The sequence below is a fragment of the Paenibacillus aurantius genome (assembly GCF_032268605.1).
In the GTDB taxonomy this organism is placed as follows: domain Bacteria; phylum Bacillota; class Bacilli; order Paenibacillales; family NBRC-103111; genus Paenibacillus_AO; species Paenibacillus_AO aurantius.
This window is the reverse complement of sequence record NZ_CP130318.1, coordinates 1,539,411-1,654,753: the sequence shown is the minus strand read 5'-3', so window position 1 is coordinate 1,654,753 and position 115,343 is coordinate 1,539,411. Positions and strand designations below refer to the sequence as shown.

The 115,343-nt window shown below is 55.6% G+C and carries 98 protein-coding genes and 2 tRNA genes (2 of these 100 cut by a window edge); 19 read left to right on the top strand and 81 right to left on the bottom strand.

The genetic code is table 11. The annotated features are described in order from the left end of the window. A protein-coding gene (locus MJA45_RS07965) for a type 2 periplasmic-binding domain-containing protein (RefSeq protein ID WP_315606733.1) crosses the window boundary here: on the bottom strand, positions 1 to 172 show its start. 1,505 nt of this gene lie to the left of the window's left edge; only the first 172 of its 1,677 coding nucleotides appear in the window; it begins with the start codon at positions 170 to 172; the stop codon falls past the left edge of the window. 317 nt (positions 173 to 489) lie between these two features. Between MJA45_RS07965 and MJA45_RS07960 the strand changes: the two genes are divergently transcribed. Next, the gene (locus tag MJA45_RS07960) at positions 490 to 1,350 is read left to right on the top strand and encodes an ABC transporter permease (protein ID WP_315607962.1); all 861 of its coding nucleotides are present in this window, start codon (positions 490 to 492) and stop codon (positions 1,348 to 1,350) included. A gap of 15 nt (positions 1,351 to 1,365) precedes the next feature. Beyond that, positions 1,366 to 2,244, top strand: coding sequence for a carbohydrate ABC transporter permease (locus MJA45_RS07955; protein WP_315606732.1), 879 nt, complete (start codon positions 1,366 to 1,368; stop codon positions 2,242 to 2,244). A 163-nt stretch (positions 2,245 to 2,407) separates the two neighbouring features. Here MJA45_RS07955 and MJA45_RS07950 read toward each other — a convergent pair whose 3' ends face one another. The 8 genes from MJA45_RS07950 to MJA45_RS07915 all read right to left on the bottom strand — a co-directional run bounded on the left by MJA45_RS07950 (position 2,408) and on the right by MJA45_RS07915 (position 10,071). Beyond that, positions 2,408 to 2,617, bottom strand: a complete 210-nt coding sequence (locus MJA45_RS07950) for a cold-shock protein (protein WP_315606731.1) — start codon at positions 2,615 to 2,617, stop codon at positions 2,408 to 2,410. 82 nt (positions 2,618 to 2,699) lie between these two features. After that, entirely contained in the window at positions 2,700 to 2,903 is a 204-nt protein-coding gene (locus MJA45_RS07945) for a cold-shock protein (RefSeq protein ID WP_315606730.1), read from the bottom strand. A gap of 269 nt (positions 2,904 to 3,172) precedes the next feature. Further along, positions 3,173 to 4,471 (bottom strand): glutamate-1-semialdehyde 2,1-aminomutase, encoded by a 1,299-nt coding sequence (hemL, locus tag MJA45_RS07940; protein WP_315606729.1) that lies wholly within the window; start codon positions 4,469 to 4,471, stop codon positions 3,173 to 3,175. Positions 4,472 to 4,511: 40 nt separating this feature from the next. Beyond that, the gene (hemG, locus tag MJA45_RS07935; protein WP_315606728.1) at positions 4,512 to 5,969 is read right to left on the bottom strand and encodes a protoporphyrinogen oxidase; all 1,458 of its coding nucleotides are present in this window, start codon (positions 5,967 to 5,969) and stop codon (positions 4,512 to 4,514) included. A gap of 2 nt (positions 5,970 to 5,971) precedes the next feature. Then, positions 5,972 to 6,910 carry a ferrochelatase gene (hemH, locus tag MJA45_RS07930; protein ID WP_315606727.1) on the bottom strand — a complete coding sequence of 313 codons (939 nt, stop codon included), beginning with the start codon at positions 6,908 to 6,910 and terminating at the stop codon, positions 5,972 to 5,974. After that, the gene (hemE, locus tag MJA45_RS07925; RefSeq protein WP_315606726.1) at positions 6,911 to 7,972 is read right to left on the bottom strand and encodes a uroporphyrinogen decarboxylase; all 1,062 of its coding nucleotides are present in this window, start codon (positions 7,970 to 7,972) and stop codon (positions 6,911 to 6,913) included. It lies immediately after the preceding gene. Positions 7,973 to 8,206: 234 nt separating this feature from the next. After that, complete coding sequence (locus MJA45_RS07920) at positions 8,207 to 9,190, bottom strand: Gfo/Idh/MocA family protein (protein WP_315606725.1); 984 nt, start codon at positions 9,188 to 9,190, stop codon at positions 8,207 to 8,209. 86 nt (positions 9,191 to 9,276) lie between these two features. Continuing rightward, positions 9,277 to 10,071 carry a sugar phosphate isomerase/epimerase family protein gene (locus MJA45_RS07915; protein WP_315606724.1) on the bottom strand — a complete coding sequence of 265 codons (795 nt, stop codon included), beginning with the start codon at positions 10,069 to 10,071 and terminating at the stop codon, positions 9,277 to 9,279. A gap of 156 nt (positions 10,072 to 10,227) precedes the next feature. On the opposite strand from MJA45_RS07915, the gene MJA45_RS07910 reads away from it, so the two are divergent. Then, positions 10,228 to 11,067 (top strand): helix-turn-helix transcriptional regulator, encoded by an 840-nt coding sequence (locus MJA45_RS07910; protein ID WP_315606723.1) that lies wholly within the window; start codon positions 10,228 to 10,230, stop codon positions 11,065 to 11,067. Between the two features lie 157 nt (positions 11,068 to 11,224). Here MJA45_RS07910 and hemB read toward each other — a convergent pair whose 3' ends face one another. The 12 genes from hemB to lonB all read right to left on the bottom strand — a co-directional run bounded on the left by hemB (position 11,225) and on the right by lonB (position 25,189). Beyond that, on the bottom strand, positions 11,225 to 12,220 hold the full coding sequence (gene hemB / locus MJA45_RS07905; RefSeq protein ID WP_315606722.1) for a porphobilinogen synthase: 996 nt from the start codon (positions 12,218 to 12,220) through the stop codon (positions 11,225 to 11,227). A 102-nt stretch (positions 12,221 to 12,322) separates the two neighbouring features. After that, positions 12,323 to 13,858, bottom strand: coding sequence for a uroporphyrinogen-III C-methyltransferase (cobA, locus tag MJA45_RS07900; RefSeq protein WP_315606721.1), 1,536 nt, complete (start codon positions 13,856 to 13,858; stop codon positions 12,323 to 12,325). 135 nt (positions 13,859 to 13,993) lie between these two features. Further along, positions 13,994 to 14,950, bottom strand: a complete 957-nt coding sequence (hemC, locus tag MJA45_RS07895) for a hydroxymethylbilane synthase (RefSeq protein WP_315606720.1) — start codon at positions 14,948 to 14,950, stop codon at positions 13,994 to 13,996. Further along, entirely contained in the window at positions 14,947 to 15,639 is a 693-nt protein-coding gene (locus tag MJA45_RS07890) for a precorrin-2 dehydrogenase/sirohydrochlorin ferrochelatase family protein (protein WP_315606719.1), read from the bottom strand. Before MJA45_RS07890 ends, hemC begins: the two co-directional genes overlap by 4 nt. Before the next feature lie 5 nt (positions 15,640 to 15,644). Next, the gene (locus tag MJA45_RS07885; RefSeq protein ID WP_315606718.1) at positions 15,645 to 16,454 is read right to left on the bottom strand and encodes a cytochrome C assembly family protein; all 810 of its coding nucleotides are present in this window, start codon (positions 16,452 to 16,454) and stop codon (positions 15,645 to 15,647) included. 133 nt (positions 16,455 to 16,587) lie between these two features. Continuing rightward, positions 16,588 to 17,973, bottom strand: a complete 1,386-nt coding sequence (gene hemA / locus MJA45_RS07880) for a glutamyl-tRNA reductase (protein ID WP_315607961.1) — start codon at positions 17,971 to 17,973, stop codon at positions 16,588 to 16,590. 106 nt (positions 17,974 to 18,079) lie between these two features. After that, positions 18,080 to 18,616 carry a hypothetical protein gene (locus MJA45_RS07875; protein WP_315606717.1) on the bottom strand — a complete coding sequence of 179 codons (537 nt, stop codon included), beginning with the start codon at positions 18,614 to 18,616 and terminating at the stop codon, positions 18,080 to 18,082. A gap of 128 nt (positions 18,617 to 18,744) precedes the next feature. Further along, positions 18,745 to 19,146, bottom strand: coding sequence for an adenosylmethionine decarboxylase (gene speD, locus MJA45_RS07870; protein WP_315606716.1), 402 nt, complete (start codon positions 19,144 to 19,146; stop codon positions 18,745 to 18,747). A gap of 343 nt (positions 19,147 to 19,489) precedes the next feature. Next, complete coding sequence (locus tag MJA45_RS07865) at positions 19,490 to 20,077, bottom strand: non-ribosomal peptide synthetase module (protein ID WP_315606715.1); 588 nt, start codon at positions 20,075 to 20,077, stop codon at positions 19,490 to 19,492. Positions 20,078 to 20,400: 323 nt separating this feature from the next. Further along, entirely contained in the window at positions 20,401 to 21,030 is a 630-nt protein-coding gene (yihA, locus tag MJA45_RS07860; RefSeq protein ID WP_315606714.1) for a ribosome biogenesis GTP-binding protein YihA/YsxC, read from the bottom strand. 18 nt (positions 21,031 to 21,048) lie between these two features. Further along, entirely contained in the window at positions 21,049 to 23,385 is a 2,337-nt protein-coding gene (lon, locus tag MJA45_RS07855; protein WP_315606713.1) for an endopeptidase La, read from the bottom strand. Between the two features lie 85 nt (positions 23,386 to 23,470). After that, entirely contained in the window at positions 23,471 to 25,189 is a 1,719-nt protein-coding gene (gene lonB, locus MJA45_RS07850) for an ATP-dependent protease LonB (protein ID WP_315606712.1), read from the bottom strand. Positions 25,190 to 25,356: 167 nt separating this feature from the next. Here lonB and MJA45_RS07845 point away from each other — a divergent pair, with 167 nt between their 5' ends. Beyond that, positions 25,357 to 26,088: an N-acetylmuramoyl-L-alanine amidase gene (locus tag MJA45_RS07845; RefSeq protein ID WP_315606711.1), complete on the top strand. Its 732-nt coding sequence runs from the start codon at positions 25,357 to 25,359 to the stop codon at positions 26,086 to 26,088. Here MJA45_RS07845 and MJA45_RS07840 read toward each other — a convergent pair. From MJA45_RS07840 to MJA45_RS07815, 6 genes are all read right to left on the bottom strand, one after another. Continuing rightward, positions 26,043 to 26,873 carry a divergent polysaccharide deacetylase family protein gene (locus tag MJA45_RS07840; RefSeq protein WP_315606710.1) on the bottom strand — a complete coding sequence of 277 codons (831 nt, stop codon included), beginning with the start codon at positions 26,871 to 26,873 and terminating at the stop codon, positions 26,043 to 26,045. The genes MJA45_RS07845 and MJA45_RS07840 overlap by 46 nt on opposite strands. 146 nt (positions 26,874 to 27,019) lie before the next feature. Continuing rightward, a complete protein-coding gene (gene ispG / locus MJA45_RS07835; protein ID WP_315606709.1) occupies positions 27,020 to 28,117 on the bottom strand; it encodes a flavodoxin-dependent (E)-4-hydroxy-3-methylbut-2-enyl-diphosphate synthase in 1,098 nt (365 codons plus the stop codon). A gap of 104 nt (positions 28,118 to 28,221) precedes the next feature. Then, positions 28,222 to 29,484 carry an ATP-dependent protease ATP-binding subunit ClpX gene (gene clpX / locus MJA45_RS07830; RefSeq protein ID WP_315606708.1) on the bottom strand — a complete coding sequence of 421 codons (1,263 nt, stop codon included), beginning with the start codon at positions 29,482 to 29,484 and terminating at the stop codon, positions 28,222 to 28,224. Positions 29,485 to 29,488: 4 nt separating this feature from the next. Next, complete coding sequence (gene clpP, locus MJA45_RS07825; RefSeq protein WP_315606707.1) at positions 29,489 to 30,088, bottom strand: ATP-dependent Clp endopeptidase proteolytic subunit ClpP; 600 nt, start codon at positions 30,086 to 30,088, stop codon at positions 29,489 to 29,491. Between the two features lie 239 nt (positions 30,089 to 30,327). Then, entirely contained in the window at positions 30,328 to 31,629 is a 1,302-nt protein-coding gene (gene tig, locus MJA45_RS07820) for a trigger factor (protein ID WP_315606706.1), read from the bottom strand. 112 nt (positions 31,630 to 31,741) lie between these two features. Continuing rightward, positions 31,742 to 32,716 (bottom strand): hypothetical protein, encoded by a 975-nt coding sequence (locus tag MJA45_RS07815; RefSeq protein WP_315606705.1) that lies wholly within the window; start codon positions 32,714 to 32,716, stop codon positions 31,742 to 31,744. 68 nt (positions 32,717 to 32,784) lie between these two features. Between MJA45_RS07815 and MJA45_RS07810 the strand changes: the two genes are divergently transcribed. The 3 genes from MJA45_RS07810 (at position 32,785) to asnB (ending at position 34,998) form a co-directional block, all read left to right on the top strand. Then, positions 32,785 to 32,858 (top strand) — tRNA-Gly (locus MJA45_RS07810). A 23-nt stretch (positions 32,859 to 32,881) separates the two neighbouring features. Continuing rightward, a tRNA-Arg gene (locus MJA45_RS07805) sits at positions 32,882 to 32,958 on the top strand. Positions 32,959 to 33,153: 195 nt separating this feature from the next. Beyond that, on the top strand, positions 33,154 to 34,998 hold the full coding sequence (asnB, locus tag MJA45_RS07800) for an asparagine synthase (glutamine-hydrolyzing) (protein WP_315606704.1): 1,845 nt from the start codon (positions 33,154 to 33,156) through the stop codon (positions 34,996 to 34,998). A gap of 111 nt (positions 34,999 to 35,109) precedes the next feature. Here the strand turns inward: asnB and MJA45_RS07795 are convergent, their stop codons facing one another. The 3 genes from MJA45_RS07795 to MJA45_RS07785 form a co-directional block, all read right to left on the bottom strand. After that, positions 35,110 to 35,802, bottom strand: coding sequence for a non-canonical purine NTP pyrophosphatase (locus MJA45_RS07795; protein ID WP_315606703.1), 693 nt, complete (start codon positions 35,800 to 35,802; stop codon positions 35,110 to 35,112). Positions 35,803 to 35,808: 6 nt separating this feature from the next. Further along, complete coding sequence (rph, locus tag MJA45_RS07790) at positions 35,809 to 36,546, bottom strand: ribonuclease PH (protein ID WP_315606702.1); 738 nt, start codon at positions 36,544 to 36,546, stop codon at positions 35,809 to 35,811. A 256-nt stretch (positions 36,547 to 36,802) separates the two neighbouring features. Continuing rightward, positions 36,803 to 37,864: a GerMN domain-containing protein gene (locus tag MJA45_RS07785; RefSeq protein ID WP_315606701.1), complete on the bottom strand. Its 1,062-nt coding sequence runs from the start codon at positions 37,862 to 37,864 to the stop codon at positions 36,803 to 36,805. Between the two features lie 127 nt (positions 37,865 to 37,991). On the opposite strand from MJA45_RS07785, the gene MJA45_RS07780 reads away from it, so the two are divergent. After that, the gene (locus tag MJA45_RS07780; protein WP_315607960.1) at positions 37,992 to 38,513 is read left to right on the top strand and encodes a phosphatidylglycerophosphatase A family protein; all 522 of its coding nucleotides are present in this window, start codon (positions 37,992 to 37,994) and stop codon (positions 38,511 to 38,513) included. Between the two features lie 24 nt (positions 38,514 to 38,537). On the opposite strand, the gene MJA45_RS07775 is transcribed toward MJA45_RS07780, so the two are convergent. After that, positions 38,538 to 39,509, bottom strand: a complete 972-nt coding sequence (locus tag MJA45_RS07775) for an MBL fold metallo-hydrolase (protein WP_315606700.1) — start codon at positions 39,507 to 39,509, stop codon at positions 38,538 to 38,540. Then, the gene (locus MJA45_RS07770; RefSeq protein WP_315606699.1) at positions 39,506 to 40,252 is read right to left on the bottom strand and encodes a class I SAM-dependent methyltransferase; all 747 of its coding nucleotides are present in this window, start codon (positions 40,250 to 40,252) and stop codon (positions 39,506 to 39,508) included. The genes MJA45_RS07775 and MJA45_RS07770 overlap by 4 nt, the downstream gene beginning before the upstream one ends. A gap of 183 nt (positions 40,253 to 40,435) precedes the next feature. Here MJA45_RS07770 and MJA45_RS07765 point away from each other — a divergent pair, with 183 nt between their 5' ends. After that, a complete protein-coding gene (locus MJA45_RS07765; protein WP_315606698.1) occupies positions 40,436 to 42,226 on the top strand; it encodes an alpha-glycosidase in 1,791 nt (596 codons plus the stop codon). A 118-nt stretch (positions 42,227 to 42,344) separates the two neighbouring features. Here MJA45_RS07765 and MJA45_RS07760 read toward each other — a convergent pair whose 3' ends face one another. From MJA45_RS07760 to MJA45_RS07750, 3 genes are read right to left on the bottom strand one after another with little or no spacing between them, the layout of a single operon-like run. Continuing rightward, positions 42,345 to 43,247 (bottom strand): fumarylacetoacetate hydrolase family protein, encoded by a 903-nt coding sequence (locus MJA45_RS07760; RefSeq protein WP_315606697.1) that lies wholly within the window; start codon positions 43,245 to 43,247, stop codon positions 42,345 to 42,347. 27 nt (positions 43,248 to 43,274) lie between these two features. Beyond that, positions 43,275 to 44,048, bottom strand: a complete 774-nt coding sequence (locus MJA45_RS07755) for an SDR family NAD(P)-dependent oxidoreductase (RefSeq protein WP_315606696.1) — start codon at positions 44,046 to 44,048, stop codon at positions 43,275 to 43,277. Further along, positions 44,021 to 44,818: an IclR family transcriptional regulator gene (locus MJA45_RS07750; protein ID WP_315606695.1), complete on the bottom strand. Its 798-nt coding sequence runs from the start codon at positions 44,816 to 44,818 to the stop codon at positions 44,021 to 44,023. Before MJA45_RS07750 ends, MJA45_RS07755 begins: the two co-directional genes overlap by 28 nt. 252 nt (positions 44,819 to 45,070) lie before the next feature. Here MJA45_RS07750 and MJA45_RS07745 point away from each other — a divergent pair, with 252 nt between their 5' ends. Next, positions 45,071 to 45,295: a helix-turn-helix domain-containing protein gene (locus MJA45_RS07745; RefSeq protein ID WP_315607959.1), complete on the top strand. Its 225-nt coding sequence runs from the start codon at positions 45,071 to 45,073 to the stop codon at positions 45,293 to 45,295. A gap of 163 nt (positions 45,296 to 45,458) precedes the next feature. Here the strand turns inward: MJA45_RS07745 and MJA45_RS07740 are convergent, their stop codons facing one another. The 18 genes from MJA45_RS07740 to MJA45_RS07655 form a co-directional block, all read right to left on the bottom strand. Further along, the gene (locus MJA45_RS07740; RefSeq protein WP_315606694.1) at positions 45,459 to 46,142 is read right to left on the bottom strand and encodes a YhcN/YlaJ family sporulation lipoprotein; all 684 of its coding nucleotides are present in this window, start codon (positions 46,140 to 46,142) and stop codon (positions 45,459 to 45,461) included. Between the two features lie 102 nt (positions 46,143 to 46,244). Next, positions 46,245 to 46,739 (bottom strand): DUF3995 domain-containing protein, encoded by a 495-nt coding sequence (locus MJA45_RS07735; protein WP_407083149.1) that lies wholly within the window; start codon positions 46,737 to 46,739, stop codon positions 46,245 to 46,247. A gap of 127 nt (positions 46,740 to 46,866) precedes the next feature. Then, positions 46,867 to 47,532 carry a response regulator gene (locus tag MJA45_RS07730; RefSeq protein ID WP_315606693.1) on the bottom strand — a complete coding sequence of 222 codons (666 nt, stop codon included), beginning with the start codon at positions 47,530 to 47,532 and terminating at the stop codon, positions 46,867 to 46,869. Between the two features lie 51 nt (positions 47,533 to 47,583). After that, entirely contained in the window at positions 47,584 to 49,044 is a 1,461-nt protein-coding gene (locus MJA45_RS07725; RefSeq protein ID WP_315606692.1) for a HAMP domain-containing sensor histidine kinase, read from the bottom strand. A 462-nt stretch (positions 49,045 to 49,506) separates the two neighbouring features. Continuing rightward, positions 49,507 to 49,860 (bottom strand): VOC family protein, encoded by a 354-nt coding sequence (locus MJA45_RS07720; RefSeq protein ID WP_315606691.1) that lies wholly within the window; start codon positions 49,858 to 49,860, stop codon positions 49,507 to 49,509. Between the two features lie 259 nt (positions 49,861 to 50,119). Beyond that, positions 50,120 to 50,539: a DUF6220 domain-containing protein gene (locus tag MJA45_RS07715; RefSeq protein WP_315606690.1), complete on the bottom strand. Its 420-nt coding sequence runs from the start codon at positions 50,537 to 50,539 to the stop codon at positions 50,120 to 50,122. Positions 50,540 to 50,569: 30 nt separating this feature from the next. Beyond that, positions 50,570 to 51,292: a VOC family protein gene (locus tag MJA45_RS07710; RefSeq protein ID WP_315606689.1), complete on the bottom strand. Its 723-nt coding sequence runs from the start codon at positions 51,290 to 51,292 to the stop codon at positions 50,570 to 50,572. Further along, positions 51,249 to 52,175, bottom strand: coding sequence for an RNA polymerase sigma-70 factor (locus MJA45_RS07705; RefSeq protein WP_315606688.1), 927 nt, complete (start codon positions 52,173 to 52,175; stop codon positions 51,249 to 51,251). Before MJA45_RS07705 ends, MJA45_RS07710 begins: the two co-directional genes overlap by 44 nt. A gap of 27 nt (positions 52,176 to 52,202) precedes the next feature. Beyond that, positions 52,203 to 53,477: a phytoene desaturase family protein gene (locus tag MJA45_RS07700; protein WP_315606687.1), complete on the bottom strand. Its 1,275-nt coding sequence runs from the start codon at positions 53,475 to 53,477 to the stop codon at positions 52,203 to 52,205. A 140-nt stretch (positions 53,478 to 53,617) separates the two neighbouring features. Next, complete coding sequence (locus MJA45_RS07695; protein ID WP_315606686.1) at positions 53,618 to 56,014, bottom strand: discoidin domain-containing protein; 2,397 nt, start codon at positions 56,012 to 56,014, stop codon at positions 53,618 to 53,620. A 293-nt stretch (positions 56,015 to 56,307) separates the two neighbouring features. Then, complete coding sequence (locus MJA45_RS07690) at positions 56,308 to 59,229, bottom strand: discoidin domain-containing protein (RefSeq protein WP_315606685.1); 2,922 nt, start codon at positions 59,227 to 59,229, stop codon at positions 56,308 to 56,310. A gap of 369 nt (positions 59,230 to 59,598) precedes the next feature. Beyond that, complete coding sequence (locus MJA45_RS07685) at positions 59,599 to 60,609, bottom strand: hypothetical protein (protein ID WP_315606684.1); 1,011 nt, start codon at positions 60,607 to 60,609, stop codon at positions 59,599 to 59,601. A 21-nt stretch (positions 60,610 to 60,630) separates the two neighbouring features. Next, on the bottom strand, positions 60,631 to 62,406 hold the full coding sequence (locus MJA45_RS07680; protein WP_315606683.1) for a glycoside hydrolase family 2 protein: 1,776 nt from the start codon (positions 62,404 to 62,406) through the stop codon (positions 60,631 to 60,633). A 92-nt stretch (positions 62,407 to 62,498) separates the two neighbouring features. After that, the gene (locus MJA45_RS07675; RefSeq protein ID WP_315606682.1) at positions 62,499 to 64,055 is read right to left on the bottom strand and encodes an ABC transporter substrate-binding protein; all 1,557 of its coding nucleotides are present in this window, start codon (positions 64,053 to 64,055) and stop codon (positions 62,499 to 62,501) included. 54 nt (positions 64,056 to 64,109) lie between these two features. Continuing rightward, complete coding sequence (locus MJA45_RS07670; protein WP_315606681.1) at positions 64,110 to 64,907, bottom strand: carbohydrate ABC transporter permease; 798 nt, start codon at positions 64,905 to 64,907, stop codon at positions 64,110 to 64,112. Positions 64,908 to 65,033: 126 nt separating this feature from the next. Beyond that, complete coding sequence (locus MJA45_RS07665; RefSeq protein ID WP_315606680.1) at positions 65,034 to 65,966, bottom strand: ABC transporter permease; 933 nt, start codon at positions 65,964 to 65,966, stop codon at positions 65,034 to 65,036. A 109-nt stretch (positions 65,967 to 66,075) separates the two neighbouring features. Next, entirely contained in the window at positions 66,076 to 67,875 is a 1,800-nt protein-coding gene (locus MJA45_RS07660) for a sensor histidine kinase (RefSeq protein ID WP_315606679.1), read from the bottom strand. Next, complete coding sequence (locus tag MJA45_RS07655; RefSeq protein ID WP_315606678.1) at positions 67,856 to 69,430, bottom strand: response regulator; 1,575 nt, start codon at positions 69,428 to 69,430, stop codon at positions 67,856 to 67,858. The genes MJA45_RS07660 and MJA45_RS07655 overlap by 20 nt, the downstream gene beginning before the upstream one ends. Before the next feature lie 298 nt (positions 69,431 to 69,728). On the opposite strand from MJA45_RS07655, the gene MJA45_RS07650 reads away from it, so the two are divergent. Further along, complete coding sequence (locus MJA45_RS07650) at positions 69,729 to 70,706, top strand: ketoacyl-ACP synthase III (RefSeq protein ID WP_315606677.1); 978 nt, start codon at positions 69,729 to 69,731, stop codon at positions 70,704 to 70,706. A gap of 136 nt (positions 70,707 to 70,842) precedes the next feature. On the opposite strand, the gene MJA45_RS07645 is transcribed toward MJA45_RS07650, so the two are convergent. From MJA45_RS07645 to MJA45_RS07525, 25 genes are all read right to left on the bottom strand, one after another. Further along, entirely contained in the window at positions 70,843 to 72,693 is a 1,851-nt protein-coding gene (locus MJA45_RS07645) for a bifunctional diguanylate cyclase/phosphohydrolase (RefSeq protein ID WP_315606676.1), read from the bottom strand. Positions 72,694 to 72,897: 204 nt separating this feature from the next. Beyond that, positions 72,898 to 73,488 (bottom strand): DUF5317 domain-containing protein, encoded by a 591-nt coding sequence (locus MJA45_RS07640; RefSeq protein ID WP_315606675.1) that lies wholly within the window; start codon positions 73,486 to 73,488, stop codon positions 72,898 to 72,900. A 157-nt stretch (positions 73,489 to 73,645) separates the two neighbouring features. Further along, positions 73,646 to 74,503, bottom strand: coding sequence for a dTDP-4-dehydrorhamnose reductase (gene rfbD, locus MJA45_RS07635; RefSeq protein WP_315606674.1), 858 nt, complete (start codon positions 74,501 to 74,503; stop codon positions 73,646 to 73,648). Further along, positions 74,500 to 75,519 (bottom strand): dTDP-glucose 4,6-dehydratase, encoded by a 1,020-nt coding sequence (gene rfbB / locus MJA45_RS07630; protein WP_315606673.1) that lies wholly within the window; start codon positions 75,517 to 75,519, stop codon positions 74,500 to 74,502. Before rfbB ends, rfbD begins: the two co-directional genes overlap by 4 nt. Positions 75,520 to 75,536: 17 nt before the next feature. Next, the gene (gene rfbC / locus MJA45_RS07625) at positions 75,537 to 76,082 is read right to left on the bottom strand and encodes a dTDP-4-dehydrorhamnose 3,5-epimerase (RefSeq protein WP_315606672.1); all 546 of its coding nucleotides are present in this window, start codon (positions 76,080 to 76,082) and stop codon (positions 75,537 to 75,539) included. Between the two features lie 18 nt (positions 76,083 to 76,100). Further along, positions 76,101 to 76,784, bottom strand: coding sequence for a class I SAM-dependent methyltransferase (locus tag MJA45_RS07620; RefSeq protein WP_315606671.1), 684 nt, complete (start codon positions 76,782 to 76,784; stop codon positions 76,101 to 76,103). Positions 76,785 to 76,838: 54 nt separating this feature from the next. Continuing rightward, positions 76,839 to 77,153 carry a hypothetical protein gene (locus MJA45_RS07615; protein WP_315606670.1) on the bottom strand — a complete coding sequence of 105 codons (315 nt, stop codon included), beginning with the start codon at positions 77,151 to 77,153 and terminating at the stop codon, positions 76,839 to 76,841. Then, positions 77,150 to 77,491 carry an alpha-helical endospore appendage domain-containing protein gene (locus tag MJA45_RS07610; protein ID WP_315606669.1) on the bottom strand — a complete coding sequence of 114 codons (342 nt, stop codon included), beginning with the start codon at positions 77,489 to 77,491 and terminating at the stop codon, positions 77,150 to 77,152. The genes MJA45_RS07615 and MJA45_RS07610 overlap by 4 nt, the downstream gene beginning before the upstream one ends. Before the next feature lie 60 nt (positions 77,492 to 77,551). Continuing rightward, the gene (locus MJA45_RS07605) at positions 77,552 to 77,842 is read right to left on the bottom strand and encodes a nucleoside-diphosphate sugar epimerase (RefSeq protein WP_315606668.1); all 291 of its coding nucleotides are present in this window, start codon (positions 77,840 to 77,842) and stop codon (positions 77,552 to 77,554) included. A 151-nt stretch (positions 77,843 to 77,993) separates the two neighbouring features. Further along, the gene (locus MJA45_RS07600) at positions 77,994 to 78,308 is read right to left on the bottom strand and encodes a hypothetical protein (RefSeq protein WP_315606667.1); all 315 of its coding nucleotides are present in this window, start codon (positions 78,306 to 78,308) and stop codon (positions 77,994 to 77,996) included. A 13-nt stretch (positions 78,309 to 78,321) separates the two neighbouring features. Then, positions 78,322 to 79,455 carry a CgeB family protein gene (locus MJA45_RS07595; RefSeq protein ID WP_315606666.1) on the bottom strand — a complete coding sequence of 378 codons (1,134 nt, stop codon included), beginning with the start codon at positions 79,453 to 79,455 and terminating at the stop codon, positions 78,322 to 78,324. Then, positions 79,439 to 80,587, bottom strand: coding sequence for a CgeB family protein (locus MJA45_RS07590; protein ID WP_315606665.1), 1,149 nt, complete (start codon positions 80,585 to 80,587; stop codon positions 79,439 to 79,441). Before MJA45_RS07590 ends, MJA45_RS07595 begins: the two co-directional genes overlap by 17 nt. A 3-nt stretch (positions 80,588 to 80,590) precedes the next feature. Continuing rightward, on the bottom strand, positions 80,591 to 81,691 hold the full coding sequence (locus tag MJA45_RS07585) for a CgeB family protein (protein ID WP_315606664.1): 1,101 nt from the start codon (positions 81,689 to 81,691) through the stop codon (positions 80,591 to 80,593). Positions 81,692 to 81,709: 18 nt separating this feature from the next. Continuing rightward, positions 81,710 to 83,059, bottom strand: coding sequence for a glycosyltransferase family 4 protein (locus tag MJA45_RS07580; protein WP_315606663.1), 1,350 nt, complete (start codon positions 83,057 to 83,059; stop codon positions 81,710 to 81,712). 11 nt (positions 83,060 to 83,070) lie between these two features. Next, positions 83,071 to 83,790 carry a sugar phosphate nucleotidyltransferase gene (locus tag MJA45_RS07575; protein ID WP_315606662.1) on the bottom strand — a complete coding sequence of 240 codons (720 nt, stop codon included), beginning with the start codon at positions 83,788 to 83,790 and terminating at the stop codon, positions 83,071 to 83,073. Between the two features lie 4 nt (positions 83,791 to 83,794). Next, on the bottom strand, positions 83,795 to 84,550 hold the full coding sequence (locus MJA45_RS07570; protein ID WP_315606661.1) for a glycosyltransferase family 2 protein: 756 nt from the start codon (positions 84,548 to 84,550) through the stop codon (positions 83,795 to 83,797). Beyond that, positions 84,547 to 85,524, bottom strand: a complete 978-nt coding sequence (locus MJA45_RS07565; protein WP_315606660.1) for a glycosyltransferase family 2 protein — start codon at positions 85,522 to 85,524, stop codon at positions 84,547 to 84,549. Before MJA45_RS07565 ends, MJA45_RS07570 begins: the two co-directional genes overlap by 4 nt. Positions 85,525 to 85,586: 62 nt before the next feature. After that, positions 85,587 to 86,372, bottom strand: a complete 786-nt coding sequence (locus MJA45_RS07560) for a glycosyltransferase family 2 protein (RefSeq protein ID WP_315606659.1) — start codon at positions 86,370 to 86,372, stop codon at positions 85,587 to 85,589. Between the two features lie 220 nt (positions 86,373 to 86,592). Further along, positions 86,593 to 91,719, bottom strand: a complete 5,127-nt coding sequence (locus MJA45_RS07555) for a WIAG-tail domain (protein WP_315606658.1) — start codon at positions 91,717 to 91,719, stop codon at positions 86,593 to 86,595. A gap of 208 nt (positions 91,720 to 91,927) precedes the next feature. After that, a complete protein-coding gene (locus tag MJA45_RS07550; RefSeq protein WP_315606657.1) occupies positions 91,928 to 92,830 on the bottom strand; it encodes a phosphotransferase in 903 nt (300 codons plus the stop codon). Positions 92,831 to 92,842: 12 nt separating this feature from the next. Beyond that, positions 92,843 to 93,823: a phosphotransferase gene (locus MJA45_RS07545; RefSeq protein ID WP_315606656.1), complete on the bottom strand. Its 981-nt coding sequence runs from the start codon at positions 93,821 to 93,823 to the stop codon at positions 92,843 to 92,845. Between the two features lie 264 nt (positions 93,824 to 94,087). After that, positions 94,088 to 94,960 carry a carbohydrate ABC transporter permease gene (locus MJA45_RS07540; RefSeq protein WP_315606655.1) on the bottom strand — a complete coding sequence of 291 codons (873 nt, stop codon included), beginning with the start codon at positions 94,958 to 94,960 and terminating at the stop codon, positions 94,088 to 94,090. Between the two features lies 1 nt (position 94,961). Next, positions 94,962 to 95,915 carry an ABC transporter permease gene (locus MJA45_RS07535; protein ID WP_315606654.1) on the bottom strand — a complete coding sequence of 318 codons (954 nt, stop codon included), beginning with the start codon at positions 95,913 to 95,915 and terminating at the stop codon, positions 94,962 to 94,964. Positions 95,916 to 95,984: 69 nt separating this feature from the next. Further along, positions 95,985 to 97,511: an extracellular solute-binding protein gene (locus tag MJA45_RS07530; RefSeq protein ID WP_315606653.1), complete on the bottom strand. Its 1,527-nt coding sequence runs from the start codon at positions 97,509 to 97,511 to the stop codon at positions 95,985 to 95,987. A gap of 196 nt (positions 97,512 to 97,707) precedes the next feature. After that, complete coding sequence (locus tag MJA45_RS07525) at positions 97,708 to 99,276, bottom strand: extracellular solute-binding protein (RefSeq protein ID WP_315606652.1); 1,569 nt, start codon at positions 99,274 to 99,276, stop codon at positions 97,708 to 97,710. Between the two features lie 80 nt (positions 99,277 to 99,356). On the opposite strand from MJA45_RS07525, the gene MJA45_RS07520 reads away from it, so the two are divergent. From MJA45_RS07520 to MJA45_RS07495, 6 genes are all read left to right on the top strand, one after another. Next, a complete protein-coding gene (locus tag MJA45_RS07520; RefSeq protein ID WP_315606651.1) occupies positions 99,357 to 101,672 on the top strand; it encodes an AraC family transcriptional regulator in 2,316 nt (771 codons plus the stop codon). Between the two features lie 172 nt (positions 101,673 to 101,844). Beyond that, entirely contained in the window at positions 101,845 to 104,253 is a 2,409-nt protein-coding gene (locus MJA45_RS07515; protein ID WP_315606650.1) for a putative bifunctional diguanylate cyclase/phosphodiesterase, read from the top strand. A 104-nt stretch (positions 104,254 to 104,357) separates the two neighbouring features. After that, complete coding sequence (locus MJA45_RS07510; protein ID WP_315606649.1) at positions 104,358 to 107,972, top strand: response regulator; 3,615 nt, start codon at positions 104,358 to 104,360, stop codon at positions 107,970 to 107,972. A gap of 23 nt (positions 107,973 to 107,995) precedes the next feature. Next, entirely contained in the window at positions 107,996 to 109,210 is a 1,215-nt protein-coding gene (locus tag MJA45_RS07505) for an ATP-binding response regulator (RefSeq protein WP_315606648.1), read from the top strand. Between the two features lie 229 nt (positions 109,211 to 109,439). Then, positions 109,440 to 110,432, top strand: coding sequence for a Gfo/Idh/MocA family protein (locus MJA45_RS07500; protein ID WP_315606647.1), 993 nt, complete (start codon positions 109,440 to 109,442; stop codon positions 110,430 to 110,432). A gap of 59 nt (positions 110,433 to 110,491) precedes the next feature. After that, positions 110,492 to 111,427: an aldo/keto reductase gene (locus MJA45_RS07495; RefSeq protein ID WP_315606646.1), complete on the top strand. Its 936-nt coding sequence runs from the start codon at positions 110,492 to 110,494 to the stop codon at positions 111,425 to 111,427. 186 nt (positions 111,428 to 111,613) lie between these two features. Here MJA45_RS07495 and MJA45_RS07490 read toward each other — a convergent pair whose 3' ends face one another. Genes MJA45_RS07490 through MJA45_RS07480 form a run of 3 tightly spaced genes read right to left on the bottom strand, consistent with a single transcriptional unit; the run spans position 111,614 to position 114,220 of the window. Further along, positions 111,614 to 112,594 carry an aldo/keto reductase gene (locus MJA45_RS07490; protein WP_315606645.1) on the bottom strand — a complete coding sequence of 327 codons (981 nt, stop codon included), beginning with the start codon at positions 112,592 to 112,594 and terminating at the stop codon, positions 111,614 to 111,616. Between the two features lie 14 nt (positions 112,595 to 112,608). Further along, the gene (locus MJA45_RS07485) at positions 112,609 to 113,439 is read right to left on the bottom strand and encodes an SDR family oxidoreductase (RefSeq protein ID WP_315606644.1); all 831 of its coding nucleotides are present in this window, start codon (positions 113,437 to 113,439) and stop codon (positions 112,609 to 112,611) included. A 40-nt stretch (positions 113,440 to 113,479) separates the two neighbouring features. Then, positions 113,480 to 114,220 (bottom strand): SDR family oxidoreductase, encoded by a 741-nt coding sequence (locus MJA45_RS07480; protein WP_315606643.1) that lies wholly within the window; start codon positions 114,218 to 114,220, stop codon positions 113,480 to 113,482. Positions 114,221 to 114,494: 274 nt separating this feature from the next. Here MJA45_RS07480 and MJA45_RS07475 point away from each other — a divergent pair, with 274 nt between their 5' ends. Beyond that, positions 114,495 to 115,040 (top strand): TetR/AcrR family transcriptional regulator, encoded by a 546-nt coding sequence (locus MJA45_RS07475; protein ID WP_315606642.1) that lies wholly within the window; start codon positions 114,495 to 114,497, stop codon positions 115,038 to 115,040. 86 nt (positions 115,041 to 115,126) lie between these two features. After that, positions 115,127 to 115,343: the 5' portion of a transposase gene (locus MJA45_RS07470; RefSeq protein ID WP_315606641.1), read on the top strand. 119 nt of this gene lie beyond the right edge of the window; only the first 217 of its 336 coding nucleotides appear in the window; the start codon lies at positions 115,127 to 115,129; the stop codon falls past the right edge of the window.

Genomic DNA, 115,343 nt, shown 5'->3' with positions numbered 1-115,343 from the left:
CCCGAACCGTCGTAATCGTAACGGGCGGGTCGTATTTGCCGTTCGTCATCTTCTGCGACGCCGTTTCTTTCGGCTGGGCGGTGTCTCCGCCCGTTTTGGAGCAGCCGAAGGATGTACCGGCTAATGCGAGCGTAAGCACCGTGACCATCACTTGTCTTTTTGGCAAGCGCAACTTGTTCTCCCCCTTAACCACTAGTTTGGGTCTTCCCCTCAAATCATAAGGGAACTTCCGGGACCGCGAAATAACACTTTCTAAACACGCCATGTTTTTTTATTAACATCGCCGCCCGGCCTTTACAAAACATTATAAGGAGTTAAAAAAACGGTATATAGGCCTCAAAAAGCCTGTGCTAGAATGGGGGCGAGTGCCAATCTGTCCGTAAATGAGGTGTGACCATGAGCACAACTGCGCATCGGGAATCCGCACTTAGCCCGGCTGCCAAAAAACCGCTGTTTGCGAAACTCCGCAAATCGTGGGCGTTTCATTTTATGCTGCTGCCCGGTGTCATCCTGGCCCTTCTGTTCCATTACCTGCCGATGTTCGGCGTGGTCATCGCCTTCCAGGAATACAAGCCCTACCTGGGCGTAACCGGGTCCGACTGGGTCGGCCTGAAGCACTTCCGCGCCATTTTCGAACGGATCGACAGTCTGCAGGTCATCTGGAATACGCTCCTGATCGCGGCGCTTAAGATCGCTTTCATGATTCTCGTCCCGGTCGTGTTCGCACTGCTTCTGAACGAGGTCCGCAAAATGGCGTTCAAGCGGCTCGTCCAGACGCTGGTCTATCTTCCGCATTTCCTGTCCTGGGTTATCCTCGGGGCCATTCTGACCGACCTTCTCTCACCGGAAGGGGGACTGGTCAACCGGGTACTGCAGGAATGGTTCGGGATCCCACCGGTGTTCTTCCTCGGCAACGGAGACTGGTTCCGGTTTACCGTCGTGACAAGTGAAGTGTGGAAGGAGTTCGGGTTCAGCACCATCATTTACCTTGCGTCGCTCGCGGGCATCAATCCCGAGCTCTATGAGGCGGCCGAAGCCGACGGAGCTTCCCGCTGGAAGCAGACGCTTCACATCACCATCCCGAGCTTGGTGCCGATCATGACCGTTTGCGCGACCCTTTCGCTGAGCAGCATTCTGAGCGCAGGCTTCGACCAGATCTTTAACCTGTACAACCCGCTCGTCTACGACAAAGGGGACATTATCGATACGTACGTTTACCGGGTCGGCATCCTGAGCCAGAAGCTCAGCTTCGCCACCGCCATCGGACTATTCAAATCTGTCGTTAGCTGCATCCTGATCCTGTCGGTCTACCGCATCGCACTCAAGACGGCCAACTACCGCATCTTCTAGAAAGGAGGGGGACCCTTGTACCACAAAACGCTGCCCTACCGCATGTTCAGCCTCTTCAATTACGTATTCCTGGCCGTCATCGCCTTCCTGTGCATGCTTCCGCTCGTTCACACCCTAGCCGTCTCGCTGAGCGGCCGCGCTCCGGCCAATGCGAACCTCGTGGGTCTGCTTCCGATCGATTTCACCTGGGACGCCTACCACAAGACGCTGTCCAACGCCAATTTCCTACACTCCCTCTGGATCTCCGTGATCCGGACGGTTATCGGGACCGCGATCGCCATGGCGGTTACCTTCCTCACGGCGTATCCGCTTTCCAAGGAGTCGACTGTCTTCCGCAGCCGGACATGGTATTCCTGGTTCTTCGTTGTTACCCTCCTGTTCGGCGGGGGGCTTGTGCCCACCTACATCATCATCCAGAAACTGGGGCTGATGAACTCGCTCTGGGCGCTGATCCTTCCGGGCGCCATCGATGTGTGGCTGCTTGTGCTGCTGCTTAACTTCTTCCGGGGCATCCCCCATGCGCTGGAGGAGGCGGCGCTGATCGACGGGGCGGGACAATTCCGCATTCTTCTGCTCATCTACCTGCCTCTCTCCCTGCCGGCTATCGCGACCCTTTCCCTGTTCAAAATGGTCGGCCACTGGAACGCCTGGTTCGACGGCCTGATCTACCTGAAAAACATTCAGGATTATCCGCTCGCCACCTTCCTGCAGACGATACTGATCCAGATCGATTCCACCCAGCTCTCTTCTCTCGGGCGCGAGATGGAGAATATCTCCAACAACACGGTAAAAGCAGCCCAGATTTTCATCGGGGCGCTGCCCATTCTGATGGTCTATCCGTTCCTGCAGAAGTACTTTGTGAAGGGAATGGTCGTCGGGTCGGTTAAGGAATAAGCGCAAGCCAAAAAAGGAGATGCCCGGTCTAGCTGGCATCTCCCTTTTTGATCAACGACATAACGGCCGCCGGCTTATCCGCCGCGGCGTCAGGAAAGGCTCCGCCCCTGCTTCCTGTCATTTTGTAAATCCACAAGAAGAAGGAGTTTCGAGTTTTCCGCCCTTACCTGGTTTTCTGGCCCTTGCTGCTGTTAGCCACCGAAGGCAGCCGTTTCACACTGCTCACCATAGCGGAATGGCACAAGGGGCATGACGGGACATGCTCGAAAGCAAAATTATCCCGGATCCATCCTTTGCAGTTTTCATCCCGGCAAGTCCATACCTTGGTTTCTTCATGCGGAAGATCCTCCAGCGGAATTCGTTTGTTATACATAACAAGCCCTCCTTATGATCCCCTGAATAAGAAAAAAGCTGCTCCACCAAGAGGATAGAGCAGCCTTGCGATTAAGCTTGTTTTAGTATACTTTAACTACATTTTCGGCTTGCGGTCCACGGTTTCCTTGAACCACTTGGAATTCCACGCGCTGGCCTTCGTCCAGGGACTTGAAGCCTTCGCCTTGGATAGCCGAGAAATGAACGAAAACGTCGTCTCCGCCTTCTCTTTCGATAAAGCCGAAGCCTTTCTCTGCGTTAAACCATTTCACTGTTCCTGTTTCCATTGTTTGTTGCCTCCTATTCATTGTCAAACCCATTACCTTAAAAAACAAAAATCACATCAGGACAAAAGGCTATCCCCTAACAAATGAGAACCTTTATCCTATGTGACTTCAAGGTTTAAATTTGCTTGTAAATCCATATTACCATAGCTGAGCCTCAATAGCAAACCGGAGGACGGGGTGCCTTCTGGAGGCTGTCGGCCCCTTATGGGAAAGAGCATAGAAAAAAGCCTGAGGAGCCCCAGGCTTTTCCTGTTTCCGGAGGATGGGCCTTACAGTCCTTGGAGAGCCTCGCGGTTCGCGGCTATCGTCACTTCGATATCCTCATCACTGTGCGCCGCGGATACAAACATGCCTTCAAACTGGGAAGGCGCGATCACGATGCCGAGGTCGAGCAAGCGGGAGAAATAACGGGTAAACCGACCCAGATCGGAGGTTTTGGCCGTCTCGTAGTTCACAACCTTCTCCGCCGTGAAGAACGGGCACACCATGGAGCCCACGCGGTTGATCGTTCTGGCCACCCCGGCCTCCTCTGCGTTGCGGCGGAAACCTTCCTCGAGCCGGGCCGCCTTGCGCTCCAGCTCCTCGTACACCGCCGGGGTCAGCAGGCTCAGCGTCGTAAAGCCCGCAGCCATGGCAAGCGGGTTGCCGGACAGCGTGCCCGCCTGGTAGATCGGTCCGCTCGGGGCGATCTGCTCCATGATCTCGCGGCGTCCGCCGTAAGCCCCGACCGGCAGCCCCCCGCCGATGACCTTGCCTAGGCAGGTCAAGTCCGGCGTAATGCCGTAAAGCCCTTGGGCGCAGTGGTAGTCCACGCGGAAACCGGTCATCACCTCGTCGAAGATGAGCAGGCTGCCATAGCGGGACGTTACGTCGCGGAGCCCTTGCAGGAACCCTTCCGCCGGTGGAACGACGCCCATGTTGCCCGCTACCGGCTCCACGATAATCGCGGCGATCTCTTCGCCGAACTTCTCAAAAGCCAGCTTGACCGAATCCAGATCATTATACGGGACGGTAATTGTGTTGACGGCCACCCCCTCCGGTACCCCCGGGCTGTCCGGAAGACCGAGAGTCGCCACTCCCGAGCCCGCTTTGATCAGCAGGGAGTCCGCATGGCCGTGGTAGCTTCCCTCAAACTTTACGATCTTGCTGCGGCCCGTATAGCCGCGGGCGAGCCGCAGGGCGCTCATGGTCGCTTCCGTTCCGCTGTTCACCATCCGGACGATATCGAGCGACGGCACACGCTCGCAGACGAGCCGGGCCATCACCGTTTCGAGCTCGGTCGGCATCCCGAAGCTCGTTCCCCGCTCGGCCGTCTTCTTCAGCGCCTCGACGACCTCCGGATGGGCATGCCCCATAATGAGCGGCCCCCAAGAGCCGATATAGTCGATAAACTCGTTGCCGTCGATGTCGTATACTTTGCTGCCCTGCCCGCGTTCCGCAAATACCGGCGTCAGTCCTACGGATTTAAATGCCCGGACCGGGCTGTTCACCCCGCCGGGGATGACCTTCTTGGCCTCCTCGAAAGCTTCGCGGGACCGGCTGTCCCTCCGGCTGCCTGATTGCGTCATGTGAGCCACCTGCCTTACTCTATGAAATTTGGTTTATGCGTTAACAGCGTCGACCCGGCGTGCCGGTTCCCGCCAAATGAAGCAGACATTCCTCAGCCGCCTCTCGTCCCTGCCGGATGCAATCGGGCAGCCCCACTCCATGAAAGCCAGAGCCGGTGACGAAAACGCCGGGATGCTTCTCCTGAAGCTCCTTCCGGGCCTCCCGGATCTGATCCAGATGACCGACGGGATACTGGGGCATGGAGCGGTACAGGCGGTTGATCTCATGGAAGAGCGGCTCCGCCTCGATCCCCATCAGCTCCCGGACCTCCTGCTTCACCTTCCGGACGATCTCCTCGTCGGTCATGCCGGTCCAGCCTTCCTCGCCGGATCTTCCGACATAGCAGCGCAGAACGACTTTATCCGGCGGAGCGATATGGGACCACTTCGTAGAGGTCCACGTGCAAGCCGTGATGAAGCGGCCCTCCTTGCGCGGAATGACGAAGCCGGAGCCGTCGAAGGACGTCTCGATCTCCTCCGCGTTGTAAGCCAGGATAACGTTGGCCACCGAGATATAGTCCACCTGGCCCAGCCGCTGGACGGCGGGGAGCTCCGGAAGCAGCTCCGCCATCGTGTAATTCGGCAGCGCCAGAATCAGGCTGTCCGTCTCGTACACCTCTCCGTTCTCCATCGTAACCCGGGAGCCGCTTTCCGTCCGATCCACCTTCACCGCCGCGGCGGCCAGGCGTTTCACTCCCTGGAGGGCTTCAAGAAGAGCATCCACCAGCGATTGAAGTCCATTCCGGTACGAGAGGAACATGCTTCCCCTCGCCGCCTCCGGAATCGCCTCCTGGCTCCCGGCCGAGGCGGCGGAAGCTTTGCGGCTTTCCTGCATGCCCTGGATGAGGCTTCCATACTTCTGCTCCGCGTCCTTGAACTGCGGGAAGGTCGCCTGCAGACTCAAGGCATACGTATCGCCTGCGTAGATGCCGGCAAGAAGCGGCTCGGCAATGTTCTCGAGCACTTCCGGCCCAAGCCGCCGCGAGAGAAAATGTCCGAGCGATTCGTCGCCCGGATCCTCGCTTTTGGGAAGGGTCAAATCCTCCAGCGCCCTTGCTTTGCCTTCCGGGGAAACGAGGCCGGTCTCCATAAAAGCGGTCAGATCGGTAGGAATGGCCAGCACCATGCCGGCGGGCATCGGATGAAGCTTGCCGTGATGAAGAATATACGAACGCTTGCCCTTGGCGCCTTGGCCCACCAGCTCGTTCTCGATCCCGAGATCCCGAGACAATTCAATGATCGGGAGCTTGCGGGCCAGAAAGGAATCCGGCCCTTTCTCGAGCACGAAGCCGTCCCGGCGAAGCGTCTCGATGCGTCCTCCCCATTTGCCGCTCTTCTCCACCAGGGTGATCTCCACGGGAACGCCCTTCTCCTTAAACAGCTTCTGCACATAGAAAGCGGCGCTTAATCCCGTGATGCCTCCCCCGATGATCATAACCTTACGGGCAGCTTCCTGCATGACTATCCCTTCCTCTCCACTTCCGCCGCCACCACATCGCTAAGGGTATGCATGTACAGCGGGTCGGTATTAAGCGACTCCGTCCGCTCGAGATGAATGCCAAGCTCAGCGGCTTTCCGCTTTGCCTCGATATCCAGGTCGTACAGAACCTCCAGATGATCGGAAACAAACCCGACCGGGCACACCAGCACGTTCTCCACGGCTTCCTCCCGCTTCAGCGTCTCCAGCACGTCGAGAATGTCCGGTCCTAGCCATGGGGTTGCCGTCCGCCCCGCGCTCTGCCAGGCGAACTGCCATGCCTCCACACCCGCCCGCTCCGCAACGGCTTTTGCCGTTTCCAAAAGCTGCTCGGGGTAAGGATCGTTCATCTCGAGAATCTTCTCCGGCAGGCTGTGAGCGCTAAAAAGAACCCGGATCCCCTTCGCCGGCACCCCCTCGAACAAGCCTAGTGCCTTCTCCACCCTCTCCGTAAGGGCTTGGATAAGCGAAGGATGGGTTTGGTAGCTTCGAACAAAACGGATCGAAAGCCCGGTCTCTTCCGCTTTCTCCTTCGCCCGCTTGATATAGCCGCCTACGCTCATCACGGAATAATGAGGGGCCAGCACCACGCCTACCGCTTCCGTAATGCCGTCCTTCGCCATGGCCTCCACCCCGTCCTCGATGAACGGACTGGCATGCTTAAGTCCTTGGTAGCAGCGGAACTCATACTCCGGGTGCTCCCGGTTCAGCGTTTCTTCCAAGGCGCTTACCTGCTGGTTCGTATTCTCCCTCAGAGGGAAAAAGCCTCCCACGATTGCCTCATAGCGGTCTGTCAGTTCCTTCAGCTGCTCGGCGGAGGGAGGGCTGCCCCGGCGGATATGGGTGTAGTAAGCCTCCACCTGATCTAGGCTTTCGGGGGTGCCGTACGACATCACGAGAACGCCGATCGTCTTCTTCGTCATTTACTTGCCTCCCTTAACGGCCGCCTGAAGAGCCGTCCGCGAATAGTCGTGCACGAAATCGGTCAGCTCCTTCAGCTTGTCGAGCGACGCTTCCGGGAACAAGCCGTGTCCAAGATTGAAAATATACCCGGGGCTCTGGATCCCCTGGTCGATGATCGCTTTGGCCTGCTCCTTGATAAGCGCCATAGGGGCCGTCAGCACGTAAGGATCCAGGTTGCCCTGAACGGCAAACCGGTTGTCCGTCCGGCGCCGCCCTTCCGGAATAGCGACCCTCCAGTCGAGGCCGATGACGTCCGCTTGAAGACGGGTTAAAGTCGGCAGCAGCTCTCCCGAGCTTACCCCCGGGAAGTAGATTTTAGGCTGCTCCAAATGGGAAATCTCCCGGAATATCCGTTCGATGGTCGGAAGCACATACATCTGAAAATCGGAAGGGGACAAAGCTCCAACCCACGAATCGAACAGCTGGACGGCCTTCGCCCCGGCCTGGATCTGAGCCTTCAGATAGGCGATGACCATATCGCCCAGCTTGTCCATGAGCTGGAACCAGACCTTCGGCTCGCCGTACATCATTTCCTTGGTACGGATATAGCTTTTGGAAGGACGGCCCTCGATCAGGTAGCTCGCAATGGTAAAGGGAGCCCCGGCGAATGTAATGAGTGGAACGGTGAGCTCCCGGTCCAGGATCCGGATGGTCTCGAGAATATGGGAAAGGTCCCCTTCCACATCGATCGGGCGCAGGCGGGCGACGTCCTCTGCGGTCCGGATCGGATTGTCGATAACCGGCCCGATGTTCTTTACAATATCAAAATCAATCCCGATGGAAGCAACCGGATTCATAATATCGGAATAAAGAATAGCCGCGTCCACTCCGAGCTTCTTGACGGGCATCAAGGTAACCTCGGCCGCGAGCTCCGGCTGCCGGCAAATTTCGAGCAGGCTGTAGTTCTCTTTAATCTTGCGGTAGTCCGGATCATATCTTCCCGCCTGGCGCATGTACCAGACCGGGAGCACGTCCACCTCCTGCTTGCGGCAGGCGCGGATAAACGTATCGTTGTAAGCCATCAGCGTTCCTCTTTTCTAAGGGACGGCGCCGGAAATCCCTTCCGTACGCTCCCGTTTGCTACTTACAATTATGCCCTATTTGCCTACGGGTAACAACTCGGGAGGACGTCAGAATCCGACAAATCTTTGACAAAGGGGGTGAGGTTTGGCGGGAAATGGCAGACAAAAAGCCGGGCAGCAGAAAAAGCCGGACCTGCTGCCAGGTCCGGCTCCTTGATGAATTCTTCGCCTCTTCTACTCTTCCTCCACGTACGCAACCTGCCCGTTTTCCAGTGCCTGGACGGCCGAAAGGGCGACGGCCAGTGAGCGGACGCTGTCCGCGTAGGTGGAACGGATCCAGGCGGGATTTCCCTCGCGAATGGCCCGGCCGAAAGCCTCCAGCTCCAGCCGGTAAAGGGCGTCCTGGCTTTCGTAGGCCACCGGCTCACCTCCCGCCGTTCCCGTCAGCGTCCCCTTGCCGAGATCGAGCATAAGGTCAAGCTCGTCGGACACGAGCTCCAGCTGCATCCGGAAACCGTTGTAGGCCCAAGAATGGGTGTGGCTCTGCATGATCCCGTTCCGGTATCGAAGGGTAAGGGAGGCGCTGTCCTCCACGGTGAAGTCCTCCCCTTTGGGGACCGTCCGATTTCCCTGAAACCCGGCGGCGGCCTCGATATCCCCAAATAAATAACGGGACAGATCCAGCATGTGGATCGCCTGATCGAAAACCGGACCGCCCGACCGTTCTTTATCAAAGAACCATCGAGGCGAATCCGGCCGGATGGCAAGGCCGTCCAGCATGCAGCTGCGGACCAGTGCGACCCGTCGGCCGGCGATCAGCTCCTTGGCCTTCTGCAGTGCCGTGCTGTAGCGGTACATGAAGCCTACACTGTTCATCACGCCGTATTCCTCCAGAACGTCGCTGATCCGTCGCGCTCCTTCCAGGTCGCGGGCCGGAGGCTTCTCGATGAAGCACGGAATGCCCCGCATGGCGGCTTCTTTAACCAGCTCGTACCGGTGCTGGGGATGGGTGCAGATCAATACCCCATCCGGCTTGGTTTCGTCCAGCATGCGTCCATAATCGGCATAACCGGGAACGGAGAACTTGGTGACGACTTTGGCCAGCATATCGGCATTCAGGTCGCAGGCTCCCACAAGCTCCATCCCCTCGATTGCCTTCAGGCTGCTCATCAGGCCTTGTCCCTGCCAACCCGTTCCTACTATTGCGATACGTACCATGATTGCTAACCCCTTTTCCGTTAGTATCCGTCGTTCCTGCGTGCCGGTTTGATTCCGAACCGGGTTCCATCCCGGTCAGGGCTTCCTTAGGGCTCAAGTTCCAGCTCCTGCTTCAGCCAGCGAAGCCCTTCTGCGCAATCCTCCGTAGGATCATGGTCACCGGATTCCTGCTCAATAGAGACTGTCCCCTCGTAGCCGATTTCCCTCAACGCGTCCACGCAGCCGGCTATGTCCGCCACCCCTTGGCGGAGCGGCACAGAATGATGCGTCCCCTGCTCCCGCACGTCCTTCAGGTGCACGTGCATAAGCTGACCCTTCAGCTGCCGGATGGCTTCCGGTGCCGGAAAGCCTTGGGTAGCGAACCAACCGGTATCCACACAAGCCCCCAGCCAATCCCCGTAATCCCCGATGACCCGCTGGATCTCTTCGGGATGCTTCTCGGGATGGTTCTCCACGACAACCCGGATGCCGTATTCTTGGCATAGTCCGTAAACGGCGGATGCCCCCTCCGGGGACAACCCGCTCGCGATCTGCTTGATTCCGAGCATGTGACAGGCTTCAAAGCACAGCCGCGTCCAGCGCGGCCATTTAACAGGGTCCCCTAGCGAGCACGAATACCCGATGACCTCCAGCTCGTGCCTCTCCCATACCGCCTTCATTTCCTCGGCAAGAAAGGGAGTCATGAATTTAGGAAAAGCATGGGCCATCCAAAGCTCCATATGCCGGAATCCCGCTCCGGCGATATCCCCGCAGATCCGGTCGAACTCCTCGAGGCTCGCCCGTTCGATGACCCTTCGCTCCGCCGCTCCCCACTCGTCCATGCTGGTCCGGTACCCCGTAGCTCTCCCGAAATAATTGGCGCTGATCATCGCGATCTTCACCGCTGCACCGTCCTCTCATCAAAAAATCAATATGGTGACCTCACCTTATTTTATAAAAGGCCTTTCTCCCTTATAATCATATAGAAAACCAGGAGACATTTCGTTCGGTTCCTTGACCAAAACCTTCACTATGTTGATCTTTCAGGAGGCAGACCTATGCTTCTTTTGACCGAAAGCCAGATGCTTGATCCGCGTACAGGAGTCCATTTCGCTTGGCACGATACCCTTCTGTATTTATCCGGAACCCCTCATACCCATGAATACTTCGAGCTGTTCCTCATGGCGGAGGGCAGGCTCCTCCATCGCATCCAAGACAAGATCCTGCCGCTTGCCGAGGGGGAGCTGGTGTTCATCCGCCCTTCGGATGTGCATACCTATGAAAGCGCCGGAGATGCCCCCTCCCGGCTCGTTAACCTGGCGTTCTCCCGCAAAATGGTGGCCGACCTGTTCGTCTACCTGGGACTGGATCTGGCGGCTCATCCCTTGCTCACCTCCCCGCTGCCTCCTTCCCGGCGGCTCGATGATGTCAGCCGGAAGAAGCTTATCCGCCGGCTGGAGCTCTTGACGGAAATCCCCTCCTCCCGCAAGGAAGAGATTCGCCTGCTGGCCCGTTCCCTCATTGCCGAGCTTCTCCATCAGCATTTCCTCCGTCCGGAGGAGCCCGAGGACTGGTTTGAGCGGCTGGTCGGAACGATGAGCGAGCGGGAGCATTTTGTCGCGGGCATCCCCCGGCTGCGGGAGCTCTCCCCCTGCTCCTATGAACACGTCTGCCGGCGCTTCAAGAAGACGTTCGGGTGTTCCCCTTCGGAGTGGATTAACGAAAGGCGGCTCGCCTATGCCGCCAATCTGCTACGCCACACGGACCGGAGCGTGCTGGAGACAGCCGGGGAAGCGGGCTTTGACAACCCCGCTTACTTTCATACCCTTTTCAAGGCCCGCTACGGGGTGACCCCTCTCCATTACCGCAAGCGAGAAAAACGTCTCCTGATCCCCTAAGCCGGACGAACTGCTCTCCTTGAATCGGCTCCCCAATCAAAAAAACCGCCCGATCCCCTAAAGGAACGAACGGTTTTGAGGTTCTTGGAACGAAAATCGTTTGAAACGGAAGGAACGATTTGCCAAAAAGCCTGGCCAGCCCTTAGCGGGCGCGCGCTTACTCGCCCTTCTGCCAGCGGGCGGCATCCTTCGCGTGGTAGGTGATGATCATATCCGCCCCTGCCCGTTTGAAGCCGGTCAGCGTTTCGGTGACGATCGCTTTCTCGTCGATCCAGCCGTTTGCGGCGGCGGCTTTTACCATCGAATACTCGGCACTCACGTTGTAGGCGACAACCGGAAGGTCGAAGTTGTCTTTGACGGAGCGAATGATGTCCATATAAGCCAAAGCCGGCTTCACGATGAGCATATCCGCTCCTTCCACCACATCGGAATCCGCCTCACGGAGCGCTTCCCGGGCGTTCGCCGGATCCATCTGGTACGTTTTGCGGTCACCGAATTGAGGAGCCGAATGCGCCGCATCGCGGAAGGGGCCGTAGAAGGCGGACGCGTATTTCACCGAGTACGCCATAATCGGCGTATGGTGGAAGCCCTCCTCGTCAAGCGCCGTACGGATGGCGTGCACATACCCGTCCATCATGTTCGACGGGGCGATGATGTCCGCTCCGGCCTTCGCCTGCGAAACGGCGGTGCGGGCCAATAGCTCGAGCGAGGTATCGTTGTCGATTTCGGCGCGCCCGGTCGACGGGTGATGGTGAATCATGCCGCAGTGGCCGTGATCGGTAAACTGACATAGGCACGTATCGGCAATGACGAGCAGATCGGGGTACCTTTCTTTGATGAAACGGGTCGCTTCCTGTACAATCCCCTGATCCTCGAAAGCGGACGTTCCCTGGGCGTCCTTCGTCTCCGGAACGCCGAACAGCAGAATAGCCTGAATGCCGAGGCCGACCGTTTCCTCGAGCTCCTCTTGAAGACGGTCAAGCGAGTAGTGGTACACGCCCGGCATGGAAGGAATCTCTTCCTTGATCCCCGTTCCGTGCGTGACGAACAGTGGATAGATCAGGTCGTTTACGGTATAGGCATGCTCCCGCACCAGGTTGCGCAGGGCCCCCGATGTGCGGAGCCGGCGGTTGCGTACGATTGGAAAACTCATGAAAATAACCTCCTTGGATTAAGACGGCAGGCCTTGTTCCTCGCCATAGAATGACGGGGGACAAGGCCAAGCCGGATGTAAGTATGCCAAAGGACTTCGTCCTTATTGTTCTTTGGAAACCAGGGCCTCCACCAGCGACGATATGGTCGCTTGCTCGGATACGCGAATGTGCGTCCAGCCGGCGGCCGCTGCGGTCTCAGCCGTGACCGGGCCGATGCAGTAGGCCGGAAGCTCCTTCAGCTTGGCCCTCAACTCTTCCCCTCCTGCCTCAGCCAACGCCGCCATGAAGTTCGTCACGGTGGAGGAGCTCGTAAAAGTCACCGCCGTGATGTCGCCATCCTGCAGCATCCGGACCACGTCTTCGCCGCCTTCGGTCGAAGCGACGGTTTCGTAGACGTCGACTTCGGTTACCTCCTGGCCGAGCTTCCGCAGCTCCTCCGGCAGGTACGAGCGGGCCAGGTCGCCGCGGGGCAGCAGTACCCGTTCTCCGGCCTGAAGCCGCGGGGCAATCTCCCGCAGCAGATCCTCGGCCTGGAAGGTGTCGGGCTGGCAGTCGACGAACAGGCCGCGTTTCTCGAGCGCTTCCGCCGTCTTGGGTCCAACCGCGGCGATCTGCGCCTGGGAAAGCAGGCGGATGTCGAGACGCCGTTCCCTCAGCTTGTCGAAGAAGAATTCCACCCCGTTCACGCTGGTGAAGATCACCCAGTCGTAACGGGAAAGGCGCTTGAGCCCTTCCTCCAGCGCCTGAACGGCTTCCGGACGGGATGGGGGCTGCAGCCGGATCACGGGGAATTCCACGACCTCGCCGCCCAGCTCATCGATACGGTCGGCCAGCTCGCTTGCCTGGCTGCGGGAACGGGTCACGAGCACACGCTGCCCGAACAGAGGCTTGCGCTCGAACCAGGACAGCTTATCCCGCAGCGTGACAACTTCCCCTACGATGATAATAGCCGGCGACTTGAAGCGGGCCTCTTCCACCTGCTCCACGATCGTGGCAAGCGTCCCCACCAGAGTCCTCTGCTCCGCCCGGGTTCCCCAGCGGATGACGGCCACTGGCGTCGCGGCCGGCTTCCCGTTCGCAAGCAGCACGTCGCGGATGGAGCCGATGTTGCTTACGCCCATAAGGAAAATAAGGGTGCCTGTTGCCGTGGACAGCTTGCCCCAATCAATATTGGACGTCTCCTTTACCGGGCATTCGTGCCCGGTCACTATCGCAAGGGATGAAGTAAAATCCCGGTGGGTGACCGGGATGCCAGCATAAGCCGGCACGGCAATCGCTGAAGTGATGCCGGGAACGATCTCGAATTCAATGCCGTTCTCCGCCACGAGCTCGGCTTCCTCCCCCACACGCCCGAATACACTCGGATCGCCGCCTTTCAAGCGGGTCACGATCTTGCCCTCCAAGGCAAGATCGACGAGCAGCTGGTTGATGACCTCCTGCTTCAGGGTATGGCGGTCGGGCAGCTTGCCCACGTAGATCTTCTCCGCCCCCGGCTTCATATGCCGGAGAAGGGCGGGATTGGCGAGCCGGTCGTACACTACGGCGTCTGCCTTTTGGATGGCTTCCAGCCCTCTCACGGTAATCAGCTTCGGGTCTCCCGGACCCGCTCCTACCAGATAAACCTTCCCCTTCGCCATCTCCCCAACTCCTATCCTCTATCCCGTAAAAAAGCTTGATTCCTTCCGGCACTTCCCCGGCCCCTGCCTGGTAAGAGCCGGAAATGCGCCTTCCTCCGCCGCTCGTTCATCGCCCGGCCGACTCTGCCGGCGGCCCTACGCTTCCGGCTGCTCCCGCACGGCCGCGAGGATCTCGTCCGCGCCGCGCGCGATCAGCTCCTCGGCCAGCTCGCGCCCGAGCGCTTCCGGATCGGTGCCCGCCACCTCGCTGCGAAGCAGGCGTCCCCCTTCGGGCTCTCCGACCATCCCGGTCAGCGTGATGGTCGCTTCCGCCGGGGAGGCACCTTCCGCCAGCTCGGCGTAGGCCCCGATCGGCACCTGGCAGCCGCCGTTCAGGCGGGCCAGGAAGCTGCGCTCCGCGCTCACCGCGAGGGCGGTGGCTTCGTCGTTGTACCGGCCGAGCAGGTCCACGAGGAAGCCGTCGTCTCCGCGGCATTCGATGCCGAGGGCGCCCTGGCCTACGGCCGGAATGCAGAGCGCGGGCGGGAGGTACTCGCTGATGCGGTCCTGCCAGCCCATCCGGTACAGACCGGCGGCCGCCAGCAGGATCGCGTCAAAGCCTTCCGTCTCGAGCTTGCGCAGCCTCGAATCGATGTTGCCGCGGATGGATTGGATCCGCAGGTCGGGACGGTAGGCCTTCAGCTGCGCCGCCCGGCGGAGGCTGCTTGTGCCGACCAAGGCTCCTTGCGGCAGGTCCTTAAGCGGGATATTCCCCTTGGTGATAAGGGCATCCCGCGGGTCCACCCGCTTCGGCACCGCTCCGATGACGAGTCCCTCGCGCCTTTCCGAAGGCACGTCCTTCATGCTGTGCACGGCGATATCGATCTCTCCGTCAAGGAGCGCCTGCTCGATCTCTTTCACGAACAAGCCTTTCCCGCCTACCTTCGAAAGGGTCACATCGAGAATCCGGTCCCCCTTGGTGACAATCTTGCGGATTTCAAATTCACACTCGATCCCATGCTCCCGGCTCACCTGCTTCAGCTGGTCGATGACCTGGCCGGTTTGGGTGAGCGCCAGAGCGCTTTGCCGGGTTCCGACGATAATCTTTCTCATGGTCGTTCTCCTTTGTCAGCATATTTCTCCAGTATACCCGATAGCGAGCCCGGGCTGCACCCGAGCCGTTCCAGTACCTCTTCCCGAAATGCCAAAAACCGCCCGGTGCGGATAAGCTCCGGAATGTCACATTCCGACAGGCTTCGCAGCAGACGGCCTCTCATACCCTGATCCTCTATCCGTTTCTTAGCCGCGGTGCGGAATTCCGCCAGAAAGTCCACATAGGTTTCGTATTCCGGGCCGTACCGGGAATCCAGTTCCCGGATCAGCTTCCGGGCGGCGGCCGGACCGGCCCCGGACGTGGACAGCGCCACCAGCAGCCTTCCCCGGCGCAGAACGGAGGGAACAAGGAAATCCCCGGTGCCCCCATCGTCCGCCGCGTTCAGGAGGACCCCGGCTTCACGGGCTTCCTCGGCCACAAAGCGGTTCACGGACGGCGATCCGGTCGCCGCCATGACCAGAAACGCTTCTTCTTCCTGAAGGTCCCCGGGCCGATACTCCCGGTTCAGCATCCGGATCGCGCCTTCCGCCGCCAGCTGCCGTAGCCCTTCCGTGGCTTCCGGCGAGATAACGGTCACCTTCGCCCTGGCATCAAGGAGACCGGACGTTTTGCGTTCGCCGACAGGCCCTCCTCCGACCACGACGGCTTTTTTGCCCTGCAGGTTCAGCATTACCGGATAATAGGTCATCTTCTTCACATCCACACCCATTGGTGAAAGCCCGAAAGCCAGTTCGTGAATATAAAATTAAGCAGAACGACGCCAAACGCATACAGGTTCCAAATGGCCAACCGGCGGCCGTTCGCCTTAACCGAGAGGCGCAGGAACAAGTAATACAGGTAGCCCACAAGCACCAGGAGCGAGTTCAGCACCTTCAAATCCCCCAGCTGCTCGGCACTGCCTTGCAGCACCACCCAAATGAGCCCGAGGGAGAGAGCCGTGATCAGCAGCGGCGTTCCGGCGATGACCGCGCGGTAGGCGTACCGGTCCGTCTTCTCGAGACTCGGCAGGCGCTTCATCGTCACCGACCAGTGCTTCTCCTTCAGCTGCCGGTGCAGAAACAGGTACATTCCCGAGAACACGGCGGCGATGACGAAGGCGGCATAGCTGCCAACGGCGAGCGTAATGTGGATGAACAGCAGCTCATCCGACACCTCCCATCTGCCGAGCATCGGCGTTACCCGCGGATTGCTGAAGATGTTAAGCGCGAGCACGGAGAACCCCACGACATTCACGAGAAAGACGAACAATTCAATCCGGAAGAACCGGTTGATGATCAGCGAAACCGTGACAAGGAGCCAGCTAAAAAGGAACAGGGTCTCCGACATGGCGTAGGCCCGGTCCACGTGGTTGTATACGCTTAACCCGAGATACGCGGTCTGAAGGACCCATACAAAAACAAGCAGCCCTGTGCCCATCCGTTTGGCGCTCCGATTCGCGCCGATGAAATCAGAGAAGTAAAACAGCAGGCTCAGGGCATATATATAAATGATTGCATCATACATCCAGCTTGGAGACACCATGCTTCCTTTACCCCCAAAAAGTGAAGTGAACGCTGCCCGAAAGACCATCTGTTCCTTTTGGGGGACCCCTACCTTCTTAATAAACCCGGAGTCCGGTACTTCTATTCAGGATGGCTCAAGGGCCCGCCAAAACTTCCTTGGGCTGCAGGCTGAGGAGGGCTTGTCCCGGTTTAACGGACTCGGGCTCCCATTTGACGGCCTCCGTCTTCTTCGCTTCGGGTTTGGCCTCTTCGACCAGCTCCTCCAAAGCAAACAGCTTTGTAAACATTTCGAGAGCTTCTTCCCCGTTCCGCTGCCCGGCCATCTCCTTCACCCTCAAGATAGGGTCGCGGAGCATCTGGTTCATCATGCTCTTGGTAAGCTTGCGGATGACCTTAATTTCCCTCTCGTCCAGCTCCGGCAGCTTCTTCAGAAGGCTCTCCATCACTTCCTCGTGGATATGGCTCGATTTCAGCTGGAGGGATTGAATGACCGGACTGACGCCCAAGGTTTTGAACCACTGGTTGTACGCGTCCATTTCCTCCGTGATCATCGCTTCGATCTTGACCGCCTCCTGACGCCGTTCCTGCAGGTTGCTCTGCACAATGATGTCCAGGTCGTCGATGTCGTACAGGAAGACGTTGGACAGCTCGCTGATCGCCGGATCCAGGTCGCGGGGAACCGCGATATCGATCATAAACAGCGGACGCGATTTGCGCTTCGGCAGAACGGCCTGCACCATCCGTTTGGTGAGGACGGTATCCGCCGAGCCGGTGGAGGAGATGACGATGTCCGCCTCGACCAAAGCTTCCGGCAGGCGATCCATCCCGTAGGCGGACCCGCTGAATTTGGCGGCAAGCTCGGCGGCCTTCTCCTTCGTCCGGTTCACGACGAGCACTTTAGCCGCTCCGTTCGAGTGGAGGTGCTTGGCCGTCAGCTCGCCCATTTTCCCCGCTCCGAGAATTAGTACGGTCTTGCCATGGAAATCGCCGAAGATGCGCTTGCCGAGCTCCACCGCAGCATAGCTGACCGAAACCGGGTTTTCCCCGATGGACGTCTCGGAATGGGCTCTTTTGGCCATGGTAACGGCTTGTTTAAACAGGTTGTTGAACAGGGTGCCTGTTGCGCCCTCCGTCTGGGCGAGCAGGAACGCATCCCGGACCTGGCCGAGAATCTGGGTTTCCCCGATAATCATGGAATCCAGGCCGCTCGCCACCCGGAACAGGTGCTGAATCGCCTGGTTGTCCTCGAGAATATACAAATGGCTGCTGAATTGCTCCCGCGACACGCCGAACCATTTCTCAATGAAGGAAAGAAGGATGTTCCCGCACATCTGCATGCGGTCCACCACTACGTACAGCTCCGTCCGGTTGCAGGTGCCCACAATGATGCATTCCATAATACTCTTGGTGCCTTTAAGCTCCGCCAGCGCTTCCGTCATCCGGTCCGCCGGGATCGCAAATTTCTCCCTGATTTCGACAGGTGCCGTCCTGTAATTGAGACCGACCGCCAAAATATGCATTGTGTTCACCTGCCCCTCTTGTATGTAACAATACTCATTATATCACATAATAAAATATGTATAAGCCGAGAATATGAATAAATTTTGAAAAGCCGGGAAGCCGTTTTCAGCCTCCCAGCAGCTTTTTGCGGAGCAGTTCCTGCAGCTCTTTGTCGAATTTCCGCACTTTGTCGTTCTTGGACGGGATCAGACGGTGATTCGGCCCCATGAGCCCTCCATACTCTTCATACAGCCTCTGAAAGAGCTCCGCGGCCTCCCCGATAAGCTGCGTTTCCTCCGGCTTCAACGTGCGCCTGCCGCCGATTTGGAGTCTTAGCAGAACCTGCTGAAGCTGAGGAAGGGAAGCGAGGTCCACGAGCCCCTCCTCCTCCATCGCCGCCGCCAGCCTCTCATGGGTAAACTGGGCGGAGTAAGCCGCAAGCTTCAGCGTGTCCAGCTGCCCCGTATCCTGTGCCGTGGCGGCCTCCCGGAGCGTGCTGTTCAGCAGCTCCATCTGAAAGAGGGAAACCTCAAACAGGCTGTAGGAGGCGTCATGCCGCGAGGTCACATTCTTGTACCAATCCGCGAGCTGGTAAACCGGCCAGCCCACCAGCACGGCCAGCACCACTACAATCAGCCAACGCCCGTTGTGCTTTCTGGTCAATTCGGTCCCTCCGCTCTTGTCCTCCCGCTCTTGCCTTCATTGTATGGGGGCGGGACAAAACAAATGACCATGGAATTTCTTCCATGGCCGAGGATTACCTATTCTATTTTATTACGGGCGTACCCTTGTTACTTTACCGCAACAGCTTGCTTTATTTCAGGCGTTTCCACTTTCAGTTCACCGAGACCGCGAATTAGCTTCTTGGCATGTACCTCTGCCGGCTTAAGCACGGAAATCATATGGTCAATCGCCAATTGGGGATCCACCGTTTCACCGCATGTATAACAATCCAATGCAGCAAAACCTCTCTCAGGATAAGTATGAATGGAGATATGGCTTTCCGATAGCATGACCAACACCGTTGCGCCTTGAGGTTCGAATTGTTGGGCTTGAACGGACAGTACCGTTGCTCCGCAAACCTCAGCAGCCTCTACCATTTGTGCTTGCAGCCATTCCGAGTTGTTGAGAAGGTCAAAATCGACTCCCCAAGTATCAACTGCTACGTGTCTTCCGAAAGTTGAGTATTCCATCTTCCGGTTCCCCCTTCCTAGGAATAAAATTGTTTGATTTCATCCGCTAGGACCTACGTCATTCACTTCCCGAGGGAATAATCTCTCGCAACATACAAATGTCCTGAGTGAATCCTGGTTCCTATAAAGTTTTCAACGAAAATAAAAATAACATCTATCGGGTAGAAATGCAATACCTTTTGGAAAGAAATTTTGAGAGGGCCGGGGGACTTGGTGTGTTCCGGTACATGCACAGCTTATGCGGAAGGCCATCGTAACGTTCATTCTCCCGTATGCCTATTCTTACCCGAGCCTTCCAACGGAAAAAAGCCCCCTTCCGGGAGCTCTTCCGAATGATAGCATCCTATGCTTCAAGCGCAAACATGCGCTTCGTCACCATGCGTAAATCCTGATCGATCCGCCCTCTTGCCGCCGGATCCTCCGTACGGTTGCGGAGATCAAGCAATTCATCCACCTGCCCCTGCAGGCTGCTAATCTCGCGTTCCACCTCATCGAGCTTGAACAGGCGCTCCATCTCACCGAGCGTGTCTTTGTATTCATAAACGACTTTGTGACGTCCGTTTTTGAGCTCTACGATCTTGGTCACTTGCCCACGCTCATATTGGTACATCATGGAGAAGCCGGTATAATGGCGATTCACCAGCGCGCTTCCCTTGAAAGCGGAAACGGCTTTGCGCATCGCGTTGGCGAGCTTCTGGCTGCTCACCCTGCAGGATCCCGTACAAACATACTTACCGGCATTGCGTTCGAAGGAAAGCACAATTTCTCCATCGGCCTCATCTTGAAAAACAAGTTCCTGACTTCCGTTATCCAGTACCTTGACCTGCAAAGGCGTTTGATTCTCGACAAAGAGCTGGATAAATTGGTCCATTTCGGCTTCCGTTAATACCAGGCAGGTTTTGACATACTCCGTCGCTAACCTTTGTGCCATAAAAATCCCTCGATTCTGTTTTTTGAAACGCTTGGGTCATTCCGCTTGACGGTCTATTAGTAACCTTTAACCCGTTCGCCGGGTTATGAAACAAGGCCCAATATCCACCTTACCCATAATAAGTATACTACACCTTGCAAAAATATTCTTCCTCTTCGAACCGAAGAATTAGCCGAATTTTTCGGATAATTCGCAAAAAAGCCGGAAGAAGAAAAGAGAACCTCCCCTATCCTCTTTAATTCAACGAGCAACAGCAAGATCTTCCGAATTCCACGATAAAAAGCCAGCCGGATCGGGCCGGCTGGCCGTACTATGCTATGCAGCTATTCCGCCGTTTCGGGCTGTTCCTCCCGCTCCGCCTCGTCTTCTCCGCGAATGGCCTCGAGGATGAGCCCCCAAAGCTCGTCCTTGCCCACGCCAAGCTCGGAGGAGAACAGCAGGATGCGGTCATCCGGCTCCATCAGGAGCTCCTGGCGGATCACCTTCAGATGCTTCTGCCATTTCCCCTTTGGAATCTTGTCGGCCTTGGTGGCGACGACGCAGACCGGGATATCGTGGTGCTTCAGCCAGTCGTACATCGCCATGTCATCCTTGGTAGGAGGATGACGGAGGTCGATGATATGAAGAATGAGCTTAAGCGGCTCCCGCTTCGTTATATATTCCTCGATAAACTTGCCCCAGACCGCTCTCTGGGTTTTGGAGACCTTGGCATACCCGTAGCCGGGGAGATCGACAAAATACAAGTCGGAATTAATGCGGTAGTAGTTCAAGGTTTGCGTTTTACCCGGCTGGGAGCTTGTCCGAGCCAGATTCTTACGCTGAATAAGCCGATTGATCAGCGAGGACTTCCCGACATTGGAACGCCCTGCCAGAGCAATCTCCGGCAGAGCATCCGTTGGGTATTGTCCCGGACCAACCGCACTGATGACGAATTCCGCCTGGTTGATCTTCATATAGGTGTTCCTACTTTCTTATTGAACCTGCAGCGGGCGGACGAGGGCATGTTCCAGCACTTCGTCCATATGGGCTACAGGAATAAAGGTCAGATTCTCGCGAACACTCTCCGGAATGTCCTGGATGTCCTTCTCGTTGTCCTTGGGCAGAAGAACGGTCTTGATTCCGGCCCGGTGGGCGGCAAGCGTCTTCTCCTTCAGGCCGCCGATCGGCAATACCCTGCCGCGGAGCGTAATCTCTCCGGTCATGGCCACCTCGCGGGAAACCGGCACGTTCGTGAGGGCCGAAATGAGCGCGGTCGCCATCGTGATTCCGGCCGACGGCCCGTCTTTCGGGATGGCCCCTTCCGGAATGTGGATGTGAATGTCGTTCTTCTCGTGGAAGTCGACCGGAATGTCCAGCTGGGATGCCCGGGAACGGGTGTAGCTGAAGGCCGCCTGCGCGGACTCTTTCATGACGTCTCCCAGCTTACCGGTCAGCGTCAGCTTCCCGTTGCCCGGAATCACGCTGACCTCGATCACGAGGGTATCCCCGCCGACCTCGGTCCAGGCAAGCCCCGTCACCGCTCCGATCTGGTCTTCGAGCTCGGCCATTCCGTAGCGGAATTTGGCCGGTCCAAGATAGTCCTTGAGGTTATCCGTCGTGATAGTGACAGACTCTCCGTTATGCGTGACGATCTCCTTGGCCGACTTCCGGCAGAGGCTTGCCACCTGCTGCTCGAGGTTGCGGACGCCGGCTTCGCGGGTATATTCCCGGATAACGGCCAGAATGGCGGCTTCCTGGACGTCCAGCTGCTCGGGCTTCAAGCCATGTTCTCTCTTCTGCTTAGGAAGAAGATATTTCTCGGCGATATGAAGCTTCTCAATCTCCGTGTAGCCGGGGATATAGAGCATCTCCATCCGGTCGAGAAGCGGCCGCGGAATGTTGTGTGCGGCATTGGCCGTGGTGACGAACATCACGTTCGACAGGTCAAACGGCAGCTCCACGAAGTGATCGCTGAAGGTGCTGTTCTGCTCCGGATCCAGCACTTCCAAGAGAGCCGAAGCAGGATCCCCGCGGAAATCCATGGCCATCTTGTCGATTTCATCGAGCAGGAAGACCGGATTGGCGGTGCCGGCCGTCTTCATGCCCTGAATGATGCGTCCCGGCATGGCTCCCACGTAGGTGCGGCGGTGTCCGCGAATTTCAGCCTCGTCCCGCACCCCTCCAAGGGATACCCGGATGAATTCCCGGCCTAGAGAGCGGGCAATGGAACGGGCGATGGACGTCTTCCCGACTCCCGGAGGACCGACTAGGCACAGAATCGGCCCTTTCAGCTTCTGCACGAGCTTCTGGACGGCCAGATACTCCAGCACCCGCTCTTTCGGCTTCTCAAGTCCATAGTGATCCTCGTTTAGAATCTCTTCCGCTTTGGCGAGATCGAGATCGTCCTCGGTTTCCTTCGTCCAAGGCAGAGCGAGGAGCCAATCGATATAATTGCGGATGACGCCGCCTTCGGCTGAAGAGGCGGGCATTTTCTCCAGGCGATCGATTTCCTTCTCGATCTTCTCCCGCACCTTCTCCGGAAGCTTCGCCTCGTTCATTTGGCTGCGGAGCTCGTCGATTTCGCCGGCGCGGCCTTCCTTCTCGCCAAGCTCCTTCTGGATCGCCTTCATCTGCTCGCGAAGGTAGTATTCCTTCTGAGTTTTCTCCATTTGCTTCTTGACGCGCTGGCTGATTTTGCGTTCGAGCTCCAGAACCTCCCGCTCGTTGTTCAGAATATCGAGTAGCTTCTCCAGCCGTGCCCTTACGTCGATCGTCTCGAGGATATCCTGCTTATCCTTGATCTTCAAGGACAGATGGGAACAGATCACATCGGCAAGACGTCCCGGCTCATCAATATCCGAAACCGCGGCAAGCGTTTCCGGGGTGACCTTCTTCGAAAGGTTGATATAATGTTCGAACTGGTTAAGCACCGTCCGCATCAAAGCGTCGATCTCGGAGTCCGTTACGATCTGTTCCGGAAGCTCCTTCAGGTTGACCTCGTAAAATTCCTCATTGGCCAGAAAATCTGTCACCTCGGCACGGATAACGCCTTCCACCAGAACGCGGATGGTCCCGTTCGGAAGCTTAAGCATCTGTCTGACCTTGGCTATCGTTCCCACCCGGTAAATGTCTTCCTGGGTCGGTTCTTCAATATTGATTTCGGACTGGGAGCAGAGAAGAATCAGGCTGTCGTCCACCATCGCTTTCTCCAGCGCCTTCACCGATTTCTCGCGCCCCACATCCAAATGGAGGACCATGCTCGGGTAAACCAGCAATCCCCTTAACGGAAGCAAAGGCATTCGTCTAGCCTTCGATTTGTTCGGTCCCATGCTCATGCACCCCCAATGGCACTTCTCTTTCAAAGCTGTAGAGTCTATTTTAGCAAATGTCCAAACAAAACACCAATTTCCCCCATCAAGGCTTGTCGGCTCCTCCCGATTCCGCCTGAAGATATGGTAGCGTTGCCGGGAGGCTTTGATCGGCAAGCGCGGGCAGGATGGTATCCGCCGGTTCCTCCGCGATTGTCAAGCCAAGAGCATTCTCGAGCACCTCTTCGATGGTGTCCACGGCAATCACTTCCACTCCTTGCAGACCGCTGAAAATTTCCTGCCAGTTTTCCCGCGGGATGAGCACTTTGGTAGCCCCTGCCTGGAAGGCGGCTTCCACTTTGGCTACCACTCCCCCGATCGGCTTCACCCGGCCATGAATGCCCACCTCTCCGGTCATCGCGAGCTTGTTGTCCACCGGAATGTTTTTGATGGCCGAAACGATGGCCGTTGCCATCGAAATGCCTGCCGACGGCCCGTCGATGGGAATTCCGCCGGGAAAGTTGATGTGCAGATCATAATCGTAAGGCTCCATCCCCAGCTTGCGCAGGACCGTCAGCACATTCTCCACGGAGCCTCTGGCCATGCTTTTGCGGCGAAGGGTGCGGGAGCCTCCTCCCACTTCCTCTTCATCCACGACACCGGTGATGTTGAAGGTGCCCTTGCCCCGCCCGGCCGGAATGGCCGTCACTTCAATTTCCAGCAGCGTGCCAAGGTTCGGTCCGTATACCGCCAATCCGTTCACGAAGCCGACTCTAGGGGCGGACGGGACCTTCTTGTCGGGTCTGGGCGGGATCTGGCTGCTGTTGACCACCCATTCGACATCGGCTGCGGACAGTGCCTGGCGGTGATCGGTCATGGCAAGACCAGCGGCCAGCTGAATGACATTCACCGCTTCCCGTCCGTTGGTGGCATAGCGCTTCACGACCTCGACCGCTTCCTTGTTATCCGGAAAGCCGATTTTACGGATGGCATTCGAGGCGATCTCTCCAATTTCCTCCGGCAGCAGAGGGCGGAAGAATACCTCCATGCAGCGGGACCGGATGGCGGGCGGAATATCCTGCGGCGTCCGGGTTGTCGCTCCAACCAAGCGGAAATCGGCGGGAAGCCCGTTCTGAAAAATATCATGGATATAGGTCGGGATGTTCGGGTCCTCCGAGCTGTAGTAGGCGCTCTCCAGAAAAACCTTCCGGTCCTCCAGCACCTTCAACAGTTTATTCATCTGGACGGCGTGCAGTTCGCCGATCTCATCGATAAACAAGATTCCCCCGTGGGCCTTCGAAACCGCACCCGGCTTCGGCTGAGGAATCCCGGCTACCCCCATCGCTCCCGCCCCTTGGTAGATCGGGTCATGAACCGAGCCGATCAAAGGATCGGCAATGCCTCTTTCGTCAAACCGGGCTGTCGTGGCATCCGTCTCCACGAACTTAGCATCCTGACGGAAAGGCGAGGCAGGGTTCTTCTTCGCCTCTTCGAGAATGACACGGGCCGCTGCCGTTTTGCCTACACCGGGAGGGCCGTAAATCAGAATATGCTGCGGGTTAGGTCCGCACAAGGCCGCCTTCAGAGCGCGAAGCCCTTCCTTCTGGCCGATGATTTCCTGCATGGAGCTGGGCCGCGTTTTCTCGGATAACGGCTTGGATAAAGAGACGGAACGAAGCTTCCGCAGCTTCTCCATCTCCTTCTTCGATTCCCGGTCGACGGCCGAACGGTTGGTCTGCTGCCCCCGCAGCAAATTCCAGAAATACATGCCTATGACAACAGCAAAAAACACTTGAATCACCATCAGAATCACACTTAAACTCATCTGGATTCCCTCCTCGCTTCTAACGGTTAGTATTCCCAGCGCTGCTTTCAGCTAATCGTTGGGAAGCCGGCTTCCCGCAACATTTGGCAGGCAAGTCCCTTTCTTCAGCTGAGCATCTTAAGCAATAAGACTCTATTCCACTATATTGATAAAGGGAGAGCTGCCTCATGAAACGAACCTGCCGTTCCCTTCTGCTTCTTCCCTCCCTTGCGGCTTCCTTGATTATGCTCGGGGGGTTCTCGGTGCCGGAGGTTCACCCTCTTCACGTCCAGGTAGACCCGGTGCTGCTTCCTTCCGCCGATATCGTCATCGATGCCGGACATGGGGGAATTGATGGAGGAACATCGGAAGGAAGCCTGCTGGAAAAAGACATCAACCTTGCGATGGGACGCAAGCTCTACGACCATCTGACAGGACTCGGGTACCGGACCGTCTTGGACCGCACTGGAGATTACGCCCCGAGCGAGGACAACCAATGGATGCCCAACCCGTCGCGCCATCTGCGGGATCTGGGGCAGCGGGCTGGGATAGCCAACCTGCTGCATCCCCGTCTTGTGCTCAGTCTGCATGTGAACACCAGCCCCCGTACAGGCAAATCGGGCGGGATAGTGTTGTACTCTAAGGCGAATCCGGAAAGCCATCAGCTCTCCCGCCTTCTTCAAACTTCCCTGAATCGTGTTTACGGGACGAATAACGTCCCGGTTTTAGGAAAAACCTTTTACATTCTTAAACGCATAAAAAGCCCCACCGTCATCGTGGAGCTTGGTTTTCTTTCTAATGCGGCCGACCGGGCCAGGCTCACTTCACCCAAAGGACAAGACGAGCTCGTTCAAGCGTTGGGCGAGGCTGTGCGTCAATTTTGGAGCTTGCCCGCAGACTCCGGAGATGCCTCATCCTGATTTCCCTTCGTTTTCACCGCGATAAATTCGCTCAAGGTTAGGAAGGTAACCTCCGGAGAAAGCTCCAGCACCGTTTTCTTGAGCTCTTCCGCCATGGGGACACCGGTTACTCCGACATGACCGATGGCGGTGCAGACCCGGTTCTGGTCGAGCTTCTTCTTGAAGAGAGCCAGCTGCTTGATGATGTGGCTCCGGCTGTAGACGTCGTCAAAGAACAGCTGGTTCTCCTCGGTGCGCACCCCAAGCTGCTTGGCCAAGACGGGCACCTGGCTCCGGTAGCTTGTCCGGCTGTCGAAGAATAGGAGATGCCTCTCCCGGCATACTTCGAGAACGATTCTCATGACCCGTTCGTCAGCCGTCGCCTTTGACCCCATGTGGTTATTCATGCCAATGGCATAGGGAACATCGTCAATGGCCGCTTCTACCCGCTTGCGAATTTCTTCATCCGACAGGTCGGTCATGATTGGATGGGGGCCAAGCCAGCTCTTCTTGCCCTTTACCGGTTCCATGGGAAGATGGACGAGCACATCGTGGCCCAGCCGATGGGCCCACTCGGCATCCCGCTTGGTTGTGGGCAGGAACGGCATGACAGCCGCTGTAAACGGAACGGGGAGCTCCATCATCTCTTTCGTTCCTTTGAGGTCGTTCCCAAAGTCATCGATAATGATAGCCGCCTTCTTTACGGAAACCGGGTCCGCCTTTCCCTTGCCCGCCGGAAAAGCAAGAGCCGCTCCCAGAGCCAAGGCGCAAAGGACCGCTTTACCCGCATGACTTATCCACTTCATAGCCAGCCTCCTAGCCTGCTAACAGGTTGTTGGTAGCTATGGTATTTGTTTACGAAGGGACAATTATTCCCCTGGAAATATTTTATTGGCCTAACAAAGAAAAAGCAGGCCTTCTTTAGTAAGAAGACCCGCCTATGGGAAGGACATTAATGCTTACGGCCGGGGATTACTCCGGTCTTTTCGTATTCGTCCACAATATGATCGATTTCTTTCTTCAATTCCGACAGAAGATCGGCTTCGGGGACTTTCCGAACCATTTCCCCGTAGCGGAACAGCATTCCCTCGCCGCGGGCGCCGGCTATGCCGATATCCGCTTCGCGGGCTTCTCCCGGTCCGTTTACGGCACATCCCAGCACCGATACTTTGATCGGCACCTTGATTTTGGAAATGTATTCTTCCACTTCATTGGCAATGGAGAACAGGTCAATGTCCAAGCGTCCGCAGGTCGGGCAAGAGACCAGGGTCGCGGCGTTGGAGATCAGGCCGAAGGTTTTAAGCAGCTCCCGGGCTACCTTTACTTCTTCCACAGGATCCGCGCTTAAGGAAATCCTCACCGTATTGCCGATTCCAAGAGAAAGCAGGGCCCCGATTCCAGCGGAGCTCTTGATCGTACCGGAGAAAAGCGTACCGGACTCCGTTATCCCCAGGTGAAGGGGATAACGGAACGCCTCGGCCGCCTTCGTGTAAGCCGCAATGGCCATCGGAACGTCCGAAGCCTTAAGGGAGACGATGATGTCATGGAAGTCCAGCTCTTCCAGAATTCCGATGTGAAAAAGGGCGCTTTCGACCATCGCTTCCGGAGTCGGATAACCGTACTTGTCCAGCAGGTGCTTCTCCAGCGACCCGGCGTTAACGCCGATCCGGATCGGAATGCCCCGCTCCTTGCAAGCCCGGACAACGGCCTCCACCTTATCCCGTTTGCCTATATTGCCCGGGTTAATCCGGACCTTGTCGATTCCATTCTCAATAGCCGTTAAGGCCAGCCGATGGTCAAAATGAATATCCGCGACCAACGGGATAGAAATCTGCTTCTTGATTTCCTTAATGGCCTCCGCAGCCTCTTTATTGTTAACCGTTACCCGAACGATTTGACAGCCGGCCTCTTCGAGACGGTGAATTTCCGCCACCGTGGCCGCAACGTCCGCAGTTTTCGTCGTACACATGCTCTGGATAATGACTTCGTCGCTTCCGCCGATCGTCAGGTTACCGACTCGGACGGGTACCGTATCTTTACGATGAAACATACCGGTTTCTCTCCCATTACACCAAACATCCCCCGCTCCGGATGATTCCACTTACTGGAAGCCACCCGGATTGGAGGTGTCGGTTTTATAGTATGGAAAGCGCGTTAGGCGCTCTCTTCCTTCTTCTTGGGGCTGCCTTCTTTAGGCGTCAGCGTCGGCGTCACTTTATCCTGTACGGTTTCCTTCGTCACCACGCAGTTGGAAACGTCGGTGCGGGAAGGAATTTCGAACATCACGTCCAGCATAATGCTCTCGATGATGGCTCTCAGGCCGCGTGCGCCGGTGTTCCGTTTGATCGCTTCCTTGGCAATGGCATCCAACGCCTCCGCATTGAACTCCAGGGCCACGTTATCCATCTCCAGCAGCTTCTGGTACTGCTTCACGAGAGCGTTCTTCGGCTCGGAGAGGATGCGGACCAGAGCGGCTTCATCAAGCGGCTCCAGCGTAGAGATGACCGGCAGACGGCCGACGAACTCGGGGATCAGCCCGAATTTCAGCAGGTCTTCCGGCAGCACCATGGACAGGTACTCACCCGGCTTGAGATCGGCTGTTTTGTGTCCGTCGCTGCCGAAACCGATCACTTTCTTGCCGATCCGGCGCTTGATGATGGACTCCAGGCCGTCAAAAGCTCCTCCCACAATAAAGAGGATATTGGTGGTGTCGATCTGGATGAATTCCTGATGAGGATGCTTTCGTCCTCCTTGAGGGGGAACGGAAGCAACCGTACCTTCGAGAATCTTAAGAAGCGCTTGTTGTACGCCTTCTCCGGAAACATCGCGGGTAATCGACGGGTTTTCCGATTTGCGGGCCACTTTATCGATTTCATCGATATAAATAATCCCGCGCTCGGCCTTCTCCACATCGAAATCTGCCGCTTGGATCAGCTTAAGCAGAATGTTCTCTACGTCTTCCCCTACGTAGCCCGCTTCCGTTAAGGAAGTGGCGTCCGCAATGGCAAACGGAACATTCAGGATCTTCGCCAGCGTCTGGGCCAGAAGGGTTTTCCCGCTTCCGGTCGGTCCGAGAAGCAGAATGTTGCTCTTCTGAAGCTCGACGTCTTCGGGCTTCGATTGGGAATTAATGCGTTTATAGTGGTTATAAACGGCAACGGACAACGATTTCTTGGCTTGGTCCTGGCCGATAACGTATTGATCCAGAATATGGCGGATGTCCTTCGGTTTCGGAACATCCTTCAAGTCCAGCTCTTCTTCATGACCGAGCTCTTCTTCCACGATTTCCGTGCAAAGCTCGATACACTCATCACAGATATAGACACCCGGACCGGCGACAAGCTTGCGCACCTGGTCCTGCGATTTGCCGCAGAAGGAGCATTTCAGCTGGCCTTTCTCTTCGTTAAATTTAAACATTGGATCACCCCTTGTCATTCAAATCGCTACGAGTGATAACCTCATCAATCAGCCCATAGGCTTTGGCTTCTTCGGCGCTCATAAAGTTATCCCGGTCGGTATCGCGCTCGATCTTCTCCAGCGGCTGTCCCGTACGCTCTACGTAGATTTGGTTCAGCTTCTGCTTGGTCTTGATGATCCAATCGGCGTGAATCTTAATGTCCGTCGCCTGCCCGCGCACTCCTCCGAGCGGCTGGTGAATCATCACTTCGCTGTTGGGAAGCGCAAACCGCTTGCCCTTCGCGCCTGCCGTAAGCAGCAGGGAACCCATGCTGGCCGCCAGTCCTACGCAAATCGTAGAAACATCGGGCTTGATGAACTGCATAGTATCAAATATACCCATTCCTGCGGTTACCGAACCACCCGGCGAATTGATATACAGGTGAATGTCCTTCTCCGCGTCTTGAGCGGCGAGGAATAACAACTGGGCGATTACGAGATTCGCCACGTCGTCGTCAATGGCGGTGCCAAGAAAAATGATTCTGTCCTTCAGCAGCCGCGAATAAATATCGTAAGACCGTTCACCCCGGGCCTCTTGTTCCACAACCATAGGTATAAGACTCATCCAGCCACAACCCCTTACTCGTCAAATATTGCCGCTTACCAAACATTTTATCATGTTTAAACAGCCGTGTCATTTTTTACCCGGTTGTTGCCGAATTAGAAACAACACCTCCGGACAGCCTGTCTAGCCTATCCTTCGGATTCCGTTCCGTTAGCCTATTCCGAAACTTTCAGATAGTTCAAAATACTTTTCCTGAAAAGAAAGGCACGTTTGGTTAACGCGCCCCTTGGTTCCTATGTTTACGCTGCATCCTCAGCGATCTTGCTGTTTTCGACCAAAAAATCTACCGTCTTGCGCACGGTGAGGTCGTTCTTCATGCCGGCCAGGCTGCCGTTCGCTTCCAGAATGCTGCGGATTTCTTCCACAGAACGCTGGTACGTCTGAGCCATTTTCTCCAGCTCGGCTTCGATTTCCTCATCCGTTGCCGTAATGTTCTCGGCTTTCGCGATGGCTTCCAGAACCAGATTGTTGCGGACGCGCTTCTCGGCGTCTCCGCGCATCTGCTCTTTCAGAGCCTCTTCGTTCTGGCCGGAGAACTGGTAGTACAGCTCCATGTTCATGCCTTGAGCCTTCAGGCGGTTCTCGAACTCCTGGATCATTTGGCCGATTTCGCTTTCGACCATGGCAGCCGGAATGTCGAGCTCAGCCGCTTCGGCGGCTTTGTCCACGACGAGGTTTTCTTTCTCGCGCTGGTTGGCCTGCTCTTTTCTTTCCTTCACACGCTTCTCGATATCCTGCTTGAACTCTTCCAGCGTTTCGAATTCGCTGACGTCTTTGGCGAACTCGTCGTCGAGCACCGGCAGGTTCTTGCGTTTGATGTCGTGAAGAGTAACTTTGAATACGGCCGCTTTGCCCTTCAGCTCCTCGGCATGGTACTCCTCAGGGAAGGTAACTTCGATGTCCTTCTCTTCGCCCTTCTTCATTCCGACCACTTGTTCCTCAAAGCCCGGGATGAAGCTGTTGGAGCCAAGCTCCAGGGAGTATTTCTCGGCCTTGCCGCCTTCGAACGCTTCTCCGTCGACAAACCCTTCGAAATCGATGCTCGTGATGTCCCCGTTCTCCGCTGCGCCGTCTTCCACGACAACCAGCTCGGCATGACGCTGCTGAAGCTGCTTCAGCTCGGCATCAATCTCTTCTTCCGTTACGTCGGTGCTCAGGGCCGGAACTTCGATGCCCTTGTAGTCGCCGAGCTGTACTTCAGGCTTAACCTGAACCTTGGCGGTAAACTTCAGGGCTTGTCCCTTCGCCATTTGCTCCACGTCCACCTCCGGACGGTCAACCGGCTCGATTCCGGTTTCTTGAATCGCCTCGAAGTAAGCTTCCGGAAGAAGAATGTCGAGAGCGTCCTGATAGAGGCTTTCCACGCCGAAGCGGGACTCGAACAGGGACCGTGGCACTTTTCCTTTACGGAAGCCCGGTACGTTTACTTTTGCCGCTACTTTCTTAAATGCCTTATCCAAAGCGACTGCTACTTTCTCCGCTTCCACTTCCACGGTCAGTACGCCTTGGTTCTTCTCTATTTTTTCCCAGCTTGCTTTCATTTTATGCTTTCCCCTCCAAAAAATGTACCTGACTTTTAACACGCAGCCTTTATAACCATTCCATTATAATCATAAAACCTTTTCATTTCAAGGCATTCGGAGAACTAGTCCCTCAGACCGGTTTAACCGAGCGCATAAAGTTCTGCATGACCTCGTAGGCCTGCTTCCAATGGTCTTTGTTCTCGGACGTAATGCCGTACATCTCCCGGATTTCCTCCACGTCCGCTCCCCCCTGCATGGACTCTTGGATAACGGCGTGCAGAGCCGCCGCCCATACATCCATCTCGTCCTGGCTCCGGGAAAGGAGGCTGTCGTACGCGGGCGAGCCGTAGATGAAGGCCAGGAAATCGGCCCATGTATGCTCGGCAAAATAGGACAGCGTCGGCTCCTTGACCTCGCTGATCTGCTGCACCCTCCCGATGATCTCCGAAAATTTGGGTGGAAAGTCCGCGAGCGACAGCGGCGTATCCTCGATATCCAGCTGCTGGATCTTCCCCTGCCGGCTGAACGTGACCGGCCCCTCCGCCCCTCTCCGTTTAAGAGCTTGAAGCCCCTTGAACAGAACGATCGGATGAAGCTTAGCCGTCCGGAGCCACTGGATGAGCGCGGCGTTGATACCGGGATGCTCCGCATAGGTCAGCTGCTCCAGGGCAAGAAGCATCTTCTCGACGGAGGTGCCGCTGAACAGGCTCTGAAGCAGCCGGTCGACATACCGGCTGTCGGCTTCGGCTTTATCTTTCACCGCGCGGCTCAGCATGTCGGTTTCCGATTCCTCCGGCTCCTCCCCGGCGGAATCCCCCGTTTCCTCGGGACGCATCGTCTCCAGCCAGCCGAGTAGCGCCGCCCATTCCTCATCGGCCCGGGGATCCCCGCTTTCGCACTGCAGAAGAAACCTTAGCAGGTTCATTGCTTCTCCGTACCGCTCGGTTTCGAGCATCCGGGTCAGTTCAATCTGGTAGAAATCTATCGTTTTGGGAAAAAGGATAACATTATCCTTGTTAGGCTGTTCGATGGTGTTCCGCTCCCTTCCAAATCCTCCTACCCCGATGGTATCCGTTTGCCGGCCAAAAAGCAAAATCCGCGCCAAACCGCCAAAAAATAGCGGTTGCTTTTCCGATTTTCCTATGCTATTATTACTCATGTTTCGCGGAAAACGCGGGTGTAGTTCAATGGTAGAACGCCAGCTTCCCAAGCTTGAGGCGAGGGTTCGATTCCCTTCACCCGCTCCACTATTCTATTCCGTGTCTATCCTGTCCTAGTAGCTCAGTTGGATAGAGCACACGCCTTCTAAGCGTGTTGTCGGGGGTTCGAATCCCTCCTGGGACGCCATTTCTTACATAGCAAACCGCCCTCTCGGGCGGTTTTTTTTATTGTGTCCAAGCCTATCCTTTTCCCCCCGATCCCGCCGCCCGTCCCGCCGCGGACAGACATGATCCGCTATCGTTCCGCATATCGTTTAGCAGTAAGCGATGGTGTCGAAAGTGAACACGTCATCGAGAGTTCGTATCGAAAGGGATGAAACCTATGTGCGGAATTACAGGCTGGCTGGACTGGCAAAAGGATTTAACCCTTCACCCCACCACCCTTGAAAACATGACCGAAACGATGGCGGCCCGGGGTCCTGATGCTTCGGGCACCTGGATCTCCCGGCACTGCGCCCTCGGCCACCGGAGACTGAGTGTCATCGATCCGGAGAACGGCGCCCAGCCGATGACCCGATACCACGGCGATCATTCCTTCACCATCGTATACAACGGCGAGCTGTATAACGCCCCGGATCTGCGCAGGGAGCTCGAAACGCGGGGCCACCGCTTCCGGACCAACTGCGACACCGAGGTTCTTCTGCTGGCCTTTGTCGAATGGGGGAAGGCCTGCCTAGACCGGCTGAACGGCATATTTGCTTTCGCGGTATGGAGCGATGAGAACCAGGAGCTCTTCCTGGCTAGAGACCGGCTTGGCGTCAAGCCTCTTTTTTATTCCGACCTGGGCTCCGTGTTTCTGTTCGGCTCCGAGCCTAAAGCGATTATCGCCCACCCGGACTTCCCCGCCGAAGTGGATGCGGAAGGGCTGGCGGAGGTATTCGCGCTCGGTCCCGCCCGGACGCCGGGCGTCGGTGTATACAAGCGCCTGTCGGAGCTGAAGGCGGGCCACTGCATGACGGTTGGCGCGAACGGGGTTCGCACGGCCGCTTATTGGCGTCTTGTCAGCCGGCCGCACCTCGACAACGTAGACCAGACCGCCGAAACGATTCATTTCCTGCTGAAGGACACGGTCGAACGGCAGCTCGTGTCGGATGTGCCGGTCTGCACCCTTCTGTCCGGCGGCCTGGACTCCAGCGCCCTGACCTCGCTTGCCGCCCTGTATTACCAGGGGACCGGACAGGGAGTGGTCCCCACCTTCTCCGTGGATTACGCGGACAACGACAAGCACTTCAAAGCGAACGCCTTCCAGCCCAACTCCGACGCCCCCTGGATCCGCCGGATGACCGAGCATTTGGGGACGGAGCATCATTGGGTCGAATTCGATACGCCCGAGCTCGTCGCCGCTCTGAAGAATGCGGTCCGGGCAAGGGACCTTCCCGGCATGGCCGACGTGGACGCTTCCCTGCTCCTCTTCTGCCGGGAAATCAAGAAACACGCCACCGTGGCGGTTTCGGGCGAGGCGGCCGACGAAATATTCGGCGGCTACCCTTGGTTTCACCGCGACGAATCGTTGAAGGCGAACACGTTTCCCTGGTCGCTTAAGATGCAGGAGCGCCTCGCCGTCCTGAATCCGGAAATGACGGCTTACATCCGGCCGGAGGCTTACGCCGCGGAGCGGTACCGCCAGGCGCTTGACGAGGTTCCTTACCTCGACGGCGAGAATGACCAGCAGCGGCGCATCCGCGAAATCTCTTACTTGAATGTGACGAGATTCATGCCCACTCTTCTTGACCGCAAGGACCGGATGAGCATGGCGGTCGGCCTGGAGGTCCGGGTCCCCTTCTGCGACCACCGCCTGGTGGAGTACGTGTGGAACATCCCCTGGGAAATCAAGACGGCCGGAGACAGGGAGAAGGGCATTCTCCGCCGCGCGCTGAAGGGAGTGCTGCCGGACGATGTGCTGACCCGCAAAAAAAGCCCGTACCCCAAAACCCACAACCCTTCGTACCTGGCCGCCGTCCGCCGGTGGGTGCTGGAGATTCTGGATGACTCCTCCTCTCCCCTCCTGCCCTTGATCGATGTGCCCCGGATCCGCCAGCTGGCCTCCTCGGAAGAGGCGGATATGAACATCCCCTGGTTCGGCCAGCTGATGAGCGGGCCGCAGCTTTTTGCCTATCTCGGCCAAGTGGACACCTGGCTTCGGGAATATAAGGTCAGCGTCAAATAATCGAAACATCAGCCCAACTCCTAAGCAAAAAGGCCTCCCTCGGGCGGCCGGCCTACATCAGGCCGGCGTCCGTAAGGAGGCCTTTGGTCGTTTCAGGGAAAACAAATAGGATCAGGTCCGCTTCTCCAGCACCTGTACCAGCTCGTGAAGCGCCTGGGCCCGGTGGCTGACCGCGTTCTTCTTCTCCATTGTCATTTCGGCCAAAGTCTGGCGGCTGGCCGGGATGTAGAATAAGGGGTCGTAGCCGAACCCGTTGGAGCCGCGCGGAGCCGGCAGAATGTACCCGCGGCATTCCCCTTCAACGGTGAGTCCCCCCCCGCTCCCAGGGTCGAAGACCGCGAGAACGCAGACAAACCGGGCGGGGCTGTAGACAAGCGGCTGCTCCCTCCCCGGGGCGGCTTCTTGCCCGGACGCCTGGTCCTCCGTCACCGGCAGTGAGTCCCCTCCGCCTATCGGCCGAAGGCCAAAAGGAGCCAGCTCCTTCAGCAGCTTGGCGTTGTTGTCGGCATCGGCGGCATGCTCCCCGGCGTAACGGGCGGAGTAAACGCCCGGAGCCCCGTTCAGCGCATCCACGCATAGGCCGGAATCATCCGCAAGAACGGGAATCCGGAGAAGCTCCGCTATCGTGCGGGCCTTCAGCATCGCATTCTCGGCGAAGGTCGTTCCTGTCTCTTCCACTTCGGGCAGCTCCGGATGATCCAGCAGCGAGCCGACCGCAACGCCGAACGGCTCCAGCAGGCGGCTGAATTCCTTCGCTTTGCCGGCGTTGCGGGTGGCAACAATGATCCGCTCGTTCAGCTTCATATGAGACTAGCCCCCAATCTTGCCGGCGATGGGACCGAGCGCCTCTTTCTGCACCTCGATCATCGACAGAATCCCCGCTTCGGCGGAAGCAAGGAGGGAGTTCAGCTCTTCCCGGCTGAACGGCGATTCTTCGCCTGTGCCCTGCACCTCAACGAATTTACCGCTTCCGGTCATCACCACGTTCATGTCCACCTTGGCTTTCGAATCCTCTTCGTAAGCAAGATCCAGGTAGGTCTCTTCATTAACTATGCCTACGCTCACCGACGCCAGGAAATCCGTTATGGGAAACTTGGGCAGGTTCTTCGTTTCGGAAATTTTATGGATCGCCATGGCCATCGCGACGAACGCTCCCGTAATGGAAGTGGTGCGGGTCCCCCCGTCTGCCTGTATGACATCGCAGTCGAGGGTAATCGTCCGCTCTCCAAGCCTCTCCAGGCTGACGACCGAACGCAGCGCCCGGCCGATCAGGCGCTGGATCTCCATGGTCCGCCCTCCCAGCTTGCCCTTGGCGGCTTCCCGCTGGTTGCGCGTTTGGGTGGCGCGCGGCAGCATGGAATATTCTGCGGTCACCCAGCCCCGCCCCTGCCCTTTCATGAACGGCGGAACGCGTTCTTCTACCGACGCGGTGCAGATCACCTTCGTTTCTCCTACCTCGATAAGGACCGAGCCCTCGGCATGCTTAATGTAATTCGTTGTAATCCGGACGGGACGCGTCTCGTTGTTCTGTCTTCCGTCTATTCTCATTCGATATCCTCCTGGAACGGCTGCAGCCTCTAGTGCTTGGAATTGGCGATTCTTCTATAGGGTAAACCAAAACTCTATATAGTTTAGCAGAGCCGGAAGGGAAAAGCATCCTCCCTTCTGCTCATCCCTTCCTTTGTTGGGACGCGTTTAGCGGAAGGGGGCCGGAAATGAATTCCCGGCCCCCACGGACTGCCCTATTATGCGGAAGACGTCAAACGTTTATTCCGCCGCCCACTTATAAGCGGAATAGGTTGCCCTATAGCTTAAGGGGATTGATATGGGTCGGACGCATGACCGGCTGGCTGTTCGTCTTGTTATCCGTCGTGCTCACCTTGGCATCTCCGTTGACCGTAATCTGGACCTTGGAGGCTTTCGTGTTCTCCGTCAGGGAGAGAACGACGGCCTGAACGGCATCGGCCGAAGCCTTTTTATCCTTGTCGAGGAATTTGCTGCTGAAATCAACCGTAACCGTGCTGTTGTCATCGGATTGCTTAAGCTGGAGCACCTCGGTGCCGAGTGTCATGACCGCTTCGAGGCCTTTGTTGGCAAGCGGGCCCTTGATCAGCTCATCCACGGCGGCCTTGGCCACCTGATCCGTCCGCTTCACCATCCGGGTTACCGGCACATAGTAGCCGTAATGGTCGGCGGTATGGCTTTGGAAATACAGCGTGACGGGTACGGACTGTCCCGGATTCACCCCCGGAGCGATTTCCAGGTTAATCCCCATAGCACGCGACAGCGTCCCGTCCAGAGGAGTAGCTCCCATAGGCATCTCCGGCAGCTTTTTGCCTTCTACCCGAAGCTCCACCTGCTCGATGGAAGGAAACCCGGTCAGCGCCCACGTGACCGCTTCGATCATTTTGCGTTCATCCTGCACGTTGTAGTTGGTGAATTCCTTGCTGAAATCGACGACGGCGAGCTTGCTCTCCGTCTTGATGTCGAGGCTTTTCACCTTGGTTCCTTTCGGCAGCAGGGCGGTAAAGCCTTTGGGGAGCTGGGCCTTCGGAAGGCCGTCCTCCACCATGGACTCCAGCGTTTTCTTGGCTATACCTTCCGTCGAGGCGACCGGCAGGCTGAGCGGGGAAACAAACCCCTTGTCATCCTTGAAATAAAGGGTGACCTGGGTCGACTGGGCGTTCTGGGAGGCGTTGTTCTTCTGGGCATCCTTAATGACCGTCTGCAGCATGGTCTCGGTATCCTCGCGGGGAGGGTCGATGGATTGCTTTGCGCTATCCTTGCCGAGCAAGGAACAGCCGGAGGTCAGCATGACGACGAGCGAGGCGGCCACGAGCAGGCGAACGGGTTTGGCGGGCTGCATGGATAATCCCCCTTTGGGTAGCTTGTTTACTCTATGTATACGAGCCTCCATGCATTTTATAACCGCATTTTGTCCACAATGAAGGTGTTGTCTTATCCGTGCGATTTATCGATAGAAAGGGGACCGTCTGGTGACGTACAGCCTGAACAGCGAAGCCGTGGAAAAGGCCATGAACGAATGGCTGACGAAGCGCGGGGTAAGACGGGAGGATATTGCGGAGCTCGTCTACTTGGCCCAGCAGGAATATTACCCGGTTCTGACCATGGACGAATGCCGGGAAAGCGTGGACAGGGTACTCGCTAAGCGGGAGGTGCACAATGCCATCCTGACGGGAATCCAGCTTGACATCCTGGCGGAGGAAGGAAAGCTGCTCTCCCCTCTCCAGGAAATGATCGAGAACGACGAGAAGCTGTATGGCTGCGATGAAATTCTGGCTCTGTCGATCGTGAACGTCTACGGAAGCATCGGATTTACGAATTTCGGGTTTCTCGACAAAACGAAGCCCGGAATCGTAGACCGCCTTAACCGCAAGGGCGGCCCTATGCTGCATACCTTTCTCGATGATATTGTGAGCGCCATCGCCGCCTCGGCCTGCAGCCGCCTTGCCCACCGCAAACAAGCCCATGCGGAGGAGCATGAGCTGGTCTAGCCGGCAGGCCAGGGTATGCGTTTCTTATCCGTGGTGCCGATAAAGGATACCGCTCGCCGTTTCTTCCTCCTTCACCCTTCCGTCGGCCGCCAGGAAGAAGAGGTGGGCCAAGGTTTCCGCCATCGCAAACCGAAGCTGGTGAATGGACAGCCTGCTGCCGAAAAAGGCGATGCATAGTTCATAGGCCGTCAGGGGCTCTCCCGTCAGGGCGCCTGCCATGCGGTCGAGTCTCTCCTCGTGATGAACGACGAGGTCCAGCGCGCGCCGGGAAAACCCCGTAAAAGGCTCCCGGTGGCCCGGATAAGCTTTCTCGACCTCGAACCCGCTTACCCGGCGCAGATCCTTAAGATAGGTGGCGAGCGGGTTCTCGTCGATGCCTGGAATGTAGCTGACGTTAGGGGAAATTTGCGGGATAACGTGATCCCCGCAGATCATGGCTAGCGTTTCCGGATCGTAGAACGAAAGATGGCCGGACGCATGCCCTCCGGTCTCGATTATATCCCAGTCCCGGCCCCCCATCCGGAGCCGCTCTCCTTCTTCGAGAACCGTCACGTCAGGCTGGGGGCTGATCTGGGGAAGGAAACCCTCCATATGAACGGTCAGCTCGTTAAGAAGCTCTTCCGGCATTCCGTGACGTGCGAACAGGTCCCTGATCGCGGCCGTTAACGGCTCGCCTCTTCCCCACAGCAGACGAGCCTGCCGAAGGCCTTCGGGCGATAGGCGGACAGGCGCCCCTGTCCGTTCCTGGAACCAACCGGCCAACCCGTAATGATCCGGGTGATGATGGGTAAGGACTATGGAGGAGATGTCGGAGAAGCCCAGCCCCGCTTCCCGAAGCTCCTTCTCCCAAAGCTCCTCGGAAGCGGGCGTATGAAGCCCCGGGTCGATAACGGTTACCCCGTCGTCGCCCGCGAGCAGATAGCTGTTCACCCAGCGGAGAGGAAACGGAAGCGGGACTTTGACTTGATGGATGGTTCCCTTGACAAGTGTTTTCATGAGGAAGAGGATTCCTTTCTGGAGCCGACAAGGATAATTCTCGGCGATTCGTTCTCGTGATAAGGTTCTCCGTTGTAGCCGCCGTATATGCAGTCCAAGCGGAGCCCGGACTTCCCGGCGAAGGCCCGAAAATCCTTCAGCCGGTACAGCTTGACTTGCTCGGTGTAATGCCGGGGAGGCTTGCCGGTCTCCTCCAGCGTGATCATTTTGCGGACGAAGCCGTTCTCGATGATCCGGTTTTCCCGGATGGTGACGGCCCCTTCCGTTCTTACGGACTCCGGTACGAGATGCCGGGCTACATGGTCCGGATTGAGGAAATCGACAATGAACCGGCCTCCCGGCTCCAGCAGCCGGTGAATTTCGTGAAAAACCGCCTCATTTTGCTCATCGTTATCAAAATAACCGAACGAAGTAAATAAGTTCACGACCGCGTGATAAGGGCCTTCGAGCGGGACTTGCCTCATGTCCCCCTCAACCCACGTAATCTTCCGTCCGGTGTCGCGGCGCCGTGCTTCCTGGAGCAGGACGCTCGAAAGATCCATTCCGGTCACCCGGAAGCCGCATTCGGCCAGGGCCAGGGAATGCCTTCCCATTCCGCAGCACAGATCCAGCACACGCGAGCCTTTCGCCAGCTGAAGCCAGCGGATCATGTTATGGACTTCTACCTTGGCTCCTTTGGCATCCCGGTGTTTATAGACGAGCAAGTAGTCCTCGCCGAAGCTTTCTTCATACCAATCCGTCATCTCGGCTCCCCCTGCCTATTCATCCTTATCGCTTCTGCATCTTCTTCCAATTTAGTAGGTTAATGCCCCGAATGCAACTTTTGCCTGCGGTTTGCGGCGGCACCGGCCTTCTTTGTTTCTAGCTTGCTTGCTTGGTGTAAGAATGGAAGTAGATCATTTTGGTGTCTGAGGAGCTGACGATTCATGCATTTGGAAGCCTTTCATCACGGGCCGCGCAACAATTGGGCCTATGCGTACGACAACGAAACCCTCCACCTTCGTTTCCGCACCAAGCGGGACGATGTGGAAGCCGTCTATGCCGTAACCGGGGATAAATACGATTGGAACCGTACGGCTGCGACACTCTCCATGGACAAAACGGCTTCTGATGCCATCTTTGATTACTGGGAGGTTGCCGTAAAGCCTGCCTTCCGCAGGCTGACTTACGGCTTTAAGATAACCGCGGGCAGCGAAACGCTGTGGCTGATCGAAACCGGCATCTTCAACAGCGAGCCCCACCCGCCCGGCGGGTATTTCGAATATCCTTATCTGCATGAGATCGACGTGTTCAATCCTCCGGAATGGGCCAAGGATGCGGTTTTCTACCAAATCTTCACCGAGCGCTTCTGCAACGGGGATCCCGCCAACGATCCGGAGGGAACCGAGCCTTGGGGCGGCCAGCCGACCACCACGAACTCCTTCGGAGGAGATCTTCAAGGGGTCATGGACAAGCTGGATTACTTGGTGGACCTGGGCGTCAACGCCATCTACTTCACCCCCATCTTCGAGTCCCCGAGCAACCATAAATACGATACGATTGATTACAAGAAGGTAGACCCTCATTTCGGAACGAATGAGCTGTTGAAGGAGCTTGTGGAGAAATGCCACGAGAAAGGCTTGAAGGTCATGCTCGACGCGGTGTTCAACCACAGCGGCTCCCAGTTCCCCCCATTCGTCGATGTGAAGGAAAAGGGAAAGGATTCCCGTTATGCGGACTGGTTCCATATTAACGAGTTCCCGCTCGCCGTTCATGACGGCATCCCGACTTACGATACCTTCGGCTTCTTCGGGGACATGCCCAAGTTCAACACGGCAAACCCTGAAGTGAAGGAATATCTTCTCGATATCGCCCGTTACTGGATCGAAGAGATCAAGCTGGACGGCTGGAGGCTGGACGTGGCCAACGAGGTCGATCACCACTTCTGGCGGGAATTCCGCAGCGTGGTCAAGAAAGCCAATCCGGAAGCTTACATAGTGGGAGAGGTATGGAACGACTCGATTGTGTGGCTGCTCGGCGACCAGTTCGATTCGGTCATGAACTATCCCTTCTCCAACAAAATTCTGGAATTCTTCTCCCAGGACCATATGGACGGCTACTCGTTTGCGAACAGCATGGGTTCTCTTCTGATGCGCTATCCGCAGCAGGCGAATGAAGTGGTCTTCAACCTTCTCTGCAGCCACGATACGCCCCGGGCCCTGACCATTTGCGGCGGGGATAAACGGCGCTTAAAGCTGGCCGTTGTCTTTCTCCTTACCTACATGGGGACCCCCTGCATCTTCTACGGCGATGAAATCGGACTGGAAGGAGGGGGCGATCCCGACTGCCGCAAGTGCATGGAGTGGGACCCGCAGAAGCAGGACAACGAGCTGTACGACTTCTACAAAATTCTGATCTCCCTGCGCAAAAAGAACCGCGCCCTGCGTTCCGGCCATTTCCGCTTCCTGCAAGCCGACTCCAATGACCGCCGGATCATTTACGAGCGGATGGACCATCATCTGCATTTCATGATCTACATGAACAACCAGGAGGAGATTACCACCATGACCCATCCGTGCGAAACGGATGACTGGCGGGACGCTCTATCGGGAGAACATGTGCCGACCCAGGACGGGCAAATGGTGATCGAGCTCGAGGAGTTCGGCTACCGGATCTTGTACCGCTACCTGGATAAGGAGAACAAGCCCGAGCTCCCCGAGACGCGGATCAAGCTTTAGTTTCCTTGTGGCAAGCACGGCGGATAAAAAAACAGGCCCCCTCTACAACTAGAGACGGGCCTGTTTCATTTGGAAAATGATATCGGGATAAGTCCATTCCGCTGGAAAGGGAAGCCGGTTACGCCTGCTCGGCTACCATCCGGTTCGTCAGCGACCCGAGCTTCTCAATCTCGATCGTCACCACGTCCCCGTCCTTCAGGTAAACGCGCTCTTCCTTCGGAAGACCGAGCACCACGCCCTCCGGCGTTCCCGTCAGAATAATGTCGCCCGGTACGAGCGTCATGTGCTGGGAAATGTAGCTGACGATTTCGTCACAGGCGAAGATCATATCCGACGTATTGGAATTCTGCCGGACTTCGCCGTTGACGGTACATTTGATGCTAAGTTGGTTAGGATTGCCGACTTCATCGGCCGTGACCAGGTAAGGCCCGAGCGGGCTGAAGCCGTCGCAGGATTTGCCGAGCAGCCATTGGGCGGTACGCATCTGAAGATCGCGGGCCGACAGATCATTCACGTTGCAATAACCGAAGACATGATCGAGAGCGTTCTCTCGGGAAACATACTTCGCGGTGCGTCCGATGACGATGACGAGCTCGGCTTCATAATCGACCTCCTGCGTGACCTTCGGAAGGGCGATGTCTTCCCCCTGAGCCGCCAGGGTATTGTTAAACTTGTTGAACAGAATCGGGTATTGAGGGATAGGGGCGTTGGTTTCTTCCGCATGCCGGCGATAGTTGAGGCCCACGCATATGATTTTGTTAGGACGGGTTACGCAAGGACCCAGCTTCAGCCCCTCCTCCGGCAGCAGACAGGCTTTCTGAAGCGAGCTGTCCCCGAGCACCCGATCCGTTAAAGCTTGAAGACGGTTCACGGCATCGCGGCCCTGTTCGATGGCTTCATGAACATCAAGCACCGCATTTTCCCCTGCAAGCTCCGCTGCTTTGGCCACATGCACGATCCCCTGCTCCGTATGTACCCCCAGCTGATACTCTCCGTTATGGACAAAGGTTACCAATTTCATTTCCCATTTCCTCCTCCGTTGGATAGGCTAAGCGTTCTTGCCGAAAACGACGCCCCCGTCAATATAAAGCGGCGATCCCATCATAAACTTGGACTCCTCCGACGCCAGGAACAGAGCCGCCTGGGCCACATCCTCCGGACGGCCCAGGTCTCCGCTCAGCTGGCGGGTCTTAAGAGAGCGGTAAGCCTCTTCCGGATCGTCATAGGATTTCTTCAGGTAGTCCTCTACAAAAGGAGTCAGGATCGTTCCCGGGAGCAGAGCGTTGACTCTGATTCCATAAGAAGCGTAATCCACCTGCATGGATTTGGTCAAGGCCAAAACGGCGCCTTTGGTTGCGGCGTAGGACGCCCGGCGGGCCAGTCCGATTTCGGCTATACAGGAAGACATGTTAATGATGGAGCCGGACCGGCGTTCCATCATATGAGGCAGGACGTATTTCGAAGGGAGGAAGACCCCTTTGATGTTGATGGCCATGATGCGGTCCCATACGTCCTCCTCCAGCTCGTGTAGAGCCCCGACGCCGCTTATTCCGGCGTTGTTGAAGAGCACGTCGATCTTTCCCGTGCGGGATACAATTTCGTCCGTCATGGCCTTCACTTCCTCGGGCTTCGTTACATCCGCCCGAACGAAGAAAGACTCTCCTCCGGCCGCCCGGATCTCAGCCGAGGTTTCTTCTCCTTTGGCCGCATCCAGGTCGTTAATGACGACCAATGCTCCTTCTTCCGCAAAACGCAGAGCGGAGCTCTTGCCAATCCCCGAACCGGAGCCGGTAATCAGCGCCACCTTACCTTGTAAACGCATACATCATTCCTCCAAACATAGTTTGATTGGGATAAACGCTCGGCAAGCCCAGCGATCTCTCCGATGACCAGGTCCCTCTTCTCCTGCCATACATGCTCCGGCATGGAGCTGCTGACGGCGGCGGCCACTATCCCGCCCATGCCGAACACGGGGGCGGCGCAGCAGATGAAGCCCATTACGCATTCCTGCGTATCCAGCGAATAGCGCTGGGAACGGACCGTCTCCAGCTGCTCGGCCAATTGGGAATGAGACGTGACCGTATAGGGAGTAAGCGCCTCCAGCCGGGGATGGCTTTCCCGGTAACGGTCCAGCTCACCAGACTCCGCGAAGGCCAGCAGGCATTTGCCGAGGGCGGTCGCATGGGCCGGGAATCTCATTCCGGGATTGGAAGCGAGCTGGACGGGCGTGGGAGCCTCCTCCTTCGCCAGATACAGAACTTCATATCCGTCCAGCTTGGCCAGCTGGATCGTCTCTCCGATCCGCTGCTTTGTTTCCTTCGCTTCCAGATGAAACCGGTTCATAAGGCTGTTGCTGCGGTAATAGGACTGGCCCAACAGACCGAGCTTCATGCCTATGGAATAAGTGGCGTCGCCGCTGCGTTCCAGCCACCCCAGCCCCTCCATCGTATGGAGCAGCGAAAACACGGAGCTTTTGTGAATCTGAAGCCGCTTCGAAAGATCGGCCTGCTTCAGCCGGAACGGCTCCTCGGCCACCAGCTGGAGAATGGCATGGGCTTTGTCCAGCGCGGGAACACGATATTTGGTTTCCATGCGGCTTTCCTCATTTTAATCAAAATGGTCTTATTAGGTTTTCTATACAAAACCAGGTTTTCTATAGCAACTGCCCTCATCGTACCATTCGTGCCACCCCCTGTCAATGTAGAACGGAGTGGTCCGGGCCTTGCTGCAAGCCTATTTTTAAGGGCCTTTCGCACCAAGGTCCTGCCCTTTTCATACTATACTTTGACTGTATCCCTAAACCTTGTAACCTACACAAATCCCGAGCAAGGAGGGGTGACACTAATAATGGGCAGCGATCACAAAAGCAAGTTCCTGTTAACCCATCGCGAGCGTGAGGTTTTTGAATTGCTTGTGCAGGACAAAACGACCAAGGATATCGCACAACAGCTGTTTATCAGCGAGAAAACCGTGCGGAATCACATTTCGAACGTCATGCAGAAGTTGAATGTCAAAGGCCGTTCGCAAGCGGTTGTAGAGCTGATCAAGCTTGGGGAACTGAAAATCTGAAAGAACAGCAATGCGGTCCTCTGAGCCTTCTTTCCTCTCTGTCCCGGAGATGCGAAAGGGGGTTTTTCTCCGTGCTCCATGAAACTCCGTAACCAACGTCAGATGGCGGCTGAAGCGCGGCTAACGAAAAGAACCGACCGGGTTTCCAGTCGGTTCTTTGGCATCAGGGAGTAACGGAAGCGGACGGAAGCCCTGATCCTGCGGGAAACAGACGCGAGACGATGGTCCCGAACTCGCGGATATAGCCCTCCAGAGGCTTGCCGCTCTTCGTGTGCGCCGGAAACCGGTCGATCCGGTCGATAAAGTCCGGGTGGGCGGAGACGAAGACTTCCTTCAGCCCGGGATCGATCCGGCGGGCGGCCTCCGCCACCTTAGCCTTCAGCTTGCCGGAGACCTCACCCACGTTCGCGCTTTGCCCGGGAACATCCATCACGGTGTCAGGGTAGCCGTATTTGACGATGACGCCGATATACCCCTTTCCGTCGATAACAAGGGCATTGGCTCCGGTCACCTCGTCAAGCGCCGCTACCGCTTCGGCTATTTGGGGTTGAAGAGCAGCCGTAGACGGGGAGCCCGGATCGTTCACGCTCTGGGCCTGCACCTGCCCGCCGCCGCGGCGTGTCCCTTGGACATATTCCTTGCCGGTCCGGGGGTGCACATCCTGGTTCACCCGGGTGCTGTCCCAGGTGGCCCCGTCGGGGTTTTCGCTTTTGATCGACAGGCCCGGACCCGGCGTCATTTTGTGCTTGTTGATATCCGTCGCCCCTATTCCCATCTCCCGGCTGCAGGCCCCAAGCGTAACCAGAGCCAGAAGGAGGGCTGCCGCCGTCATCCCTTGTGTTTTCATATATATCCTCCCGTGTATGTCTTTACAGGTTAGGGTGCGCACTGCCGGGAGGGATTATGCCGCAAGAGGGGCCAAAACCGGCTGTCCTGATTCTTCCTGGCTTTAGGCAAATCGAACCCCCATCAATCCGGTGACCAAACCGATACCAACGCCAAGCAGGCATGCGGCCAGCCAGATTTTTCGACTTCGGGCTTCTTTAAGGAAATACCAGCCTACCAAGCCTAACAATAACCCTTCCACCAGAAACCAGGGTTCAAAAAGTACCAGATCCCACAGCACATAGGTATCCTCCCGGAGGGTAAAGGTTCCCGACTCCAATCCGATCCTCCCGCTCATTTGAAGGATTCGATAAAGGATTCCAAAAATGCCGTGCGAAGCGGACAACGAGCATCCCGCCAAAGCTAGAAAGAGCAGCACATAACGAGTCGCTTTGCCTTTGTTTCCATAGATAAAGGCCAGGCCTATGATCCCGGCAACGGTAAGAAATACGGAGGCAATCCCATTAATCGATTCGAAATAACTCAATTGTAAGATGTCAGGCTTAAGAATGCCCACCCCCCGTGTGCCGCCCATAGCCCAATAAAGGTGGGGAAGCATATAGGCAATGGACCAAATAAAAACGGCGTAACCCGACCAAAGAAGTCCTTTTGTTATCCTTTGAACCTGAACCTGCTCATTCATCGGAACACCTCATCCTATGTTTTTTCGTTGGCGATGCACTGTCCTATCCATCTTGGCGTTTGCGCTGAACGACGCCTTGCTCCCAAGCCAGGACAGCCGCCTGGGTCCGATCCGCCAGCTGCAATTTGCCAAGGATATTGCTGACATGGCCTTTCACCGTTTGCTCGCTGATGCCCAATGCTTGCGCAATAGCCGCATTGGCGTTTCCTTGGGCAATCAGGCGCAGCACTTCAAGCTCACGTTCGGTAAGATCGTTAAAAACGTTCGGAATATCCTTTCGTTCCTCCCGAAGCTCCTGCACTACCCGTGCCGCCACACGAGGATGGAGAAAGGCTTCGCCGACACACGCCTTTCGGATGATATCCGCAAGATCGCCCGACTGGACATTCTTTAACACGTAAGAAAGAGCACCCGCCCGCAAAGCCGGAAAAATATATTCGTCCTCCTGAAAAGAGGTCAGCACGACAATTTGAGAATGGGGACTGCTTTTCTTAACCCGGCGGATCGCTTCAATGCCGCCTATTCCCGGCATCGACAAATCCATCAGGACGACATCGGGCACCCGTTCGGCGGCAAGAGCTTCCGCTTCCTCTCCCGAGGCCGCTTCCCCCACGATGCGTAAATCGGATTGGGTTTCGAGAAAGGAACGAACTCCCTGGCGCACCAGGCTATGATCGTCCACGAGCATAATGTGAATTTCCTTGGTCATCGGTCTATTTCACGCTCCTGTCGCTTCTTGGCTTCTGTATAATTGGCTTCCTTATGATTTGTCGTCCTTTCGCCCCTCTTCCGCTATGGCTGCGGTCACGACAAAGCCTTGGCCCGGCTTGCTTTCATAGCGTACCTCTCCATGGAAGGGAAGAAGCCGCTCAGCCATGGAGAGGAGACCGACCCCCTTCCCCATCTGGCTGGAGACGTCACATCCCCGGCCGTTATCGGCTATTGTCAGCCTGGTTGTTTCCGGCAGGAAGAGGAGTTGAATATGAACTTGACTTGCCTCGCTGTGGCGGGCCACATTGGACAACGCTTCCTGCGTAAGCCGGTACAACGCTTCTTCAAGCGGCATCGAGATCGACCTCATCCCCTGGACTTGAAATACCGCCTCGATCCCTGTCTGCGCCGCCCATTGCCCGGTTTGCTCCCGCAGCGCTTGCGGAAACCGTTTCCCTTCGAGCATGGCGGGACGCAGCTCATGGATGAGGTTCGTGAGATCGTCCTGCACCTGCCCCAGCAGCTCCTCTGCTTGTTCCAGCCGGGTGAGCGCTCCTTCCTTCCGCTGCAGCAAAAGCGCCTTCGCTCCGCTGATTTGCATGAAAAGAGCAAAGAGCTGCTGCTTGATGCTGTCATGCAGATCACGCGACATTCTTCCTCTCTCGTCCAACGCGGCTTGCTCCTGGCGCACCTGCACAAGGTGCTGGAGTTGTTCGGCCATATGATTCAACCGCCGGGTCAGCCGTCCCATTTCATCTCCGCCGGGATCCTGCACCAAGACGGAGAAATCACCGCGGCTCCAATGGTCGGCTGCATCCGCTAAGGTGCCGAACCTCCGGATCAGGGGCCGGGAGGTGACCGCACCAAACACGGCGCCCGCCGCTCCGACACAAAGAACAATGATGACCGAGGCCGGAAGCAGGAAGGTCACGCCGATTCCAAGCCATAACGAGGAGCGGATGTGGAGGTCATCGGCTTGGAAGACGAGAACTCCGGCTGCCTGCTTTTCCAGGGCTTCGAGCGGAACGAGCACGAGAACTCCCGTTGATGCGCTGTGGCGGGTTAAGCTTCCGCCAGGGTCAGGGCTTTTAAGATAAGTTCGCAGCAGCTCCCCTGCCTGGTTGGAAAGCTGGGATGGCAGCAAAGCTCCTTGCGGCGGAGGGGAGGTGCCAGCCCCTGTTGATACGATAACTTGCCCTTGTGGGTCGACCACAGCAAACAGGCCGGTGTAAGAAAACACTTTGTCTACCGTGTGCTGCTGCTGCTTGAGCCATATCGCTAAGCCTGTACGATCGGGTCCTTGATCGCCCGCCAGCAAAGAAGCGGCTGCGTTCGCATTGCTTTTCAAGGCAGTCGTCAGCAGAAAGGATCGCGAGGCATGCATTCCCCATCCCAGCCCCGCGAGCAGCAACAGCTCCACAAGGAGCCACGCCAAAATACTGATCAGCATGTAAGAAAACGTCAGCCGCCCATGCAGCTGCCGAAAGGACTTGAAATAACGTTTCGGCACCATACTCCCTCCTCTTTTGTACGCCGTCTGCCTGATCCTCCTTCCCCGGCCACCCATCAGGAGATGGAGGGCGCGGCACGAACTCGCCAACTTCTACAGAGAAGGATACATCAGTCACTTGGATAAGGGATGCCCCCAGCGAACCGTTTCCAACCATACTCCAGAGGCAGGCAAAGCAAACGTTGCCTCCTTAGGGCGGTCTGCTTGGCTGACTCCTTCCTTGTCCTCTATTACTTTACCACTCTTATTCTTTTGAAGGTTACCATTCCTTTCCAACTACCACCATATGATTCCTGATAATACCCTCAATAGTTGACACCAAAAAGCCTCGATCAACGATGATCGAGGCCGTGGATTGGAATCGTAGTTCTACTCTCATTTTGCTTCCAGATTTCTCAGGGCATGTAAGCAGGTTTAGGGGACACGGCTGAAGACGTATGCAGAAAGTGGTCGAATACCGGTTCATTGGTCATGAGCAAGAATATTGACAAGTTTACCAAACGGGTCGCGGACAAAGAATCGTCGAACGCCCCAAGGCTCATTAGCAGGGCCATATTCTATCGGAAATCCAGCTCTCTTCATGCCTTCTAATGCAGCATCAACATCATCGACTTCAATCGATAGATCAGGCGTAGGCGTTTCTGAGCCACCCTGTGAGGCAAAACTAATTTGAACGGTCATCTCCTCGTTTAAACCATAAGTTCTAATCCAGCCAAGATCCATCATTATATCAAGGCCAAGCACATCCTGATAGAAGCATTTAGCTGCCGTGATATCCTTCGTATTTATATTGGCGACGATTCGTTTGACTTTCATTTCACTCCTCCTATACAGTATTTTGAAAAGCCACATGGTTGGGAACAGTCGGATATAATTCGGACAGGGTTTCAAATTGGAGATAAACTAATCCGAGGGTACGGATCGGCTTCTGGTCGCCTAGCCATCAATTGACGAATGCTGGTCCAGGCGTTGATAAGGTTCATCTCGCTTTTGACGCCAGTCATGGTGGATAGGGATCCATTGCCTGCGCTTAAATATCAGGTTTACTTGATTATAGACTATCAGGTTTACATGATTAAATACGCTGTCTCCGCTCCTCTATTCTTTCGTTTTCATTATCCCTCATAATCAACATCGCATTCAAGAACAAGCCTAGTGAGATGACGGGATGGGCCGCTGCCGCGAATCCGATTTCTTCCGAGAAGACAGCCGTCGCGAAGATCAAAAGGATTAGACCGATCAGCACCAAACTCTTAATTTTTATGCCCTTGGGCAGTCTGGCCGGAAAAGACAATATAAACAACAAGACGGAGATAGGCGCGAGGTATAGGGCGAAATGACCGTGCATCCCCCATTGAGCCGAATCTACGAACAGCGCGAATCCAGCCAAGAACACCTGCACCGCAATACAGATTGAAAAAAGCACGTTCAATATCCTAAAACCTATCCGCGCGTATTGAGCGGATGCCGGCAGCGAAGAGCGGGTTGTGGTCATTTGCGTACTGCTCAACGTTTTATTCCTCCCTTAGACTGGCCTTTCGGAAACAGCGCGGATGAAGTAGGGGTATGGATCCAATTGAAACTCCCCTTCTTGAGGATCGAGAATCGTCATTAGAATAGGATGAACTTCCGGAATGACCATCGAAGGATACCAGCCGATGGCCCGATCCCCTAGGATGAACATTCCGTGATCATCACCGAGCATCTGAAACGTCTTTCCGTCCCCGATATAAGGCGTGACGTCAAACCGGGAATCCAGGCGCTGAATGGCCTCCGATATGCTGCCGCGTAGCGGAAAGCCGATCTCGCTGACATTCAGAATGGATTCGTGATCAAAAGGCTCTGTGGAGGCATTGTCCATTCGATGACGGGCGATAAACTCCACCAGATTCCCCGAAGGATCTTCGAAATAGAGAGCATGCGCATCCGTTCCTTCGAAATAAGCGATATCTTCGTTTGCCTGGATTCCTGCGAACGGAAGGGGCTCAGCGGAAAGCACCTGGCAGCCTTTGGCCAGCAGCCAGCTTTTCGCATCGTGAATCTGGTTCTCAGGGATATTCATGGCCAAATGGTAGGAAGGCAGGATCCTCCCCTCCTCCTCATGAACGAAAGTCAATCGCGTTCCCCCGGCAACGATTGTGATGGAATGTTCCGTTATAGCTGCTAATGCAAATCCAAGTCTTTCTGTGTAGAACTCCTTCATTTCAGCCAACCGGGCGGTTCTCAGTTCCAATTCGGTGATTCTCATCTACTACCTCCTTCAGATACTTGAGTTTGTCAGGATTGGCAACGGCATAGATGGAATGAATCCTACTGTCCGAAGCCTCGAACGAGTAAACGTAAGCAATGCGTCCGCCGATCCTCATTACGATTCCCGGGCTTCCGTTTACCGTAGTGATTATATAGGAATAGTGGCTGTCAGGACGTCCGAACCAATCCATCCATTGCCTATAAAACGGAATGACTCTCCTCGCTCCGACGACAGGCTGCAGGGCGGCCGGCGCCTTGCCGCCTCCATCTGTATAATGGACGGCGTCCGGAGACAGCAGCTCCAGCAGGCGGTTCGCATCCCCTGCAATCACGCTTTGGATGAATTGCCGCACTTGCGTCTCTGTAACGGTGCTCGTTGCCAGGTCCGGAGGTTCATGTCGGATCCCTTTCTTGGCCCGATGGAAAATTTGCCTGCAATTAAAACTGCTTTTCCCCACCATGTTGGCAATCTCGTCGTACGGATATTGAAAGATTTCCCGCAGGAGAAACACGGCCCGCTCGACTGCGCTTAGCTGTTGCAGAAGCATCAAATAGGCCGTTGAGATCGTTTCCCTTTGTTGATAAATTTCAGAAGGGTCCAAGCTTACATCTTCAAGATGCACGAGCGGCTCCGGCAACCAAGTCCCCACGTAAACTTCCCGCTGTTTTGCGGACGATTGCAGCAGGTTCAGGCAACGATTCGTTACGATCTTGCACAAGTAGGCCTTTACGTTCCGGATATTGGCGTCCGTTGGCAATTGGTTCACCGCCAGGAAAGCATCCTGTACGACGTCTTCCGCATCCATGACGCTTCCCAGCATTCGATACGCCAGTGAGAACAATAACGTCCGATAGGTTTGAAATAGTTGTTCCGTGTCCATACAGCCCTCCTTTCCAAAATCGTCCGTTTAGTGCGCTAGAATATGGAGGGAAGCTCGCTTCGCGCTTGCTGCTGCCCCGCCTGCCAAATATTCACCGTGGGATACCCAATCTCCAGCCACGTACAAGCCCTTGATCTGGGGGACGGCTGGACCGGGATTCTCCACCCGCTTCATATGGGGAAAGTCATGAACGACCGTCATTTTGGGCAAATACTGCTCCGTCACCCTTTCCCGTCTCCAGCCGGGCTGAACGAGATCCATCGCCTGCTCGAGCTGTCTTCGATCTTCCTGCGCATCGCTTTCCTGCCCCTGAAATTTGATCATCTGGAACACTTGAACGTCATCGTTCTCACTGAGTTCCAGCCCTTTAATTCTTGATGCGTTGACCATAAGGATCGGTTGATCGATGCCGTAGATGAATTGATGCTTCGGTACGGGAAGCCGGCGGAGCCCGATATCCAAACAAGCGGCCGTAATCGGAATGGCCTGCTGCTCCCACGTCCGCAGCGAAGTCTGTTCGACTGAAGGAACCAGCTTGCTCGAGATGTGTGGCGATGTCGTCAGGATGACACAGGAAACCTCAATCGTTTCGTCATTCTCGCATCGAACTCGCTGCACCCGCCCTTCATCATGCTCAACGGTTATGACTTTCTTGCCAGTCATCACTCCCACGCCGAGCCGACGTGCCTCCGAACCCATTTCCTCGATCAGGGATCCCCAGCCTTTCTTCAAATAATACACTCCCGTGATGGAGCGTTGCATCTGTCTGAACAAAGGGCCCGCCACTTGCAAATCTGGAGCCTGTACATATGTCCCTCCTCGGGCAAGTACATACAGTAGGTGACGCACCATCGGGCTTTCCACATGCTCCTCCATCCAATCTCGCAGACTCATGTGTGGAATCATGGCCGTATCAAGCTTAAGAATCTTCATGAGGATGGCCCCGAACCTGTATTTGTCCGCCACAGATAACAAGGGAGACTTGAGCAGCGAGCCGATCGCTGCCGGGAAAGGGTGCACCCGCTCCTTCCAGATTCCGTACGGGGTGAACTCGTCGACTTTCCGAAAAATATCCCGATTCACGTTCAATTCCCGGAAAATGTCGTAGGCATCTCCGGCATAGAGTGCGTGCGAACCCAAGTTGAAGTGTATCCCCTCCTTCTTATTCGTGATCGCCCTTCCTCCCACCTGGTTCTGGCTTTCCAGAACGACGACGCGTTTTCCGCCCCTTGCTAAATAAAGGGCTGCGGTCAGTCCGGCAATACCGCCCCCAACAATGGCCACATCATACTTTGCGACCATGCGAAAACCTCCTTCACGTGTTGTCATTAAACAAGACAGGAAGGAGGCCGAAGATGTGACAAAGGGGAAACCGCCAGGAAGAAAAAGAGCACCAGGATTTGCGTCCGGAACCCTTAGGTTCCGGACGCTGAAACATGAATTCAATGATCAGCTATGATCTCATCCATTTGCAAATAATAGACGCCATAATCGTCCGCTCTCAGTTTGGTGGCGTAAATCCTGAAGTATCTTGCATTCACAAGCGTGCTGAACGGGAAAACTTGGGTGGTCGCTTCCGGATTATAGTAATCGACGTAGCTTTGTCCCACGATATCGGACCAGGTGGTGCCGTCATTACTGGTCTGAATCTTAAAGTTCTCAGGAAATCCGTATGAGGCTCGCGGACGGACCCGCAATTGACTCCAAGCTTGAACGGATCCGGTATCAATAGCTATCCACTCGGTTGAATTACTCGAGGAGTGCCCGATGCTGGAATATATCGTTCCAGTCTGATTATCCGCTGCATTGGACGCCCCCCAACCGGAAAGAGAGGAAGAACTGGAGGCCGTACGCTTCGGGAGAAGATCCACCTTGATCTCCGAGAGCTGCAAATAGTAATTCGAATAGTTATCGTTTCCGAGCTTTGTCGCATACAACCGCACAAAGCGGGCAGAAACCGGTGATCCGAATTTAAATGTCTGTACAGCGGAACCCGGATTCGGATAAGAAACATAAGAGGCCCCGCTTATATCGTTCCAGACAACCCCGTCGCTGCTTGACTGGAATTTGAAATCAATAGGAAATCCCAAACCGGTCGCACGAGGAGTAAGCCTAACTCCTTGAACAGGCTGTATCGCCCCCAAATCCTCTGACAACCATTGAACGGTGGCGGAAGAAGACGAATTTACACTGGAATAATCCGTCGTACTCAGCCCGTCCAATGCCCTCTCCGGTCCCCAGCCTGAAAGCGAGGAAGAGGCGGAAATGCCGAACGGGATATCTTCAATGGTAATATCGGAAAGCTGAAAGTAGTGAATCCTCGGCTGATATTGGTCAAATCCTAAATTATTGGTAAGAAGTCGGACATACCGGCCATATAACGGCTCATTGAATTCATAAACATGCCGGGCATTCGGTTCGACCTTGTATTGACCAATATCCAGATCGGCGGTTACCCAGTTGGAATTATCCGTACTTACCTGAATGGCAAACGGGCCCGGGTATCCGAATTCTTCGGGAAGCCGCGGTGTCAAAGTGGTTCGCTTGATCATCCGATTAGCCCCCGTATCCACTGTGATCCATTCCTGCGCCAACGAAGTGTCATGATCGACCGAAGACCAAACGGTTGAAACAGAGCTGTCGATCGCTTTCGCGGCTTCCCAGCCGCTTAACTGAGATGAGGCGGTTACACCGATTCGCGGAGAGATACTGTATGCAAGCGGGACGGCACCCACCTGCAAAGAGCTCCCGCTGTCCCCGTTGGCATTCGACGCCGTGACGGTAAAATAATACGGTGTCCCGTTCGTCAGTCCCGTTACGGTATAGGGACTGCCCGTCACCCCTGTAATTGTATTCGGATAAGAACCGCTAACCGTCCCATATTTGATCTTGTAGGTCTCTCCCGAAATGCCTGTCGTCCGAAAATGGAGTTCAACCTGTCCGTTTTGGGGAATAACGGCATGGATCCTGGGGACCGCAGGAAGATTGTCATTGGTCAGAGTAAACGGGTTCATGGCCGTGTACCAATTAGCCCATTTGGTTCCATAAGCATAAGCAATCCGGTTGTTCTTGGTTGGATCAAAGTGACCTAGTTCATCCCCTGTAATGCCGGCATTGTGTGCGGCGATGTTGATATAGTTTTTGGGTAAGGTGGCCGGCTTATATGTGATCCCGTCCGTTGACTCGTGCAACTTGATATAAGCAAACGGTCCCATACGCATGGCCGTGCTGACGGCAATAAACTTGTTCAGAGACGGCACATATTTAAAGTCGGCCGAATCCTCCTCTTGCTCCTTGTTGATGGCCACTCCTTTATAGACGGTTGCCCCCGGCCAATTGGCATTCAAAGTGGATGCCGTACGAACCCTCATTTGCTCGATGTTTCTTCCGGTCACCGGATCCCGGCTGCTCCAAGTGTAGTAGATATAGAGCGTGGAATCTTTGACCACGAAGCTGGGTTCCCCCGCTCCATATTTGTCGATGAGGGGATCATCAAAGGTAATGAAAGGCTGCGGATTCCCTCCCCACCCGCTGCCGTTCCACTTTTCCCACGGACCCGTTACACTAGTCGAACGAGCGACAAACACATCGTTATCCGTTCCTAAGGAATTTTGAGTGGAAGTATACCCCATATAGTAATAGCCGCCGAATTTAACGACGCCTGGGTCGCAAACGGAATAAGCGTCCACCGAACCGGGGGTAGGCCGGAGGGCGATCGATTCCGTACCCCAGGTAGCGCCGCCATCAGGAGAGTGATTGTATCGGATATAATCCCACTCTTCCACTGTGCCATAGGAGCATGTCCACATGTCGATGCTATTGTCTGCATTCAAAATCATAGAAGGCCCATACCGGTATTTTCCGCCTCCGGACGGATCAAATATATTCCACCCCGCTGATGTACTTCCTGTGGAAACGGCGTATGTGGAGGCGGGAAAAGAGAGTAAAGCGCAGCACAAACAAATCAGAATCATACGCAACCGGAAGCGCACTCCTGTCTGCTTCAGCATAAACGAACCACCTTTATCATTTTTTTGTTCCCGGAGCATTTCCTAATCAACAAAGGAGTATGTCTTGTTCAGGATGATTAAGCGTATCCCTATGCAGGATACGCTCCATCCTAAATCTACCTTTAGTTCGAATACACCTGAAAGCTATACAAGGAATATCCCCAGTCCGTGCCTCTTTCCAAGCCGTACATTCGTACGTACCTCGCATTCACGTCAGAGAAAGGAATAACATCCAGCCCGCCATCACCCGATACCGTCTGGTAGATATTCGTCCAATTCACGGCATGATTGGATACCTCGATTTTGTATGTCTTGCCGAAGGCGGCTTCCCAGTAAAGCCTGACTTCGTTAAAACTCTTGGAAGAGCCCAAATCCACGTAAATCCATTGGGGATCTATGCCCTCCGGGCTGGACCATCTGGTGGTCATGCTGTTGTCCGTTGCATTGCCGGCAACGTTACCGGAAGGATATACCCCTGAAGCATAAGCGGGCTTGGCAGATGCCAAATCCGTCAGGCTCAGGTTATCGTAGTAAACGCCCAATTCATACAACGAATACCCGAACGGGGTCCCTCTCTGCGTACCGTACATCCGAACGTATCTTGCCGTCGTTGCCGGGAATCCGATATCATCGATTCCGCCATTGCCGGCAGACGTGGAATAAACATCCGTCCAGTTGACCGCATCGGTTGATACCTGAATTTTATAGGACTTGCCGTAGGCGGCCTCCCAGTTCAATCTTACCCTGTTGATCGTTCTGCTCTGGCCCAGATCAACAGAGATCCATTGGGGATCGGTTCCCTCGTTGCTGGACCATCTTGTCAACTCATTTCCATCAAGCACATTGGATGGATTTGTCCACGACGGGAAAACGGAAGAAGCTGCGGCCGTCTTGTTCAATGCGTAATTATTTCCTTGAGGCAAGTCATAGTAAACGCCTAACTCCCAAAGGGAATAACCCCAGTCCGTACCTCTTTGGGTGCCGAGAATTTTTACGTATCTTGCTTTTGCCACGGGAAAGCTGATCTCATCGATCCCTCCGTTGCCTGAGGCGGTGGAATAAATCGTACGCCAATTTATCGCATCGTCGGAAACCGAGATCGTATAAGCTTTTCCGTAGGCCGTTTCCCAGTTTAACTTCACTCTGTTGAAATTGGACGAAGTTCCGAGATCCACATAGATCCACTGGGGATCTGCTCCTTCGGCACTCGCCCATCGCGTCGTGGCCGCCCCGTCAACGGCGTACATGCCTTCCAGATCGCCGTTCACATTCGAGGATGTTGTTACGGGTCTTGTCAAAGCCAGATTGATCGGCGCATTCCCTCCCAGGGTAAGGAGCCCCGGAGGTTCTCCCGCCAGCGCCGCACGGTTCAGGAACGCCGGATAACCTTCGACCGATTGGGGACCTCCCCATGTATGTTCGGAAACAATTCTCAAAGGCGAAGCCACGACTTTGGCAATTTCTTTTTCCGTAAAGCCCTTGGCAAGCGAGATATCATTCCAATTGTTGAATTTAACTCCGAGGATGTTCGGGTCCCGGGAGGACAATAGATTGGAGGTGTTGAACGAGTCGAACATATACGGTTTCCAAGTTTGATAAAGGAACACGTTATCGGTTTGCCAGCCTGTGCCCGGCACGCTGTAAAGATACTTGGCAGACGAGTTGATAATCTGGAAACCTCTCTGCGATATGGATTGGATCCCGTCCGCCAACCAGGCGTCATAGGTGATATCATTGCTGATCGGAATATTGCCCGGAAGAGTGTCGAACCAGGCCCATACTCTCGTTTTCTTTCCTTTGTTTTTTAGAACAGTGTTGTAATCATTGATAAATTTGCGGTACAGCTCACCTGCCGTCGAGTACCCTTGGGCGAGTGCATAATTATGCGTGCGGGTATCCGTATCAACGTGACGGTCAAAATAGGGGAAACCCCGGGCATCATTTGGCGTTTCGTCCGTCCCCAGATGGAAATCGGGCGCATCGAACAAGGGGACGAATTCATCGAGAAGGTTGTTTACAAAAGTAAACGTATCCGGAAGGGAGAGGTCTATCACGTCGCTCCAAGTCTGATTCGCAATGGAGGGCTTATAAGACGTAATGGCCGTTGCGTGTCCGGGCAGATCAATTTCCGGCGTAATGGTGACCTGATATTTCCGGGCGAAATCCTGAATAGCCCGCAAATCCGCATGGGAATAACTTTGGGCCGCCGCTAGTCCCGGATAGGTCGTGCTGACTAGCCGAAAAGCATCATTATCCGTAAAATGGATGTGCAAGTCATTCATTTTGTGCCATGACAGAAACTTGATGATGTCTTTTATGCTGTCAACCGTGAAATATTTACGCGCAACGTCAAGCATAAATCCGCGTTCTTTATAGGCCGGATAATCCCTTGCCGTGCCTTTCGGGATGCCGGTCTTGTCCGTGCTTTGATTCAGGATCTGGAGCGCCGTACGCGTACCATAAAATACTCCCTTCGCGCTGTTGGCTTTTATCGTCACGTAGTCGGCCGCTTGCATGATATAACCTTCGCTGCCGATACCGGAATCCGTGTTGTTCAGGGTAAGATAGAAGTCTCCCGCCGCCGGGCTGGTTGTCGTCACGACGTTGAGCGCAAGGCCGGTCAGCGCCAGGATGTCTTCGCGTAACGTATTCGCCGTATCGGCGAGAGCCGCGTTATAGGCACTGTCGACTGCAATCCGGGAACCGGCGGCAAGACTGAAATCTCCTGCGGCGCTTGTCCATTCCCGCAAACTGGGAACGACATTCGGGGCCGTGCCGAGATCATAGACTTCAGAGACATAATCATATCCTGCAAGTCCCGCGGTGCTTCCATTCAAGTAGGCGGTCGATGGATGTGTGCTGGCCGTATAGGTCCATACACCTACGGTTTCGACCGGATCGCTGAGCACCCACAAATAATTGCCCGAGGCTTGGGTCGCAAAATTCATCTGCAGCCAGGCATTGTCCGAGAAATTCGTGTAGGTTTGGGAAGCAAGGGGCGTACCCGCAACCGTCGTTGCGTAATCTGCATTCCACCGATACAACTTTAACGTCAGATTTCCAATATTATTCGCATAACTGGGGCACAAGACTCGAAGCGAATTAAAGGAATCAGCAGAAAAAAATTGCTCCCCCCTCGTTTGGCCTGCGGAAATCATGGAATCCGTCGATGTGCCGTCAATCGAATAAAGCTTCGTCCAGCCACCGCCACCCACGGCATGTCCGGTTTTTGGCAGTAGGAATAAGCAGCCTATAATCATAAGGACGAAAGCAATCTGATATCTTGCTGACAAGAATCCGGTCCTAGGCGTTCTCATTTTCAATCACTCCCCGACTAGTAATGGAGCAAAAATTCCCAATGACCGCTGCCAACCGAATCAAAAGGCAGCTTTTCGGCTTCCAGCTCTTATTATTTATAAAGAACGGGAAGCGGCCAGCGTGATACACCTGAATTCATTTGTCGTTTCACCGGTGATATCGCCTTTGGCGTAAGGCCGGACAGAACAGTAAAAATGATACAGAACTCCATCGTAGCGAACGATACTGGCTTTGTGGGCATGCGTTTCATCCAACGTTCCTCTGTTGCCATGTTCGATAATCGGGTGTTCAACCTTATGCCAATGAATCAGGTCGGTAGAGTAGGCCAATCCTTCCTGGGCATGCCGCTTGTCATAACCGAAATAAAAATTTAACCAGACCCCTTGGTCCTGCACAATGAAAGGATCCGAAACAAAATAACTGTCCCACCGTCCCGGAGAAACGGGAAGAAGCGGATTATTCTTGAGGCGCTGCCAATTCATGAGATCCGTGGATACCGCCGCTCCCGTCTGTTCCGACCATTGTCCGGGTATATCGTCCTTGGCATTATAAAACAGGTAGTAACGTTGTTCGTGTTCAATCAAACAAGCCTTGTACAAACCGCCTCTCTCCCAATCTTCTCCTTCCTTCCAACTAAAAACGGGATGCTCCAGCCTGTTCCAATGCAGCAAGCTTTCCTCTTCGCACCAAGCCAAACCGATTTCTGCCGGGCCCGACTCGTATCCAACCCCGGGATAGGAGTGGTAGACCATCCAATAACGGCCTTGTACTTTCTTGAGAACGGGCAGGTCATTTAAGTTGTTGGACTCCTTCAATATCCAATTTCCCGCCGCCCCGATACTATCCCAGCGGGCTGATTGCTCTTCGCGCTTCAAAATAACGGCTAGATGTTCCCAATGAAGCAGATCCTGACTGCAGGCTAAAGCGGTTTGATACCCCAATCCGTCAAAACCGATATACATCATATAAAATTGATTGTGATGCCGGAAGACAAAGGGACAATCCACCGAATGGCTGTCGAAGGCACCACTTACGCCCGAGCCGGTCAATACCGGCTTTCCATATTTATGGGGTGTCAAATAATTTTCCAACTGCGGCTTCTTCACTCTCGTAATCCCTCCATTAAACTAACCCTTGCCTTCCAGGACCGCCCTGATCTTCTCAAGCGGCACCTTGGGGTTGCGGTCGCAGGTGAGCAGACCGTTCACTTCCTGTTCAACGTCCGTCAGCTGTGTGTAGCAGAAGCCCTTTACGATCGGCGAGCGCAGCACAGGCCGGATAACTGCGGCCAGCCTCTGCAGCAAATCCTCTTCATCCTGCGCAGCCGAATAATGAATACCGAATGCTCCATGGCTCGGATCATAGCTGATGCCTCCAAATTCCGAAATGATAATCGGTTGTCCTTCGTAGGTTTGCCCCCGCGCCAGCAGCAGCCTGGCAGCCGGCCGAGACGAGAGCGTCGTCTCCAGACTTCCGTATCGTTGATCCAGGACTTTCTCCTCCCACGAATAGTCGTGAATGGTCATCAGGTCCGTTTTCATCTGCTCCCAGCCGTCATTGGAGATGACCAATCGGCTCGGATCCATCGATTTGGTCAAGTAGTACAAACTCATGGCATAGTTTTGCTCCCTTTCGTCATTCGCTATATTCGGAACCCCCCAGCTTTCATTAAGCGGAACCCACGCTACGATGCACGGGTGGTTGTAATCCCGGTCGATCGCGCTTTGCCATTCCGCCGTAAATCTGTGGAAATTGGCGTCGTTCGAATCGTGGGCGTTCGCCATTTCCCCCCATACCAGGAGACCCAGCCGGTCACACCAATACAAATAGCGAGGATCCTCCACCTTCTGATGCTTGCGTGCTCCGTTAAAGCCCATCTCCTTTGTCATCTCCACATCGCGGCGAATGATGTCATCGGACGGAAACGTCAGAATCCCCTCGGGATGATAGCCTTGATCGAGCACCAGCTTCATATAATAGGGCCAATTATTCAAATAGATTTGCCCATCGACAATGGAGATTTTCCGCATACCAAAATAGCTCGAGACGCTGTCGATCGTTTCACCATTCTGCGAAAGTTCATATTGAATATCGTACAAATTGGGCGTTTCCGGCGACCACCACCGCTCATGCGTACTTTGATGGACATGAAAGTCGTTGAGATCAACTGTGTAAGATTCGATCCCCCGGGTTACGCGGTAAACGGCCTGGGTGACGGGCTGTCCCCTCATTCCAATCTTTACGGAGAGCTCCATTTCGGCTTGGAAGTCCAGGCGTCCTCCTCTTAGAAAAACCTTTAATTCGATGCGGTTCCGATCGAGGTCAGGCGTGCATTTCACTTTCTCCAGGCTGACGGTGGAAACCGGCTCGAGCCATACCGTCTGCCAGATGCCGGTTGTACGGGTATAAAAGATAGAGGCGGATTTTTCCTTCCAGTACTGCTTTCCCCGGGGCAAAGTCGTATCCAGGTGATCATCCTCCGCCCGGACCGTCAGGACGTTGTCTCCCTCTTGCAGCGCGTAGGTAATATCCAGGGTGAAGGGGGTATGTCCCCCTTCGTGCGAACCCATGAAAATACCGTTAACCCACACCTTGGCCGTGTAATCGACCGCTCCGAAATGAAGCAGCGTTCTTTTCCCCTGAAACTCCGGAGGGAGCGCGAAAGTGCGCCGATACCATACCACGTCGTGTATCGAGGTGTCGCTTATTCCGCTGAGCTTGCTTTCAAAGCAGAAGGGAACCCGGATCTGCCGATCGAACGGCTCTTCCGACATATGCCACCTATCCCGCTCGCCCGCACGTGCATCGTCAAAGGCGAAATGCCAAATTCCGTTCAAATTCAGCCAGTCGTTCCGGATAAACTGCGGCCTTGGATATTCGGGCCGGATCAATTCCTCTTTCAATGTTTGACTCCCCCTCCAATACAAATTTCCCCCGGTTCTATTAGTAAGGACCGCACCGTTTCCGGTAGCAGTCCCTTCTGTCACGTTCCCATTCAGTTGGTTTTTTTCGATTTAATAAAATCGGCTGCTTGCTTCTTAACTTCGTCCACGACTTTTTGTGCGCCGGCCTTTTTGTATTTATCAATCAGATCGGCGACTGCCGCGTCCACGTCCTTCACGATACCAAGCTCAATTGGAATCGCGTATTGTTTGTATACGTTGCTAATATTAGCCATTTCCGTTTTGATAGTGGTTTCATCTACGTTAAAGCCGCTCAGTAAGTATGGCGATACATGCTCAAGCAGTGCTTTTTTCGTGTCGATATATTGCTGAGTATAGCTTGTGAGAGGCGGCCATTGATCGCGGTTGTTCGACCACCAGCCTGCTCCGTACATCGGGTATGGATTTGCCTCGGCATTAAGGACGGACAGTTTACCGTCCACCATCTTGTAGTTCTTCCCTTCGATCCCGAAGGCAAGCAGCATATTGTAGGACTTATCCTGATGCAGCAGGTCGATGGCCATTAAAGCTCTTTCATAATTTTTTGTTTTCGGGGATAGGGACAAACCATTGCCCGTAGCGGGTCTGAGCAGCGCCGTTCCCCCCGGGGGGAGGTTGTTGAGCGCGCCAAGGCTCCAGCCGTTAGCGGCCATATCGGAGCTGTACTGGGCATAATTCTCGAAAGCCGTCATCCAGAGACCGGATTTCCCCACTTTCCCCAAGTCAGTGGCAGGCGTTTTCTGGGTAAAGGCGTTTTTCGGAAGCAGCCCTTTATCCGCCCAATCCTTCATTGTTTTTGCAGCATCGGTATAGATGGCGGCAAACTCCGGATCAAGCAATCCCATCATTTTGTAATCTTTGTTCTCGATATTGAAGTTGACGAGATTCTGTACTTTGAAGGAGCCCCAGCCTTGAAGCATTCCGCCGAACAGGTTTTTTATGTCGTCAGACGTGCCGTCTATAGGCAGCATACCTTTCTCATTATCTTTAATGGCTTGAAGGTAGGGTCCTAGGTCTTTGAATGTTTTAATTTCAGGAACGTTGTATTTTTTTCTGAGGTCTTCCCGATAAAAGGCCGTACCTACATCCAACTCTTTGAAAGATTGCGGGATCATATAAATTTTGCCGTTTACGAGAGTATCGGTCCACATGCTCTTAGTCGTTGCCTTGTTGGATAAAGGCATAAATTTCTCGACATCCGCCATCGTGATTTCACGGTAACCACCTTTGGTAGCATTGGAGACATAGTTTACGTTTCCGAAAATAACATCCCAGTCCTGTGGAGAAGCTAGAACGAGCGGATATTTTGTGCTGATGTCGGCGAAAGGAATATAAGACAGCTCAATCGTCGCATTGATGTCTGCTTCGAGTTTCTTGTTCACTTCGGCCATGACCGCAGCATTGTCCTTCGGGGCTTCTCCCAGGAGAACGAATTTCAGCGTAACTTTATCGAGCTTAGCCTTCGAAGTCTCTGATGGGGAAGCGTTGGACTTAACCTCCGGCGAACTGCTGGAATTGGGACTTTCCTGCTTCGAACAGGCGGATAAGACCAACCCTACAATTAGCAGGAGTGCAAGGGTTAAGCATAGTCCTTTGTTTTTCTTATTCATCTCTTTCTAACCTCCCGATGTTTTATGTTAAACCGCCTGTAAGCGGGGTTAACCTTAGCCTTTGACGGAACCGACCGTGAGACCGGAAACGAAATATTTCTGAACGAAGGGGTATGCCAGTACGATCGGTCCGGTCGCAACGGCGGTTAAGGCTAACTTGACCGTCTGCTGAGGCAGCTCGATCGTCGAGACCGCGCCGTTGCCGGCCAGCAGCTGCTTGGCAAAATTGGAGGAGCTTAGTATCTTGTATAGGGTGTATTGAAGAGGAAATAGCTTCTCGTCCGTAATGAATAAGGTTGCGGTATACCAATCATTCCAGTAACCAAGTGCCACGAACAATCCGATAGAAGCAAGGGCAGGCTTGAGCAAGGGCAAGATGATTTTCATGAAGATAGAGAAGTCGTTTGCTCCGTCGATCTTCGCAGATTCCGATATCGAATCGGGGACGCTGTTCGCGATATAGGTTCTTAGAATCAAAATATGAAAGACATTGAACATCCCGGACAAAAGCAGAATCGTTATCGTGTTTTTGAGCTGCAAATAATTGGCGATCAGCATGAAGTAGGGGACGAGGCCGGCGCTGAAAAGTGTCGTAAAGAACAGATAGAACGCCATGGCATTGCGATATTTTACATCTTTCCTAGCGAGTACGTAAGCCGCCATGGAGGAGAAGTAGAGCGACAGAATCGTTCCCACAACCGTAATAAATAGGGTCACCCCGTAGCTGTGAAGGACTTTTTCCGGTTGATTAAAAATAAACTTATAGGCGGCAAGATCAAAGGTTCTGGGAATCAGGGAATATCCGTGCCGCAAGATGGATTCCTCGGATTCAAATGATCCTGACAGCAGCATGATAAACGGTATAATCGCTGCTCCTGCAACGACGCCAACAATAATAAATGCGATGATATTAAAAATAAAAACGTCTTTTCCCCTGCTCACGTCGCGTAACCACCTTTTCTATGCTACAGCGAGTTTCTAATATAACGCATAATCGCTATTCCACTTTTTTACTGCCCAATTCACAGAATAGATGAGGATAAAGCTGAGTACGGATTGATAGAGACCCGCAGCCGATGACATGCCGAAATCATTCGAGAAGATTAGGGATCTGAATACTAGCGTATCGATAATATCCGTTTTGTCGGCCAGCAATCCGTTGTCGCCAATCAGCTGGTAGAACATGTCGAACTCCCCCCGCATAATTCGGGAAAGACCGAGGAGGACGAGTATGATGACGGTCGGCTTCAGCATCGGCAGCGTAATATACCAGATTCTTTGGAAAATGGTAGCGCCGTCGATTTTCGCCGATTCATAGCTTTCCTGATCGATTCCCATGATGGCAGAGAGATAAAGCACACTGGAAAATCCGATTCCTTTCCAGACATAGAAGAGAGGTAGCAGGAACATCCAAATCGTCGGGTTGGAATAGATGTCGACCGGTTCTGCTCCAAGCGATTTTAGCAGAGTGTTCAAGGTTCCGTAGTCAAAGTTGAAAATGTTGTAGAAGAAAGCCGACACCGTCACCCAGGATACAAAATACGGAAGAAACATGAACGTTTGGGCCATTTTCTTGAAATACTTGCCTGCCATCTCCGCAATCATCACAGCAACGAGCACAGAGACAACCGTACTTGCGGTGAGGAACACCAGATTATAGATGATCGTATTGCTCGTTACGAGCCCGAGCTTGCCAGATTCGAAGAAATACCGGAAGTTCTCCATTCCGTTCCATTCGCTGCCAAATATCCCGCCGCTGTAGGTATACTCCTTGAACGCAATGACAATACCCGGCATGGGAAGATAAGCCAGCACCAGAAAGTACAAGCCGACGGGCAGAAACATCAAATAAAGAATTTTGTTCTTCGTTATCTCGTACAGGAAACCTTCCTTCTTTCTCGTAATGTCCATGCTGCACCTCATATCGATATTGTGTACTCCCTTATAATAAAGCGTTTACACAAGTGCCGCTACGAGAGGAAATTACGATTCCTTTTTTTTCTTATGATCCTTCCTTCCTTTATTCCGTTACCTCCGGCAGCGAAATGATCGCCGTCACTCCCGGACCATCGTTCTTCCTGTAACTCAAGCCATAATCATAGCCGTACAGCAGTTTAATCCGTTTGTTGATGTTGTTGGCTCCATATCCATGGAAAGGATCGTTTGTGCTTTGCTTCAAGATAGCGTTCACCTTCTCATCGGATAGCCCGACCCCATCGTCCCTAACCTCAAGCATGAACTTGCCGTCTTCCAGAAAGCCTTTAATAGCAATCGTTCCGGTCTCGCTTTCCGTTTCAAGAATCCCGTGGATAATGGAATTCTCAATTAGGGGCTGCAGCGTAATCTTCGGCATTTTGCGATCATAAAGCACTTCGGGAATGTCAAGCTCGAGACGAATTCCATTCTTAAAACGGGCGTTCTGAATGTCGATGTAAGCCTTAATATGCTCGATTTCGTTCCTCAGCGTAACGATGTCTTCGCCTTTGCTCAAGCTGAGCTTATAGAATCTCGACAGGGATTGGACGAGCTCGTAGATGCCATGCTCATGAATTCGCATCGCTTTCCAGTAGATTAGATCCAGCGTATTGTAGAGAAAGTGCGGATTGATCTGGGCTTGCAGCGCTTTAAGCTCCATAGACTTGACTTCCTGCCCCAATGCGTACTTCTCCTCAAGCAGTTCGCCTACCTTCGAAATCATCGACTTGAAATTGCGGGACAACTCCCCGATCTCGTCTTTGCTTTCATGCAGAATCCAGACGTTGAAGTTCCCCTGTTTGACGCTTTTCATTTGGGAAATTAAGCTTCGGATCCTTCGGGTGCCTGAGGAAGCAGCGAAGAACGCAAGCGGGAGCAAAAAAAGGGCGATCAGCAAAGCAATGAGCAGCATCTGCTTCATGACTTTGTACTGAGAGCCCAAAATTTCCTGATAAGGAATTAGACTAATTAAGTACCAGTCTGATTCATTGACACTCTGAACGCCGACCAAATAGTCGGTACTGCCGATCGTACGTCTGCCCCAGATCCCCTTCTTAAGTTCATCCGCCGTATTGGCCTTGAGAACGTCAGAGCTAAAAGAGATGCGGGACGGATCCGCCTTGGAGGATTGACTCATAATTTCGCCGCTCTCGTTGATCAGGAACACGGAAGATTGCTTCGTGAAGGCTACACGGTCAAGAATCGTGGAGAACGTCATTTCCGGGATGTCAACGCGCAAAATACCAATAATCTCCTGAAGACTATCAACGTCGGACACGCTTCTGACGACGGTAATCGTTCGGGTACTCTCTTCTTCTTTTCCGGCTCCCGGTATCTGGTTAGGGAACATTTCGAACGTATAGCTGCTTTTCATCAGGTTCTGATACCAAGACGTATGGATGATTTTGTCCGTTCGAAGAACATCCCCCGTTTCGTTATTGTAAGTGATCGCTTTTTGGGTATATAGGCTTGTCTTCATGATGTCATTGCTGGGCCTCGTAAGATAAAACTGCTTTCGGATATCGTCGATGTCGAAGCTCCACAGCCCTAAATTGTTATAGTAATAATCCGGGGTCCGGTGCAGAATTTCCTGCATTTTCCCATTCGTGGATAGAACGTTCAAATAGGTCTTGACGATGTACAACTTGTACTCCATAAAGGAACGGCTTTGCTCAAACGCCTGACGGGACGAATAGCGGGCCTGCTCTTCCATATCCTTGGAAGTAATTCGGTAGTTCACCGCAATAAACAGTGTGAAAGGCACAGCAAGCAGGAGCAGGTACTGGATGAAAAGCTTGTAGCGCATATTCAGATCGTTGTAGACTCTATACAATCTTCTCATCATAAAAATGCTTCACCCTATATTCTGAAGGAGTCAGACCTGTATACCTTTTGAACAGCGTGGAGAAATAGTTGGTGTCCGTCAGTCCGATTTCGTTCGTGATTTCATATAGCTTATGATTGCGATCCCGAAGCAGCTCCTTCGCCTTCTCGATCCGAAGCTCGGTGATGTATTCGTTTAACGTCCGGCCCGTCGATTTCTTGAAATAGGCGCACAAGTAAGTATGGCTCAGGAAAGTATGCTGGGCGATATTATGAATCGACAGCTGGTTGCTGGAGTAGTTAACAGCAATATATTTCTTGATCTCATCGATTTTCTCGACGGCGGACGCTTTGTTATCCGAATTAGGAAACACGAGCTTTATGTTCGAAATAAGAAATTGAGCCAGCTCTTTCAGTGAAACGAGAGTATCGATTTCCCTCCACATGTAGATCATCTCTTTATCATCGCCCGACTCGGCGGCATCCCACTGCATCGTCACCTCGAACAAGATCCGCAGAAAGTTGAAATATAAATTTCGGATCTTATTCGTGTCGGGATCGCCGGTTCTTGCAATTTCCTCCGTAGTTAGCCGGATCAGCTGGACCGCATCGTCGACCGAGCCGTTTCGGAGCATTTTTTTGAACCGCGTATAGGCAGATTTATCGATATCATAATTAGTCCCGGTAACGCTATTGGCGAAAAACACTTTATTGGGGTCGAAGTAAAATTGTTTTTTTGCAGCTTCCAGTGAGGTTTTATACAGGTGGGAGAACTCATTCGGGCTTAAGGATGGGTGACTGCACCCAATGGAAAGGCTATAGGCATCAGGCTTTGCCTCCTGCAGCAGGTTTAGAAGGCTTTCGGCAACTTCCTTGCATTTGGCTTCTCTGTAGTTCACGGAATTAATAACCAGGGCCAGGCAGTTATCGTTAAGGAACCCGGCGATATGACGGGTATCGACGAAAGGCTCCTGATCGTTAAGCAGCTTAAGAATATTGTGCTTGATCACCGCTCTTTCGTCGTCAGCCATTGCCGCGGCCCAATTGAATAGAGCCGTGTAGACGATGAACATCCCTTGATCGGAGAGCTGAACAACGGCTGGGCCGGATCTCTTCAGCCATTCGGATAACCCTATATTCTGGCTGATCATATCCAACACTATCTCTTGGCGTTGGTAGAGAACACCGTTTCTTCTGTCGGCATCCCGCAGTTTCCGGATGATTTTCACGAACAGGACCTTCAATTCCTCTAAGTCGACCGGCTTATCGAGATAGTCGACCGCGTTAAGCTGAATAGCCGATTTTAAGTATTCCTTATCCGAGAAACCGCTGAGAAATATGATCTCGCATTCCGGATAGAGCTTCCGGATATTTTGAGACAGCTCGATCCCGTTCATCTTAGGCATGCGGATATCAGTAAGTATAATGGAAGGCTTGAAGCTTTCCGCGAGCGCAAGCGCTGCTACACCGTTCTCCGCGGTTCTCACTTCCGATACCCCCACTTCGGACCAGGGCACAAGCTCCATTAAACTGCTTCTTGTCGTTTCTTCATCATCTATAATGATTAGATTAATCATCCACAGCCCCCCCTCGTAACAGTCATCATTCTTTTCTTGGATGGACTTCGCAATGTAACCGTTACCAATTATTGTCTTTAGAAGTTACACTATCAATATTTTTGTACAGTTTCAATCTTTTTTTATACCCACGAATTTTAAAATTGGGCCTGCCGATACGATAGGCTTTGGAAGATTCATCGCTTTACTCCTTAAAAATTGGAAATTGTTGTTGTATGCATTGACACCTCAGCTAAAATGGGGTACCTTTTTAGTACCAGGTACTAATACCTGATAATAAATAAGGAGGAACCCTTTCATGACCTACCGAGCCAAAGTGACCGCCGTCGGTTCTTATGTCCCCGATACCATTCTCAGCAACGCCGATCTGGAGAAGATGGTCGACACGAACGACGAATGGATCGTTCAGCGTACGGGCATTCGGGAGCGCCGGGTGGCGGGGCCGGACCAGTTTACGAGCGACCTCTCTATCGAAGCCGTGAACCGCATGCTGGCCCGCTACCCGGGCACCGTGGAGGATGTCGATCTGGTCATCGTCTGCACCAACACCCCGGACTATCCGTTCCCGAGCACGGCGTGCCGGGTGCAGAATCATTTTGGGATGAAGGCCGCGGGTGCCATGGATCTGAACGCCACCTGCGCCGGCTTCGTCTACGGGCTTCATACGGCGAACGCCCTGATCCTGTCCGGGCTTCACCGCAAAGTCCTGGTCATCGGCGCCGATACGATGTCGAAGATTACGGACTACCGAGACCGGTCCACCTGCATCCTGTTCGGGGATGGAGCGGGGGCGGCGCTGGTGGAGCGGACCGAGGGCGAATCCGGCTTCCTCGCCTCCTTCCTGGATTCGGACGGCAGCGGGGGCCGGCATGTGTACCGGGCGGGCCTGTCGGAAACAATGGAAGGCGTCCCGCTCGAGAACGCCCCCTATGTCGTGCAGAACGGCCGCGAAGTGTACAAATGGGCCGTGAGCACCGTCCCTGGCGGCATGCACCGGCTTGCCGAACAGGCGGGCCTTGCCCTAACGGAGGCCGAATGGTTCATTCCGCACAGTGCGAACCTGCGGATGATCGAATCCATCTGCGAGAAAAGCGGCTTCCCGCTCGAGCGTACCCTGGTGAGCATGATCCGCAACGGCAACACCTCCGCGGCCAGCATTCCGCTCGCCCTCGACGAAGGACTCCGCGAAGGTCGTATCCAGACCGGCGACCGCCTGCTTCTGTATGGCTTCGGCGGCGGTCTTGTTCAGGCCGGTCTGCTCCTCCGCTGGGGATAACTGCCGATAAGGCTCTAACCCCAATAAAAAAAACCGCCGGATGGGCGGTTTTCCATGCAGCAGCTATTCCCTAAGTAACCGGGCGGAGAGAGTTCTCCGCCCTTTTTTCAGTCGCTCCATCGGCCTCGGCGTCCCATTACGTCGCTTCCTTGGCAGCCGCGGCTTCATTCAGCTTGAACAGATATTTGCCGTGGATCATTTTAATGAAGGACTCCACATACACCGGGTCAAACTGCTTCCCCGAACACACTTGAAGCTCCCGGATCGCCTCGTCGAATGTCTTCGTCTGCTGGTAAGGACGCTCGGTCGTCATCGCATCGAAGGAATCGATCACGCACAGGATTCTGGCCAGCTTGGGGATTTCCTCTCCCTTCAGCCCGTAGGGGTAGCCTTTGCCATCCACGCGCTCGTGATGCAGCTCGATTAGCGGCAGAAGCTCCTTGTACTTGTCGATGGCCGAAACGATTTCCTTGCCCCAGAGAACGTGCTTCTTTACCGCTTCCCATTCCTCGGCCGTCAGCTTCTCCTTCTTCTGAAGAATCGATCGGGGAACCTCCAGCTTGCCGATATCATGGAACAGAGCGCCCAGGATCAAGGTTTTCTTCTCGGGATCCGTCAGCGGCAGATAGTTGCAGAAGTCGACGGCATAGCTGAATACCCTTTTGCTGTGCTGGAAGGTGTAGATGTCCTTGGACAGGAAAATTTTGAGCTGCTGCTCGATTTCCTGAATGTCCTTCTCGATGTCGAACGTTTTCTGAATAATGGACTGTTCATTGTAGATGTGAACGAGATTCTTCCCTTGGGCTTTGGCAAAATACATCGCTTGGTCGGCCTTATCGAGAAGCTGGGATTTGTCGTGGATTTCCTTCCGGTATTCCGCCACCCCGGCCGAGAACGAAAGGCACCCATGAGCGAGAATCTCCACACCTTCAAAGTAGGAATCGTTCGCTTTCTTACGCAGTGCATTGACGAAGGCGAAGGCCTCTCTCTCACCGCGCTGCGGCAGCAGCACCGTGAATTCCTCTCCCCCGTACCGGGCCACGATGTACTCGTTACGATCGCATTCCTCCAGAAGAAGCTTCCCGAAAAACTCCAGCAGCTTGTCGCCCTGCAGATGGCCGAAGGAATCGTTGTACTTCTTGAAGTTATCCAGGTCGAGAATCGCCACGCTAAAGGTCATATCCGAGGCTTTGGCACGGGCAAGCTCCTTCTCGAGCAGCTCCTCAAAATAACCATGGTTGTAAAGCCCGGTTCGCTGGTCCTTGGTCGCCTTGTCCGACACCTCTTGGTACAGAACGAAGAGCTGCTTGAAGGTCGCGGACAAAAGCACGCAGATGCCCAGGAACAGGAAGAGGCTGAAATAGAAGTTCGTCTGGAACATGACCGTCAGCATAAGCGATAACAAGAGCGTGCTCACGTAGGCCGCCAGGCTTTCGCGAAACATGCCTCTGATAATTTGAAAGAACTGGTCTTTTACCGACAGGTAGTAATATAACCCGAGGGCAAGGACATTGACGATGAAATAAGAGAGCAAGGCGGCCACATAGGAATAAACCGCCTCCGTTTGGAAGCTTCCCACCGCTCCGCCCGACAGGCGGAAAACATGATAGGCCGACGTGATCATCAGGCTGTAGCAGGCGAAATTGACCACATGCTTCCACCATTCCAGACGCTTGTAGAACGGGGAAAGGGCGGCGCTCAAGACGAGCACATACAGGGTCATATTTAAACCAAAAGTGAACAGACAGGCCAGGTAAAGGGCCGAGTCCATGCTTTGGGAATTGTTTTCGGGAGGAAGCCGGAACATGAAATGATCCAGAAGCAAAATGGAGCCCACCATGGAATAGAGGACCACCCATTCGGGATTCACGGGCATGGTCCACCGGATATTCCATAGAAAGCTCAACGTTCCGAGGACGGATAAGAAGGTAATATAGTGGTTGACTTTAAGCGATAAGAACCGTTTGGTTCCAGCTGGTGCATCCATGGCCTTCGACCTTTCTGGGGTGATATGGAAGAGCGGGCACTCTTCCATATCATGCAATACAGGAGTGCATTCTGTCTAGCCGCCGATTTTGTAGCCGGAGGTAAGAGCAACGACGACGGAAGCAACGATGACAAGGTTGAAAAGAACCGCTTTTACGTTGATTTTCATTTTTCATCACCTCCTTCATGGAATATCCGGATGTCCCTATCCGCTTACGACCTCACCTGCTGCTGGTGTTGGTTCTTCCTTAGGATGTCTGGGCAGCAGAAGCTGCTGGATGAAGAAGAAAATGCCGATATTCATAACCACATCGCCGATACTGATAACTTGGCTGCGCGGATAAGGCTTGGTCAGCGGGATGATATCTCCCAGGAAGCCGAGATGAGTGGCCTCCGTCAGCGCCTGATGCTTTCCGTACAGGACGCCGTTCTTCAAAATCTCCACAAAATAAGGATCGAGAATCGAGGCGGCTTCGAGAGACACGGGCATTCTCCCCCCGTTTGCCGCGATAACGATGAAATTCAGGAGGACGCCGGCCGCAATGACCATAAACCCTGGCTGGTCCCGGTTGAGCCAAAGAAACAGCAGCCCGACCAGGTACACCCCGATAAACGAATAGGGACTGATCACCGCCACCCAGGCGTATCCGGATTGGAAATGGAAGACGGCCAGCTGCAGGACAAGCAGTCCGGGAAAGACCCACCCGTATTTCAAACGCAGACCGGCGAAGGAACGGAAACTCCCGCCCCGGAACAAAGCGACGATTAGGGAAATGAGGATGCCGTCGAAAACCATCGAATCTCTCCCGACTGGAATATTTTATAGAAGTAATTCGTCGGATTCTCGCTTATTCCTCTTTTTTGCGAGTCGAATCGCGAAAATTTTTTACAGATATTGGCGAACGCCAAAAAACCTTGACGCCAGAACGCCAAGGCCGCTAACGGCTTACTCCTTATTCTATTGAAGCTCTGCTGTGCCAATCCGCCAGGAATTCTTTAAGAGCGTCCCTCCAGGGGCGCAGCTCGGAAAATCCTCCTGCCCGGATGGCCAGGTGATCCAACACGGAGTAGGCCGGCCGGGGAGCAGGACGCGGAAACTCCTCCGTTCGGCAGGGAATTACCCGGGTCGGGAGCCCCGCCTCCTCGAAAACCGCCCTCGCCAGGTCGTACCAGGTGCAGGCCCCCGTATTCGACGCGTGATAGATGCCGTACTGCTCGGAGTCCACCAGGCTTCCGATAAATCGGACGAGGTCGGCCGTATAGGTCGGCGAACCGGTTTGGTCATGGACGACCTTCAGCTCGGGACGGCTTTTCGCGAGCTCGAGCATCGTTTTGACGAAATTCGAGCCGTGCCTGCCGTACACCCAGGACGTTCGGACGATGAAATAGCGTCCCGACAGGGCCTGGACGCTGCGCTCGCCGGCCAGCTTTGTTTTGCCGTATACGCTCGCCGGTCCCGTTTCGTCATATTCCTTGTACGGGGCCTCTCCGTTGCCGCTGAACACGTAATCCGTGCTGATGTAGCACAGCTTGGCTCCGATTTCACGCGCCGCGATGGTCATATTGGCCGTTCCCGTCACATTGACGCGATAGGCCTCCTCTTCGTCCGACTCCGCCTGGTCCACAGCCGTATAGGCCGCCGCATGGACAACCGCATCGGGAAGGAACTTCCGGGCGGCCGACCGGCAGCGGGCCAGGTCCGTAATGTTGAGGCCGTCCCGGTCCAAGCCGGATACCTCGTGGGTTTCCCCCAGAATGTCCACCAAATCCCGGCCGAGCTGGCCGCCCGCTCCCGTCACTAATATCCTCACGCGGGTCCCCCTTCCTCTCCGTGCCGGCTGGAGCCGTCGTCCCGGTAAGCCCCGGAAACGATACGCTCGAGCCACTCGGGGTGGGACCGGTACCAGCCGATGGTTTCCCGGATGCCCCTCTCGAAAGGATAGGCGGGGCTCCAGCCGAGCTCGTTTCGGATCTTGGAAGCATCGATGCCGTACCGGCGGTCATGACCCGGACGGTCCTCCACGAATGTGATCAGCGATTCGGGACGGCCGAGCTCCTCCAGAATGGTGCGGACGATTTGAAGGTTCGTGCGCTCGTTGTTCCCGCCGACGTTATAGACCTCCCCCGGTCTACCTCCATGCAAAACCAGATCGATGGCGCTGCAGTGGTCCTCCACATAGAGCCAATCCCTGACGTTAAGGCCATCCCCGTATACCGGCAGGGGCTCTCCCTTAACGGCACGGCTGATCATAAGCGGGATCAGCTTCTCCGGAAACTGGTAAGGGCCGTAGTTGTTCGAGCACCGGGTGATGACGGCCGGCAGCCCGAAGGTTTCCACGTAAGCCCGGACGAGCAGATCGGAGCCTGCTTTGCTCGCGGAATAGGGACTGTTCGGGGCGAGCGGCGTCTCCTCGGTGAACAGTCCCGTGTCCCCGAGGGAACCGTACACCTCATCCGTCGAAACATGGACGAAGCGGGACACCCCGTGCTTCCGGGCGGCTTCGAGCAGAACCTGGGTGCCGTTAACATTGGTTCGGACGAAGACTCCCGGGTCCTTGACGCTGCGGTCGACATGGGACTCGGCGGCAAAATGCACGACCGCATCAAGCCCTCCGCTGAATATCTCTTCCACCCGCCCCTCATCCGCAATATCCCCTTGGACAAAGGAATAGCCCTGATGGGCCCGGACTCCGGTCAGGTTGTCGGGATTGCCGGCATAGGTCAACAGGTCGTAGTTCACGATCCGGTATCCGGGATACCGGCGCAGCATATAGAGAATGAAGTTGCTGCCGATAAATCCGGCTCCTCCCGTTACAAGTAGCTTCATGGCTTAACGGCTCCTATTCAAAATGTAAATCCCGTCTCCCGCAGACGCGGAAGGGACCGGTCTTTGTCCGACATGAGCGGGTTCGCCACGGGCCAGTCGATCCCCAGGTCAGGATCGTCCCAAGCGATCCCCCTGTCATGCTCCGGGGAGTAATACTCATCTACTTTATACAGAAATTCCGTCCGGGGAACAAGGGTGCAGAACCCGTGGGCAAAACCTTTGGGCACCAGAAGCTGGCGCTTGTTGGAAGCGGTCAGAAGGAAGCCCGCCCAGCGGCCGAAGGTCGGGGACGACCGGCGCAAGTCGACGACCACGTCATACACGGCCCCGGCCGTCACCCGGACAAGCTTGGTCTGGGCTTTCGGGGGCAGCTGAAAGTGCAGCCCTCTCAATACTCCGGCCTTTTCCGACAAGGAGTGATTGTCCTGCACGAAGGCGAAGTCCCCGGCGACCGCCGCAAGAGCCGCCGCATGATAGGATTCCATAAAGAAGCCCCGGGAATCGGAATGGCAGACCGGCTCCAGCAGAAAGACGCCCTCCAAGGCACAGGGAATGGCTTTCATCCTTCGTTCCCCCTTCGCTTATAATCCCGAAACCACGGTAAAATGGTGGATGAGCCGGTTGACATCGGGATCGTCCGGCGCCAGAATCCCCAGCCCGTGATGGGACGCCACTCCATGAAAGGAAAGGGGAACGGAGCTCTGCTTAAGGAAATCTTCCACCGCGGTCCGCACTCCGTTCTTCGGCCCTCCTTCCCGCAGGGCATGATTCATCCCCTGGTTCACTCCCCCTTCTACCAGCTCCGATTGGCCCGGCATAATGCCTAGGGTGGAATACGGCTGGCGGTGCTTGCTCGGAATGGTGGAAGGATTGTAATAGAGGTCCCTTCTTCCATAAGGCCACTCGATATCATGCAGGAGAACGAGCGGGAAGCGCGGAAGCTTCTCGATGATTTTCAGCTCATGATACACGGTATACCAGTTATGGTCCCCGTCGATTAGAACGGCGTCCACCTCGCGAAGGGCCGGCAGCACCTCCAGGCTGAGGGCTTGAATAAACCGGTGATGTCCACCGTAACGCTTATTGAGCTTCTCGAAAGCGAAGTGGGACGCCGGATCGATAATGGTCAGCGTGCCCCCGACCTCGCTGCAGTAATCAAGCACCTTAACCGTATTATCGCCGGCCAAAGCCCCGATCTCGACAATGTGGCGAGGCGTAAACTGCTTAAACAACGGATATATGAGCGAATCCCAAAAACGGTGCATCGTGGTCCCCCTGTCTTAAGCGAGATCTTCAGGCAGAGATCGGCGCCTGCCTCCTTAACGTTTTTTGGCCGGGAAAACGGCCGGGTATCGATAAGGATTGGTCATTATCCGCAGCCTGGCATGAAGCCACGGCTTACCCGGACGGCTTCGGCGCAGCTTACGAAAGGTCAGGCCGAAAAAATGAACAGCCAGCTGACGCTGGCACCGGCTGATCGCATCCAGATTGTCCCGGATATGAACGGCAAGCGGATCGGACGCGGCGGAGCAGTCCGCCGCACTGGTCAGAATCCGGGCCAGTGCCTTCTGGCTTTCGGCAAGCGACTCCAGAATGTCCAGCTTGATCCGGTTCTCCCGGCCCCGCCCGCTCATTTGTCGCCGCCTCCGAAATCAAACATGCCGCCTGAGCCTCCTCCGCTTGAGCCCCCTTCCGATTCCTTGCCCGTTTCGAGCAGAACCTTAAGGTTGCGGGCCAAGCCCCGCTCCATCTTGGTAATGCCGTCTATCACTTCGATCAATTGAGTATGAAATTCGAGCGTGAAGGCGGAAACCCCGTCATGGTCCTGAAAGCCGGAATGGTCCACGTGCCTGTTCAGCCAATGCTTCGTCTTCTCCGCTTCCATCACTTTCGCTTCCAGAATGCCGGCGACATGGGCCTGCATGTCGGCCGTCGCCTCCAGCAGCTTTAAATAGGCATGCTCCCTTTTCACCTTCCGGGCCTCCTTCAGGCGCTCCTGTCCGCTCCGCCTTCCGGGACAGGGCGCCAGGCTTTATTCTTGTTCTTCGGGCTCTCTCAATTCCTTGATCGCCGGCTCGAGCATGTCGGCAATGGCGTCCTCCAGGTCGGCCAGGCTGTTCAAGTAAGCCGCGATGTTTTTGGTATGGTCTCCGGAATGCTTGATGATTCCCTCCAAGCCGCCCAGAGTGGGCCCGTGGCCGGGAATGTCGCAAACCATATCCGCCATTTTGCCTATTTTATGCCGCTCGGCTTCCAGCAGCCGGGCCAGCTGCTGCTGGGAGACGACCAACTGCCGAATGATTTTGGTAAGATGATGCTCCACGATAGTTGCTCCTCCTGTCTCACAGCCTGGGGGATTCTACTGTCTTGTCATAAACCGCTATAGCGATCCAATAATCACTATATGCAGCAGCGGGAGGATGTGGTTCCGGCTCGCCGCGAAATGGGATCGGTCTCCTTTCAGCTCCTTACGGTCAAGAAGCTTCGGCCAGCCCTTCGGGGCCGGGTTCCTTCCGGTGTCCTTCTTCATATCCGATTTGGAAGCCTTCTTCATAGCCTTTTTTAAAGCCTTTGCTGTAAGCCTCCTTCTTCTTTTTGCGCCGTTTCGCCTTTTCACGTGCGCGTTCCCTCGCTTTGCGCTCTGTCCGCCGTTTCCTGCGGCGCTCGGCTGCCTTGTCTCTTTTCTTGCTGTCGGCATGGGGAGAGCTCGAACTCTTCGTGAGCCCCGTTCTCCGTTTAGTCTGATTAGCCTGGCGTTCCGCCCGTTTGCTGCTCCGCTTGCGTTCCACGCTTCATCCCTCCTTAAGAACGGGTGATCCGTTCGAGTATGGTCCGGATCCGATCCGAGTAAGTATGCTCGAGCATCGTGCGCCGGAATCCGTTCAGGGCGGCTCTTCTCCGTTCCTCCTCATGGGTGAGGTAGTATTCGATCTTCTCGGCGAGCTCTTGCGGGGTGGAGTACGTGGCGATTTCCTGCCCATCCTGGTAGTACTGGGGGAGATCCTCCCGGATGTCCGACAGCTGGAACGCTCCTGTTCCGGCGATTTCAAACGTGCGGGGATTAACCGACAAGGCCGGGATGCCCCGGTGGTTAAAGGTCTGCTTCTTCTCGACAGCCGCCCGGTGCAGGTTGATGACGATCTTGGCGCCGTTGTAATAGCTCGACGTTTCCTCCGGCGAAAGCCAGCTTCCCCGTTTCAGCTTATCTTTGCGTATTTTGGACTTCAGCAGCTTGTAGTTCTTCAGCCGGTTCCACCACCAGCCGGAGAGAACCAGATTCTTGGTCGAAAGATAACGCGCCACCTGATCGATAAAAGCAAGCCGGTTCCCGAAGGCCGTTCCGATAAAGCAAACGTCCGAAAGATAAGAGATGTCCGGCTTGCGCGGATAGTAGACGGAAGGGTCGGCCGGTACGGACAGAAAATGGACATTCGGGCAGCCGAGCGACTGGTACAGCTCCACGCAATTGCGCTCTTGGGTAAAGATGTAGTCGTAATGAGGAGCAAGGCCCGCCGTCCAGTCGGTAAAATACGGATCGTCCACGAACCAGACGGCCGTGGCGGTTCCTCCCCGGCGAATCTCGTCAAGCTGGCCAAGGGGAAGGTTGAACCCGTTCAGCACGAACAGGAGATCCGGCTTCCAGGCCGCGGCTTCTGCCGCCACATTCCCGAAGGCCGAGCATTCCCGCACCTCCTGAACCTGCCCGCGCAGCGCCCCTACAATCCCCTGGTCGAGGGCGGTATAAGGCACGCCTACTCCGGGCGAGACGTAGAGCACCTTCAGGTTCAGGCGGGGAAACGCCTTCCCTTCCAGCTCCCGGGTAATGGCGGCGCACCCTCCAAGCCGGATTCCCTGCTCCCGGCCCGCCAGGAGACCGTCCTTCCTCCCTGCTTCCCGGTAACGGGTGAGTCCGGCTGATTTACGGTTGACTTTCATCGGAGAACCCCCCCACCGCTTCCAGCAGGCGCTGCAGCCGGCTGGCGTACGTATGCTCCTGAAGCGTCCTGATGAGAGCCCGGCGGGCCATCTCGTTCCGTTCATCTTCATGCTTCAGGTAATACTGGATTTTATCCCCTAATTCTTCAGCGGATCCGTAGGTTTCGATCTCCAAGCCTGGTGTGTAGCATGAGGGGAGATCAGCCCTCCGGTCGATCAGCTGCAGCACGCCGCAGCCGCTGATTTCGAAGGTACGGGGATTGACCGACAGGGCCTCGACGCCTCTCCGGTTGAAATTGATCCGCTTGTCGTCGGAGGCCCGGTGCTGGTTAATGACCATTCGGGCCCCGCTGTAGTAAAGGGCCGTCTCTTCGGGAGACAGCCAGCCGTCGGTTCTCAGGTGGTCCCGGTATTTCCCGTATCCCTTCATCCGGCGCCACCAAAGACCCGAAATGAGCCAGCGCTTGCCCTCGAGACGGGGAGCGAGCTTATGGAACAGGCGGATTCGGTTGGAGAAGGCGTTGCCGATGAAACAGACGTCCGTATGATGACGGGCCCCGCTTCTCCTCGGATGAAACGTCTTCGGGTTCATGCCGAGCGGCAAATACCGGACGTCTTCGCAGCCAAGACCTCGATAGAAAGGGACACAGCCCAGATCCTGGGTAAAGACATGGCGGTATTGAGGGGCAATACGGACGGTCCAGTCGGTATAGTAAGGATCGTCGGTAAACCAAACCGCGGTCCGCAGGCCGAGGCTTCGCATCAGTGCAGCCTGCTTGACCGGAAGCTTAATCCCGCTTAGAACGAGCACAAGATCCGGCCCGAAGCGGACGGCTTCCGCTGCCGTTTCCCGGCTTGGCGCGATAACACCGAGCTCCCGCACCATGCCGCCCAGCGCATCGATGACGGCGGAATCCAGGCTGGAATACGGTTCTTCCATGCCGGATGTGACGTACAGGACCCGCCAATCCGAGCGGATGACGGCTGGCGGAGTGATTGGTCCAGTCACGGCTTCCAACCGGGCTAGTCTTCTGCCCATCTCCTCTCCCGCCTGCCGCCCCTGCCTTAGGCCGAGCTCATGAGCGCGGGCGGCCCTCCGCACCTGCCGGCTTCCGTCTTTGCTTCTCCCCATGCTTCAGCCTCCCCATACCGCGAACAGGAGCTCCGCCATGCGGTGAAGATACGTATGCCGGGAGCGCGTCCGGACCAAGCCCCGGACGGCAAGCTCGAGCCGCTCCTCATCCCGGGACAGGTAGTAGTCCAGCTTCGCCGCCAAATCCTCCGGATTGCGGTAGGTGACCAGGTCCTGGCCGCCGGTATACATCCGGTGAAGCTCCTCCCGGTCGTCAGTCAGCTGCAGCACCCCGCAGCCGCTGATTTCGAACGTCCGCGGATTGATCGACAAGGCGGGAATTCCCCGGCTGTTGATCGTTTCTTCCGCGCTGTCCTCCCGGTGCAGGTTGATGACGATTTTGGCCCCGTTGTAATACTTGGCCGTCTCCTCCGCCGACAGCCAGGTGCCTTCCCGCAGCTTATCCTGCCGGATGCTGCTCTTCAGCAGGCCGTAGCGCGCCAGGCGATCCCAATACCAGCCGGAGATGAACACTTTCTTCCCCGCCAGGTAAGGGGCCAGCCGGTCAAAGAACGCCCGGCGGTTCGCAAACGCCGTCCCGATGAAGCAAACATCCGACCGGTAGGCCGGCTCCACCCTTCTCGGGTAATAGACGGCCGGATGAACCGCAAGCGGAAGATAGAAGACCCGGGGAGATCCCGCCTCCTGAAAAGGGGAGACACAGCTGATTTCATTGGTAAACACGTAGTCGTAATGAGCAGCCAGCTGCACATCCCAATCCATCCGGTAAGGATCGTCGAGAAACCATACGGCGGTAAGAATCCCCATGTCCCGGAGGCGATCAGCCTGCTCCACCGGGAAGCGGGTTGCGTTCAGCACCAGCACCAGGTCGGGACGTAGGCGGGTAGCAAGCCCGGCGATCTCTTCCGTCGCGCTCACCGACGTGACGTCCCGGACCAACCGGCGCAGCGCCGCCTCTATTCCGCTGTCGATCGCCTCGAAGCCTTCCCGGACATACAGCACATGGACATCCCGGCCATTCACCGGCGTTTCGGGGATGTGGGTGAGAGCTCCTTCGCAGCGGCCGAGACGGAACCCGTCGGCACGGCCTGCTCTCCTTCCGTGCCGGCGCCCCCGCTTCCATTGATGGCGTATGGCGTTCATCGGTCTCCCTCCTTGCGGTTAGTGGATCGACAGGGCCTCGGCGGTCCTCTGAAGCTCGCCATCCCAATCGGAATGTTCCTGCCGGATGTACTCCAACGCTCGTGTCGTAATTCTTTCGCGCAGTTCCCGATTGGTAACGGCATGATATAGCGATTCATACAGGCAGGTGGCGGTCGGCTCCGAGAGAAGGCAGTTCTCCCCGTGCCGGAACAGCCAATGGTTCCACTCGTTGTTGTTCGTCACCACCAGGCTTCCGCAAGCCATCAGCTCCAGGGGCGGATAGGAGGGATGCCGGGTGGACATCAGAGCGAGACCGGCCCGGCAGGTCCGGTACAGCTGACCGGTCTGCTCGTAAGGAAGCATACCCAGATGGCGGACAATGCCCTGAAGACCATACCGGGTAACGTCCCATTCGGCCCCCGCGCTCACGATGTCGACCTTCCCCCCTAAGGTTTCCTTCAGCTTCCTCAAGGCGGCCGCCGCCAGCTCGAAGCAGTTTCGCGCGGTACCGGGACGGGCATAGAAGAACAGCCGGCCCGGGGACTGCGCCTCCCGGAGCGCCGGATCCGGGTAGAAAATCGCCCGGTTCACCGCCGGAGTAAAGGCCGCCCCCCGGCCGCCGTGCTCCTCGTAGCTTGCCAGAAGTGCTGGGGTGTTGCAGATGCCGTCAAAGCCGAACCGGTAGGTGGCCATCACCTGGGAGCTGGTGGAGCCGGAAGGGTAGAAATAAGGTTCGTAGTCCTGCATAAAGTACAGCTTCCGGCGGACCCGGTTGAATTTGAGCAGAGAATAGGCGGTGGTCCACAGCGTACAGATTCCGAGATCATGGTCGGGCAGTCCGTCGAACCGGTAAATATTCGGCAGCGGATAGACGGGATTGCCGGCAAGGCCCGGGAACGCTTTTTGGATGGATGCCGCAATCGGGCTGGTGTCCTTCGTTCCTACGATCGCAAAGGAGCTGCGGATGCCGTACCTTTTTTGAAGGAAGTCGGCAAACCGGAGGATGGTATGCATCCCTCCATAGAAGGGGGTTTCGAAGTAGGGCAGGAACCACAAGGCGGTCCGGTAAGGTCCATGCGGCGCCTGGGAGCCGGCCGCCAGGCTCGCCCTCAGCTCGTCAGGAGTAAAGTCGTAAGCATGGGCAAACACGGTGGCCTCGTACATATAACGATCCGTCGTTCCGGGCGGAATGGACCGGATAAGCCGGTACTTTTTCTTCAGCTTCGCATATTTCCTCTGCATTTTCTTAAACCGGGCCTGCAGTTTCCCCCGCCCGCCTGACGAGCCGCGCGATCGGCTTTTGGTACGGGAGCCTCTTGAGGATGTCTTTCGGACGGCTGTCGCTCCCTGCCTTTTGGCCAAGGGCATGGGCTCACCTCCTATTGGTCTATGTCTAACAGACGGGCCGCCGCTTCGTGAATGGAACGGTGGGTTCCGGCATCGGTCCACCATCCGTTTAGAACGCCGTAGTGGAGCGTACCTTCCACTGCGTAAATATTGTTGACATCCGTAATTTCGAGCTCTCCCCGGTCGGATGGCCGAATCCGCTTAATCACGTCAAACACCCCGTAATCATACATATAAATACCGGTGACGGAGTAACGGCTTTTGGGGGTTTTGGGCTTCTCTTCTATAAAAAGAATCTGACCGTTCAACAGGACCGGGACGCCGTACCGGCGGGGATTGTCGACCTCCTTCAGCATGACGCGGGCTCCTCCGCCCTGCCTTTCGTATTCCGAGAGCTGATCCTTCAAAGAGTCTTCAAAGAGGTTATCCCCGAGAAGGACGACGAAGTTCTCCCCCGGCCGGATGAAGCCGTCCGCCAGGGAAAGGGCCTGGGCAATCCCGCCCGCTTCCTCCTGGATCCGGTAGGTAAGGCTTACCCCCCACTCCGAGCCCGTTCCCAAGTAATCGATGAACCGGCCGGCGCTGTGTTTGCCGATCACGAGGATGATTTCCTTAATCCCGGCTTCCGCCAGCTTCCGGATGCCGTAATGGATCATCGGATATTTCCCCACAGGCAGCAAATGCTTGTTGAGCAGGCTAGTCGCGGGGTGCAGCCTGGTTCCCTTCCCTCCAGCCAGTATGACTCCTTTCAATGGACTACCCTTCTTTCTGTATGAATTGGCGCGGATCCAGATCCCACTTTTTGATGAACGCATCGCGGTTCCGATGTACGATTTGACCGAGCCTTTTCTTGTCCAGCTTAGAGAAGCTCGCGCTTCCGTGATGGTGGACCGACACATCCCCCGCCAGCATTAACCGGTAGCCGGCTCTTCTGGCGCGGTAGCAATAATCATCATCCTCGTAATGTCCGGGAGAGAATCGCTCGTCAAGCACTCCGATCTTCTCCATCAGCTCCCGCTTGAACAAAAGGCACAGGCCGACGAGACGCTCCACCTGCTGCCATTGCCCGGGGTCGGAAGCGCGGGCCGCCGCCAGCGCATGATACTGCTCCAGATCCGCATAGTCGGCGGGCCGCTGCTGAATCCCGCTCACGATGTTGGAGCAGGGCCCGACGATGCCGATCGTTTCGTCGCTGTACAAGCAGGCCAGCATGTTCTCAAGCCAATGGTGCGTCACCACAATGTCGTTATTCAGGAGAAGCAGAGCGTCCCCCGTTGCTATTCGCAGTCCCAGATTGCAGGCGGCAGGGAAGCCTTTGTTCACGGGCAGGGAGACGAACCGGATCTTCTCCTGGCGGCAAAACTTTACCGTGCCGTCTTCAGAGCCGTTATCGACTACGATTAACTCGTATGGCTCCGGGGTATAAGCCCTTATAGCCGTTATGCATTCGATCAATAGCTCCAGTCCGTTATAGGTCGGGATGATAATGCTCGTCTTCGGTAAATCCGTCATCTCCCCACCTCCGCATATTCGCGTCTTCTCATGTGGTCTTTGTAGTGCAGACGGCTCCCGCTCTTATGAAGGGCCCGATGCAGGGCCTCCAGGTGATCGCCGGCAATAAGCCGGGACACGGGATTAAGATGACCGGAATTGGAGGCTCTTCTCCGGTTTCCCCGGATAATGTTGACGCTGGCCGGAGCTTTAATTCGAAGACCGGACTGTATGGCGATTACCTGGGCCAAGGGAGGTACAGCCAAAGCAGCCGCTCCGATTCGTTCCAGCGCCTTTCGGGAAAGCGCATGGGGGACGGCGGTGAGGGAATTGGCCATAAGGTCCGGACGACCGAGGGCGCGGTTCACAAATTCCTTTACCGTGGAAACGGCGTCCCTGCGGCTAAATGGCCGGAGGTACGGCGTAATGTCGTTAAGGGCCACATCCGCTCCTTTTTCAATCTCTTCGACGAAGTGCAGCAGCTTCTCCGCACGAATCGGCAAGTCCCCGTCTGCAAAAAGCAAAATATCCGACGTGGATACCCTTGCCCCTATAGCCCGGCCCACATCATGACCCAAGGGCTCTTCATAATGAAGAATCGTTACCCCGGCACGGTGCTTCCTGATCTTCTCGAAACTTCCGTCGGTGCTTCCGTTTACGACGGCGATGATTTCATGAAAGGGCAGCCGGTCCAGTTCGTTTAGTACCCGCTCCACCGTTTTTTTTTCATTTCGTATGCATAGCACGATCCCGACCTTGCCTCTACCCGGAAAAGGAAGCCAGGGACGGTACCGTTCTCCACTCTCCTTGCAGAAGCCACGGAAGAATCTTCGCGCCAGTTGTCGGGACGACTCTCTTGACAACGTTCGGGTTCTCCTTCCCTTCCATTCGTTCCAATAGCGGTTCATGACCGCCTTCGGGGTTTCATGGCCGAGCCGTTCCTTTATGAATTTGGCCCCGTAGCGCCGGCCTGCCCGGTAAGCGCGGACAGCCATCGAAAGCTTTCTTCTGCCCCTTCCCCCAGAGGATCTCCTCCTCACCTTCCCGCTGCTCCCCTTCATTTCACCATCTCCCTCAGCCGATTCAGATCGGTCAAATCTCCCCGCGGGTTCGTATGGCGAAGCAGGTAATCAATGGCTTCCAGATGGTCCCCGATAATAAGGGCAGTCAGCGGATCTTTACGGCCTCTCGATTTGCGCGGATTGGTCTTTCCTACGTCATAATATCGGACCGCCCGAATGGTCAACCCTTTATGCGCGGCAATGGCCTGGGCTTTGGGCGGGACCGCCAGATGTTCGAAGCCTATCGTTTCGGCCGCCTTGCGGCTCATTGCGTGCGGAATGGCCGTCAGAGAAGCCCCCTTCAGCTTGGGCATGGACAAAAAGGCATTCAAGGCATGCTTGGCAAGAATGACCCCGTGCACTTTTTTCCTTCCTCTCGGGCCGTTGTATTTGTTTAAAGCAACATCCGTCCCCTTCTCTACAGCCCGAACCAGATGACGCAGGGAAGAACCCGGCAGCAAGATATCCCCATCCGTAAAAAGCAGAATGTCTCCCTTGGCTTCTTTAGCCCCAATGCTCCGTCCCACATCGTGGCCAAGCGGCTTGTCAAACGTAATAACCCGGGCCCCCATCTTTCGCGCCAAACGGCCCGAGCCGTCGGTTGATCCGTTTAAGACGACGATGACCTCGGTATTCTTGTTCACCTTGCGGGCTTCCCGGATAACGGAAGCCAGCGTCCGGGCCTCATTCATGACGGGAATGATGACGGAAACCTTGGGCTTGGAGGGATTCGTCAGGTCGGTCCGGGCCTTATTACTCCTGCTTGTGCGCGGTAACGCCATATTTACCACCTCCCGGATTTGTGCCTTGGTTTAACCCATTGTATGTACCGGAGCCCTATGTGCAACGGCATTCGTACAGGTCATCCGGGCTAGAATGGAAAAACGGGAAAAACGCCTGCTTGGGCAGGCGTCGTTTCCTTAGGATGGGATGGAATGCGAAACCAATTGTATTCCTTACAAAGGGAGGAGGGAGAAGGAGTCGGGCAATCCCGCCTGATGGTTATTTGCCGGGGGACACCCCGATGGAGATCCAGGTCAGGATGGCTTCAAAATCCGGACTAAACCGGGCGCGGATGACTTCAATGATCGCTCTCTCCGGCTCGCGGGCTTTGAGGACGGCATAGCAGGAAGGGTGGCTCGTCATCGCTGTAATGGCATACTCCGCATCGGGATAAGCCTTTCCGAACGGAATAGCGATTTCGATCCTCTCGTCCTGTGCCAGAAAACGGAACGGCTGAACGCCGAACTGCTGCAGGCTGCCCGCCTGTGCATCGATGGTCCTTACCGCGGCGGCTAGAGCTTTAGCCGAGGCTTTCGACGGCCGCGCTGCAGGCTCTGCCTGCGGCCGAACCAGAAGCTCGGGGGCCAGATGATGCGCCTGGATCGAGCCCGGCGCCAGCTGGCGGGAGCCGACCGCAGAGTCGGCCAGCTTCGCGGCCGTAATCGAAGCGTCGGACAATGCGGCTTCGGTCACCGATCCAGGGGCCAGCTTCGTGGCGGTCACCGAGGCCTCAGCCAGAGCAGCTTCCGTAACGGAACCCGATGCCAGCTTCGTGGCCGTTACCGAAGCCTTCGCCAGAGCGGCTTCCATTACGGAGCCCGATGCCAGCTTCGCGGCCGTCACCGAAGCCTTTGCCAGAGCGGCTTCCGTTACAGAACCCGATGCCAGCTTCGCGGCCGTTACGGACTTTTCCGCCAGCTTCGCTTCGGTGACCGATCCGTCTGCCAGCTTGGATTCGCTGATCAACGCATCGGCAAGCTTCTCTTCGGTTACCGACTGGTCGGCCAGCTTCGAGGCGGTCACTGAGGCCTCAGCCAGAGCAGCTTCCGTAACGGAACCCCATGCCAGCTTCGTGGCCGTCACGGACTGATCCTCGAGCTTCGCTTCGGTTACCGATCCGTCCGCCAGCTTGGAGGCTATAACTGAGCCATCGGCCAGCTTAATTGTGGTCACGGCGGCATCCGTCAGCTTCGTCTCGGAAACGGACTGATACGCAAGCTTTTCTTCCGTTACGGCCCCGTCAACCAGCTTGGCTTCGGAAACCGAGCCATCCGTCAGCTTGGAAGCCGTCACGGAATCGTCGGATATAGCGGATTCCGTTACGGAGCCTAAAGCCAGCTTCGAGGCCGTCACGGACTGATCCTCGAGCTTCGCTTCGGTTACCGATCCGTCCGCCAGTTTGGAGGCTATAACCGAGCCATCGGCCAGCTTGATTGTGGTCACGGAGGCATCCGTCAGCTTCGTCTCAGAAACGGACTGATACGCAAGCTTTTCTTCCGTTACGGCCCCGTCAACCAGCTTGGCTTCGGAAACCGAGCCATCCGCCAGCTTGGAAGCCGTCACGGAATCGTCGGATATAGCGGATTCCGTGACGGAGCCGAAAGCCAGCTTCGAGGCCGTCACGGACTGATCCTCGAGCTTCGCTTCGGTCACCGAGCCGTCCGCCAGTTTGGAGGCTATAACTGAGCCATCGGCCAGCTTACTAACAGTGACAGACTGATCGGCCAGTTTGGACGTGTCAACGGAACGCTTTCCAATCTTATCGCCCGTCACGGAGTTATCCGCCAGCTTGTCGGCCGTCACGGCCATATCTTGAAGCTTATCGGTTCCCACCGAGGCACTTGCCAGCTTAGCGGCCTGAACGGCCTCGTCGGCGAGCTTCTCCGAGGTAACGGAAACCGCAGCCAGCTTATCCGTGTTGATGGAGAGATCCGCCAGCTTAGGTGAAGTGACAGAGCCGTTGTCAAGCTTATTGGTGGTCACGGAGAAATCCGCCAGCTTTGCTTCCGACACCTGCCCGTCGGCAAGCTTATCCTCGGTAACGGACCCATCCGCTATTTTCCCGCTGGTTACCGCGCTGTCGGCCAGCTTGGAGGCTTCTACCGACGCATCAACCAGCTTTACGCCGGTGATCGAGTCATCGGCCAGCTTGATGGCCGTTACCGACGCATCCGCCAGCTTCTCCGTGGTGACCGAAGCTTCGGCCAGCTTCTCTTCGGTCACGGAGCCTTCCGCCAGCTTGGAAGAATCAATGCATTCCTCCGCCAGCTTGGAGGCAATGACGGCTCCATCGGCAAGTTTTCCTGCCGTTACCGAGCTGTCGGCGAGTTTGTTTTCCAGAACGGAGCCGTTCACAAGCTTGGCATCGGTGACCGATCCGTCAGCAAGGGCGGGTGCCGTTACCGACGCATCCGCCAGCTTCTTCCGGGTCACCGACCCATCGGCCAGCTTCGTCTCCGTTACGGAGGCTTCCCCAAGTTTCTCCTCCGTCACGGCTTCGTCCGCGAGCTTCTCCGAGGAGATCTCTCCATCGGCCAGCTTGCCGCTCGTGACCGAACCATCGGCTAGCTTGCTGCTGTCCACGGCGCCGTCCTGAAGCTTAACGGACGTCACGGCACCGTCTCCCAGCTTCCCTTCGGTTACGGACCCGTCGGCCAGCTTCGCTTCCGTCACGGCGGAGTCGGCGATTTTGGGCTCCTTGACGGACGCGTCTACGAGTTTAACACTGGTGACGGCGGCATTCGCCAGCTTGGCGGCCGTCACGGCCCCATTCTCAATATGCTCCTCGCCGATGACTTCATGGGCAATCTGCTCGCTCCCGACGGCCCGCGGGCCGATATGGGCGTGCTCTACTGACCCGTTCGCCAGCTTAGAGGAAGTTACGGAGCCGTTCGCCAGGGTGGAATTGTCGATCATCAGCCCCCGGATCCGGGCGGCCTCGATGGTCGGATCTTCCAAATGCTCCAGCGTGATAGCGCCTTTGACCAGCTGATCGGAGCCGACAATCCCTGGTTGAAGATGGACGGCACTGATGGCCCCCGGAACCAGATGAGCCCCTTCCACCGAACCGGGGACCAGCTTCTCGGCTGTAATGGAGGCATCCGCCAGCTTAACGGTTGTCACGGCTCCATCTTGAAGCTTCCGGGCGGTCACGGCCTGATCGGCCAGATGCTTCTCCCCCACGGACTCGCGGGTGAGGTGCAGAGAGGTGACAGCCTCAGACGTAAGGTGAGCCCCGCTGACCGCCTGATCCGCCAGCTTCTCGGCCGTTACCGAGCCGATCGCCAGATGGTCGGTTTTCACCTCACCATTCTTCAGCTGCATCCGGTCGAGGCACGATTCGGATAAATGCTCGGGCGCAATGGTTCCCACTCCGATGTGGACACCCATGACGGCTCCCGGCTGGATATGCCTTCCTTGGACAGCCCCCGGCTTGAGGTGCTTGCCGGTGATCAGCTCCACGTCAAGCTTATCGCTCTTGACGCTTCCCGGAGCGAGCTTCTGTGCCGTCACGGAGGAATCCTTCAGCTGAGGGGTGCCGACCGCCTGGTCCTGAAGCTGCTCCGAACCGACGGCCTGGGAGGCCAGATGCTTAGAGCCTACGGCTCCGGGAGACAGATGCCCGGCTCCCACGCTCTGAGGACCGAGCTTCTGCCCGGTTACCGCCCCATCGGCCAGCTGCTGGCTGCCTACGTTGAGCGGCTTGATCTTGCTCCCGGCTACGGCCCCTTCGGCCAGCTTATCCGTCGTCACCGACCCTCGGTCCAAGTGAAAGGTTTTGATGATCTCGGCCGGCAGATGGTAACCCCGGATCGTTTCCGGCAGAATATGCCGGCTTTCAATCAGCTCTTCCGCCAGCTTTTCTCCCGTCACGGAGCCGGGGGCGAGCTTCTCGGCCGTCACGGCTTCATCGCGCAAATTCTCCCGTCCGACCGACCGGGCCTGAAGCTGCTCAAAGCCTATGGATTGCGCCGCCAGGTGCCGCGTCTGAACCGAATTGGCCGACAGGCTTTCCGCGGTGACCGAAGCTTTCTTCAGGTGCTCAGAGGAAACGGAGTCCGGGGCGAGGGCAGCCGATTCGACAGAAGCGTCAGCCAGCTTCCCTGCGGTGACGGAGCCTTTGGCCAGATGGCGCGCTTGAACGCTACCCGCGGCCAGCTTGGAGCCGGTTACCCCTCCTTCGGCCAGATGCTCGCTGCCTACGGCTTCTTCCGCTATCTGCATAGAGGTAACCGAATGCCAGGCCAGCTTCTCCGTCGTAACGGAGCCGGTCTGAAGAACGGCGGCGGATACGGATTCGTTCTTCAGATGCTCGGCACCGACCGCTCCCGCAGAGAGATGCTGGGAGTGGACCGCTCCATCGGCCAGATGCTCCGGCATCACGCTGCGTCCCGTTAAATGCGAGGCTCCTACACTTCTACGCGCGAGATGCTCGCCTTGGACGGCTTCTTCCTCCAGATGAGCCGGACCGATGCTCCCCGGCTTGATCTTCTCTCCGGTAACAGCGCCGTCGCGGATTTTGTCCGAGGTGACCGCTCCATTCGTCAGCTTCGCGGAATTTACGGCATTCTGGCCAAGATGAAGGGACTGGATCGTCCCGCTCTTGATCTTCTCTCCGCTCACCGCCTGGTCCTGAATCAGCTCGTTCGATATGCTGTCCGGATGCAGATGGCGGGCCAGAATGGAGCCGTCGGCGATTTTCACGGAATCGATGGTCTTGTCGGCAAGCTTCTCCGAGGTAATGCTGTTATCGGCCAGTTTGTCTCCAGTTATGGACCGGTCTTTCAGCTTGGCGCCGGTAAACGAAATATCGGCAATGTGCCTTTCCTCCACCGCGCCCGGGGCGATTTTGCTGCCCGTCACGCTTCCGTCCTTCAGCTTCTCCTTCTCTACGGAGTAATCATCCAGCTCGTTAGGACCGATGCTTCCGGGCTTGATCTTGGAACGGTCTACGGCGAACGGCGCGAGCTTCTCCGTCGTGATGCCCGCATCCACGATATCGTCCGTGAAGATGACGGCCACGGGACCAAGCTCCGCCCGGCGTTCCTCCAGAATCTCCGGAGCCTTCGATTCCTCCGGTTCGGCAGGGAAGACTTCTTCCCGGCTTGCCTCAACCTTAGGCTCCTCGGCCAAGTCAGGCTCGGGCGCGGCCGGCCTTTCAGACAGCTCGATCCGATGCAGTGAAACCGGATCTTCTTTGGATACGGGTCTATCGGGTGCGGCCGGCTTGGCTGGCTTCACTTTTCTTTCCTCAATCCAATTCAATTCCAGCGTGTTGGCGTCGTATAAGGTGCCCCGGTTCCGGTTCTTTTTCAACCCGCCAGGGGAACCATTGCGTTTTTTCATGCGCTTGCCCCTTTCTGCCTAGAAAACTAGTCATTTGTAACATATGCATTCACCCAGTTCCGGGTCCCGGCCCAGCCAAAAATAGTTGAAAGCCCAAATGTTTCCCTGCCCGGCCCTCTGTCTCGTCTTCGAGCGAGGGGGCTTGTCCGCCGGCTCACCGCCTCCGGCCAAACCAAAAAACCTTCGCCGCTAAAGCGAAGGCTGCCTACTACAGCATCCCGAGAAGAGCTTGGGCAAATGCCTCCTGGCGTTTATAAGACGGCAGGGCCACATAGCGGGGATACCGCCAATCGTACATCCGGATGGCCCGCACCAGCGGGTACGGCAAAACCAGGAGCGCATAAAGCACAAAGCGTTCGTCAGGACCGAGCGGTCTTTTGCGGTCATACTCCGCTATGGCGGTCATCATTCCATCTGCGTTCCACGGGCAGTTGCGGTGGAGAATATGGGCGAGATCCATTATGCGGACGTTCAGCGAGGCGTTCTCCATATCGATGAGATGAAGCCGGCGGGAACGGTCCAATACAACATTGGGGTAATTGTAATCCCCATGAACGAACGCCCCCGCTTTCCGCTCCGTGGCCATTAAACGTTCGACTGCAGGGTCGGCGAGCAGCTCCTCCCCCCTCTCGCAGTAACGGAGGAAGCCATTGAGCTCCGGATATGTGGTTATTTCCTTACGGTATTCGGCAGGCAGCCGGAGCATCTGGTCGTAACGGACCCGGTTGCTTGGGGCCCCTTCGACATCATAGCCCTCGGCTTGGTTGTGAAACTTGGCCAGCGTCCGCAAGCCTTTCCGGAAGTGGGAGGGATTACGGTAATTCGGATGCCTTCCCTTTACCCAATTGGTCAGAAGCCAGTATTTCCCCCGGTGACACGTCCACAGCTTATCCCCTTCCGGGGCCGCAAGCCGCGGGGTGTACCGGTACCCTTTGCCCGTAAGAAACAAATTGATGCGCGCAAGAAAGGCGACCTCTTCCTCCGGAAACGAAAATGGCTTGTAGCAGTAGTCCTTTCCATCGGTTCCGGTGATCCGGTAAACGTCCCTTACCCTTCTCTTCTTCTTGATGCGGAAGCCGAATTCGCTCCGGAACGCTGACATCAGCGGCATGCCGTTTCCTCCTTATCCTTCGGCCCAATAATCCAGCCATCGCACCGCCAGCAGCCGCTCCTCCCAGGTAGCATCCAGAATGGCCAGCATGGAAGCATCGGGTTGGCCTGCTTTGGCGCGCGAACAAACATACCAGGCCTCTCTAGGCAGCCGGTAGAGGGCGCTGATCAGCCGGCGTTCCGTCTTCTTCAAAGGCCGAATCTCCTCGTACCCTTTCAGAAGGGCCTTCATCCGGCCGGGATGAAAGCCTGCGGTATTGGTGAGGGTCTTGACCAGATCGTAGTAGCTCGAGCCCCTTTCCATCGAGTCCCAGTCAATGATCGAGACCTTTCCTCCTGTCACGATGACATTGGGGCGTGTGACGTCCCGGTGGACGAGCGGCGGGGCCTTTCTCTCCCCTCTCAGCAGGGCCTTGACCTTTTGCTTCTGCAGACAAGCCATTGCTTGGAGACCCAGTTCCCGGCAGCGGCTGCCGTTCTCCCGAAACCAGCGGCCGGCCGAATGGTCCTGGCTCCGGACGAACCGCATATTCCGGCCAAAGGACGTGTGCTGCCTTCTGATCTCCTTAAGAAGGGATCTAGGGGCCGGCGGCAAATTCAGGCGCCGCGACAAGGTATGAAGCCGGGCCAGCACCCGGCCAAGCTTCCTCAAGTGGGATAGGCGTCCGTCCAGCTTGCTGCCGTGAACCCATGGCGTTACATAGTACATCCGCCCTTTCGCGCTTACCCAGAGCTTTCCGGACACGGTTCTTTTCCACAGGGGCATGCCGCGGAATCCTAATTTGCCCAAGCGGGCGGAATAGGAGGCGAGCTGCCGGATTCGGCGGCGGCTGCCTTTGAAGGGCTTGATCATCAGAGCGCCCCGTTCCGTTTCCGCCCGGTAAGCGGCCAGTCCATGATAAGCGGAGCGGTAGGCCTTGAGGGAATGAATTTTCCATCTATAGGCGCGTTCGATTGTTCTGAAAACGGATTTCCGCTTCTTTAGATGGGACATCCGTCTTTCTCCTCCCTTCCCGGAGCGAATGCTGAATCCAATTCCGAATCCCCTGACCACAGAAGGCATTCGGCAGTGAAAAGGATCGGTTTCCAATAGTGTATACAGCGCCAAGGAATTACGTTCGCAGGAGAAGGGCGGGGAAACGAAACAGGCTTCCGCCTTGCCGGGACTTTCGATCCATGCCAAAAACCCGGACCTCCGCTTGGGAGCGGAAATACGGGTTCATAAGAATAGAGGACTGATTTGGATTACGCTTCCATTTTATCCTTTCACAGAACCGACGAGGGCTCCTTTGGCAAAATATTTTTGCAGGAACGGGTAAACCAGCAGAATGGGCACGGTCGCGATGACGATAACGGCCATCTTGACGGTCTGCTCCGGCGGCTGGACGAAATCGTTCGCCGTATCCGCGCTGATCCCGCTCGCCACGAGAACAATCTGGCGGAGCAGCACCTGCAGCGGCCATTTCTCCGCATCGTTAATATAGAGGATCGCGCTCTGGTAAGAGTTCCAGAAATAAACCGCGTAGAAGAGCGAGATGGTGGCAATCACCGCCATGGAAAGAGGCAGAACAATGCGGAACAGGGTTCCGAAATCGCTGCATCCGTCAATCCGCGCCGATTCCTCGATCCCGTCCGGCAGGTTCATGAAGAAGCTCCGCATGATCACCAGGTTGAAGGCACTGACGGCGTTAGGAATGATCAACGCCCAATAAGAATTGATGAGGCCGAGCTCCTTGACGACTAGGAAGGTCGGGATCAGTCCTCCGCTGAACAGCATCGTGAAGACGATCAGGAAGTTGATGACCTTGCGGCCGTCCAGATCGCGTCTCGTCAAGCCGTACGCCATCAGGGAGGTGGTGAACATGCTGACCGCCGTCCCGACGATGGTAATGCCGGCCGATACCCCGAGCGCCTTGAAGACCGCGCCCGTGGAGAGCACGTACCGGTAGGCCACGAGCGTAAAAGTTTCGGGAATGAGGATAAACGGCTTCCTTGCCATTTCCTCTACGGTGGCGAACGAGCTCATGACTACGTGCATGATCGGAAGAAAGACCACAAGAGCGACGAGCAGAAGCAGCAAATAGTTGAAGATGTCGAATAGCCGGCTGCCCGCTGTTTTGTCCTTTACCATCTCAATACACCCCTTCCTCGCCGAACCGGCGGGCCAGCCAGTTGGAAAGCATGACCAGCGCGAGCCCGATAAAAGATTTGAAGAAGCCGACCGCCGTCGTATAGCTGTACTGCCCCTGCTGGACGCCTGCCGTAAACACATACGTGTCAAAGATATCCATCACTTGACGGTTCATGGAATTGATTAGCAGAAAAACGTGCTCGAAGCTGTGGTCCATGACGCTTCCGATCCGGAGGATAAGCAGCACGATTACGACGCTTCGGATGGCCGGAAAGGTGATGTGCCAAATTTGCCGGAACCGACCGGCGCCGTCCATGCGGGCCGCCTCGTACAGCCCGGGATCGATGGAAGCGATCGCCGCGAGGTACACGATGGTTCCCCAGCCGGCTTCCCTCCAGATCGTCTGCAGAATATAGAGAGGACGGGAATACGCCGAATCGAGCAGGAAATTGATTTCCCCGAAGCCGAAATAGCGCAGCATTTCATTGACGATGCCCCCGTCCAGGGTAAGCATAACGAACGAGATCGATACGACGATCACCCACGACAGAAAATGAGGGATATAGACGATCGTCTGGACGATTCTCTTGAAGAAAGGATGGGCCACTTCGTTCAGCATGATGGCAAGCACGATCGGAACCGGAGTATAGAACACGATATTTAACAGAAAGAGACTGAGCGTATTGCGAAAGATCCCCCAGAAATCGGGGTCCGTAAAGAGCCGGTTAAACTGCTTGAAGCCGACCCATGGACTGTGCAGAATTCCCTGGAAGGGAACATAGTCTTGAAAGGAGATGATCAGACCCCACATCGGCAAATATTTGAAGACAAGAAAATAAATCAGACCCGGCAGGATCATGAGATACATATACCGGTTGCGCACCACCCTCCGCTTCCATGCACTTCGGGTACGGGGGGCTTGGGCGATTCGGTTGGCGGCCGTCACGGTCTTCATTCCCCATTCCTCCTCCTCTCGGATGGAAGGGAAGGCCCGGCGGGGACCTTCCTTTCTCCGTCCTTCTCCTTATTTGCCCTTGGCATACTCCGCGTTGTATTCCGAAATGATCTGGGCCCCACCTTGGTCCTGCCACTTCTTGATGACGTCCTGGAAGCCCTTCTCATCGATCTTGCCCAGAATGAACTGATACGTGCCGTCCTTGATGATATCCTGCAGCCGGTTGCCCTTCTCGATCGCCGTCTTAGAAGCAAGCGGAGCGGCCGGATCGGCAATGGCGAACTTCTCGGCGGCCTTGACCAGCGTATTAGCCTTCTCCATCACCGGGAGCGTATAGAACGAGGGGGTGATGTTCGTGGTGTCAGCCAGCGCCATTCCCAGGTACGGGGTGGCTTCCTTTTCGAGCTTTTTGACGTCGCTGTCCGGAACCACCTTCCCGTCCTTCTTCGTATAATGCTTGCCTTCGATTCCGTACTTGAGAAGGTCGGCCACCTCCGGGTCAAAGAACTTGTCGAACACCGCCAGCAGCTTCTTCAGGTCGGCCTCGGTTTTCACCGACGATTTCGGGAACAGCATCAGCGAGCCGTAACCCGGCAGCGACCAAAGCCCCGGCTTCCCATCCGGGCCGTTGATGGTATTCGTGACGTCAAATTGGGCCCCCGGCACGTTCTTCACCGTCTTCTCCTGCATGGTCTTGACGTCCGGCATGTTGCCGATGTAGACCCCGGCCTTGCCCGTGTACATCAGGTTCTGCTGGTCCGCCTTGCTCGTGACCGGGAAGTCCTTATTGATCAGCCCTTCGCTGTAGAGCTTCTTGAGGAATTTCATCGTGTCCAGGTACCCTTTGGTCATGAAGTCGGGAACGAGCTTGCCGTTCTCCACGCCCCAGTTGTTCGGGGTTCCGAACCAGGAGCTCAGCGCCTTGAAGGAACCGTAGACGAGATCGTTCCTGTCGGCGAGCCCGATGGTGTTTCCGCCTCCGCCCAGATCCGCCTCCTTGAATTTCTTCAGCATGGTATAGAGGTCGTCGGTTGTCTTCGGCTCGGCGATGCCGAGCTTATCTGCCCAATCCTTCCGGTAAATCACCCCGGAGCGGGCCAAATCCCTCTCCTGGTAGAGCGAGTAGATTTTGCCGTTGATCTTGGTATTGTTGAGCGTGTTCCCGTTCAGCTTGCTCAAATTTTTGTAATCCTTCAAATACGGGCCGACTTCCCAGAATTGGCCGCTTTCGATAGCACTGCGCACAAGCGCCACGGAAGCGGCGTTCTTCAGCCACGCCACCTGCGGAAGCGATCCGGTGGCGAGCGCCGCCTGGAACTTCTCGTCGTAGTTGCCGTCCGGCACCCATTGAACGGTGAATTTCGCATTGGTTTTCTCTTCCAGAGCTTTAAGCACTTCGTCGGAAGGCACCTCGGGCGTATGAAGATCGGCCATCATGGTGATCTTGAGGGGCGCATTATCCGATGGATTGGGGCTTGTGCCCGATCCGGAGGCGCCGCCTGTTTCCTTGCTCCCGCAGCCTGCCAAGGCCGAAGCGGCCAAGACGATGGCACTTGCCGTACTTGTCCATTTAACCAGCCGGTTGGTTGATACCATTGCTCGTTTCCCCCTTTGGGTAATGTGAACCTTACCCTTTGAGCCTACGTCCCGGCGTGGATGACGTAAACAATCATTCCCTCAGCAGAAGGGCAGCAAAGCCCTCCGTTCCGCGGTTTTCTAAGCGATCTGAGGTAATGATTATGCCTGTGATGCCATGAAAAAAGCCGCCGATCCGCGAGATCGGCGGCTTGCTTTATTTAGTGGCTTCCCCGGGCTTGGCCGCATGAGCCTGCGCCAGCTCTTCCATGACCTTGTCTCCGCCAGCCTGGCGCCACAGCTTCACTTGCTCCTCGAAGCCCTTGCGGTCCAGCTGGCCGAGAATGTAATGATACGTGGCATTCGTGATGATGTCCGATAATTCCGTCCCTTTCGCATCATACGTAGGAGAAGAGAGCCCGAGCATCGGATCGCGGATCAGATGCTTTCCATTGTCGTCGGTCAGCCTCTGGGCCAATACGACAAGCGGCTGCTGTCCTTTATCGCTGAGCCGGAGCAAGCCGGGATTGCTGATGTTCTGAATCATCAGGGAGTAGAACGGCAGCACGTTGGCGTTCCGGTCCTCGTTCATGCCTGGTTCGGGAGCGACCTTGCCTTCGATGACCTTGTAATGCTTGTCTTGAATGCCATACCGGAGGAAATTGGTCGGCCCGGGCTCCAGCATCCGGTCATAGACAGCCAGGATGCGCTTGAGCTCGCTCTCCGTCGGGATGGCCCGCTTGGAGAAGAGGAAGATGCCGCTGTAATCCGGAATGGACCAGATGCCGAAGCCTTGGGGCCCTTCGATGCGGTTGACGAGCGCGAGCTCGGCGTTGGGCTGGATGCGCTTCAGCTCGTCCTGCAGCCGGGGAGCGTCATCCATGGCCCCAACCATGACCCCCGATTGGCCCGTCAGGAAACGGTACCGCTGAATCTGCTTGCTCGTCACGGCAAAATCCCGGTTGATCAAGCCCTCGTCGTACAGCTTCTTCATGTAATCCATCGTATCGAGGTAAGCCCCCGTCATGAAATCCGGCTGCGGCCGTCCATTGGACAAGGTCCAGTTGTTGGGGGTCCCGAAGTACGAGGAGAAGGTTTTGAACGCCCCATAGATCAGGTCGTTCCGGTCCGTAAGCCCATAGGTGTCCGCCTTGCCGTTGCCGTCCGGATCGTCCTTCGTAAACCGGCTCAGCAGCGTATACAGCTCGTCCGTCGTCTCGGGAGGGCGGAGCCCAAGCTTATCCATCCAGTCCTTTCGGATGATGAGGCCCTGCCGGGAAGGCCACCTCTCCGAATACAATCCGTAGAGCTTCCCGTCTACCGCCGTCTGCCGGAGCACCTTCGGGTCCAGCTTGCTGAGATTGGGGTAAGCGTCCAGGAACGGGCCGATTTCCCAGAACATTTCGGAGCGAATGGCATTTTTGAGAAGATAATAATCGGATTCGTTGACCCCGGTCACCTTCTTCAGCGTATTCGTCTCCACCGCATTGAGCAGCTTCTCCCGGTAAATGTCGCTCGGCACCCAATCGATCTGCAGCTCCGCTCCGATCATCCGGTTGAAGATATCGAGCATCTCACGAGAAGGCTCGCTTGGTTGATGCAGCGTTACCATCAGGCTGATGGGTAAGGCATCCGTCCGCTCGGGATGGGTTCGTTCTTCCCCGGTGCAGCCGCTCAAAGCCAAGGCAAGAAGCCCGATCGCCACCTTTCCCGCTGCACCCAGAGCCGCTCCTGCCCTCATGCCATCCCCCGCCTCCTTCTCCATTGGCCGTTTGATATTACGCATTATACCTCAAGTTCCGCGTTGCCCCAACCCCTTACTCTTGTTACAATGTAAGCGATATCTCAACGGGAAAGGGGACACGGATGCGTCCTATCAGCTTCTTTACCAAAATGATCGTGTTCGGCTGTATCCTCTGCACACTGCCCGTCCTCTTCCTCGGGTTCATTTCTTACCAGCAATCGGCCAAGGAGTTTCAGAAACAAGTGAACCGGAGCCAGGCCCAGCTGCTCGGCCAGATGAATTCCAAGGTGGAGGAGACCCTGCTGACGATCAACCACGCCCTCAATCAGCTGATCAATTCGAATACGATGGCCAAAGCCTTAAACGAGCCCTACGCTCCGGACCATTTTGAGATGTACAACAGCCTCCGCAAGGAAATCAGCAGCACCCAGTCCTTCTATACGAAGCTCGACGATGTCGTGATCGTCAACTTTCAGAAGAATTGGATGATCAAAAATTCCGGCTATTACCGGTTCGACGAATATCTCCACCATGCCCAGATTTACGGGGAGAGGCTCATGCCCCGGGAGACTACCTGGATGCTGAATCCCACAGTGTGGTTCTACAGCGAAGAGAAAGCCAACGCCATCTCTTGTCCCTACACGATCAGCCTGATCAAGAAGCTCCCCGTGAAGGCGCTGGAGAAGGACGGGCTCGCCTATGCCAACCTGTCGGCGTGCGGAATCGCGGATATTCTCCACTATACCCCGCAGCCGTCGGAAACCGTCATGATCCTGGACGAGCGGGGGCAGCTGCAGTATCATTCCAATCCGGCCCTGATCGGCCACTATGCGGCGGATACGGGCTTCCTTCCCGACATGAGCGTCCTCTCCCATGCCTCGGGACAATTCGAGACAAGCCGGAACGGGGAACGTTATACCGCGACTTATTTGAAAAGCGATTTTAACGGCTGGATTTATGTGTCCGTGATCTCCCTGGACCGCCTGCTGATGGACACTAAGAAAATCGCCAACTATACGATTCTGGTCTGCGTCCTCATCATCCTGGCCTTTGTCGGCGTCACGCTGATCGGATCGAGGCGCATGTATTCTCCCATCGGCCGGTTGATGAACCAGCTCGCCGAAAGGCTTCCGGGCAAGGAGAACGGCAGGAAAGCGAACGAATTCGAAATCATCGGAGACCGCATGCAGGCGCTGTATCAATCCAATTCGGCACTGGAGCATGAGGTGCAGCACCATCTGCAGCAGGCCCGGACCTTCTTCCTGCTCCGCCTTTACCAAGGCTCGGTAAGACGAAGCGACCTGACCGAGAAGCTGGAGCTGTTCGGTCTCGGCGAGAAAGCCGGAAGCTGGACGTACATGGCCGTGCTGACGCTTCAGATCGATTCGCTGGAGAAGACCCATTACGGCAAAGAGGATTCCGATCTGCTGCTCTTTGCGATCAACAATATGATCGAGGAGCTCATTCCTCCGGAAACCCGGTTCCCGCCTATCTTCATCGAGCAGACGCAGGTGACCCTCATCGGAACGGCGGAGCCGGACAAGGAAGCCTTCGCCGACTATTTGTACCGGACGACCGAATCCATTCAGCAAAAGGTGCGCGAGGTGCTGAAACTCGGGATCAGCATCGGCCTCAGTCTTCCGTTCGAGGAGGTACGGGCCGCTTCCATCGCCTACCGGGAAGGACACGAGGCGCTCAAGCAGCGCATTCAGCTCGGCAGCAGCGTCATCATCCAGTATGCGGACGTCAACAGCGGACGCCACCGGCTCGCCATCGACTACCCAAGCGGCTTGGAGAGCGAGCTCGTGGACGCGATTACGCTGGCGGAGGAAGAACCCGCCCTTGTCCTCCTCAGCCGGTTCATGCAGGCGGTTTTCCGGCACGAGCTCACCTTGCAGGAATACCAGGTGTCGGTCAACCGCCTGCTCAACAAGCTGCTCGGAGTCATGCAGGAATCCGGCATTTCCCTGCACCAGCTGGATACCGGCGGCAGCTCGCTCTATGAGGAGCTTAACCGCATTCAGCTCGCCGACGAGATGGAGGCCTGGTTCCGGAAACGCCTGCTGCTTCCCCTTATTGCTATCTTCCGGGAACGCCGGAACTCGCAGTACCGCAACATCTCCGAGCAGGTCATCGACAGGATCGTCAACCATTATGATACGAATTTGACCATCGAGTCGTGTGCGGCGGAGCTTCATTACAACGCCAATTATTTGAGCGGGGTCTTCCGCAAGGAAACCAACCAGACGTTCAGCGAATACCTTCTTTCCTACCGGCTCCACATGGCCAAGAAATGGCTGAAGGAAACGGACATGACCATCAAGGAAATCGCGGAGCGGCTCCAGTACCTCAACTCCCAGAACTTCATCCGTTCCTTCCGCAAACAGGAGGACATGACCCCCGGCCAGTACCGGGAGAAATACGGGAGAGCGGATTAGGCTTCCCTCCGTCCGGGCAAGGAAGCTGGTGTCCGAACTTCCAGCTTCTTCAAAATTTTCGATAGATTCCAGCCGCCCCTCATAGTACAATAGTCCCAGACCGGTAAAAAAGGACCCAGCTGCGGCCCCTTATAAGACTCTTTCACTGGCCGGCTCGGAAAAGAGGGTGGACATGAACTGGAATTTCTTCATCACAGCCTATTTCAACTCCGTCTTCGGAGCCCTTATCGCGCCTATGTATGTCCGTTATCTGCACAAGACCGGCAAATTGGACGACCGCTTCCATAATCTCCTTCTGCTGTTCTTTCTTACGTTTTCCTTCTGGAGCTATCACTTTCTGTTTGCTTTGGGTGTAAACTCCTCCCTCCCACCGTGGAAACACCTCTTTCTGATCCTTCTGGCCGTGACAGAGGCATACGGAACCAAGAAATATATCCGCCGCCTGTTTACCATCCAAACGTTCCACACCGGCCTGTTCCTGCGCAAAGGCAGCTTGGCTGCGGTATATTTCGTTGCCTTTGAAATTCTGTATCACTTGCTTATCTTCGACAGGGAAAGCCAGCTTTCCCTTAATCTTTCCGCTTTTGTGCTGACGATCAGCTTGTCGCTCGGCATCTCCTTCTCCGCCTTGAGGCTTCTTATTCTGCTGAGCCGGGAATCGTCCGAGCCGAGATACCGGAATTGGCTGTACGCGGGGGCTTTCTTTATCGGGGTGGCCCTCACCATCAATCCGCTGCTCATCACCATATCGATGATCGATCCGCAGGCGGCGGACCTTCCCTTGAATTTCAACTTCTCCCTGATCCCCTTCTCCCTTCAGGCGGCCTGCTGGGTGGCTCTGCTGCTCGTTCCCGACACATACGGCGAGAAGGTCCGGCTGCGGGAAATCGAGAAACGCGAAGAAACGGAGCGGTATTATCATTCCCTGTTCCGCCACAACCCGGACGGAGTCCTCGCCTTGAACCGGGAAGGCCTCATTCTTCAAGCCAACACTTCTTCGGCAGGGATGTCGGGATACGAGGAAGCCGAGCTCGTCGGACAGTCCCTCTCCGCGCTTCTCCCGGGCGTCTGCTTAACGCTTCCGGAGGACGTTCACGCGGCGACGCTGCTGCAGGACGACACGTACGAAACCTGGCTGCGGAAAAAATCAGGGACGGCGTTCTCCGTCCGGGTGACGACCATTCCGATCATTATGGATAACAAGGTAGCCGGTGTGTACGCGGTGGTCAAAGACATCGAGGATGCCAAAGCCTACCAGAACCGCATTCACCATCTCGCCTACCACGACGAGCTGACCGGGCTGCCGAACCGCCGTTATTTTATGAATGAATTGGCCGCCCGCGCCGCCGAAGCGCTGACCGGCTTCGCCGTGATCTATGTCGACCTCGACCGGTTCAAAAAGGTCAACGACCTCTTCGGCCACAGCTTCGGCGACCAGCTGATTACGGATGCCGCCTCCAAGCTGCGGCAGCTTCTCCCCAAGAGCAGCATTCTGGCCCGGCTCGGCGGGGACGAGTTCGTCATTCTGGCGGACGGTACGGCGGACAAGATGCTTCTTCAGCCTCTATTAAGGAAGATTGTGGGGTTGTTCGGACAGCCTCTCCTCGTCATGGGGCAGGAGGTTATCTTGTCGGCCAGCCTCGGGGTTGCGTTTTTTCCAAAGGACGGAACGGAGCCCGACGAGCTCATGAAGAAGGCGGACCTCGCCATGTACGAATCCAAGCGGAACGGGGCCCAGCACTTCCATTTCTATGAGAACACGATGAAAGCCGCCGATCTCGCGGACATTTTGCTGGAAAACGACTTGAGAAGGGCCTTGGAGCGCGGGGAAATCGAAGCCTACTACCAGCCGAAGGTCGATCACAGCACCTCCGCGGTAATAGGAGGCGAAGCGCTGCTGCGCTGGCGTCATCCCCGGCTTGGGCTTGTTTCTCCCGCCCGCTTCATTCCGGTAGCCGAGGAGACCGGGGTAATCGTCGAGCTGGAGCGTTGGATAATGGAGGAGGCCTGCCGCCAGAACAAGCGGTGGCAGGAGGAAGGGCTTCCCGCTATTCCGATCTCCGTCAACCTGTCTCCCTCCCATCTGTCGCAAAGCACCATTATTACCACCGTTACGGAAGCTCTGGGCAAAAGCGGGCTCGAGGCCCGCTATCTCGAGCTGGAGGTCACCGAAAGCATGATGATGCATAACGAGGAGCGTTCGATCCTAAGGCTGCATCAGTTCAAACTGCTCGGTCTTTCCATCAGCATGGACGACTTTGGCACGGGCTACAGCTCCTTAAGCTACTTGACCAAGCTGCCGATCGACATCTTGAAGATCGACCAATCCTTCGTTCGCCAGCTGGAGACAGGAAGCCGGGCGATCGTGGAAACGATCATCAGCATGGCCCGGCTGCTGTCGCTTCAGGTTATCGCAGAAGGCGTCGAGACGCTGGAGCAGGCGGAGCTGCTCGCGTCGCTGGGCTGTGTTCAGGTACAGGGCTACTGCTACAGTCCTCCCGTTCCCGCAGCCGAATTCCGGCAGCTTCTGGAGCAGCAAGCGGTACCGCCGTCCGCCGGCTTTCAATCGAGCTGCCTTTAGCTTCCGCCTCCCCTGTCCCCAAGTCTTGTCGGTCCAGCTGTTCACACCGAGGGTTCCCCGCTATAATAAGGTATTGGACGAATTTTTGAGACAAGGGTGAACCGATGAACATAAAAAACCGAATTTGGCGGAATGCGGCCGTCACGATTGTTATGGCTCTGCTGTATTCCGTCCTGTCTTTATTCTTACTAAAGGGACCCGCCCTCGCTTGTTCCCTCGGATTGGCCTTCACCGGGATGGCCGCCGCGTGCCTCGCTTCTTACCGGACAGCCCTCCGGATGCAGACCCGGCTGGCGCATTTAACGGCCATAGCCGAGGGGATGAAGGAAGGAACCCCCACCGATACCCGGCCTATACGTATACAGGATGAATGGGACGAGCTGGTGCTCGCCTTTCATTCGTTGTCGGCGCAATTCCGCGCACGCTCCGGGCAGGAGCATAAGCTTCGACTGGAGGCCGAAGAACAAGCCTGGATCAACCAGCAGGTTTCGGAAATGGCCATTCTGCTTCAGGGATCCGTTAAGGTGGAAGCCGCTTCCGCCATTTTCCTGAATAAACTGGCCGCCGCCGTACAGGCAAGCTATGGCGTCCTCTATGTCCGCAGCGGGCAGGTTCTTCATTTTGCTGCGGGGTATGCCTGCGGGGAGCCGACCCGTTCCTTGGAACCGATCCCCATGGGCAGCGGCCTTGTCGGCCAATGCGCCCTGGAGAAGGAGATTCTGGAACGGCATCATTTGCCCGAGGGATACATCAAAGTATCCTCCGCTCTCGGGGAAGCCTCTCCTGCGAGCCTGACCATCATCCCTGTTCTCTATGAAGAGGAACTGGTGGCGGTATTGGAGCTGGCTTCTTTCCTTCCCTATCCGGATAAAGAACGGCAGCTTATTGACCGGGTCAGCCGCAACCTCGGCGTCCTGCTCCATACGCTGGCCGACGTGGCCCGCATCGATGAGCTGTTAAGAGAGACGCAGAACCAGAAGGAAGAGCTCGAAGCCCAAACCGAAGAGCTGCTGGCCCAGACCGACGAGCTGCATGCCCAGACGGAGGAGCTGCACGCCCAGACAGAGGAGCTGCAGGAGCAAGCCCAAGAACTCGCGTCCTCCAATGGGCGTCTTAAACGTGAGATGGAATTGACCGCCCGTCAAAAAGAAGAGCTTCAGCAGCAGAACGAGGAAGTGCACGCCCAAGCGGAGGAACTCCAGACGCAGGCCGAGGAGCTTCGCGTCTCCATGGAGATGGCGGTCCGGCAGAAGGAAGAGATTGAGCGGCAGGCTTTGGAGCTGAAGACCCAAGCCGATAGTTTGCGCCTTTCCAACGAACAGCTCGCCGCCGAATTCGAACGGACGGCGAAGCAGAAGGAAGAGATCGAGCGGCAGGCTCGGGAGCTGAAGGAGCAGGCGGATGAAATCTTGGCCTCCAATGAGCAGCTGAAGGAGCAAATCGCCCTCACGGAACGCCAGAAAGAAGAAATCGCGGCGCAGGCGGACGAGGTGCTGGCGCAGGCCGAGGAGCTTCAATCCCAGGCGGACGAGCTTCAGGTTCAAACGGAGGAGCTCGCGGACACCAACGAGAATCTGCTCCGCCAGATGGAAATTACCGAGCGGCAGAAGCTCGAAATCAAAGCCCAGGCGGATGAAATCTACCTGGCCGCCCAGCATAAGTCGGAGTTCCTGGCCAATGTTTCGCATGAGCTGAGAACGCCGCTTAACAGCTTGCTTATTCTCTCCCAGATTCTGGCGGAGAATAAGGAGGGGAATCTCCAGGCGAAGCAGCTGGAGTACGTTCATACCATCTTCTCCGCGGGGAAGGATCTGCTTCAGCTTATCGACGAAATTCTGGATTTGGCCAAGCTGGAAACCGGCAAAATGCTCCCTGTCCTGGAACCGACGGAGCTTCACGAGCTGGCCGATTCCCTGTACCGCAGCTTTGAGCACCAGGCGCAGAAGAGAAGCCTGACGTTCGATGTCCGCATGGACCGCACCCTGCCCGAAAGCATCATCACCGACGGCCACCGCCTGCGCCAGGTTCTCCGCAACCTGATCGCGAACGCCCTGAAATTTACGGAGACAGGCTCTGTCTCGCTGGAGATCCTGCGCGGAAACAAGGCAACCCGGCTCCGGCAGCCGGCCGCGGCCGGCGACATTGTCTTCGCGGTCACCGACACCGGGATCGGGATCCCGTCCGACAAGCTGGAAGCGATCTTTGAAGCCTTTCAGCAGGCGGACGGCACGACAAGCCGCAAATACGGAGGAACCGGGCTTGGGCTTACGATCAGCCGGGAGCTGGCCGGTCTGCTCGGGGGACGGATCGAGGTTTACTCCGAGGAAGGCGGCGGGAGCGTCTTCTCCCTCGTTCTCCCCGCCGTCCCCGTGGAAGCCGCCGAGCAGGCCGAAACCGAGTCCTTGTCTATCGCCGCGGCGGCCGAGCATGCATCCAAGGACAAAGCTTCCTTTATGGAATCGTTTATACCGGACATCTCCATTTCCAACCCTAAGCTGCTTCAGTTCTCGGAAATGGAGGACGACCGTGCCGACCTCCAGCCGGAGGATACGGTTCTGCTCATCATAGAAGACGAAAAGGACTTCGCCTCCATCCTTCTTGAACTCGCGCGTCGCCGCGGCTTCAAAGCGATCGTCGCCTTCCAGGGCGACCAGGGCCTCGCTCTGGCCCATGCCTACAAGCCCGACGCCATCCTGCTCGATACCGATCTTCCCGTGCTGGACGGATGGGCCATCATCAGCCGGCTGAAGAGCCGTCCGGAGCTCCGGCATATCCCGGTTCACGTCATTTCCACTGAAGAGACGGATCCCCACACCCTTTCCCTCGGGGCCCTCTCCTTCTGGAAAAAGCCGAGCGATCACGAGGAGCTGGAAGCCGCCTTCCTGCAGATTGAAAGCTATATCCGCCGCCAGACCAAAAACCTGCTCATTGTCGAGGACCATCCGGATCTCCGCAAGAGCCTGGTGGCCTTCATCGCCCATCCCGACGTGCGCATCACCGCCGTCGCCACCGGCCGGGAAGCGCTCGAGCAGCTGACCGTCCAGCATTTTGACTGCATGGTGCTCGATCTTGGCCTGTCGGACCTGCCCGGCTTCGATCTGCTCGAGCAAATCAAAACCAACCGCAAGCTGCAGACCCTGCCCGTGATCATTTATACCGGCAAGGAGCTGAGCAAGCACGACGAGCAGCGTCTGAAGCATTACGCGGAAAGCATCGTCATCAAGAATGTGAGGTCCATGGAAAGGCTCTATGACGAGACCGCCTTGTACCTGCACCGGAGGACGGCGGATTTGCCTCCCGATAAACAGCGCCTGATCGAGAAGCTCCATAACCCGGAATCGGCGTTCGAAGGAAGACGCATTCTGCTTGTCGATGACGACATGCGCAACATCTTTGCCCTGTCGAGTGTGCTCGAAGGGTATAACATGGAAATTCGCTTCGCCCAGAACGGACGAGAAGCGCTGTCCATTCTGGATGAGGAGAAAGAGATCGAGCTCATCTTCATGGACATCATGATGCCCGAAATGGATGGCTACGAAACGATGCGCGAAATCCGCCGCCGCCCGGAATACGAGAATGTCGTGATCATCGCCCTCACCGCACGTGCGATGGAGGAAGACCGGGTCAAGTGCCTTCAGGCCGGCGCCTCCGATTATATTCCTAAGCCGATTAACACCACGCAGCTGGTCACCATGCTGAAGGCATGGCTGATCAAGTAGCCTCAAGAAGGGACGGGAATTCCATGGATTATCCGATCAAAATCCTGCTGGTGGACGACCGGCCCGATGAATACACCTCGATCCAAGCGGTGCTTGCCAACACCCCTTACGAGCTCATAGGCGCCACCTCGGGAATGTCGGCGCTGAAGCTCCTTCTCGAGAATGAAGTGGCCCTGATCATCATGGATGTGCTGATGCCCGACATGAACGGCTTTGAGACGGCACGGCGCATCAAGATGCGCAAGAAGTCACAGGACATCCCGATCATTTTCCTCACGTCCTTGACCTCGGAGCTGGAGGATTACATGATGGCTTATTCCTCGGGGGCCATCGACTACTTGACGAAGCCCTTCCATCCGGAAATTCTGAGAAGCAAGATCGAAGGCTTCGTCCGGCTCTACCGGGCGCGCAAGGAGCTTCAGCTTAAGACGGCGCAGCTGGAGGAGCGCACGCAGGAGCTCGAGGAAGCGAACCGCGTGCTTACGCAAATGAAGGAAACCGCGGAGATCGCTTCCCGAATCAAAACGAGCTTCCTCGCCATGATGAGCCACGAAATCCGGACCCCGCTCAACGGCATTCTGGCCATGTCCGATATGCTGATGGAATCCGAGATGAAGGAAGAGGACCGCGAAACGGCCGAGATCATTCATACGAGCGGGCGCGGTCTGTTGTCGATCATCAATCATATTCTCGATTATTCGAAGCTGGAAGCGGGCAAAATGGAGCTGGACCGGGAGCCGTTCGAGCTCGAGCTGTGCCTGAAGGAAACGGTCGACCTGTTCCGGGCACTGGCGAGGGAACGCGGCATCAGCCTGGAGACATACCTCGATCCGGCCGTTCCGCAAACGGTCATGGGGGACCCGAACAAGCTCCGGCAGGTGCTGAACAATCTGATCGGCAACGCGATCAAATTTACCGAAGCCGGCGGCGTGAAGGTGTATGTCTACCAACGGTACGAAGCCGGCCCGGCCTTCGATCTCGAATTCGTCGTCGAAGATTCCGGGATCGGCATTCCAGAGGATAAGATGGGCTACCTCTTCCAGCCCTTCACGCAGATCAATTCCCCCTCCCATCGATTCGGCGGAACCGGGTTGGGCTTGTCCATCTGCAAAACGCTCGTGGAGCTCATGGGCGGCACCATATCCGCCTCGTCCCACCCGGGAGACGGCACGATGTTCAGCTTTACGATTCCGTCGGCTTATCCGGGCAGCTTCGCACAAAATGTAACACAACGGTAATGAACCGTTAATCCCCCGTTAATGTTCGTCGCCTATACTAATCATGACCCCCCTTTTAAAACATATACTTTGGACCTGCAGCCCGATGCTGCAGGTCCCTTTTTTTGTGCGCCTAAGCGGTCCCCTTTCAAAAATGCTTATATCCCGCTGAAAATATTGTTATATCCATCTTCGGACATGCCTTATATAATGGCATCAAACCCAAACCCGACAAAGGAGCGAGATGTGAATGAGCGCTGAACGTCAAATAAGATGGGGCATTCTAGGGGCCGCCGGCATCGCCAAACGGGCCGTCATTCCCGGCATTCAAGAATCGGAGACGGGCGTTACCGCCGCCTTAGCGAGCCGGGACGCCGAGAAGGCCAAACGGACGGCGGAGGAGCTGAATATCCCCGTGTCTTATGGAAGTTACGAGGAGCTGCTCGCCGACAGCAGCATCGACGCCGTGTATATCCCGCTGCCCAACCACCTTCACAAGGAATGGACGATCCGGGCGGCCGAGGCCGGCAAGCATGTGTTGTGCGAGAAGCCGATGGCCTTGACGGCCAAAGAAGCGGAGGAAATGGCGGAGGCGTGCGCCAAAGCAGGCGTGGTGCTGGCCGAAGCCTTCATGTACCGGTATCACCCGCGCTACACCCGCCTGAAGGAAATCATCCAGGCCGGAGAGATCGGGGAAATCCGCGGCATCCACGGCACCTTCACGTTCAATAACGCAAAGGACGCGAACAACGTGCGTTACAAGCGGTACATGGGCGGAGGCTCGCTGTATGACGTGGGCTGCTACCCGATCAGCGCCGCCAGGCTGATTCTGGGTGAGGAGCCCCAGGCCGCTACCGTTCACGCCCTGCTCTCGCCCGAGCACGATGAGGTGGACATGATGGCCTCCGGGCTGCTGGAGTTCTCGAAGGGCGTCGCGCTGACCTTCGACTGCGGCATGTGGGCGGCTTTCCGCAACACGCTGGAGGTGGTCGGCACCGACGGCCGCATCGAGGTTCCCTCCGCTTTTATCGGACCGGCGAACTTTAAGGTCTTCACGCGCGACGGGGAACGGGAGGAAGAATTCCCGCAGCTCAACCAGTATGCCCTGCAGGCAGACACCATGGCGCGTGCCATCTGGGGAGAGGCCGACCTGCCCTACCCCGCTGAGGATGCCATACGGAACATGAAGGTGCTGGATGCCTGCCTGAAATCGGCCAACGAGCGGGTGCGCATTACCCTGTAAGCCAAGGTCAACGATAGGAACGGCTTCACCAAATCTCCCACTCCAAGGAGGAAACCACTTTGAAAACGATTCAAATCCCCGGCCTGGACCGCGGAGTTTCCCAGTTGATCATGGGATCGGACTATTTCAATCTCCGCAACACGGAGAAGGTTCACGAAATGCTGGATGCCTACTTCGAGGTAGGCGGCAACACCATCGACACCGCCCACATCTACAGCGGCGGAGAAAGCGAGCAGGCCATCGGCCGCTGGATGGCCGAGCGCGGCAACCGCGACCAGGTCGTCATCTTCACGAAAGGCGCCCATCACGATTCCAAAGGCCCGAGGGTGACCCGGGAGGCGATTGACTCCGACCTGGCGGTGAGCCTGGAGCGGCTCCGAACCGATTACATCGATCTCTACGCTCTTCACCGGGACAACCCGGAGGTTCCGGTCGGCCCGATCGTGGAAGCACTCAACCGTCACATCGAGAAGGGCACGATCCGGGCGGTCGGCGGCTCGAACTGGACCACCCGCCGTCTTCAGGAAGCCAACGAGTACGCGGCGGCCCACGGGCTGACCGGATTCTCGTTCAGCTCCCCGAACCTGAGCCTGGCCAAGGCGAACGAGCCGTTCTGGGCCGGCTGCGTGTCGGCCGACGAAGAAACGCTCGACTGGCACGAGGCCAACCGCTTCCCGCTTCTCTCCTGGTCCTCACAGGCAAGAGGATTCTTTACCGGCCGGTTCGGCCCGGAAGACCGCTCGAACGCCGATCTCGTTCGCGTCTTCTACAGCGACGACAACTGGGAGCGCCTGCGCCGCGCCGAGCAGCTCGGCAAGGACAAGGGGCTCAGCACGATCCAGATCGCGCTCGCCTACGTGCTCAATCAGCCGTTCCCGGCCTGCGCCCTCATCGGGCCGCAGAACACGGCAGAGCTGAATTCGAGCGTGGAAGGAGCCCGCGTCACCTTGACGCCGGACGAAATCCGCTGGCTGGATTTGCGCGACCGCGGGTAATCGCGTTCATGGCGGTGCAGACTGTCTGGGCCAGCCGGCTTAGATAAGGCCCCGTACCCGTCCGGTTATCCTCTACTTAAACGGCAATCCCCAACAAACAAAGTCCGCTCCATAAAAGAGGAGCGGACTTGTTATATCCGGGCTGCAGCACGAAACAGGCAGGATTTAACACTGCCACGCCTATCCTCACTGAGCACCAACGACTGGGTGCGGCACATAAGGTTCTTCCACATACGCAATTTCTTCAGGTGCTAGCTTCACAGAAAGAGCACCGGCCGCAACTTCAAGATGAGACGTTTTCGTAGCCCCGACTATCGGCGCTGTGACCGGTTGTTTCTGCAACAACCACGCTAATGCGATTTGAGCGCGGGGAGCGCCATGTTTTTCAGCAAGTTCTGCCACACGATCCACAATCGATTGATCGGCATCTGCCATCACATCGTATTTTCTCTTTTGAACTTGGTCGGTTTCAGAACGATGTGTCGTTTCTCCTCGATCATGCGTGAGTCTCCCTGAAGCAAGCGGGCTATAAGGAATCACGCCGATTCCTTCTTCCCTACAAAGAGGCAACATCTCACGTTCCTCTTCACGGTATATAAGGTTCATGTGGTTCTGCATGGATACAAAGCGAGTCCATCCCTTTTTATCGGCGACATTCAGTGCTTTTAGAAATTGCCACGCAAACATCGCCGAAGCACCAATGTATCTCGCCTTACCAGCCTTCACCACGTCATGCATGGCTTCCATCGTCTCTTCGATCGGCGTGTCGTAATCCCACCGATGAATTTGGTACAAATCGACGTAATCAGTGCCCAGCCTTTTGAGGCTCTTGTCAATCTCACTCATGATCGCTTTCCGGGACAACCCAGCGCCATTTGGCCCTTTGTTCATGCGTCCCCAAACCTTGGTGGCAAGAACGATTTGATCCCGGTTGGCGTAGTCCTTTAGCGCCCGTCCAACAATTTCTTCGCTTGTTCCGTCGGAGTAGACGTTCGCCGTATCAAAAAAGTTGATCCCCAGTTCAAGTGCCTGTTTAATAATCGGGCGGCTCTGTTCTTCGTTGATAACCCATGGGTGCGTCCAACGCTCTGCTACACCAAAACCCATGCAGCCAAGGCAAATTCGAGAAACATCCAAGCCGGTGTTTCCAAGTTTCGTATACTCCATCATCCATTCGCTCCTTATTCTGCTCGTTTAAGTGGTCCGTAAAAATAAGAAGCCGTGGCTCCGCCGTCAATTAGGAAATCAGACCCTGTGATGAAAGCCCCCTGCGGCATCATCAGCAGCTCAGCCACATTGGCAACCTCATCCGCTGTTCCTGGACGACCGGCAGGGCATTTGGCAAACATATTTTTATAGAAATCTCCTCTTGGACCATTGAATTCGTCTAAGGCCAATGGCGTTACGATAATCCCTGGAGAAATGGAATTGAGACGGGCGTCTCTTTCCCCCCAACGTATTGATTCATACATAACGCGCTTCACATTGCACCGTTTCGCCATTTGATAAGCGTGCAGCGTATCCTTGATATTTTCTGGACGAAGGACTTCCAAACTAAGGAGATCTTCCGTTGGTGTCGTTGCCAGCTGTTCATCCATTTCAACTCCCAATGGAGGCATTCGGTGTCCAGATTGACTGGAAATGGTCACACCAACCCCCCCAGGAGCTATGACCTTACCTACTTCCTCCAGCAATACTGCGGTTCCGTATAAATCCACTTTCAAAATCATTTCAATAGGTGCCTGACTAGGTGACACGCCCGCTGCATTGATAAGAGCAGTGATTTCACCATACTTCTGTCCTTCTGCAATCAAATTTATAATAGATTCTCTGGATGAAATGTCCGTTTCGACAGGCTCCACATCAAATCCGGCTTCTTTCATAATTTTTGCAATAGCCTCGCTATTATCTAGGTTCTTGTCACCAACCATAATTTTCTTACCGAAACCAATTCTTCTAGCTATCGCCATGCCAATCTGTCCAGCACCGGTCCAAAGGATCACTTCTTTCATTGCCTGTCCCCCTTGCCAAATTCGCCGTGCCAATCCATTCTTATCGTTCTTGACGCGTCGGACGAATGATCATCTCATTAATCGCGACGTCAGCCGGTTCTTCCATAGCAAACGCAATCGCACGAGCGATGCTATCGGCTCCGATAGCCATTTCATACAGTTTTTCGATCACCGGCACTAAATCAGGATCGGTAACGCCTTCGATCAATTCGCTCGTAACGGCTCCTGGCGAGATGATGGTTGAGCGGATGTTGTTAATAAGCTCTTCTTTGCGCAATCCTTCCGATATGGCACGTACGGCGTGCTTCGTTGACGCATACACGGTGCTTCCAGCGCCGACAACGTGTCCTGCAACAGAGGAAACGTTAATGATGTGCCCTTCTTTTCGTTCCCTCATGGAAGGCAGCACAGCCGCGATGCCATACAGAACACCTTTGATGTTGACGTCAATCATTTTGTTCCAATCATCAATTTCTTTCTTATAAAGAAACGAATGAGGCATGACTCCGGCATTGTTAACCAAAACATCGATTTTCCCAAAAGACTTAAGAGTAAATTCGGCTAGCTCTTCCATTTGTTCGTTCGACGTCACGTCAGTCACTTTATAAATGGCTTGACCACCGCCGTTTTGAATTTCTTCCTGCAGTTGCTTTAATCGATCTTCACGCCGGGCTGCCAGGACCAATATGGCGCCTTTTGAAGCAAGTTCTTTGGCAGTAGCTTCTCCGATCCCGCTTGATGCACCTGTAATTATGACAACTTTGCCTTGGATATCGGACATATAAGGTAACAGATCCTTTCTTGATGTGTTTTATTCTTTTGCCGCGATAATTGGCTGATATGGCCTTGGCTATTTAATCAGGTTATTTTAACCAACGTCTTTCCCGACTTATTCGGCAAAAGAATAAAAGACATTGATCAATTACTGTACTCATGTCTATAATTATAAAGCAATCCAGAAAGTAGGCAATGGTTAGATTCGCTTAATTCGTCAATTACTGAACAAATGCTTGATAGCTGTTTACTATTTTTTGAAAGCCAGGGTGACTACTTTAATGTCTAAAGTGGATAGAAGAATACAGAAAACTCAAGAAGCGTTAAAGAAAGCCATTATAGAACTAATGTCTGAAAAAGAATTCGATGATATTACGATACAAGATATTTCCGACAGAGCTAATGTGAGTAGAGGAACCATCTATCTTCATTATCAGGATAAATTCGATCTATTGGACAGATTAATTGCTGAGCATATTAAGGAAATGCGGGATATTTGTGAATCGACATCGGACATGGAATATAAAGATGCGAATCTTCCTTGGTTCGAATATCTTGAAAAAAATCATTTATTCTTTTCAACCATGCTAAAGAGTAAAGGGGCACCTTCTTTTCGCAGTCAGTTCCTGGAATTTCTAATCGAGGAGTTCCAAGATGAAGTCAATGTAAAAGGAGGAAAAAATCGCGGATTAAACGCAGATGTTATTCTTCAATTTATTGTGACGTCCTATGTAGGCATGGTGGAATGGTGGATAGCGAATGGAATGCCTTATTCCCCTCATGTTATGGCAGAGCAAGTGGGGATTTTGTTAGAGAGGAATTTATAAAGAAGCTGCCGATCATTTTGATATTATCCCCTTTAAGTAGACAGTGTGGAAAAAGCACACTATGGTTTACTTGGAGGGGATTTTTCTTGGGCGAAATTCGGAAGACGTATGACATAGAATTCAAACGGCGAGCAGTGGAAATGTTCGTTGTAGAGGGTATGGGCTACAAAACCGTAGCAAAGGCTTTGAGCATCAACGACAAAATGGTTCGAAGATGGGTATCGCATTATGAACGAGAAGGACTCGAGGGGCTTAAGGAAAAAAGAGGCACATCAAGTACAGGGAGACCCAAGAAACCGGCAA

Bases quoted from the DNA above. Each gene is read 5' to 3' on its own strand.
- MJA45_RS07960 (WP_315607962.1), top strand. From the start codon at position 490: ATGCTGCTGCCCGGTGTCATCCTGGCCCTTCTGTTCCATTACCTGCCG.
- MJA45_RS07950 (WP_315606731.1), bottom strand. From the start codon at position 2,617: ATGTATAACAAACGAATTCCGCTGGAGGATCTTCCGCATGAAGAAACC.
- MJA45_RS07945 (WP_315606730.1), bottom strand. From the start codon at position 2,903: ATGGAAACAGGAACAGTGAAATGGTTTAACGCAGAGAAAGGCTTCGGC.
- hemL (WP_315606729.1), bottom strand. From the start codon at position 4,471: ATGACGCAATCAGGCAGCCGGAGGGACAGCCGGTCCCGCGAAGCTTTC.
- hemG (WP_315606728.1), bottom strand. From the start codon at position 5,969: ATGCAGGAAGCTGCCCGTAAGGTTATGATCATCGGGGGAGGCATCACG.
- hemH (WP_315606727.1), bottom strand. From the start codon at position 6,910: ATGACGAAGAAGACGATCGGCGTTCTCGTGATGTCGTACGGCACCCCC.
- hemE (WP_315606726.1), bottom strand. From the start codon at position 7,972: ATGGCTTACAACGATACGTTTATCCGCGCCTGCCGCAAGCAGGAGGTG.
- MJA45_RS07920 (WP_315606725.1), bottom strand. From the start codon at position 9,190: ATGGTACGTATCGCAATAGTAGGAACGGGTTGGCAGGGACAAGGCCTG.
- MJA45_RS07910 (WP_315606723.1), top strand. From the start codon at position 10,228: ATGCTTCTTTTGACCGAAAGCCAGATGCTTGATCCGCGTACAGGAGTC.
- hemB (WP_315606722.1), bottom strand. From the start codon at position 12,220: ATGAGTTTTCCAATCGTACGCAACCGCCGGCTCCGCACATCGGGGGCC.
- cobA (WP_315606721.1), bottom strand. From the start codon at position 13,858: ATGGCGAAGGGGAAGGTTTATCTGGTAGGAGCGGGTCCGGGAGACCCG.
- hemC (WP_315606720.1), bottom strand. From the start codon at position 14,950: ATGAGAAAGATTATCGTCGGAACCCGGCAAAGCGCTCTGGCGCTCACC.
- MJA45_RS07890 (WP_315606719.1), bottom strand. From the start codon at position 15,639: ATGACCTATTATCCGGTAATGCTGAACCTGCAGGGCAAAAAAGCCGTC.
- MJA45_RS07885 (WP_315606718.1), bottom strand. From the start codon at position 16,454: ATGTATGATGCAATCATTTATATATATGCCCTGAGCCTGCTGTTTTAC.
- hemA (WP_315607961.1), bottom strand. From the start codon at position 17,973: ATGCATATTTTGGCGGTCGGTCTCAATTACAGGACGGCACCTGTCGAA.
- speD (WP_315606716.1), bottom strand. From the start codon at position 19,146: ATGGAATACTCAACTTTCGGAAGACACGTAGCAGTTGATACTTGGGGA.
- MJA45_RS07865 (WP_315606715.1), bottom strand. From the start codon at position 20,077: ATGGCACAAAGGTTAGCGACGGAGTATGTCAAAACCTGCCTGGTATTA.
- yihA (WP_315606714.1), bottom strand. From the start codon at position 21,030: ATGAAGATCAACCAGGCGGAATTCGTCATCAGTGCGGTTGGTCCGGGA.
- lon (WP_315606713.1), bottom strand. From the start codon at position 23,385: ATGGGACCGAACAAATCGAAGGCTAGACGAATGCCTTTGCTTCCGTTA.
- lonB (WP_315606712.1), bottom strand. From the start codon at position 25,189: ATGAGTTTAAGTGTGATTCTGATGGTGATTCAAGTGTTTTTTGCTGTT.
- MJA45_RS07845 (WP_315606711.1), top strand. From the start codon at position 25,357: ATGAAACGAACCTGCCGTTCCCTTCTGCTTCTTCCCTCCCTTGCGGCT.
- MJA45_RS07840 (WP_315606710.1), bottom strand. From the start codon at position 26,873: ATGAAGTGGATAAGTCATGCGGGTAAAGCGGTCCTTTGCGCCTTGGCT.
- ispG (WP_315606709.1), bottom strand. From the start codon at position 28,117: ATGTTTCATCGTAAAGATACGGTACCCGTCCGAGTCGGTAACCTGACG.
- clpX (WP_315606708.1), bottom strand. From the start codon at position 29,484: ATGTTTAAATTTAACGAAGAGAAAGGCCAGCTGAAATGCTCCTTCTGC.
- clpP (WP_315606707.1), bottom strand. From the start codon at position 30,088: ATGAGTCTTATACCTATGGTTGTGGAACAAGAGGCCCGGGGTGAACGG.
- tig (WP_315606706.1), bottom strand. From the start codon at position 31,629: ATGAAAGCAAGCTGGGAAAAAATAGAGAAGAACCAAGGCGTACTGACC.
- asnB (WP_315606704.1), top strand. From the start codon at position 33,154: ATGTGCGGAATTACAGGCTGGCTGGACTGGCAAAAGGATTTAACCCTT.
- MJA45_RS07795 (WP_315606703.1), bottom strand. From the start codon at position 35,802: ATGAAGCTGAACGAGCGGATCATTGTTGCCACCCGCAACGCCGGCAAA.
- rph (WP_315606702.1), bottom strand. From the start codon at position 36,546: ATGAGAATAGACGGAAGACAGAACAACGAGACGCGTCCCGTCCGGATT.
- MJA45_RS07785 (WP_315606701.1), bottom strand. From the start codon at position 37,864: ATGCAGCCCGCCAAACCCGTTCGCCTGCTCGTGGCCGCCTCGCTCGTC.
- MJA45_RS07775 (WP_315606700.1), bottom strand. From the start codon at position 39,509: ATGAAAACACTTGTCAAGGGAACCATCCATCAAGTCAAAGTCCCGCTT.
- MJA45_RS07770 (WP_315606699.1), bottom strand. From the start codon at position 40,252: ATGACGGATTGGTATGAAGAAAGCTTCGGCGAGGACTACTTGCTCGTC.
- MJA45_RS07765 (WP_315606698.1), top strand. From the start codon at position 40,436: ATGCATTTGGAAGCCTTTCATCACGGGCCGCGCAACAATTGGGCCTAT.
- MJA45_RS07760 (WP_315606697.1), bottom strand. From the start codon at position 43,247: ATGAAATTGGTAACCTTTGTCCATAACGGAGAGTATCAGCTGGGGGTA.
- MJA45_RS07755 (WP_315606696.1), bottom strand. From the start codon at position 44,048: ATGCGTTTACAAGGTAAGGTGGCGCTGATTACCGGCTCCGGTTCGGGG.
- MJA45_RS07750 (WP_315606695.1), bottom strand. From the start codon at position 44,818: ATGGAAACCAAATATCGTGTTCCCGCGCTGGACAAAGCCCATGCCATT.
- MJA45_RS07740 (WP_315606694.1), bottom strand. From the start codon at position 46,142: ATGAAAACACAAGGGATGACGGCGGCAGCCCTCCTTCTGGCTCTGGTT.
- MJA45_RS07735 (WP_407083149.1), bottom strand. From the start codon at position 46,739: ATGCTTCCCCACCTTTATTGGGCTATGGGCGGCACACGGGGGGTGGGC.
- MJA45_RS07730 (WP_315606693.1), bottom strand. From the start codon at position 47,532: ATGACCAAGGAAATTCACATTATGCTCGTGGACGATCATAGCCTGGTG.
- MJA45_RS07720 (WP_315606691.1), bottom strand. From the start codon at position 49,860: ATGAAAGTCAAACGAATCGTCGCCAATATAAATACGAAGGATATCACG.
- MJA45_RS07715 (WP_315606690.1), bottom strand. From the start codon at position 50,539: ATGACCACAACCCGCTCTTCGCTGCCGGCATCCGCTCAATACGCGCGG.
- MJA45_RS07710 (WP_315606689.1), bottom strand. From the start codon at position 51,292: ATGAGAATCACCGAATTGGAACTGAGAACCGCCCGGTTGGCTGAAATG.
- MJA45_RS07705 (WP_315606688.1), bottom strand. From the start codon at position 52,175: ATGGACACGGAACAACTATTTCAAACCTATCGGACGTTATTGTTCTCA.
- MJA45_RS07700 (WP_315606687.1), bottom strand. From the start codon at position 53,477: ATGGTCGCAAAGTATGATGTGGCCATTGTTGGGGGCGGTATTGCCGGA.
- MJA45_RS07695 (WP_315606686.1), bottom strand. From the start codon at position 56,014: ATGATTTTGAATGCAGACAATAGCATCGACATGTGGACATGCTCCTAT.
- MJA45_RS07675 (WP_315606682.1), bottom strand. From the start codon at position 64,055: ATGAATAAGAAAAACAAAGGACTATGCTTAACCCTTGCACTCCTGCTA.
- MJA45_RS07670 (WP_315606681.1), bottom strand. From the start codon at position 64,907: ATGCTGCTGTCAGGATCATTTGAATCCGAGGAATCCATCTTGCGGCAC.
- MJA45_RS07665 (WP_315606680.1), bottom strand. From the start codon at position 65,966: ATGGACATTACGAGAAAGAAGGAAGGTTTCCTGTACGAGATAACGAAG.
- MJA45_RS07660 (WP_315606679.1), bottom strand. From the start codon at position 67,875: ATGATGAGAAGATTGTATAGAGTCTACAACGATCTGAATATGCGCTAC.
- MJA45_RS07655 (WP_315606678.1), bottom strand. From the start codon at position 69,430: ATGATTAATCTAATCATTATAGATGATGAAGAAACGACAAGAAGCAGT.
- MJA45_RS07650 (WP_315606677.1), top strand. From the start codon at position 69,729: ATGACCTACCGAGCCAAAGTGACCGCCGTCGGTTCTTATGTCCCCGAT.
- MJA45_RS07645 (WP_315606676.1), bottom strand. From the start codon at position 72,693: ATGGATGCACCAGCTGGAACCAAACGGTTCTTATCGCTTAAAGTCAAC.
- MJA45_RS07640 (WP_315606675.1), bottom strand. From the start codon at position 73,488: ATGGTTTTCGACGGCATCCTCATTTCCCTAATCGTCGCTTTGTTCCGG.
- rfbB (WP_315606673.1), bottom strand. From the start codon at position 75,519: ATGAAGCTACTTGTAACGGGAGGAGCCGGATTTATCGGCAGCAACTTC.
- rfbC (WP_315606672.1), bottom strand. From the start codon at position 76,082: ATGAAAGCCATTCCCTGTGCCTTGGAGGGCGTCTTTCTGCTGGAGCCG.
- MJA45_RS07620 (WP_315606671.1), bottom strand. From the start codon at position 76,784: ATGCACCGTTTTTGGGATTCGCTCATATATCCGTTGTTTAAGCAGTTT.
- MJA45_RS07615 (WP_315606670.1), bottom strand. From the start codon at position 77,153: ATGAGCGGGCGGGGCCGGGAGAACCGGATCAAGCTGGACATTCTGGAG.
- MJA45_RS07595 (WP_315606666.1), bottom strand. From the start codon at position 79,455: ATGAAAGTCAACCGTAAATCAGCCGGACTCACCCGTTACCGGGAAGCA.
- MJA45_RS07590 (WP_315606665.1), bottom strand. From the start codon at position 80,587: ATGGGGAGAAGCAAAGACGGAAGCCGGCAGGTGCGGAGGGCCGCCCGC.
- MJA45_RS07585 (WP_315606664.1), bottom strand. From the start codon at position 81,691: ATGAACGCCATACGCCATCAATGGAAGCGGGGGCGCCGGCACGGAAGG.
- MJA45_RS07580 (WP_315606663.1), bottom strand. From the start codon at position 83,059: ATGCCCTTGGCCAAAAGGCAGGGAGCGACAGCCGTCCGAAAGACATCC.
- MJA45_RS07570 (WP_315606661.1), bottom strand. From the start codon at position 84,550: ATGACGGATTTACCGAAGACGAGCATTATCATCCCGACCTATAACGGA.
- MJA45_RS07565 (WP_315606660.1), bottom strand. From the start codon at position 85,524: ATGGCTGTCCGCGCTTACCGGGCAGGCCGGCGCTACGGGGCCAAATTC.
- MJA45_RS07560 (WP_315606659.1), bottom strand. From the start codon at position 86,372: ATGGCGTTACCGCGCACAAGCAGGAGTAATAAGGCCCGGACCGACCTG.
- MJA45_RS07555 (WP_315606658.1), bottom strand. From the start codon at position 91,719: ATGAAAAAACGCAATGGTTCCCCTGGCGGGTTGAAAAAGAACCGGAAC.
- MJA45_RS07550 (WP_315606657.1), bottom strand. From the start codon at position 92,830: ATGCCGCTGATGTCAGCGTTCCGGAGCGAATTCGGCTTCCGCATCAAG.
- MJA45_RS07545 (WP_315606656.1), bottom strand. From the start codon at position 93,823: ATGTCCCATCTAAAGAAGCGGAAATCCGTTTTCAGAACAATCGAACGC.
- MJA45_RS07540 (WP_315606655.1), bottom strand. From the start codon at position 94,960: ATGGTAAAGGACAAAACAGCGGGCAGCCGGCTATTCGACATCTTCAAC.
- MJA45_RS07535 (WP_315606654.1), bottom strand. From the start codon at position 95,915: ATGAAGACCGTGACGGCCGCCAACCGAATCGCCCAAGCCCCCCGTACC.
- MJA45_RS07530 (WP_315606653.1), bottom strand. From the start codon at position 97,511: ATGGTATCAACCAACCGGCTGGTTAAATGGACAAGTACGGCAAGTGCC.
- MJA45_RS07525 (WP_315606652.1), bottom strand. From the start codon at position 99,276: ATGCGTAATATCAAACGGCCAATGGAGAAGGAGGCGGGGGATGGCATG.
- MJA45_RS07520 (WP_315606651.1), top strand. From the start codon at position 99,357: ATGCGTCCTATCAGCTTCTTTACCAAAATGATCGTGTTCGGCTGTATC.
- MJA45_RS07515 (WP_315606650.1), top strand. From the start codon at position 101,845: ATGAACTGGAATTTCTTCATCACAGCCTATTTCAACTCCGTCTTCGGA.
- MJA45_RS07510 (WP_315606649.1), top strand. From the start codon at position 104,358: ATGAACATAAAAAACCGAATTTGGCGGAATGCGGCCGTCACGATTGTT.
- MJA45_RS07505 (WP_315606648.1), top strand. From the start codon at position 107,996: ATGGATTATCCGATCAAAATCCTGCTGGTGGACGACCGGCCCGATGAA.
- MJA45_RS07500 (WP_315606647.1), top strand. From the start codon at position 109,440: ATGAGCGCTGAACGTCAAATAAGATGGGGCATTCTAGGGGCCGCCGGC.
- MJA45_RS07490 (WP_315606645.1), bottom strand. From the start codon at position 112,594: ATGGAGTATACGAAACTTGGAAACACCGGCTTGGATGTTTCTCGAATT.
- MJA45_RS07485 (WP_315606644.1), bottom strand. From the start codon at position 113,439: ATGAAAGAAGTGATCCTTTGGACCGGTGCTGGACAGATTGGCATGGCG.
- MJA45_RS07480 (WP_315606643.1), bottom strand. From the start codon at position 114,220: ATGTCCGATATCCAAGGCAAAGTTGTCATAATTACAGGTGCATCAAGC.
- MJA45_RS07475 (WP_315606642.1), top strand. From the start codon at position 114,495: ATGTCTAAAGTGGATAGAAGAATACAGAAAACTCAAGAAGCGTTAAAG.